Raw genomic sequence first — 110,611 nt, 5'->3', positions numbered from 1 at the left:
TTCGGCGAAGTTCTTGCCGCCGTCCTTGTCGAGCTGCTTGATGATGTCCTGCGCTTCCGCCTCGGTCTTCACCAGGATGTGCCGGGCATGGACTTCCTCGGCGCCGGGCTTGTTCGCATAATCCTTGTCATAGACGGCCTTGATGGCGTCCGGCGTGATCTGCGGCCCGATGACCTTGCGGATCAGGGCGCCCTGCAGCACCTGCTCGGTGCCGACTTCGATCTGCTGCTGCACCGAGGGGTCGTTGAGCAGGCCGTCCTTCTTGGCCTGGATCGCCATGGCCTTCTGGTCGATCAGCTGGTCGAGCAGGATCGGGTAGAGCTGCTGCGGCGACATGCCCTGCAGCTGCTGCGGCAGGTTGCGCGCCATGTCCTGCAGGTCGCTCATGTGGATGTCCTGGCCGTCCACGGTGGCGATCACCGGGTTCTTCGGCGCCGCGCTGTCCGCGGCCGGGGCGCTGGAGGAAGCGGCGGGCGTCGCCGTGCTCTGAGCCGAGGCCGCCTGGACCGTGAGCGAGAGGGCGAGCGCGGTGCTCGCGAGGAAAGTCAGGGAAAGGCAGGAACGGCGCATGAAAACCTCTGATCTGGCGGGGGTGCCGAGGGCGCCGGAGAATGGCCGAAGAGCGTCCATCCCACAAGGCGGGGCCCGGCCCGGGGCTGACGAAGCCGCGCGTTGACCCGGCTAGCCTGCGGTCCTATCACTTGCGGCCCAACCAGGCTTTCGGACCTGCGCCACTTTAATCGGGCGGGCCCGCTTGCTGCTGGCCGGAGGCAAGGCCCGGCCCTCTGACCCAAGGTTCTCATGTTCGGATCTCTTACCCGCCTGATTTTCGGAACCAGCAACGAGCGCGTGCTGCGGGGCTACCGGCGCATCGTGCCACAGGTCAATGCCCTGGAAGCGCAGATGGAGGGGCTCTCCGACGAGGCTCTGCGGGCCAAGACGGCGGAGTTCCGGGATCGGCTCGGCGGTGGCGAGGCACTGGACAATCTGGTGGCGGAAGCCTTCGCCGTGGTGCGCGAGGCCTCCAAGCGGGTCCTCGGCATGCGGCATTTCGACGTGCAGCTGGTGGGTGGCCTCGTGCTGCACAGCGGCCGCATCGCCGAGATGAAGACCGGCGAAGGCAAGACCCTGGTCGCCACCCTGCCCGTCTATCTCAACGCGCTGACCGGCCGCGGCGTGCATGTGGTGACGGTCAACGACTACTTGGCCCGGCGCGACGCCGAGATCATGGGCGAGCTCTATGGCTTCCTCGGCCTTTCCACCGGCATCATCGTGCACGGCATGGAAGACACCCAGCGCCGTGCCGCCTATGCCTGCGACATCACCTACGGCACCAACAACGAATTCGGCTTCGACTATCTGCGTGACAATATGAAGTACCGGCTGGAAGACATGGTCCAGCGGGACTTCCACTACGCGATCGTCGACGAGGTCGACAGCATCCTGATCGACGAGGCGCGCACGCCGCTGATCATCTCCGGCCCCGCCGAAGACAGTTCGGATCTCTACCGGCGCGTGGACGAGGTGGTGAAGGTCCTGGTCCAGGACGCCGAGACCTACGAGAAGGACGAGAAACAGAAATCCGTCGTGCTGACCGAGCCCGGCGCCGAGCGCGTGGAGGAGATGCTGCGGGATGCCGGCATCCTGGAAGACGGCAATCTCTACGACGCCTTCAACATCTCGATCCTGCACCACACGCAGCAGAGCCTGCGGGCCCATACCCTCTTCGCCCGCGACGTGGACTACATCACGCGCGACGACAAGGTGATCATCATCGACGAATTCACCGGCCGCATGATGGAAGGCCGGCGCTATTCGGAGGGGCTGCACCAGGCACTGGAGGCGAAGGAACACGTCACCATCCAGCCGGAGAACCAGACCCTCGCCTCCATCACCTTCCAGAACTATTTCCGCCTCTATCCGAAGCTTGCCGGCATGACCGGCACGGCGATGACGGAAGCGGACGAGTTCGAGGAAATCTACAAGCTTTCCACCGTCGAAATCCCGACCAACGTACCCGTGGCGCGCAAGGACGAGGACGACGAAGTCTATCGCACGGCGGCCGAAAAGTATCAGGCGCTGGCCAAGCTCATCGCCGAAGCCCGCAGCAAGGGCCAGCCCGTGCTCGTCGGCACCACCAGCATCGAGAAGAGCGAGTTGCTGAGCGAGCTGCTCAAGCGCGAGCGCGTGCCCCATGCCGTGCTCAACGCGCGCTTCCACGAGCAGGAGGCGACGATCATCGCCCAGGCCGGCGCGCCCGGCGCCGTGACCATCGCCACCAACATGGCCGGCCGCGGGACGGACATCAAACTCGGCGGCAATGTGGACATGCGGCGCCGCCTGGAACTCGCCACCATCGCCGACCCGGAGGAATATGCGCGGCGCGACGCGGCGCTGGTCGCCGAAGTGGCCCAGGCGCATGACGCGGTGGTGGCGGCCGGCGGTCTCTTCGTCGTCGGCACCGAGCGGCACGAGAGCCGCCGCATCGATAATCAGCTACGCGGACGCTCCGGCCGCCAGGGTGACCCCGGGCGCTCGCGCTTCTTCCTCAGCCTGGAAGACGACCTGATGCGCATCTTCGGGTCCGACCGGATGGGCGGCATGCTGCAGCGCCTCGGCCTCAAGGAAGGCGAGGCCATCACCCATCCCTGGATCAACCGGGCGCTGGAAAAGGCGCAGAAGAAGGTCGAGGCGCGGAACTTCGACATCCGCAAGAACCTGCTGAAATACGACGACGTGATGAACGACCAGCGCCGCGAGGTCTATGCGCAGCGTCGCGAGTTCATGAAGCTAGAAGACGTCTCCGACGTGGTGGCCGAGATGCGGGCCGAGGTGATCGGCGATCTCGTCTCCGCCCGCATCCCCGAGAAGGCCTTCGCCGAGCAGTGGCAGACGGCGGAACTGGCCGAGGACGTGGAGCGGCTGCTGGGCCTGCGTCTGCCGATCGAGGACTGGGGCCGCGAGGAAGGCATCGACGAAAGCCATATCCGCGAGCGGATCGAAGAGGCAGGCAATGCGCTGATGGCCGCGAAGGCCGCGAATTACGGCCCCGAGCTGATGCGCATGGTCGAGAAGTCCCTGCTGCTGCAGACGCTGGACCAGGTGTGGAAGGAGCATCTGCTCAACCTCGACCACATGCGCCAGGGCATCGGGCTGCGCGCCTATGGCCAGCTCGACCCCTTGCGCGAATACAAGTCCGAGGCCTTCGCGCTCTTCGGCGCCATGCTGCAGGATCTGAAGGAGCGGGTGACCGCGACGCTCGCCCGCGTCGACTTCACCCAGGCGCAGGAACCACCGCCGCCGCAGCCTGGGCTGATGTTCGAAAACCATCCCGAGGACGCGCTGAACCAGAGCTTCGGCCAGGGGCCGGGGACGGGCGCGACGCTGATGATGGAAGCGCCCGCGCTGGCGGCGGACGCCCCGCCGCCGGCCACGAGCCTCGCCGATCTGCCGCCCGAATGGCGCGACACGCCGCGCAACGCGCCCTGCCCCTGCGGCTCCGGCCGCAAGTTCAAGCAGTGCCACGGCCGTCTCGCCTGAGGCGGCCGGCGCGCGGAACCGGCCTTTCCGAGACGTTTTGACGACATCGCGCGTACGACGTTTTGGAGACAGTAAGACCTATCGACGAATGGCGGCCGGCAGTCGCCCGGCACCTTATAGTTGCACGTCTCCTTCCTCTTGCGGGGCGTGACCGTGACGGACATCTCCATTTCTCTGCCGCCTGAGCTTTTGCGCTACATCGATGCGCGGGTCTCTTCCGGGCGCAATCGGTCGGTCAGCGATGTGGTGGGAGATGCCCTCCGGCTCTTGGAACGAGCGGATGCGGAACGGGCGGAGGCGCGGAGCCATCTGCGTCAGGCCTGGGACGAGGGGCCCACCTCCGGCGACGCGGGCGAAATCGATATCGAAGCAGTGAAATCGGAAGCGCGGCGGGCTCTGAAGCGCACCGGCTGACGCCGTATGCCGCAGCCTCGCTACACACGGCGTGCACGGCAAGACCTCATCGAGCTTTGGCCGGTTGTGGCGTCTGACGATCCCAGAGCAGTGGACGCCCTCTTGGACCGGATCGCCAAAAAGGGGCGATGGTTGCAGCCTATCCTCACCTCGGCCGTGCCCGGCCCGACCTTGCGTCCGAAATGAGGATGATCGTCGAGCCACCTTACCTTCTCCTGTATCGCCTGATCAACGAGGGCGTGCAGATCGTGCGCATCCTGCATGGTGCATGGCACATCGCGGCCCCGCTCTCCTCCGACGTCGCGGAATGAGCGCCCTCCCTGTCACATCCGCCCCTGCCCGCTCGTCTTGGGAGTGAACCCCAAAGAGGAGCTTTCTCATGGAACCCCGTCTCGACTATTTCCGCGCCGCCCCCGAGGTCATGAAGGCGATGGTGGCGCTGGAGCACGCCGTCGTCACCTCCGGCCTCGAGCACAGCCTCATCGAGCTGGTGAAGACCCGCGCCAGCCAGATCAACGGTTGCGCCTATTGTATAGACATGCATACGCGCGACGCCATCAAAGCCGGTGAAAGCCCGACGCGCCTCTTTCTGCTCGACGCCTGGCACGAGGCGCCGCTTTATAGCGATCGGGAGCGCGCAGCCCTCGCCTGGACCGAGGCGCTGACCCGGATTTCCGAGACGCATGCGCCGGACGAAGACTTTGCTGCGCTGAAGGCGCAGTTTTCCGATGAGGAGATCGTCAAGCTGTCCCTGCTCATCGCGACCATCAATGCCTGGAACCGGCTCGCGATCGGCTTTCGCGCCGTGCCCACCGGCCGGTGACGATGCAGGACGACGCCGCGGCCCGCTTCGCACCGCTGCGGCCGGATCTCGTCGGCCTCGCCTACCGCATGACGGGCAGCCGGGCGACGGCCGAGGACATCGCGCAGGAGAGTTTCCTGCGCTGGTCCGCGGCCGCGCGCGACGAGATCGCCAATCCGCGCGCCTGGCTGCTCAAGGTTACGGCGCGGCTCGCCCTCGACCATCTCAAATCGGCCCGCGTCCAGCGCGAGGTCTATGTCGGCCCCTGGCTGCCGGAGCCGGTGCTGGACAGTGAGGAGGCGCCACAAGAGGCCGCCCGAATGCGGGCGGAAAGCCTCTCCTTCGCCTTTCTCCTCACGCTTCAGCGCCTGAGCCCGGCAGAACGGGCCATCTTCATCCTGCACGATCTCTTCGACACGCCCTTCGACGAGATCGCCGCCCTCCTGCAGAAATCCGAAGCCGCCTGCCGGCAGACGGCGGTGCGCGCGCGGACGCATCTCGCCGCCGGCCGGGCCCGTAGCGAGGTGCCGGAAGCCGAGCGGCAGCGCATCACCGCGGCCTTTCTCGCGGCCAGCCAGAACGGGGATGAGGCGCGCTTGCGCGACCTGCTCGCCGCCGACGTGGTGCTGCATGCCGATGGCGGCGGCATCCGCCCCGCCTCCCGCAATCTCATTCATGGCGCGGCGAAGGCCGCGCGCATGTTCGCGCGGCTGGCGGCGAAGAAAGGCATGCCCCAGCCCGTGCTTTATCAGGGCCTTATCAACGGTCTGCCGGGCTTCGTGACCTTGGAGCCGGACGAGATTCCGCAGGTCACGGTGCTCGACATCGCGACGGATGGCATCGCCGCGATCTACATCATCCGCAATCCGGACAAGCTCGGGGCGATCGCCGCCCAGCTGCACCTCCGACTGTAATGTTTTTATGACGCATCATTGCGTCAACATTAGTTGACAGAGCGAGCGCCGAGCGCTTAAACCCCATTCGTGTCTATAACGTAATGGCTTTTCCGCAGGTAGAGCCGGCACCGGGTCAGGTGCTTACGGTAGCGCAGTGACTTGGCATCGCCCAAACATCCAAAAAACGTTTAGAGAAACAGGAGAACCTGTCCATGGCGAACTACGGCATCATATCTTTCGAAGTCCTGGCTCAGCCCGTTGTGCCCGGCGTACCGAACGTTCCCTATGTGCAGCAGGGATCGTTCGTCCAGATCACCAATATCAACGGCCAGGCGTTTACGGTCAGCCTGACCTATTTTCCCTCGCCCCGCTTCGTTCCGACCAGCGGCGCCGTCGCCCTCTTCGCCAATTACATCGACAACACCGGCAACGTGACGCAGGTTCCAGCTACGACGTTTATCACGCAACGCGGCTTCCAAAACGTTTCGATTCCGTCTTTGGGAGCCTTCATCTTTGGCGTGCAATACATCATCAAGCCGACCAGCGCGACGCAGCTCGCCGGCACGACGCCGCAAGATGGCGTTGCCGCCCGGGGTGTCCTCTCGGTCGCCGCCAGCGCTGATATGCGGATTTCGCCCCTGCCCACGATCCGGCAGGTCTTCACCAACTACAGCAGCACCGGCGCCGTCCTCAATACCTCGGAAGCTGCCTACGCCGTGCCCTTCGAAACCCTGGGCGCCGCCCTCGAAATCGACATCGAGGTCTGACGTGCCATGGCAAGCGATCCTCTCGCGCCCGTCCTGATGACGCTGGCGGGCCTTGCCTATGCGACCCCGCGTTTCATCACGAGCCACCTCGCGGCCGGGCCCGTGGGCGGCGTCACCTGGACGCTGGACTGGATGGCGGACGACGTGCCGGACCCCATCAACTTCGCCTATCTCGTGCGGGATGGGGCGGGGCGGCACGTCCTCGCCATCCGCGGCACCTACCCCGACCCCTTCTCCTCCGCCTATTGGGCGGATGCGCAGCAGGACAGTCCCTTCGGCACGATGCAGCCTTGGCCGGGGGCGGCAGAGCCCGATGCGAAGGTTTCGGGCGGCACTTGGGCGGGGCTGCAGGGTCTGCTCGCCCTCTCCGGCGGCAGTGTCGTGCTTGCGGACAAGCTGCGCGGTCTCGGTGCCGTCGATCTCTATTTCGCCGGCCACAGTCTCGGCGGCACGCTGGCGCCGGTCCTCGCCTTGTGGACGGCGGGGGCCAATCCGGCGCCCGGCCTCAGCGTCTATGCCTTTGCCGGCATGACGCCGGGTAACGCCGCCTTCGCCCAGATCTATGCGGCGGAAGGCCGGTTGGCCGGCCGCAGTTGGCGCTACAACAACACGCTCGACACCGTGCCCTATGGCTGGGACCGCGTGCTGGATACGCAGTCCTTCTACACGCCCGAGCCGCAGGGCGGCTTGCTCGTCAAAACCCTGCTGCTGGCGACGGCCGTGCGCCTCTTTCCCTACGGCTACGCGGCGGTGGGGGAGGAAATCAAACTGCCGGGCGTGCTGAGACCGCCGGCCGTCTCCTTCGATCTCATCGCCTATCTGATCGAAAACCTGCACCAGCACATGCCGGATACCTATCTTAGCCTGCTGGGGGCGCCCGCCCTCCCCTTCGAAATCGGCTTCGGCCCCTTCATCCGCGGGCGGGGCGCGGGCGCGGACGCCGCATTGTCTGTCCCGCAGAAAGTCGTCGTCGCGCTCTGACCGGCGCCGCCGCACGATCCTCTCCAAACAAAGAAAGAAGGCCCCGGGATCATCCCCGGGGCCTTCTTTCTTTGTTCTGGCCGCCTCAGGCCGGATGGCTCGGTGGTGCTGCGGGCGGCGGCGGCGGTGCCGTGCCGCGGCGGATGGCATCCGCTTCCTTGCGCCGGCGCTTCCGCGCCTGCGACCATTCCTCATAACTCTGCAGGATGACGAAGAAGGCCGGCACGAAGAGCACGGCGAGGCAGGTGGAGGCGGTCATGCCGCTGAAGACCGTGATGCCGATGGACTTGCGGGAATTGGCGCCCGCCCCTGTCGCCGTAATCAGCGGCACCACGCCCAGCATGAAGGCGAAGGAGGTCATCAGGATCGGCCGCAACCGGATGTGCGAGGCGTAGCGCGCCGCTTCCAGGATGGACTTGCCGTGCAGCACCCGCTCCTCCCGCGCCACCTCGACGATCAGAATGGCGTTCTTGGCGGCGAGCGCGATGAGCAGCAGCAACCCGATCTGCGTATAGAGGTTGTTGTCGAGCCCGAGCGAGCCGAGCACGAGGCCGGGGCCGAGGAGCGCGAGCGGCACGGCGAGCAGCACCGAGACTGGGCTGATCCAGCTCTCATACTGGCCGCAGAGCACGAGGTAGACGAGGATGAGAGCGAAGCCGAAGGCATAGATGATCTGCCCGCCCGCCACCTGCTCCTGATAGGACATCGCGGTCCAGTCATAGCCCGTGCCGCGCGGCAGGTTGTGCGCCGCGAGCTGCTGCATCAGCCCCATGGCCTGGCCCGAGCTGAAGCCCGGCGCCGGCATGCCGACCACGGTTGCCGCCGGATAGAGGTTGTAGAGGCTGAGCAGCGAGGGCCCGACCGTCGGCTTGATGTGGACCAGCGTGCCGATGGGGATCATCACCCCGTCCTGGCTCTTCACGTAGAGATTGTTGAGCTGGTTGATGTTCAGCCGGTATTGCGAGTCCGCCTGGGCATAGACCTGGAACGTCAGGCCGAACTCGTTGAACTGGTTGATGAAGGACGAGCCGACATAGGCCGAGATCGTGGAGAAGACATCGCCCACGTTGACGTGCAGGCTTTCCGCCTTCACCCGGTCGATCACCACGTCATATTGCGGCACCGTCGCCCGGAAGGAGGTGCTGACATGGGCGAGCCCCGTCTGCCCGTTGGCATTGGCAACCACGGTGCGGGCGATGGATTGCAGCTTGGTGTAATCGTTGCTGCCGTCCCGCTGCTCCAGCATCATGGTGAAGCCGCTGGCATTGCCGATGCCCTGAATGGCCGGCGGCACCAGAACCACCGTCGCCGCCCCCTGCTCCGCCTGCAGCGCGGTGTTCAGGTTGTTGTAGATCGAGCGCAGATCCTCGCCCTTGCCGCGATCGCCCCAGGGCTTGAGGATGACGAAGGCGACGCCGGCATTGGCGAGGCTCGCCATGTTGTCGAGCGCCGACAGGCCGCCGATGCTCACCACTTCCTGCACGCCCGGCACCTTCCGCGCCAAGGTGGAGATGTCATCCATCACCTGGTTGGTGCGGCCGAGGGAGGCACCGTCCGGCAGCTGCGTCGCGATCAGCACATAGCCCTGATCCTCGGTCGGCAGGAAGCCGGAGGGCAGCCGCGCCACGCTCCACACCGCAGCGGCCGACAGCGCAAGGGCGACGATGACGGTGAGCAGCGCATGGTTCGTCAGATGCAGGATGATCCGGGCATACCAGCGCGAGAAGGCGTCGAAGCTGTTGTTGAAGCCGCGCGCGAGGAAGTTGCGCTTCTCGGGCGGCTTCGGGATGCGCAGGAAGACGGCGCATTGCGTGGGCTTGAGGGTGACCGCGTTGAGCGCCGAGATCAGCGCCGTCATGGCGATGACGAGGGCGAACTGCGCATACATCTGCCCCGTCAGCCCGGGGGTGAAGGAGGCCGGGATGAAGACCGACATCAAGACGAGGGTGATGCCGACGATGGGGCCGAAGAGCTCGTCCATCGCCTTGATGGCGGCGTCGTGCCCGTTCATGCCCATTTCGAGCTTCTGCGACGCCCCTTCGACGATGACGATGGCATCGTCCACCACGATGCCGATCGAGAGGACGATGGCGAAGAGCGTCGAGAGGTTGATGGTGAAGCCGAGGGCCGCCATGGCGGCGAAGGCGCCGATGATGGTGATGGGCACCGTCGTCGCCGGCACCAGCGTCGCCCGCCAGTCCTGCAGGAAGACGACGATGACGACGAGGACGAGGATGCCGGCCTCGATCAGCGTCTTGTACACTTCGTGGACGGAGGCCGAGACGAAGAGCGTGGTGTCGTAGGGGATGCTGTATTCCAGCCCCTGCGGGAAGCTCTTGGCCAGCTCCGCCATGGTCTTGCGAACTTCGCCGGCGACCTGCAGCGCATTGGCGCCGGGTAGCTGGTAGATGGCGATGCCGGCGGCGGGCGCGTTGTTCAGCGTGAAGTTCTGGGCGTAGTTCTGCGCCCCGAGTTCGATCCGCGCCACGTCCTTCACGCGGGTGATGAGCGCCTGAGTGCCCTGCCCCGAAGTCGCCTGACCGGACTTGATGATGATGTTGCCGAACTGCTCCGGCGTCGTCAGCAGACCCTGGATGTTGATCGTGTATTGGAAGGCCTGGTTCGCCGGGGCGGGCGGCGCCCCCGTCTGCCCGGCGGTCACCGCCTGGCTCTGGCTCTTCACCGCGTTGATGACGTCCTGCGGGGTCAGGCCCCGCGCCTGCAGCGCGTTCGGGTCGAGCCACAGGCGCATCGCGTAGGAGCCGGCGCCGAAGACGTTGACGTTGCCGACACCCGGCAGGCGCGCGAGCACGTTGACCAGGTTGATGCCCGCATAATTGCTCATATACAGGCTGTCGTATTTTCCGGTGGGCGAGTTCAGTGCCACGATCTGCAGGATCGCGGTCGACTTCTGCTCCACCACCACGCCCTGCGCCTGGACCGCGGCCGGCAGCTGGGAAAGCGCGGCCGAGACGCGGTTCTGCACCAGAACCTGGGCGAAGTTCAGATCCGTGCCGATCTTGAAGGTGACCGTCAGCGTATAGGCGCCGCTCGAGGTCGAGGTCGACTGCATATACAGCATGTTCTCGACGCCGTTGACCTGCTGCTCGATCGGCAGGGCCACGGTGTCGACCAGGGTCTGCGCGCTCGCACCCGGATAATTCGTCGTCACCGAAACGGTCGGCGGCACGACGTTCGGATACTGCGCGACAGGCAGGGTGATCATGGCGACGAGGCCGATGATCACCACGACGATCGAGAGGACGTTCGAAAGGACCGGCCTCTCGATGAAAAATTTCGAGATCATCGCCGGTTACTTGACGCTTTCGAGGGCGGCGGGAACCTTCAGCGGCGGCGCATCCTGGGGCGAGACCTTCTCCCCCGGGATCGCGCGTTGCAGCCCATCGACGATCACCTTGTCGGTCACGGCGAGGCCGCTTTCGACGACGCGCAGCCCGTCCACCTCGCTGCCTGTGGTGACGGCCCGCTGCTGCACGGTGTTCTGCGCGTCGAGCACGAGGAGATAGGAGCCGCCCTGGTCCGCACCGATCGCCGTATCCGGCACCAGCAGCGCGTTCTTGTCGATGCCGAGGGGGATCTGCACGCGGACGAATTCACCCGGCATCAGGATCAGGTCGTCATTGGTGAAGATGGCGCGGGCGGACAGCGTGCCCGTCGTCGCATCCACCGTCGGCGAGATGTAGTCGAGCTGGCCGACATGCGGAAAACCGGTCTCGGTCTGCAGCCCGACCGCGATCGGCACTTCGTGCACGTCCGCGAAGGTGCGGCCCATCGCGCGGAGGGCGGCACGGATGCGCTGCACCACCGGCTCGCTCAGGGAGAAGTCGACGTAGATCGGCTTGAGCTGCACGATGGTGGCGAGTTTGGTCTTCTGCCCGCCGCTGCCCACCATCTGGCCGACAGAGACGAGATGGGCGGAGACCTGCCCGTCGAAGGGCGCCTTCACCTGGGTATAGGAGTAGTTGATGGCCGCGAGCTGGGTGCTGGCGATGGCATTGTCGAGATCGGCCTGCGCCGCGTCGCGCTTGGCCTGGGCATTGTCCAGATCGGCCTGGGAATTGACGTTCTGCTGCCGCAGCTGCGCCTGACGGTCATAGGCCTGCTGCGCTTGGACGAGATTGGCTTGCGCCGCGGCCTGCTCGGCCTGGGCCTGCTGCAGCTGCGCGAAATAGGGCGGCGGCTCGATGGTGAAGAGCGTCGTGCCGCTTTTGACCATCGCGCCATCCGTATAGTTCTGGCTGTAGAGGAAGCCCTGGATGCGCGCGACGAGGTCCACCGAGTTCAGCGGATTGACGTTGCCGGTGGTCTCGAGATGGCGCTGCACGTCATGCTGCAGCGGCGTGGTGACCGAGACGGTGGGCGGCGGCGGCGGCACGTAGGTATTGCTCTTCTTGCAGCCTGTGAGCGCGAGGCTCAGAGCGAGACCGGCGGTCCAGGCCGAACGGGGAACAACGCCGAGTAACGCCATGATCTATTTCGATCTCTTGCAGGGATAACCGAGCCGTGATCGCTTGTAGAAGCATTCGGCGGGCAGCCGCAAGGATGATTCGAGACGGAAACCAACCGGCTTCCCGCCCCTGGCGGATTTCATCCGCCCGACATCGGCAGGCGGCCCGCGGCCACCCCTCCGCGTCTCAGGAAAACTTCAGGATCAGTCCGATAAGCCCGGCCAGCGTGATCAGCAGGGCATAGAAGACTAGCCAGAGCCGCCGGCGCCCCTCCTCCGGGGTGCTCACTCCTCGATCGCCTCATCGGCGTCGAAACTCGCCTCTTCCGCAGGCTTGCTGCCCCGCCGGCCAACCAGCGGCAGCCGGTTCTTCAACTCCAGCAGGCGCACCACCCGGCCGCCGAGGCGGATGAGTTCGATGAGCTGATCGGTCTCCAGGCGCTGAATGTCCGTCGACCATTTGGTGATGAGTTCCAGCAGGTCATGCATCTCGCGCATGCGCTGATAGGCATGTTCGTCCTCCGGCCCGCTCGCCTTGTCGAGCAGCAGGTCCCGCAGGATGGAGAGGGTCGGGTCCAGCTCCCGCCGGCGCCGCTCCTCGGCCAGGATGCGCACGATCTGCCAGACGTCCTCGGGCGTCGAGAAATGCTCCCGCCGGTCGCCCGGCAGATGCTGCAGCCGCACCAGCCGCCAGGATTGCAGCTCCTTCAGCCCCATGGAGACGTTGGAGCGGGAGAAGCCGAGCGCTTCGGCAATCTCGTCCGCCGGCAGCGGGCGCGCCGAGAGAAACAGCAAGGCGCAGATCTGACCGACGGTGCGGTTGATCCCCCAGCGGCTGCCCATCTCTCCGAAATGCAGGACGAAGGCTTGCGTGACCGGCGTCAGTTCCAAATTTCCAAACTCTCAGTCTGTCCGAATACAGCCGGGATGCCCCGGGCTAGATCACGTCCGCAGGGGCCAGGCGACAGGCGACCGTCCCATCGATCTCGATTTGCAGGGTGGAATGGCCGATGCGGAAGCGCTGCTGCAGATGCTCGCATGTTTCGCGCAAGAAGGCATCCCCAGGGTGCCGGCCGGGCATCACCAGATGGCCGGTCAGCGCCGTCTCGGTCGTGCTCATGGCCCAGATGTGCAGGTCGTGCACCTCGCTTACCCCGGGCAGCGCTTCGAGATAGCGGCGCACCGCCGGCGCATCCACGCCCTCCGGCACGGCGTCCATCGACATGTTGACGGACTGCCGCAGCAGGCCCCAGGTGCCGGCGACGATGACGACGGCGATGACGATGGAGACCAGCGGATCGATCCGGTTCCATCCCGTGGCCATGATGAGGACGGCGGCTACCACGACGCCGACGGAGACCAGGGCATCGGCCAGCATGTGCTGGAAGGCGCCGCGGATGTTGAGGTCGCCCTTGGAGCCGGAGGCGAAGAGCCAGGCCGTCACGCCGTTGATGGCGATGCCGATGCAGGCGACGATGATGACGGTGAGGCCGGCCACCTTCTCGGGCGTGATCAGGCGCTGCACGGCCTCCGCCAGGATCGCCCCGGTCGCGAGCAGCAGCAGGCCGGCATTGAGCAGGGCGGCGAGAATCGTCGAGCGGCCGAGGCCATAGGTATAGCGCCCACTGGGCGGCCGGCGCGCCAGCACGCTCGCCAGCCACGCGGCGGCCAAGCCCAGCACATCCGTCAGATTGTGCGCGCCGTCGGCCAGCAGCGCCATCGAACCGCCGATGATGCCGTAAACCACCTCCGCCACCACGAAGCCGACGTTGAGGACGATGCCGATCAGGAAGGCGCGGCCGAAATTCGCCGGTGCATGCACATGGCCCATGCCGCCATGGGAATGGCCGTGATCATGCCCGTGGTGGTCATGGCCCTCATGGCCGTGGTCATGGTGGTCGTGATCATGGTGGTCGTGATCATGGTGGTCGTGATCATGGTCGTGGTCGTCATGGTCGTGACCGTGGTGCCCCTGCATGCCGCTCATCGCACCCGCCTCCTTCTTGCCGCGGCTTTATCTTGCACGGAAAGCCGAGCTTGCCCAAAACACGGGCCCCATGAGACATCTCCTCCCATGCTGAAGCTCCGCGTCATTCCCTGCCTGGACGTCAAGGACGGCCGGGTCGTCAAGGGTGTCAATTTCGTCTCTCTTCGTGATGCAGGGGACCCTGTGGAGCAGGCGGCGCTCTATGACGCCGCGGGCGCCGACGAGCTCACCTTCCTCGACATTACCGCAAGCCATGAAAACCGCGATACGATCCTCGACGTCGTGGCCAAGACCGCCGAGCGCATCTTCCTGCCGCTGACGGTGGGCGGCGGCATCCGCTCGACGGCCGACATGCGGCGCCTGCTGCTGGCCGGGGCGGACAAGTGCAGCATCAATTCGGCGGCCATCGCCCGGCCGGAACTCGTCTCGGAAGCGGCCGAGAAGTTCGGCAACCAATGCGTCGTCGTGGCGGTGGATGCGCGGACCAATGGTCCCGGCCGCTGGGAGGTATACAGCCATGGCGGGCGTACCCCGACCGGTCTCGATGCGGTTGCCTGGTGCCAGCGCATGGCGGTGATGGGCGCGGGCGAAATCCTGCTGACCAGTATGGACCGGGACGGCACGGGCCGCGGCTTCGACCTCGACCTGCTACGGGCCGTCTGCAGTTCGGTGACGATCCCGGTCGTCGCCTCCGGCGGCGTCGGGTCGCTCCGCCATTTCGTCGAAGGCGCGCAGGCGGGGGCAACCGGCCTGCTCGCCGCCAGCGTCTTCCATTTCGGCCAGTTCAAGATCGCCGAAGTCAAAGCCGCGCTGGCCGCGGCACAGCTTCCCGTGCGCCTGCCGCGCGGCCTCTGAGGACGTCTGCCTATGCCCAAAACCGCGAAGGCCGATCGGGCCGCCAAGCCCGCGAAGAAAGTCGCCGGCAAGAAGAGCGTCGCCAATGCGGCTGGGGCAAAAGCGGCCCCGCCCGCGACCGGGCACGATGCCGGCGTGCTGGACCGGCTGTGGGAGACGATCGAGAGCCGGCGCGATGCGGACCCGAGCGTCAGCCATTCCGCCCGGCTAATGTCTCGCGGCACCGCGAAGATCGCGCAGAAGTTCGGCGAAGAGGCGGTGGAATGCCTGATCGAGGCCGTCAGCGGCCAAAGCAAGCCGGCGCTCGTCGCGGAAAGCGCGGACGTGCTGTATCATCTGCTCGTTCTCTGGGTGGATGCCGGGGTCCGGCCTGAAGAGGTCTGGGCCGAGCTGACCCGCCGGGAAGGCGTCAGCGGCATCGCCGAAAAGGCCTCCCGCCTGCAGCGGCTGCGTGTTTCTCAATCGGTGGAGACGAAGAAGATCCCATGACCATCACCCGCTTTTCCGTGCCGCCCCTGTCCTCCGTCACCCGGCATCTGGCGGCGGTGGCGCACGGACGAGCGGCGCCCGATCTGGTCATCCGCGACGCGCGGATTCTCTCGACCTATTCCGAACGCATTATCCCGGGCCGGGAGGTGTGGATTTCCCGTGGCCGCATCGCCGCGGTGAAGCCCGCGGGCTCCTGGCGCGGCGAGGGTGCGGCGATCTACGACGCGCAAGGCGGCATCATCGCCCCCGGTCTGGTGGACAGCCACATCCACATCGAAAGCAGCCTGATCACGGCCTGCGCCTATGCCGAAGCCGCGCTGCTCAACGGCACAACGACGATCTTCTGCGATAGCCATGAAATCGGCAACGTGCTGGATCGGGACGGCGTCGAATGGATGCTGGAGGATGCGCGCGCCGCACCGCTCAATATCTTCCTCACCGTGCCCTCCACGGTGCCCGCGACCTCTCCCGAGCATGAGACGGCGGGCGGCGACCTGACGCCCGAGAAGATCGGTGCGATTTTCGATGCATGGCCCGAAGCGGTTGCACTCGGCGAGAAGATGGACTTCGTCCACGTCGCCATGGGCGACGAGCGCAGCCACGCCATCATCGCCGAAGCGCTGAAGCGCGGCCGGCCGGTGAGCGGCCATTGCTATGGGCGGGAATTCGTCGCGGCCTATGCGGCAAGCGGCGTGACCGATACGCATGAGGCGATCGACCGCGAAATCGCCAACGACTTCCTCGAAGCCGGCCTCTGGGTCTTCCTGCGCGGCGGGCCGCCCACCACGCCCTGGCATTCCCTGCCGCAGGCCATCAAGGCCGTGACGGAACTCGGCGCCAATGCCAAGCGCGTCTGCATCTGCACGGACGACCGCGAGGCGGACGATCTCGCGATGTTCGGCCTCGACTGGGTGGCGCGGGAAGCGGTGCGCGCCGGCGTTTCGCGCGAAGTCGCCTGGTCGATGGGCTCGCTGCATGGCGCGACCCGCTACGGCATGGATGGCGAATTCGGCGCCCTCGGCCATAGCCGCCGCGCCGACATCGTGCTGCTCAACGACGATCTCGTGCCGCAGAGCACCTGGTATGGCGGCGTGCTCGCCGTCGATCAGCGCAAGGTCACCTCAGCTTTCGACGAACAATTCGAAAGCGGCCGCTACCGCTATCCGAAGCGTGCCTATGAGACGGTGACCGTGCCCGACGGGCTGACCCTGACCCCGGCGCTGCCCACCGAGCCGGTGACGGCCAATGTCATCCGCACCGAACTGCCCGGCATCGTGCTGATCCATGAGCAGGTGCAGCTGAACCCCGCCGATGGCGACTGGCCGGCGCAGCTCGACCGGCACGGCCTCTGCTTCGCCGCGGTCATCGAGCGGCACGGCAAGTCCGCCGGCAATGTCGGGTTTGGTCTGCTCAAGGATTTCGGGCTGAGGAGCGGCGCCGTCGCTTCCTCCGTCGGCCACGACGCGCACAACATCATCGTCGCCGGCCGCACCGAAGCCGACATGCAGGTGGCGCTGGCTGCGATCCGCGAGAGCCAGGGCGGCATCGTGGTGGTGAAAGACGGCAAGGTCGTCGCCAAGGTGGATCTGCCGATCGCCGGGCTCCTCTCCGACAAGCGCCTCGGCACGGTCGCGGAGGAAGCGGCGGCCCTGAAAGCCGCCTGGACCGATCTTGGCTGCACCCTGCCCTTCATGGGCTTCAACCTCGTGCCGCTCGCCGTCATTCCCGAGATCCGGCTGACCGACAAGGGCTTGGTCACGGTGCCGGGGATGGACATCGCGCCGCTCTTCGAACCGGCCCGGGCCGGCGCGAACGTCTGACGGGCAAATTGATTCCACTGTTGCATCGAATGCTCTTCTGGGTATATAAAATGCCTAAAGGAGCACTCGATCATGAGCGGTTTTCACTTCGCGGAAGCGCAGCATCCCCTTCATGGCGCGGAGGCCGGTTTTTCGAGCCGCGCGGCCAGCCCCTATCTCTCGCTGCACCTGGCAGACCCGCTGGCCCGCATCGCGGCAGCCCGGGCCGGGCTCGGGGCCGCGGACGCGAAGGCCCTGCTGGATGACCTCGGCATCAGCCAGGACACCGGCTTGCGGGCGCTGAGCCTGCCCATCGCCACCGTGAACAAGAAGGCCAAGGCCGGGGAAAAGCTGGCGCCGGACGAAAGCGAACGGGTGCTGGGCCTGGGCCGTATGATAGGCCAGGTGGAAGCCATGCTGGGCGATCAGACCGACAGCTTCGATGCCCATGCCTGGCTCGGGCGGTGGCTGCTGGAACCGCTGCCGGCGCTCGGCCACCGTCGTCCCGCCGAGCTTCTCGATACGATGGAAGGCCAAGCCCTGGTTTCCCAAGCCCTCGCCCAGATCGAAGGCGGTGCCTACGCCTGAGTGCGGGCGATGACCCATAGCCTCTGGCGCATCGCCGCCGAAACCCCGGCCTATGCGGCGGACGACCTCTCCGGCCGCGGGGCCAACCGGTGCGGCGGGCGGTGGAACCCGCCGGGCCTTCCGGCGGTCTATGCCTCGGCGACTCGGGCGCTCGCCTGCCTCGAGACCATCGTGCACCTGAATGCCGGCGGGCTACCTTTCAACCGTTACCTTATCGAAATCATCGTGCCGGATGCGGTCTGGCAGCGCGCGCGACGAGAGACCGCGGAGACGCTGGCTGTCGGTTGGGATGCGCAGCCGGCCGGCCGTGCAAGCATCTCCTTCGGGGCAGACTGGCTGCGGCACGGCGAGAGCGCCCTCTGCCTCCTGCCTTGCGCCCTAATCGCCGAGGAAGTGAACGTGCTGATCAACCCACGCCATCCGGATGCACGCATGCTGCGCGCGGTCAAGCGCCGCCGCTGGCTCTATGACCCCCGCCTGCGGCCGGCACCCGCTCAGCCGGCGGTATAGACGACGTCCTTCCCCGCCTCCGCTGCGCGCCACAGATACCAGGCGGCGGTGCTCCGATAGGGCGACCAGATTTCGCCGGCGAGCGCCAGGGCGCGGGGTTTCGGCTGCACCTCCAGCCCATGCAGCCGTCGATAGCCTTCGCGCACGCCGAAATCATCGACGGGGAGGATGTCGGGCCGGCCCAGGCTGTGCATCAGCAGCATCTCCACCGTCCAGCGCCCGATGCCGCGCACCGCGGTCAACCGCTCGATCAGAACGGCGTCGCTCATGCGGGCCGCGGCCCGCCGGCTGGGCACGATCCCCTCCACCGTCTTGACGCAGAGATCCTGGATGGCCGCGATCTTGCCGGCGGACCAGCCGCAGGCGCGCAAGGTCGCCGTATCCGTTGCCAGGACCTGCGCCGGGCTCGGAAATCCCTCGCCCGGAAACAGCTCCTCGAAGCGCGCCAGGATGGCGGCGGCCGCGCGGCCATGAAGCTGCTGGTGCGCGATGGCGCGCAGCAGCGATTCGAAGGGTTCGCGATCCTTCGTCACGGTCAGGCGGCAAGGGCCGACGCGGCGGATGAGCGCCCCCATCGCCGGATCGACCGCCGCCAGATGGCGTGTAGCCGCGGTCAGAGCAGAGAACCCTGCACCGGCGCGCGACGCGGCCGTGGCGCCTTGTCGGCGGATTTCGACGCGGGTCCGTGGCCGGTGGTGACGCCCACCGCGCCATCGGCGAAGCGGAGGGACAGCGCCTCGCCCTCGCTGAGGCTAGCCGCCCGGGTGACGGGATGGCCGGCCTCATCCGACACCAGGGCGAAGCCGCGCTCCAGCACCGCCTGGTAGGAGACGGCGTGCAGCCGGGCGGAGAGCCCCTCCAGCCGGGCGCGCGCCTCGCGGTGGCCGGCCTGAACCGGCGCCGCGGACAGGCGGGCGCTGATCCGCGCCTCCTGCTGCCGGGCGACCGCGACGCGATGGCGGAGGCCGCTGGGCAGGCCTTGCGCGGAGAGGGTCAGCGCCGTGCGGCGGAGCGCCACGAGCTGCGGCAGCCCGAGCGCGAGCCGGCGGCCTTCTTCCACGATCCGGCTCTTGAGCCCGTCCAGCCAGGCGCGCGGCGCGGGCAGACGTTCCGAGGCGTGCCGCCATTCCGCGCGGCGCATGGCGAGCAAGGTTTGCGGCGCATTGCGCAGCCGCTCACCGCGATCGTCCAGCCGGATGCGCGCCTGACCCAGCAGCGCTCCGACATCGGGAAGGCCGCGCGCCGCGCCGGTCAGGCGCAGCCGCCCCTCGCCCGTCAGCCGCGCGATGGCGGCTGCGAGGCGCCCGCCTTTCTGCGTCACGTCGCCCAGCAGCTCGAGCCGCGCCGGCACCGCCATTTCGGCCGCCGCCGTTGGCGTCGGCGCCCGGCGGTCCGAGACGAAGTCGATCAGCGTCGTATCCGTCTCGTGCCCCACGGCCGAGATCAGCGGGATCGTGCAGTCGGCCGCCGCCCGCAGCACCACCTCTTCGTTGAAGGCCATCAGGTCTTCCAGGCTGCCGCCGCCACGGGCGACGATCAGCACGTCCGGGCGAGGAATTGGCCCATCGGCGGCGAGCGCCGAGAAGCCGCGAATCGCAGCGGCAATCCGCAGGGTCGCGCCCTCCCCCTGCACCGGCACGGGCCACAGCAGCAGGTCGCGCGGAAAGCGACGTGCGACGGTGGTGCGGATGTCGTGCAGCACCGCCCCCTGTTCCGAGGTGACGAGGCCGATGACCCGCGGCAGCAGCGGAATGGGCCGCTTGCGCTCGGGCGCGAAAAGCCCCTCCTCGGCAAGTTTCACCCGCAGCATTTCGATCTTCGCGAGCAGGGCGCCGGCGCCGGCATATTCCATCCGCTCGACGATGAGCTGATAACTCGACCGCTCGCCATAGGCGGTCACCCGGCCCGTCGCGATGACCTCGACCCCGTTCTCCGGTACCAGGCCGAGCCGCGAAACCGCAGACTTCCAGATGATGCCGGCGATCTTGCCCTGCTCGTCCTTGAGCGAAAAATAGATGTGGCCGGAGGCGTAGCGCTTCAGCTCGGTGATTTCACCGCGCACCCGCACGCGGCCGAAGGCGCCTTCCAGCGTGCGCTTCACCGCCGCCGAAATCTCGCCCACCGAATATTCGGGGATATTGCTGGTCTGGGTCATGTCGCTCGTGGCCATGACCGCAGACTATGCTAGAGCCGCCTGCACTTGAAGGTCACGGCCCGGACGCCTGGGCGAAGGAGAGACGATGCGGGTTCTGGTGATTGGCAGCGGTGGGCGGGAACACGCCCTGGTGCAGGCGATCGCGAAGAGCCCGCTGGTGACGAAACTCTTCTGCGCCCCTGGCAACCCCGGCATCGCGCCGCTCGCCGAGCTGGTGCCGATCCCGGTGACCGAGGTGGAGGCGCTGGCGAGCTTCGCCGCCTCCAACCAGATCGATCTCGTGGTGCCCGGGCCGGAAGCCCCGCTCGTCGCCGGCATCGCCGATCTGCTGGCCGAACGCGGCATCCGCTGCTGCGGTCCCTCCAAGGCAGCCGCCCAGCTCGAAGGCAGCAAGCAGTTCACGAAGGAAGTCGCGGATGCCGCCGGCATCCCGACGGCGCGCTGGGAAGCCTTCACCGATTCGCACCATGCGCTCGACTTCGTGCGGCGCCGCGGCGCCCCCATCGTCGTCAAGGCCGACGGGCTTGCCGCCGGCAAGGGGGTGGTGGTGGCGCAGACCGAGGCGGAGGCGGAGGCCGCCGTCATCGCCTGCCTGCGCGACGGTGCCTTCGGCGTCGCCGGGGCCCGCGTCGTCATCGAGGAATTCATGGAAGGGCCGGAGGTGTCCGTCTTCGCGCTCTGCGACGGGACCGAGGCGGTCTTTCTCGGCGCCGCGCGGGACCATAAGCGCGTGGGGGACGGCGACACCGGCCCGAACACCGGTGGCATGGGCGCCATCGCGCCGCCGCCCGGCTTCACGCACGAGACGCGGGACCTGGTGATGGAGAGCATCATCCGTCCGACCCTCGCCGAGATGGCGCGCCGCGACATGCCCTTCCGCGGCATTCTCTTTGCCGGTCTGATGCTGACCGCCGATGGGCCGAAGCTCATCGAATACAACGTCCGCTTCGGCGATCCCGAAGCCGAGACGCTGCTGCCGCTGCTCGACAGTGACATCGTGCCGGCGCTCGTCGCCGCCTGCGAGGGCGGTCTCGCGCATGTGCCGCTGCGCTGGCGCGCCCAGGCCTCCGTCTCGGTCGTCATGGCGGCGCAGGGCTATCCCGGTGCCTACCTTCGCGGCACGCGGATCGGTGGTCTGGACAAGGCTGCGGCAGAAGAAGCCGTCACCGTCTTCCATGCCGGCACGCGGCAGCAGGACGGGGCGATCCTGGCCGAGGGCGGGCGTGTACTCGTCGTCAATGCCACCGGCTCTTCACTCAGCGTCGCCAGAAATCGTGCTTATGCGGCGGTCGATAAGATAGACTGGCCCGAGGGTTTCTGCCGGCGCGATATTGGTGGACAGTTCATATGAGACGGTTGAGGGAAAATTTCTTCTGCCGCTGATCGTCGATTTCAGGTGGCAAAACACTTGCATTGTTCCCCTCCGCCATGAAAACTGATCACATTCCTTAGAGGGGGAGTTTCTTTGATGCCGTCCGACGTGCTGATCGAGAATCATCAAACGATCGCCCAAGGCGCACCACCAGCTTCCCCCATCCGGCATCTCATCGAAGTTGCCGGTGTGGAAAAGATCTTCGGAGACCCCGCCACCGGACACCGGGCTCTCGAAGCCATCAACATCAATATCGAGGAGAAGGAGTTCTTCACCCTTCTCGGCCCCTCGGGCTGCGGCAAGACCACGCTGCTGCGCATGATCGCGGGCTTTGAACATCCGACCGTCGGCGAAATCCGCCTCAACGGCAAAGACGTAGCGCCGCTGCCGCCGCGCGAGCGCCCGGTCAACATGGTGTTCCAGAACTACGCGCTCTTCCCCCATCTGACGGTTGCACAAAACGTAGCCTTCGGCCTCGAAATGCTGGGCTGGAAGAAGGCAGACATCACCGCCCGCGTGCAGGAGACGCTGTCTCTCGTGAAGCTCGCGCATTTCTCCAGCCGCAAGCCGGCGCAGCTTTCAGGCGGTCAGCAGCAGCGTGTCGCCCTCGCCCGCGCTCTCGCCCCCCGGCCGCAAGTGCTGCTGCTCGACGAGCCGCTCTCTGCGCTCGATCTCAAGCTGCGCAAGGAAATGCAGTTCGAACTGAAGCGCCTTCAACGCGAGACCGGCATCACCTTCGTCCTCGTCACGCATGACCAGGAAGAGGCGCTCGCGATGTCGGACCGCATCGCCGTCATGAACACCGGCCGCGTGCAGCAGATCGGCACGCCCGAGGCGATCTACGATGATCCGACCAATCGCTTCGTCGCGGACTTCATTGGCGAAGCCAATCTCATTCCCGGCGAAGCGCTCGGCCGCTCGCCCTCCGTGGTCATCGCCATTCGCCCCGAGCGCGTCGCCTTGACGCCACCGGGCGAGACCCCGCGCGTGACCGGAACCGTGGAGACGGCAACCTTCCTCGGCTCCGACACGCTGATGGAAATCGCGATCCCCGGCGGCCGGGTCCGCGCCCGCATCCGCGGCGCCGCCAAGCTAGCCCCCGGCACGACGGTCGGGCTGAGCTGGACCACGGAAGCCGAACGCGAACTGGTGGACTGACGCCATCATGCTGAAAAAACGCTCGGCTTACTGGCTGATCCTGCCTGCGGTTCTCGTCATCTTCATCTTCGGCGCCATCCCGCTTCTGATTTCCCTCGTCTATTCCTTCATGTCCGCAAACCCCTATGGGGGTGTGCAGGCCCCGCTGACCTTCGCTGCCTATGTGCAGATGGTCTTCGACCAGGATTTCGACGGCAGCCTGGTCTTCATGCCCGACTATCTCGTCATCGCCTTCCGCTCGATCTACCTTGCGCTGGCAACGACGGTGCTGAGCCTCGCGATCGGCTTTCCCGTCGCCTGGTACATCGTCTGCCAGTCGCCCGGGCGGCGGAAGATCCTGCTGACGCTGGTCTCCCTGCCCTTCTGGATCAACACCCTAATCCGCACCTATTGCTGGATCCTCATCCTGCGCGACGAGGGCCTGGCCAACAAATTCTTCGGCTGGCTCGGCTTCATCTCCCACCCGCTGCCGCTGCTCTACAACCAGGGCTCCATTCTGCTGGGCCTGGTCTATACCTTCCTGCCCTTCATGGTTCTGCCGATCTATGCGACGCTCGAGCGGCTCGACCCGCGTCTGATCGAGGCGGCGTATGATCTCTACGCCAGCCGCTTCGAACTCTTCCGCCGCGTCATCTGGCCGCTCACCAAACCCGGTATCGCCGCCGGCACGGTGCTGGTCTTCGCGCCCGCCCTCGGCTCCTTCCTGCAGCCGGACCTGCTGGGCGGCGGCAAGCAGCTGCTCATCGGTAGCCTGATCGAAATGCAGTTCACCTCTTCCCGCAACTGGCCCTTCGGTGCCGCGCTGTCGATGCTGGTGACCTTCGCCGTCATCCTGTCGCTCGCCTGGCAGAGGTGGCGAACCAAGCGCGCCGCAGCGGCGCAGGCAGCGTGATCATGGCGAGCACCCCGATGCCCACGGCCGCACGCCGCAAGATCCGTCCCTTCGATTGGCGGCGCAATCCCGGCTTCGGCCCCTTCACCGCTTTGGTGATGGCCTTCCTCTACCTGCCGCTCGTCATCCTCGTCGTCTATTCCTTCAACGCCAATCGCTTCGTGACGGTCTGGACCGGCTTCAGCTTCCACTGGTTCGTGCGCGTCGCGAACAACGGCGACATCCGGCATGCCGCCTGGATCTCGGTGCTCGTCGGCGTGCTGGCGACGATCTGCTCCACGGTGATCGCGATCGCCGCTGCTCTCGGCTTCGAGCGCGGCGGCCGCTTCAAGGGCGAAGGTGCTGCGACCAGCCTGGTGATGATGCCGCTGGTGGTGCCGGAAATCGTCACCGCCATCACGACGCTGATCTTCTTCTCCTCGATCGGCTTCCACTATGGCGTGCTGAACCTGGTGCTGGCGCACACGGTCTTCTGCATTCCCTTCGCCATGCTGCCCATCCAGGCGCGGCTCAATACGATCGGGACGATGTACGAAGATGCCGGGCGCGATCTCTATGGCAGTGAATGGCGCATCTTCCGCCGCATCACCCTGCCGCTCATGGTGCCGGGCATCATGGCGGGTGCCATCCTCGCCTTCGTCACCTCGCTGGACGACTTCCTCATCAGCTTCATGGTGAGCAGCGCCGGCACCACCACCCTGCCCGTCTACGTCTACGGCATGATGCGCCTCGGCGTGACGCCGGAAGTGAATGCGATTTCGACCATCCTGCTGGTGATCTCGGCGGCGCTTGCCCTCGTCGCCTTCCTCATCAGCCGTCCGAACGAGGCCGGTGCCGCTGCGGGGGGAACCGCCCCCGCGACCACGCCGGCCACGGCGACCACCTGAACCCCACCATCCGAAGCGGAGGAACGTTCCCATGAGTTTCAAGACCACCCTGATGGCCCTGGGCCTGGGGGTCGCGACCATTGCGGCCGCACCCCTGGCCCAGCCCGCGCAGGCCGCCGATGCCGGGGTTCTGCACATCTTCAACTGGACGGACTACACCGCGCCCGACCTGCTGAAGAAATTCACCAAGGAAACCGGCATCAAGGTCACGCTCGACACCTATGATTCGAACGAGACCCTGCTCGCCAAGCTGAAGGCCGGCACCACGGGCTACGATCTCGTCATCGTCTCCAATGACTTCGTGAAGATCTTTGTCCAGCAGAACCTGCTGCAGAAGATCGACGCGAGCACGATGCCGAACTTCCACAATCTCGATGCCCGCTGGCAGCATCGCGACTGGGACCCGAGCGCCGAATACACCATCCCCTGGCAGTGGGGCACCACCTCCTTCACCTATGACACCAAGGTCTATCCGCAGCCGGTGGACAGCCTCGCCACCCTCTTCAAGCCGCCGGCGGTCTTCAAGGGCCAGGTCGGCATGTTCGGCTCGCCGAGCGAAGTCATCGGCCTCGCTTTCATCTATCTCGGCTACCCCCCCTGCGACACGAACCCGGCGCATCTGAAGGAGACGCTGGCCCTTCTCGAAGCGCAGAAGCCTTTCGTGAAGCTCTACAACTCCGACGGCATCATCGATCGCCTCTCCGCGGGCGAAGTGACGATGAGCGAGCAGTGGTCGGGTGACGCGATGCGTGCGCGCTTCGCCAAGCCCTCGCTCAAATACGTCTATGCCAAGGAAGGCGGCACTGGCTGGATGGACAATCTCGCCGTTCCCGCCGGTGCGCCGGACGTGGAGAACGCGAAGAAGTTCATCAACTTCATGATGGACCCCGAGAACGCCGCGATCGAGAGCAACTTCGCAGGCTACCAGAACGGCGTTGCCGGCTCGAACAAGTTCCTCGACCCGAAGATGGCCGCCGCACCTGAATTCAATCCGCCGGCAGACTACAAGATCGTTTTCTCGCCGGGTTGCGACGCGAAGGCGACCAAGGACTTCGACCGCATCTGGACGCTCATCCGGAAATAACCGAGAACTCCCCCCGGGATTTCATTCCGGGGGGAGTTTTTCATGGACGTCGTCTTCTCGCCTGACCATGCGCTGCATGTGAGCCCGGGCGAACTCAATTCCGGCGAATTCGTGCCGGCCTTCGAAAAGCCCGAGCGCGCCGAAATCATCCTGGCCCGCGCGAAGGAGGTCGGCCTGGGCACGGTGCGGCCGCCGCTGTCCTTCTCCCCCGATCATCTGACCCGCATCCATGATCCCGGCATGGTCGATCTGCTGCGCGACGGCGCGGCGGAATGGAAGCAGCTCGGGCGCCAGGGTGGCGCCTTTCCCTTCACCTTCTTCACCCGCGGATTCCGGACGGACCGCGTGCCGGAGACCCTGGAAGGCCGCCTCGCCTACTATTGCTTCGACGCCGGCACGCCGCTCACCGAGACGAGCTGGCAGGCGATCGAGTCCTCCGCCCATGTCGCCTTGACCGGCGCCCGCGCCATCTCGGAAGGTGCGGGCAGCATCTTCTCGCTGTGCCGCCCGCCCGGCCACCATGCGGGGGCGGACCATTACGGCGGATATTGCTTTCTCAACAATGCGGCGATCGCCGCGCAGTATCTGCGGGACCAGGGGGCGGCGCGCGTCGCCATCCTCGACGTCGACTACCACCACGGCAACGGCACGCAGCAGATCTTCTACCGGCGGGACGACGTTCTGCTGGTCAACATCCATGCGACACCCGACCAGGAATACCCCTATCTGCTCGGCTTCGCCGACGAGCCGGGCGCCGGCGCGGGCGAAGGCTACAACCTCAACCTGCCGCTGCCGTGGGGTACGGAGTGGAGCGGCTGGTCGGAGGCGCTGGAGACCGGCTGCCGCCGCGTTGCCGCCTATGCGCCGGACGTGCTGATCGTCTCGCTCGGCGTCGACACCTATCAGAAGGACCCGATCTCGCAATTCAAGCTCGACCACGACCATTTCACCCGCATGGGCGCGCGTATCGCCCAGCTCGGCCTGCTGACGCTCTTCGTCATGGAGGGCGGCTATGCCGTCGCCGAAATCGGCATCAACGCCGTCAACGTGCTGACCGGCTTCGAAGGGCGTTGAGTAAACCTTGCCATGTGACAAGGTTGCGCGCACAGTCTGGCCCGGCCGGACTGTGCGCCGCATCTGGGCGGCGCCTGGCCAGAAAGGACAGCCCATCATGATCAAACAGATGCTCGCCGCGGTCGCGGCGCTGACCCTGCTCGGCCAAAGCGCGGCCTTCGCCCATGCTTATCCGCAGAAGGAATATCCGGCCAAGGGCGCGACGATGAAGACGGCGCCGACCAGCCTGTGGATCGAGTTCGACGATGCGTTGGAGCCGCACTTCACGGGTGTCACGGTGACCGATGCAAAGGGCGGGCGCGTGGACCGGGGCCATGCGACCGTCTCGAAGACCGATCCGCACCACCTGAGCGTCGGGCTCAAGCCGCTGGCGCCGGGCAAATACACGGTGCATTGGCACGCGACCGACACCGACACCCATAAGACCCACGGCAGCTACAGCTTCACCGTGGTGGCCTGACCGCGTGCCGGTGCCGGACTTCGATCTTTCCGACAGTGGCGGCATCGGCCTCGTTCTGCTGCGGGCGCTCTGCGACCTCGCGGTGCTCACCGTCTTCGGCACGGCGACGCTACGCGCCCTGATCAGGCTTGCCGCCGTGCCGGCGGCCGATGGTTGGGCCCAGCCGCTGCGACGCGGCAACCAGGCGCTGGCGGCCCTCGCCGGCCTCCTGCTCGTCCTATGGCTGGTCTTCACCGCGCGCTATCTGGCGGAGGCCGCCGGCTGGCGGGACTGGCTGGGTGCGATCGTCACCGTACTGGCGGGGACGAGTTACGGTGCCGTGGTCATCGGCCAGGTCGGCGCGCTGGCGCTCATGGCGGCCGCCCTCTTCCTCGGCGATGGCTTCGGCGATGCCCTCGCCTTGCTCGCCGCGGCCCTGGCCGTGGGGCTGCAGGCCTGCCACGGGCATGCCTTCAGCATGGGACAGATGGGACTCTACGCCGTCTCGGTGCTGCATCTGCTTGGCGGCGGCGCCTGGCTCGGCAGCCTGCCCGCGCTGTGGTGGATGACGCGGCGGCTGCCGCCGGAGGCCTGCGCCCGGCTGCTGCGTCACTTCTCCTCTCTCGGCCAGGTGGCCGTCCTGCTCATCGCTGTCACGGCCCTGATCCAGGGGCTGACGATGATCCAGAACTGGCACACCCTGGTGACCACTGCCTATGGCTGGACCGCGGCGCTCAAGGGCCTGCTCTTCCTCGTGCTGCTGGGCCTCGCCGCCGCCAACCGCGTTCTCTGGACGCCGCGGCTCGCGCGCGGCGCGGGCGGCCATACTGGCTTCGCCCTGACCCTCGGCATCGAAATCGGCTGCGGGATGGCCCTCATCCTCGCGGCCGGCCTGCTCGCGAGCCTGCCGCCCGTCATGAGCATGTAGCGCCCCTGCAGCGCAGGGAAACCCTGAGGTTCCTTGCAGTGGCTACTTGCGAGCCTTGGGGATGACCGCGCATAGTCGATAGCGCGTGTGCAGAGACAACGCATCCCTCCCCGGGACAAGGGCAATCCACCCAGAGTGAGTGGCGATGCAGAGTGGCGTGCAGGAACCGCAGGCTCAGCCGGATGCCTTCGCGCAGACCTCAGTCTTCGAGCTAGGCCTTTCCGCCTTCGAGGTGTTCGATCTGCTTCCGATCGGCGTGCAGGTTGATGACGCACGGCACCATACGATCTACGTCAACGCCCGCTTTACGGAGATGACGGGCTATACGCGCGAGGACATCGCCGATCTCGAAGACTGGTTCCGCCTCGCCTATCCGGATGCGGCGGAGCGCGCCGCGGTGCGGCGTGATTGGGCCGCACGGCTGGCGGAGGCGGAAGCGAGCGGCCGCGACATCGCGCCCATCGAGCGCTGCCTGACCTGCAAGGATGGCGAGCAGCGGGTCTTCGAATTTCACGTCCGCCGCATCGGCGCCTTCTACGTCTACCTCAACATCGACGTGTCGCACCGCAAGGCCCTGGCCGACGACATGCGGCGCCTCGCCTTCACGGATTCCCTGACGGGACAGGGCAACCGCCGCTCCTTCCTCGCGGCGGGTGAAGCGCTCCTCGCCGAGCGGTGTCTGCCGCTCGCCGGTCTGATGGTCGACATCGACCATTTCAAGAGCCTCAACGACCGCTACGGCCACAAGGTGGGTGACGAGGCTTTGATGAAGGTCGCGACCCGCCTGGGCGCGCTGCTGAGCGCCGATCAGCACCTTGCCCGGCTGGGCGGCGAGGAGTTCGGCGTGCTCCTGCCCGGCTGCGATGCCGAGGCCGCGGCGGCGGTCGCCGAACGTCTGCGGCTCGCGGTCACGGAACGGCCGCTGATCCTGCCCTCGCTCAGCTTTCCCGTGCCCGTTTGCGTCTGCGTGGGCGGCGCCCTGGCAGCGCCGGGAGACCGCACGCTGGACGGGCTGCTCGCCCGCGCCGACCGCGCCCTCTATGATGCGAAGCGTGGCGGGCGCAACCGCGTCCGCTTCAGCGAAGGGTGAGCCATCCCCGCCTCATGTGAAGATCGTGTGGTCGACGTTCTGCAGCAGGATGTTCGTGCCGTCCTCGAGCGTGATGAGATCGGAGCCGCGCACCACGCCTTCGGCTGCGATCGGATCACCGGCATAGCCCGCGAAGGCCAGGATGTCGGTGCTCTTGAGGCCGTCGATGATCACGTCTCCACCGCTCTGGCCGTTGATGAAGCCGTAGACATCGGCCCCGGTGCCGCCCACGACGCTCGCGACACCCGTGCCGGCGATCATCGTATCCGCGCCATGACCGAGCGCGATCACGTCCGATCCGGCGCCCGCGAAGACCTGCACTCCGCCGGTGCCGTAGAGGCCGTTGACGGTCGTCGCCCCCGAACCTGCGACGATGAGATCGGGCTCGGCCCCATTCGCCATCAACAGGGTGCTTCCGGCACCGCCGACGAGGGTGGAAGGGCCGGCCCCGGCCACGAGCGTGCTGGCACCGCTGCCGCCATAGATTTCGTTGCTTCCTGTCCCGCCGGTGAAGAGCGTCGTGCCCGTGCCTGCGATCAAGGTTGTGTCGCCACCCGCACCGATGACGGAGGTCGCACCGGTGCCGCCGACGAAATAGAGATCGGCGTCCACGCCGGAGACGGCGGTGGGGTCGCTGCCGCCCGCAACCGTCACCGCATCGCTGCCGGCGGTGATGGTATCGGCCCCGGTGATGCTCATGGCGGCGTCACCGCCGGCCGCGATGGTCAGCGGCACCGAGCCTTGGTCGATGAGCGTGCCGCCGGAGAGCAGCGTCGCGCTGCCAAGGATGCCACCCGAACTCACGATCAGCGTACCGAGATCGTCGACGATGGCGCCGATGGCGCTGCCGCCCGATTCCACGATCTCGCTGCCGCCATAGGTGATGGTGTCCGCCATCGCCGTGCCGCCCGCGGAGACGATGGCGACGCCGCCGGACTCGATCGTGGCACCGCTGAGGATGCCGCCCGAGGAGACCAGCACTTCGCTCTCGCTGAAGCCGGCGACGACGGTGGTGCCGAGGGCGAGCCCGCCGGCGCGCACGATCTCGAGCCCGGAGCTGACAAGGAGATTCGAGGTCACCCCGCCGGATGAGACGACGAGCGCACCGAGGGCGGAGACGACGACGTTGACGGCCGTGCCGAAGATGGTCGCGGTGCCGTTCGGAATGAGCCCTGAGCCCGCCAGCACACCGCCCGCCTCGACCAGCAGATTGCCGATCTGGCTGCCGCCCGAGAGCAGGATTTCGGTGCCGCCCGATTTGATGTCGCCGTCGGCCGCCACGTCACCGGCGGCGACGATCTCGACGCCGCCTTGGCTCACGATCGTGCTGCTGGCCACCGGCTTGGTGAGAAGCGAGCCGGAGACCAGCAGGGTGCCGCCGCTGCTGACGGTGGCACTCATCGCCGTGCCGCCGAAGGTGATGCCGGAGAGGACCTCGAAGCCCCCGCTCAGGACGGTCGTGCTGAGGGATATCCCCCGTTCATAGACCCGCTCGCTGCCGCCGGCGCTGACGATCGTATTGAAGCTGCGGCCATTGTCGATCCGCACGACGCCGCCCGCGGACGCAACGGCGCCGAAGGAGGAGCCAAACTCCGCAATGAGCTGACCCCCGTTCTCGACCGTCGTGCCGATTGCCGTGCCGCCCGCGGAGAGAAGGGTGTAGGCGCCCGAGACGACGGGATCTCCGTCGATGACCATGCCGACTGCGGTGCCGCCGTTCGTCACCGTCATGCGGCCATCCTGCAGGCCGCCCGAGACCACACCGCCGCGCCCGACGTAGGCCGTGCCATGGTCGGTGAGGCCGCTCACCACGCCGCCGGAGACCGAGAGCACCCCACCGCTCGATACGGCGAGGCTAGCGGCCGTGCCGCCGCTCGAGAGGATCATGACGCCGCTGCTGACCGCAGCACTGATGCTGAGGCCGGAGACGATATCCGTGCCGCCGCTGATGAGGCGCGCCGACACCTGCGTGCCGCCCGCTTGCACGACCATCGTGCCCGAGATCAGCGTATCACGCAGCCCGAGCCCACCACTCGACACGATCTCCGTCCCGCCGCTCACGAAGGTAGCGCTGGCGAGGCCACCGGAGGAGACGGTGAGCGTGCCGGTGCTGAGGAAGGTCACTAGGGCGCTGCCGCCGGAGAGGACGGTTTCCTGACCGCCGGAGACGAGGACGCGGCTGGTCACGCCGCCGGCCGAGACCGCCGCGCTTTCCGCGAGCGTCGCACTCGCCAGCTGCCCCTGGACCGAGACCGACCCGCTTTCGAGGCGGCCGCCGCCGGAGACGAGACCGCCACTCAGGATGGTCAGCGGTCCGCGCTCCGCCGCACCGGACAGGAGCTGCTCCGTCCCGCCACTGGAGACGGTGGTCGCGACGCCGATGCCGCCGGAGGACAGGGTTAGCGTGCCGCCGCTGGTCACCTGGGTGGTGTAGGCGACGCCACTGGTCGCCACGACCTCGTCGCCGCCGGCACTGATCACGGTCGAGGAGGTAAAGCCGCTGTCGAAGGCGCTGATGACGCCACCGCTGGAGACGGTCGCGTTCCGCTCCCAGCCGGACCAATGCACGCTTTCCTGCCCGCCTGAGGAAACCACCGTGGCGCTGCCGCTGCCGCCGCTGAAGACGTCGAGAAAGCCGCCGGAAGACACCTGGGTGCTGACGGCGAGCCCGGTGGAGACGGCGATCTCGACACCGCCAGGGAGCGTCGTGGCCGTCGCCGTGCCGCCGGAGCGCACGACCAGCACGTCGCCGCTCGAAACCGTCTGGCCGCTCACGTTCTGGCCCGAATCGACGTAGCTGGTGGTCATCGCGCTCGCCCTGAAAACGAAAGAGTTTCCAGTTCATTACGGGTTTCGCTGCGCGCCGGCAAATGCGCCGCCTCCGCGCGCGAACCGTGACGGCGGTAGGGAATAAATCGGCACCCCGGGCGTTCACCGCAAAAGCGATGGGGTGAACCATGAACCTGGATTTCGTGAAGAGCGCGCGTCGGCGGGCCTGCGCGGTGCTGGGGGCTGCCACGGCCGCGGTCTGTGCGGCGGCGCCTGCGGCGGCCGCCCCCCTCCAGTACGACATCAGCCAGAAGACGGCGACGATCGCCTTTCACACCCATGTCGCGCGGGTGGTCGCGATCGACGGCACCTTCCAGCGCTTCTCCGGCCGGATCTTCCTCGACCCGGCCCAGCCCTCGGCGCTCCGCATCGCGGTGACGGTCGACGACGGCGCGATCGCGGTTCCCTACGGCGGCGCCGCGACCTTGCGCTCCTCCGCCTATTTCGACGCGGCGCAGTTCCCGACGATCCTGTTTCGGAGCGACGGCGTGCAGGTGCTGCCGGGCAGCCGCTTCACCATCCTCGGCCAGTTGACCATGCGTGACCGCGTCCAGCCGGCCGTGCTGACCGGCACCATCCTGCATGACGTGCAGGATGGCACGCCGGTTCTGCGCATCACGGCGCGCACGGCGCTGAACCGTACGGGCTTCGGCATGGTCGCCGACCGTCCGCTGATCGCGGACGAGGTGACGCTGACGATCACGGCGACGCTGCGCGCCCCCTGACGGCCATCGCATCTTTTTCGGGAATAAGCGTGCCGCCGCGGTGTTCTGCCCACTGACACGGCTTCTCGTGCCACCTCATGACAGGATCGACACCCATGAAACGTCTGCTTCTGCTCGCCGCCGGCGCCTGGCTCACGGCCGCACCCCTGGCCCTGGCCGCAAGCCTTCCCTTCTCCTCCGCACAGAGCACCAAAGGCGCCGTGCTCGCCGATGCCCAGGGCATGACGCTCTACACCTATGACGAGGACCACAAGGGCCAGTCCACCTGCTATGGCGAATGCGCCGAGGATTGGCCGCCCTATTTCGTCGCCAAGGGCGCAAGCGCGAGCGGCCCCTATTCCCTGGTCCGGCGGCATGACGGCCGCCTGCAATGGGCCTTCGACGGCATGCCGCTCTACTACTGGCAGGATGACAGCAAGACGGGCCAGATCTCCGGGGACGGCATCGACGGCGTGTGGCACATTGTCCACCCGGCGCAGCAGGCAGCGGCCGGCGGCAGCACCGGCGGATCTTGGTAACGGGCGAAGGGCGCTGCAGGTGACGAGGCCATGAGCGCCTTCCTGGACGAGGTCGAGGCCTGCATCCCCGCCTTGCGGCGCTATGCCCGTGCGCTGACGCATGATCGCGACCGTGCGGACGATCTGGTGCAGGATTGCCTGGAGCGGGCCTTGCGCAAGCGCGCCCTGTTCCGGCCGCTCGGGCCGGTGCGCGCCTGGCTGTTTCGTATCCTCGTCAACCTCTATCGCAACGAGCAGCGCAGCCTGCGGCGGCGGGGGCCGAGCGCGCCCGTCGATCCCGAGGATGCGGCCATGGCCGTGCCGGGCAACCAGCAGGCGCGGCTGGAACTGGCAGGCGTCGCTCGCGCCCTGCAAGATCTACCCGACGAGCAGCGCGAGACGTTGCTGCTCGTCGCCCTGGAAGGCATGAGCTACGAGGAGGCCGCGACCATTCTGGAAGTTCCGACCGGCACCGTGATGTCCCGCCTTTCCCGCGCCCGCCACGCCCTGCGCGGCGCCACGGGGATGCCGGCGACACGGCTGCGGAGTGTCACATGAGCCGCGATCCGACACGCATTCCCGATGATGCCCTGATGGCCTATCTCGACCGCTCGCTGGATGAGGCGCATGCGGCCGAGATCGGCGCCCGGCTCGCGGACGACCCCGACGCCCAGGCGCGCCTCGCCGAATGGCGGCGGCAGAATGCGCTGATCGCGGCGGTCTACGGCCCGGCGGCGACGGAGCCCAGGCCGGCCCGGCTCGACGTTCGCCGCATAGCGGCGCAGCAGAGGACGGCGCGCCAGTCCTGGCAGCGCATGGCCGCGACCGCCCTGCTCTGTCTCGGGCTCGGTCTCGGAGGGGGCTGGTATCTGCACGCCTCCGTGCCCGCTTCCGGCACGACGCCCGTGGGGCTGATGGCGGAGGCGCTGAATGCGCACCAGCTCTATGCGAGCGACATCGCCTATCCGGTGCAACTCGGGCCCGACAAGCGGGCGGATCTCGCGGTGTGGCTGTCCAAGCGGCTCGACCATCGCTTCGCCGTGCCGGATCTGGCGTCGCTCGGCTGGCAGCTGGTCGGCGGCAGCCTGGTGCCGGCGGGGGCCGCGCCGGCCGGACAGATCATGTACGAAGATGCGAATGGCCGGCGGCTGACCCTCTTCTTCACCGCGAACCACAAGCAGCGGGCGGCCGAACCGCGCTTCGCGGCGGCGGCGGGTCTCGACCTGATGAGCTGGACGGATGGCGGCCTGACCTGCACCATCGTAGGCCCGGTCGGGCGGGACGGCCTGCGACAGATCGCCGGGGCGGTGTATCAACAACTTACCTGACGGAGGCGAGGCGCGCCCTGGTCCATGACGAGGCGCGGCCTCTAGCGTCGGGCCTGGAAGAAGGCCCGCAGCAGGTCCGCGCATTCCTGCTCGCGCACGCCGCCCACCACCTCCGGCGCATGATGGCAGGAGGAAGCGGCGAAGATGCGGGCGCCATGCTCCACCCCGCCGCCCTTCGGGTCATAGGCGCCGAAGACCAGAGTCTTGATGCGGAAGGCGCTGATCGCAGCCGCGCACATCGGGCAGGGTTCGAGCGTCACCACCAGGGTGCAATCGGGCAGCCGGGGCGAGCCCCGGCCCCGCGCCGCCGCCCGCAGCGCCAGCAGCTCGGCATGGGCGGAGGCGTCGCTCTCCTCCTCCGTCCGGTTGGAAGCGGTGGCGAGCACCTGGCCCGCCGCATCCAGCACCACGGCGCCCACCGGTACCTCGCCGCGCGCGGCCGCCTGCCGCGCTTCGGTTAAGGCCTGGTCCATGGCGTCGAAAGGCCGGGTCATGCGGCGTCCTGTCTCCTGTTGCCCGCTCCATCCAGTGGACCGGAGGGGCGATCTCATGCCATCAGCAGCCTATGGCAAGAAGACCAGACAAACCGACCCCGAGCACGATCCAGCGGCCGCTGAGCCACGCGATCATGGACCTGCACCGCGCGCTGATCCAGGCGGAGGCGCAGGCGACCGGCCTTGCCGGCAATCCCTACAAGCTGCTGACGGCGGTGATGCAGGACCCGCGCTTCGCCTGGCTGCGCAGCTTTAGTGACCTGATCGTCGCCATGGACGAAGCCGGCGACCGCGGCGAGTTGCCGGACCGGGAGGCGCTGGCCCCCTATCTTCAGACGCTCCGGGACCTGATCGGCCCGGGCCACGAAGCCGGGACGCGCATCCAGGACCTCGCACCGACCCATACCGACGTCTCCGTCGCCTTCCGCAAGATCGAGCTTCTGCTGGAGGAGTTCGACGCGTGAGCCGCCCCCTCATCGGCATCACGCTCGACAGCGAGGAACCGGGCGGGTGGTCCAAGTATCCTTGGTACGCCATCCGCCAGAACTACGCCTCCGCCGTCGCCGAAGCCGGCGGTCTACCGGTCGCCTTGCCCCACGACCCGGCGCTTGCGGAAGACTGGCTGGACCGGATCGCCGGCCTCGTCGTCACCGGGGGCGCCTTCGACATCGACCCCGCCATGTATGGCGAGAGCACGACGCATAAGACGGTCTCGCTGAAATCCGGGCGCACGGCGGCGGAACTCGCTTTGCTGCGCGGGGCGCTGGCGCGCGATCTGCCGGTCTTGGGCATCTGCGGCGGCGAGCAGCTGATGGCGGTCGCGCTGGGCGGCACCCTGGTGCAGCACATCCCCGAGACCTTTCCCGAAGCCCTCGCCCATGAGCAGAAGACGCGGCATGACGAGCCGGGCCACCCCGTGGCGGTCGCCTCCGGCAGCCTGCTCGCCCGCATCGTGGGCGCCGAGGCGATGATGGTGAACACTTCGCACCATCAGGCGGTGCGCATGGCCGGCCCCGGCGTCACGATCAATGCCGTCGCCCCTGACGGCGTGATCGAGGGCATCGAGGACCCCCGCTACCGCTTCTGCCTCGGCGTGCAGTGGCATCCCGAGTTTCACACCGACCCAGGCGACGCGAAGATTTTCGACGCCTTCGTGAAAGCCTGCCGATGAGCGAGACGGACGAAACCTCGGAGCGCGGCGAGCGCATCGCCAAATGGGCGGCGCGGGCGGGCGTCGCCTCCCGCCGCGACATCGAACGGATGATCGCCGAAGGCCGCATCAAGCTGAACGGCATGGTGCTGACCCATCCGGCGAGCTTCGTCGCCGAGGGCGACATCGTGCAGGTGGATGGGCGGGTGATCGACGCGCCGAGCCGCACGCGGCTGCTGCGCTACCACAAGCCGCCTGGTCTGGTGACGACGCATAAGGACCCGGAAGGCCGCCCGACGGTCTTCGAAAAGCTGCCCCCCGGCCTGCCCCGCCTGATCTCCGTGGGCCGGCTCGATCTCAACAGCGAAGGCCTGCTGCTGCTCACCAATGACGGCGAACTCGCCCGCCGGCTGGAACGGCCGGAGACCGGTTGGGTGCGGCGCTATCGCGTGCGCGTCAACGGCTTCGTGGACGAGAAGGCGCTGGCCAGCCTCGCCCAGGGCATCACCGTCGAGGGCGTGCGCTACGGGCCGATCGAAGCCGGGCTCGACAGCCGCAAGGGCGATAATGCCTGGCTCTCGGTCAGCCTGCGCGAAGGGCGCAACCGGGAAATTCGCCGTGTGATGCAGCATCTCGGCCTCCAGACATCCCGCCTCATCCGCCTGGCCTATGGGCCCTTCCAGCTCGGCGTGCTGCCGCGCGGGGCGGCGGAAGAGGTGCCGATGAAGATCCTGCGCGAGCAATTGCCGAAGGACGAGCCGGCGCCGAAGCCGGCGCGAAAATGAGGATCATCGGGGGGCGCTGGCGGGGCCGGCGCCTCGCCGCGCCCCTCGGCGCCGATACGCGCCCGACGGCTGACCGGGCCCGGCAGGCCCTCTTCGACATGCTGATGCATAGCCCCTGGGCGGCCGACGCTCTGCGCGAGGCCACGGTGCTGGATGTTTTCGCGGGCACGGGGGCCATGGGGCTGGAAGCGCTCTCGCGCGGCGCGGCCCGCGCCTGCTTCATCGAAAATGCCCGGCCCGCGTTGGCCGCGCTGCGCGCCAATATCGCCGCCTGCAAGGCGGAGGCGCTGGCCGAGGTGATCGCGGCCGATGCCCGCACCCCGCCGCGGGGGCCGGCCTGCAGCGTGATCTTCCTCGACCCGCCTTATGGGCGGGGTCTGGTGCCGGCAGCGCTCGCCGGTCTCGGCCCCGCCGGCTGGCTCGCGCCCGGCGCGCTCATCATCGCCGAAGTCGGATCGGAGGAGCCGCCGCCGGTGGAAACCGCGCTCCTCGCCGACCGTCGCTTCGGCGCCGCACGCATCTGCGCCTTCAGATGGCCGGCTGGCTGACCTGCCGGCTGGTCGTCAGATACCAGGCGACCGCGCTCAAGACCGCCCCACCGCCGATGATGGCGCCGAGGCTCGGCCGCTCGGCGAAGGCGAGCCAGACCCAGAGCGGCCCGAGCACCACGTCGAGCATGGAGATGAACCCGGCCTCCCCCGAAGTGACGCGCCGGCCGCCTTCCAGCACCAAGACGAAGGCGATGCCGGTAGTGATCGCGCCGTAGAGCGCGCAAGCGAGCAGACCCTGCGCCGAGGGCAGCGCCAAGTGCATGAACGGGGCCGCCACAAGGACGCAGAGCCCGGCCGAAAGCGCGCTGAGAAGCGCCGTATCCATGCCGGGATGGCGCTTCGTATGCACCAGTTGCAGGGCGAAGCTCGCCGTCATCACCAAGGCCGCGGCAAGGCCCAGGATATCGCGCCCATGGACGGCACCGCCCGCCGTGACCGCAATGCCCAAAAACGCGATGGCGCCCGCGACAAGAAAGCGGGCCGTTACCCGCTCGCGCATCCAAACGAAGGCGATGCCCGTGGCAATGAAGGGTAGCGCCGCATAGATCGTCATGACATTGGCGACCGTCGTCATGCGCAGCGAGACGACATAGCTGATCGAGGCGATGACCGAGGTGCCGATGAAGAAGGCCGCCGCAGGCCCGAGGGAGGCAAGCTTGGAAAAGACCGCCCCGCGCTGACGCAACAGCACGAAGCCGCCGAGGGTCAGGAAGGTGAAGACCGACCGCCAGACAATCATTGTCCAGGCATCGAGATGCGCCATGCGGACGAAGAGGCCGGCCGTGCTCCAGAGCACCGCCGATACGGCGACCATGACGATACCCAAGCGGCGCGATCCGGCATCGGTCATTGCGGTGCTGGGCCTCTTCTGCTCACCCCGCTTTAGCAGCGGGTTGACGCCCCAGCCATGGAAAACTGAGCGGACACGGGGGCCTTGCCGGAACCCGACTTCCGCCGATACTCCCACCAGCCACCCCGGAGATGAGACCATGCGCGCCATCCGCTTTCACGCCGTCGGTGATCTCCGGTTCGAGGAGGTGCCGCGCCCCGGGGCGCCGGGGCCGGGCGAGGTGCTGCTGCGCGTGCGCGCCGCCGGCATCTGCGGCTCCGACCTACACAACTACCGCACGGGTCAGTGGGTCGCGGCCCTGCCCGTCACCCCCGGCCATGAATTCGCGGGCGAGGTTCTGGCCGTCGGCCCCGATGTCATGGGCTTCGCGCTGGGCGATCTCGCCGTCGCCGATTCCCGCGTGCCCTGCGGCCACTGCCTCGCCTGCGCGGAAGTGCGCTTCAACCACTGCACCGCCCTCGGCTTCGTGGGCGAGGTCTGCGAGGGCGGCTTCGCAGAAGAGGTGATGCTACCGGCCGCGCGCCTTCTGAAGGCACCGGCCGGTCTCGCGCCCGAAATCGCGGCGATGAGCGAGCCGCTGGCCGTTGCCCTGCACGCGGCGCGACGGCTCGACCCCGCCCCCGGCGCGCCGGTCCTCGTGGTGGGTGGCGGCACCATCGGCGGCCTCACCGCCCTGCTCCTCGCGGAACAGGGCTTCGGCCCCATCCTGCTCGCGGAGCGCAACGCCGCCCGCGCGGCGCTGCTCGCCGAGGTGGTGGGCACCGTCACCGTCCCGCTCGAGGAGGCCGCGATCCGCGCGGCCTGTGGCGGTGCGGCGCCCCGCTTCTGCCTGGACGCCACCGGCTCGCTCGACGTGCTGCGCGTCCTGCTGCGCGCCACCGCCGCCGGGGGGCGCATCGCCCTCGTCGGCATCTTCCATGGCGAAGGTGCGCTCGACCCCAACCTCATCGTCGAGCGCGAACTCGATCTGCGCGGCTGCAGCGTCTATGGCGGCGAGCAGGCGGAGGCGCTCGCCTTGCTGGCGCGCCTGGCACCCAAGCTCGGCCGCCTCGCGGAAGCGCCGATCGGCCTGGCCGAGGTCCCTGCCGCCTATGAGCGCCTGCTGCGCGGCGACAGTTCGAAGCTCAAGACCCTCATCCGGCCGTAATGCGCATCGCGGTTCTCGCCGACGCACACGGCAATCTTCTGGCCCTTGAGGCAGTCCTCGCTGATCTAGGTACCCAGGCGCCGGATCTCGTCGTCAATCTTGGGGATCTCTGCACCGGCCCCTTCGATCCTGCGGGCAGCGCCGACAGGCAGATGGCGCTCGGCTGTCCCACCGTCCGGGGCAATCATGAGCGAGCCCTTCGGGATCGAACCGACACGAGCGCGTCCGTCGCCTTCGCGAGGCCCCGCCTGACGCCCGCGCATCTGGACTGGATCGGCGGATTGCCCGAGACGGTGACCCTTCTGGGCGGTGAGGCTTTCGCCTGTCACGGCAGCCCCGGCGGCGGCGACCTCGACTATTGCCTGGAAGATGTGAGCAGTGGACGAGCGATGCTGGATACCGAGGCTGCCATCCGCAACCGCCTTCAGGGCATCGGGGAAGCCAGTCTTGTCATGTGCGGCCATACCCACGTGCCGCGTGTCGTGCAGACCGGCAGTGTGACCATCGTCAATCCCGGCAGCATCGGCATGCCCGCTTACACGGACGACGGTCCGGTGCCCCACGCGATCGAAACCGGGGCGCCCCACGCTCGCTACGCCATCATCACGCGGCGCTCTGGCGGCGCCTGGAACGTCGATCTTCGTGCCGTTGCCTATGACTGGGATCGCGCGGCCCGGCAGGCTTTGGAGAACGGCAACCCGGTGGTCGCGCGCTCGACCGCGACGGGGCGCGTCTAGGTCGAACAGGGACCATCGCCCGCCATCCTCGCCAAGCGGCGCGCGATGGGCTGCTCGGCCGCAACACCACGCGTCGCACCCTGTCCATCGCCGCGATCCGCCCTATCTTGCGGAGCGACAACCCGCCCCGAGGACCCCATGCGCCTGCTTCTCGCCCTGCTGCTTCCCGGCGTCTCCTTCTTCTTCATCGGCCGCCCCTGGTCCGGCATCCTCTGCCTGATCCTGCATGCGACGATCATCGGCTGGATCCCGGCGGCGATCTGGGCGGTCTATGCCCTCAACCAGTGGGAAACCGACCGCAAGCTGCGCGAAGCCGGCTTCTTCGGCCGCTTTTGAGCGGCGGCCAACTTCGTTCAAAAAATCCGAGTTATAGAGTTCCCACGCGATAACGACTTCAGTATGCTCACCAAGTTGACCCTGACGCTCAGCAAAAAACGAGCGCGGGATTGGGAAACGTCTGAAGGTTCGCATGGATCCAAACAGGTTCATTGCGTCATGGGAGGAGTCTGCGCCGGCTGAGGCGACGCATCCCCGCCATGACCTGTCACCGGCGCGCAGCCATGCCAGCGCGCTTCGCTAAGCCCCGCCCCCGGCGCGGCATCGCCGGCGCCCTGCGGCTGCGCAAACGCTCGGCCTCCGCGCATGATCTGGTGATGCGCGGCCTTGGCCTCGCCATCGTCTCCGGGCAATATCCGGCGGGCTCGCTGCTGCCGAACAAGGACCAGCTCACCAAGCAGTTCAAGGTGTCGAACAGCACGCTGCGCGAAGCCATGCAGAAGCTGGTCGCCAAAGGCATGATCGTCGCCAAGACCAAGGTCGGCACCCGCGTGCTGGAGCCGCGGCACTGGAACATGTTCGATGCCGACATCCTGGACTGGCGCTTCGAATCCGGGGTCGACCGGCCCTTCCTCGCCCGCCTCTTCGAACTCCGCCAGACCTTCGAGCCGATGGCCGCCGCCCTGATGGCGACGCGGCATACGCCGGAGCAACTGGCCGAACTCTCCCAGCTCGCGCAGCGCATGCGCGCCGCCCATGGCGAGCGGGACGCTTTCGCCGATGCCGACCTCGCCTTCCACCTGCTCATCCTGCAGGCTTCGGACAACCCCTTCCTGCAGTCGATCGGCGCACTGATCCGCACTGCCCTCGCCGCCTCCTTCACCATGAGCGCGCCGGCCGGGGACCAGCAGCGGCTGACGAGTTCCGAGGCGGGGCACGAGGCGATCGTCCGCGCCATCGCAGACCGCGACCCCGACGGCGCCGCACGCGCCATGCTCTCCGTCATTCTGGACGGCTGGTCTTCCATCGGCGGGGAGAGCGAGGCGGTGCTCGCGCATATGACGCTGCGGGATTTCCGGCCCGAAGCGTGATCCGCCCGCGCGGCCGGCGGCACTGGTGCGCACCCGGCCGCGCCCTTATGGTCCTTCTGAACATTCGACGAAGGACCACGCCTGCCATGAAGCCTCTTTACGCAACCTTTGAGGTTCTGCCCGGCCATGAGGCCGAGATGGAGCGGATGATGGCGGAGTTGACCCAGGCGGTCCGTGCCGAGCCGGGCTGCCTGCGCTTCGTCGCCTATCGCCTCGCTGACCAGCCGCGGCGCTACCACGTCGACGAAATCTATGCGGACGAGGCCGCCTTCGCCGCCCATATCAACAGCCCGCATGCGCGCGCCTTCAACGCCGCGATTCGCGACATGGTGGTGGGCGGCGCCTCGGAGGTCGTGTTCCTGGCGGAAGCCGCCTGACCCCTCCAGGCGCCCGCCGAACGAACCGTTTAAATAACGTTCTCCCGGGTCGGGGAATCTTGTAGAAAGTCTTAATGTCTCTCAGCGCCCCGCCCGGCCACCCGGACTCCCGCTTCGAAGCACCCCGCATCCGGGAAATCGCCGATGCGCTGCCGGCGATGATCGCCTATTGGCGCCGGGACTTGATCTGCCTCCACGCCAACGAGAGCTATCTTCACTGGTTCGGACGCCGGCGGGACGAGGTGGTGGGCCACCATATCCGGGAGGTCATCGGGGAAATCCCCTTCACCCTCAACCAGCCCTTCATCGCAGGCGCCTTGCGGGGAGAGCCGCAGGCCTTCGAGCGGGAACTGCCACGCCCGAGCGGCGGCGTGGCCATGGCCACGGCCAACTACATTCCGGACGTGGACGAGACCGGCGCCGTGCTCGGCTTCTATGCGTTGGTCTCCGACATCAGCCATCTGCGCCGCACCGAGGAGCAGTTGCGCAAGAGCGAAGCGGAGCTTCGGGGACTCCTGCGCGACAGCCGCGAAGCCTCGGCCTGGCAGACCCTGGCCGAGCAGGTCGCGCATGTCGGCCATTGGCGCGTGAACCTGACGGACAACAGCGTGGTCTGGTCGGCCGAGGTTTTCCGTATCCACGGCCTGGACCCGGCGCATCACAGGCCCACCCTGGACAATGCACTCAGCCTCTATCACGCCGAAGACCGGCCCCGGATTGCATCGATCGTCACGGAGGCGACCGAGACCGGAACGCCCTTCGAGTTCGACGCCCGGATCATCCGGCGCGATGGCGACGTGCGCTACGTCCGCTCGCGCGGCATGGCGATGCGCGACGAGGATGGCCGCCCGCTGTCGCTGTTCGGCGTCTTCATCGACGTCACCGAGCAGATCGAAGCCGAACAGGCCCTGCGTCTCGTCAATCAGCGCTTGGAGACGATGGTCCATCGCGACGGCCTGACCGACCTCGCCAACCGCCGCCATTTCGACGCGGCGCTGGACCGCGCCTGGCAGGAAGCGGGCAACGGCGGAGCGCCGCTTTCCCTCGCCATGATCGACGTCGATTGCTTCAAGAGTTTCAACGATTGCTACGGGCATCAGGCGGGCGACGAATGCCTGGCGGCCGTGGCGCGCGCGATCGAGGGCAGTCTCGATGAGCCGCAGGCGCTGGCGGCGCGCTATGGCGGCGAGGAATTCGCCCTGCTGCTGCCGGGCGTAGACGAAGCGCGCGCGGCACAGATCGCGGAGCGGACGCGGGCCAGGGTGAAGGCGCTGGGCCTGCCGCATGAGGGGAACCCGCGCGCCGGCGGCGTAGTGTCGATCAGTCTCGGCCTCGGCACGGCGTGGCCGGCCCGCGGGGGTGCGCCAGCCGCCCTGCTGCGCGAGGCCGATTCCTACCTGTACGAAGCCAAGCGCCGCGGGCGTGACCGGATGATCGATCGCAGCCGCCTCGCCATCCCGGCGCGGCCAGAGGGGGACGAAGCGGCCCGGCTTGCCGCGGTCTCCCGCTACCGCGCGCGGGGGCTCACCGGCCGCGCCGGCCGGCTCGACCGCCTGGCCGCCACCGCGGCCCGTCTGCTCGGCACGCCGATCGCCCTCGTCACCCTCGTCGCAGAGGACACCCAGTTCATCCTCGGCAATCACGGGCTGGAGGGCACCAGCACGATCCCGCGGGATCAGGCCTTCTGCCCGCACACCATCCAGCATGACGCGCCGATGCTGGTGCAGGATGCCTGGCAAGATGGCCGCTTCGCCCAGAACCCGCTCGTCACCGGCGCGCCCGGCATCCGCTTCTACATGGGCGCGCCCATCACCAGCCTGCGCGACGGGCAGAAGCTCGGCGCCCTCTGCGTCATCGACCGGGCGGCCCATGATGGCGTCGATCCCAAGGCGCGGGAAATCCTGGAGGCGCTGGCCGCACTCGCCGCCGAGATGATCGAGGACGCGGTGGAGACCGAAGGGGTGGCGACTGCGGGCTAGTGCGGTTCAGATTTTGACGGAAACAGCCTTATCTTCGTCATCGCCGGGCTTGACCCGGCGATCCATGTCTGGGCGCCGCAACGCATGGATGCCCGGCTCAAGGCCGGGCATGACGAGTTTAAAAGCGATTCTATTAAAACCTAAACCGCTCTAATGGGATGCGTTCCGGGGCACCGCCCGTTCCGGCAGGGCCGCCGGGCGCGGGCCGCCCGCCATCCAGTCCAGCAGCTCCACGGTATGGATCACCGGCAGGCCGCCGCCCGAAAGCTGGGTGATGCAGCCGATATTGCCGGCGGCGACGAGATCGGGCGCACGCTCGGCCAAGGTCTCCAGCTTGCGGGCGCGCAGCCGGCCGGCAATCTCGGGCTGGACGATGTTGTAGGTGCCGGCCGAGCCGCAGCAGAGATGTGAATCGCGTGGCTCCACCACGGCGAAGCCCGCGGTCTTCAGCAGCGTCTTGGGCTCCGCTGTCACCTTTTGGCCGTGCTGCAGGCTGCAGGCCGCGTGGTAGGCGACGGTCAGCTCCGGCGCCGGGCGCGTCGGCGTGTAGCCGATCCGCACCAGATATTCGCTGATGTCGGCGGCCAGCGCCGAAACCGCCTCGGCGCGCGTCCGCCAGGGCTCGGGCTCGGCACGGAACATGAAGCCGTAATCCTTCACCGTCGTGCCGCAGCCCGAGGTGTTGACGAGGATGGCATCCAGCCCCTCGCCCTCGATCTCGCGGCTCCAGCCGGTGATCGCCGCGCGCGCCGCCGCCATCGCCGGGTCATGCTGGCCCATGTGATGCGTCAGCGCGCCGCAGCAGCCAACCTCGGGTGCGATCACCACCTCGATGCCGAGCCGGGTCAGCAGCCGCACCGTCGCCTCGTTGATCGCGGGGGACAGGACTTTCTGGGCGCAGCCGGTGAGCAGCGCGACGCGGCCGCGCCGGGTGCCTTCCGCCTTGTGGATCTGCGGCCGCTGCATCGGGCTTTCCGGCGGCAAGGCCTTCGGCGCGAGGGCCAGCATGGCGGCAACGCGCTTGCCGGTCATCGAGCCCTGCGGGATCAGCCCCGCGAAGGGCCGGCCCAGCGCCGCCCCGCGCAGGGCGAGCCGCAGCAGCCTCGGATTGGGCAGAACGCGGGCCAGCACGCCGCGCAGCAGCCGCTCGTGCCAGGGGCGCCGGTAGGTCTCCTCGATATAGCGCCGGGCATGATCCACGAGATGCATGTAGTTCACGCCCGAGGGGCAGGTCGTCATGCAGGACAGGCAGGAGAGGCAGCGGTCGACATGCCGCACCACCTCCTCCGTCGCCGGCCGGCCGCTCTCCAGCATGTCCTTGATCAGGTAGATGCGGCCGCGCGGGCTATCCAGCTCATCGCCCAGCAGCACGAAGGTCGGGCAGGTCGCGGTGCAGAAGCCACAATGCACGCAGGTGCGCAGCACCTGGTTGGAGGATGCCGTCTCCGGGTCGCGCAGCTGCTCGGCAGTGAAATTGGTCTGCATCGGAAAGCCTCAGAGCGCCGCGCGGAGACGGCCGGGATTGAGAATGCGCGCCGGGTCCATCGCCCGCTTCACCCGCTGGGAGAGCGCATCCAGCGCAGGCACCTCCGGCGGCACGACATCGGCCGAGAGACGCAGCGCCTCGGGTGCCCGCATCAGCGTCCAGCCGCCGCCGGCCCGGCCGACCGCCGCGGTGACGGCGTCATGCAGGGCGGCCGTGCCGGGACCGGCGAGCCACAGCCGGCCGCCGCCCCAATCGAGGAAGCCGCGCCCGCCGGCCTCCTCCACCGCCTGCAGAACCAGCGGCCCGCGCGACGGCCGGGTGGCGACGAGCCACAGCGCCTCGCCGGGCGCGACCGTAAGCGGCCGCACATCCCGCACGTGCGCCCATAGGCTGCGGCTTGTGGCTTCGTCCAGAAGCTCGCCTTGCGCCCGGGCTTCGAGATCGGTCGCCAGACGTTCCAACCGGTAGGTGACGCTGCTCGCGAAATCCTCGACGCGAATGAGCGTCGCGGGGCTCTCGCCAAGGCCGGGGATGGCGGCGACCGCCCAGGCCGGCAGCCAGGCTGCACCGGAAATGCCGAAGGGCGAGCCGAGGGCGGCGGCCAGGGCCGCAACGCCACCGGCGGCATCCAGCCCGCGCAGCAGCAGCGTGCCGCTCGATTCCGGCCGGGGCTGCACCTTCAGCGTCACCTCCGTCAGCACGCCGAGCGTGCCGTGGCTGCCTGCGATCAGCTTGCAGAGATCGAGGCCGGTGACGTTCTTCAGCACCCGCCCGCCGGAGCGGATGACCTCGCCACGGCCATTGACGGCGCGGATGCCCATCACGTGGTCCCGCATGGCGCCCCAGGCAACGCGGCGCGGGCCGCTGAGATTGGTCGCGACGGCACCGCCCAGCGTCTGCCCCGGCGGTGTGCCGAGCAGCGCCGAAAGATCCGGCGTCTCGGCCGTCAATTGCTGGTTTTCGGCAGCCAAGGCGGCCTCGATCTCGGCGAGCGGCGTGCCGGCGCGCGCGGCGAGGATCATCTCGCGCGGAGAATAGAGGGTGATCCCGCGATGGTTGCGGGTGGAGAGCGTCATCGCCGCCTGCACCGGCCGTAGCATGCCCTGCTTGCTGCCCAGGCCTTCGATCGCGAGCGGCGTCTTCTCCGCATGGGCACCGGCGACGCAGGCGGCGATCGCCTCTTCCGCCTCGGGCGCCGCGACGCCGCCAAGCTCCGCCGTCACGCTCATGCAGCCACCAGCGGGAAGACCTTGGAGGGGTTGAGCAGCCAATCCGGGTCGAAGGCGCTCTTGATCGCGCGCTGCTGGGCCAGCTCCGTCTGATTGAACTGGCGGTCCATCAGGTCCCGCTTCTCCACGCCCACGCCGTGCTCACCGGTCAGACAGCCGCCAACCTCGACACAGAGGCACAGGATGTCGGCGCCGAACTGCTCGGCCTTTCGGAAACTCTCCAGATCGTTCGCGTCGAACATGATCAGCGGATGCAGATTGCCGTCGCCGGCATGGAAGATGTTGGCGACCTTCAGCCCATAGCTGTCGCTCATCGCCTGGATGCGGGCCAGCACCTCCGGCAGGCGGCTGGTCGGGATCGTGCCGTCCATGCAGAGATAGTCGGGGCTGATGCGCCCGACGGCGCCGAAGGCCCCCTTCCGCCCCTTCCAGATGGCCGCACTCTCTTCGGCCGATTGCGAGACGCGGCAGCTGATCGGGTCGAACTCCGCGCAGATCGCGCGGATACGATCGAGCAGCTCGTCCTGCTCGGCGACCGAGCCTTCCACTTCGATGATGAGCAGCGCTTCCGCATCCAGCGGGTAGCCCGCGTGAGCGAAGGCCTCGCACGCATGAATTGCCGGCCGGTCCATGAATTCCAGCGCCACCGGCACGATGCCGGAGCCGATGATGCGGTCGACGCAGGCGCCGGCGATCTCGTTGGAGCGGAAGGCAGCCAGCATGGCGCGCTGGCCCTCGGCCTGGCGCAGAATGCGCACCGTGACTTCGGAGACCATGGCGAGCTGGCCTTCGCTGCCGGTCAGGATGCCGAGCCAGTCATAACCCGCGGCATCGAGATGGGGACCGCCGATGTCGATGATTTCGCCCTCGATCGTCACGATCTTCAGGCCGAGCAGGTTGTTGGCGGTGACGCCGTATTTCAGGCAATGCGCACCGCCCGAATTCATCGCGACATTGCCGCCGATCATGCAGGCGAGTTGGCTGGAGGGGTCGGGCGCGTAGAAGAAGCCGCGCTCCTCCATCGCCTTGCTGATGCCGAGATTGGTGACGCCAGCCTGGACCACGGCGAAGCGGTCGGCATAGTCGATCTCCAGGATGCGGTTCATGCGCATCATGCCGACGACGACGCCATCCGCGAGCGGCAGGGCGCCGCCCGACAGGCTGGTGCCGGCGCCGCGGGGAATGACGCGCACGCCCTCGGCATGCAGGTAGCGCAGCACGGCTGCGAGCTGCTCGGTGGTTTCGGGCAAGGCGACGGCGAGCGGCGGCTGGCGATAGGCGGTCAGCCCGTCCGTCTCATAGGGTTTGAGGCGCAGCGGCTCGGCGATGACGCCGCTTTCCGGCAGCAGCCGGCGCAGGCCGGCCACGATTTCCGCACGACGGGCAAGAATGTCGGGCTTCGGCTCCGGCTGGATGATCATGATGGGCGTGCCTCCCCCGCACGGCGGGAAATTGCGCCCGAAGCCCAGGGCTTGCAAGGCGGCACATTTGCGAATAACTCGCACTTGCAGAGTTCACCCGTCCGTGATCCCTTGACCGAGCGAGACCCGCGCCGATGGCTGCCGCCTATTCCGTCCGCCGCATCGCGCTGCACTGGCTGTCCGCCGGCGTCATTCTCTGGGCGACGGTCTCGGGCTTCCTCGCGGCCAGCCAGCCGCCCGGCAGCGCGTTGCGGGACGCGATCGACCTGATCAACCCGCAGCTGACGACGCTGTTCATTCCGTTCTTCGTCTGGCGCCTCGGACTCTTTCTCGCCCATTGGCCGCGCCCCAGGCGTGTGCCGCTCCCCGTCGCGCAGAAGGCGGCGCAGGCAGGGCATGCGCTGCTCTATGGCGCGATCACCTTGGTGCTGACGAGCGGTTATCTGATGATGCCGGTGCCTTGGCATTTGCTCGGCCTGGTGCCGATGCCGAGCCCGCTGCAGGGCACGCCCTGGCTCGGCCCGATGCACGGCCTGCATCGCCTATGCTGCATGGCGCTGGCGCTACTGGTGTGCGGTCATCTTGCCGCGGTCGCGGCGCATCACTGGGCGGGGGACCCGGTGCTCAGGCGCATGCGGCCCGCACGCGCCTGAGGCCATGCTGCGTCAACCTGCTGATCGGCCGTCAGAGGCTGTGCAGCACTGCATCGTGGCGCACCGGAATGTCGGTCGCGAATTTCTGCGCTTCCGCCTTCAGCGCCGCATAATCGGCATCCCCCGCCTTCTTCTCGGCTGCATCGGCGGCATTGGCGTAGTAGCGATGGGCGAAGGCCTTGTTATGCGCGGCATCGGTGATCAACTCGATGCGGCTCACCTTGGTATTGGCCTTGTACCAGGGCACCGCCTTGCTCTTGTAGAACTCGGCGAAGTGCTCGGTCTGGCCGGGCAAGAGATGGATTTCCGTGACGACGACGTGCATGGTTGCCTCCTTCAATGGGCATCGCTTCTTGCGGCTTCGCGTCCGACGGGACGCAGTCTAGGGACTTCGTTCGTTGCGAGTCAACAACAAGTCGCGACGGGCCGCGAGGCCCGAGCCTGGGCCTCGGGGTGACCGGTCACCCGCGCTAGCCAGTAGAGTTTGGCGCCGTCGATGCGCCCGTCGCGGAAGCGGATCTTCACGTGATGCGGCAGGCAGAACAGGCTTCCCTCCCCCGCCGTCGCGCGCGCCGTGGTGAGGGACCGAAGCGCCGCCGCCTCGGCCGGCGTCACCAGTGCCAAGTCGGCCAGCAGGCGCAGCACGGTCCCGATGCGTGCTGCGGCGGCCCGGCCGTCCCGCTGGAAGAGGTTGATCTCGATGGCGAAATCCCCCTGCGGCCGGTCGCCGATGTCGAGGTCGAGCATCAGGGAATTACCCAAGGCGATCAGATCGCCGAAGCGGGCGAGCGTGGCCTTGAAAGCGGTAGCCTCCCTCTTCAGGCCCGAGACGGCGAGCAGGGCCCCGAGATGCGCCGCATCGTCACAGCGCCAGCAGCTGCGCAGCGGCAACACCTCACCCGGCTCCGCCCGCGCCGCCATGTAGCCGATATGGCCGAGCAGCAGCGGCGCCGCGCGGAAGGCGGGACCGGCGCGTCCAAGCCAGGCGGCGAAGCGCGCGATCGCCGTCTGCAGATCGGGAAAGACCGCAGCAGTCTCGGCCAGCGGCTCCAGCGCGGCACCCGGCCGCAGCGCGATGAACAGCGAGGGGGCATCGAGGTCGGATGCCTCGGGCGCCAGATCGAATTCGAACCACATCATCAGGCAGTCCGCCCAGAGCGCGCCTTCGCCGGCCACAAGCTGCCGCTGCCAGGCCTGCAGCAGGGCGCCTGCTTCCTGCCAGACGCAGCCGGGCTGCACCCGTGCATGCGCGGCCCAGGCGGCCAGGGTGCCGTCGGCCGCGGTGATGCTGCTGACGATGTCGCAGCGTCGCGCCGCGAGGCCGAGATGGCATTCGAGAAACAGCCGGTTGGCGCGCGGAACGCCCGCGAGACGCCGCTGCCATGCTGGCCAGGCGTCGCGCCCGATCCAGGGCGTCAGATGCGGCTCCAGCGCGGCACCGAAGGCTTCGCCCGTCAAGACAGGCGCACCCGGCATGTCAGTGCCGGGGCGTCGCGTTGGGGAAATGCACCCAAAAGACCAGCACCACCTTCTCCCCCCGGCTGACCGGCAGGCCGGCATGCAGCTCGGTCGGCAGGAAGACCAGCACCCGGCCCGGCGCCGGCCGGCAGTGATAATCGAGCCCCGGAAAGGCCGTTTCGCCGCCGAGGAAATCGTCGTTCAGGTAGAGAATGACGGTGAAGGCCCGCTCGGCATTGCCGCGATGCGTATCCGTATGCGGCTTGAACTCCCCGCCCTCCGGATAGCGGATGATCTCGGCGCCGCCGATGTCCTGGAAGGACATGCCGAATTCGGTGGAGACGAAGCGGCAGACGGCGGCACTCACCTCGCTCAGCACCGCGCGCGTCACGGGTTTCGGCCGATCCGCGATGTCCCGCAGCCGGATCCGGCGCGCATTGCGCCGGTCGGGGTCGATCACGCCCAGGATGTCCGTCTGGCCCGAGGCCGTCTTGCGCGGCACGGCGATCTGCGCCTGGTCCCAGGGGTCATCCGCGCCGAATTCGGCGAGCACCGCCGCCGCCCGCGCCGCGGGCAGCAGATCCGCGACATAGGTGGAGGGCGCAACCTCGACGAAGGAGGCGCCCTCCGCGCCGCCCGGCCCGGGCGCGGGCATCGGCACCGCGCGCTGCTCAGCCTCGTTCATGACCTGGCCTCACTGGGAAGGACGCGACGCCGTGTCGCTTCAGTTGGTCCAGGTCGTCATCGTCTCGCCGTCCTCGTCCGCCAGCTCGTCGCAGCTCGCGATGTTGAGCTTGCCGAGCAGTTCGCCGCTGATGGCGATACCGTGGCTGGCCAGAAGATCGGACATGGCCTTGGCGAATTGCAGCCGCACGCGCGGAATGCGCGCGAGTTCCCGGCGAAGATCGCCGATCTGGTCGATCGGCTTCTGGTCGAGCGCCGGCAGATCCGTGGTCGTCAGATCGGTGATCATGAGCGTTTTCCCCTCTGTCGCATGAAGCTGTTCACGCCGCAGCTCTGCGCGAAGGGCCTGACGGCGGGCGCGATGCTGCTTGGACGGGGGAACCATAAGCGGCGGGGCAGCCTCCCGCAAGTCGTTTCTTTATCGATTTGATTGGTGGCCGCACGGCAGGAACGGCGACGCCCGGGGCGCCGCCGTACTCGCCAGGGGGCCGCTCAGTAGTGGTTGCCGAAGAGGAGGATCAGGATGAGGACGACGATGAGGAAGGTGCCGAGCCCGCCCATGCCGTAGCCGTAATGCGGCCGGTCCCGGTAGTAGCCGCGGCTATAGCCGTAGCCGCCGCCCCCGAGCACGAGAATGAGGAGGATGATGACGATCAAAAGCAGCATGAGGATTCTCCGATCGCAGGCCGCCTGGCGCGGCGGCCCTCTTGTCCGACACATGGCGTCGCAGAGGGCGGCGAGAAGAAGGTGAGGCTCCGCACGAAAAAGTGTGCGCAGTGCGGGATGTCCCGCCCGAAGCGCCGGGCGGCCCTTGGCAGCGCGTCCGCGCCGCGTCAGAACGGCATCGCAACACCCACACACCGCAGAAGAGGCACGGCGCGCCCATGGGGTCTTCCGAGAATGACCAGATCGCGGCAGGCGCTCTGCCACCCGCCCTGCCGGAGGCCATCGGCTGGCGTGTGACCGCCATTCTCGGCCTCACCTGCATCGGCGCCTTCATCGGCCAATTGGATGCGAGCATCGTGCAGCTCGCCTTGCCGCGCCTGGCCCGTGTGCTGCGCATCCGGCTGGAACTGGTGAGCTGGGTCTCCCTCGCCTATCTGCTGGCCTTCGCGGCCAGCCTGCCGCTCTTCGGCCGGCTGTGTCAGATCCACGGGCGGCGCGGCTTCTACATCCTCGGCTATGGGCTCTTCGCCGTTTCGAGCGCGCTCTGCGGCCTAGCCTCGGGCATCGGCTGGCTGACCGGTTTCCGCATTCTGCAGGGGATCGGGGGCGCCATGCTGGGGGCGAACAGCATCGCCATCCTCATCGCCACCGTCTCCGGCGCGCGACGGGCGCGGGCGATGGGGTATTTCGCCGCTGCACAGGCACTCGGCATCAGCCTCGGCCCCGTCGTCGGCGGCCTGCTGCTGCATGCCTTCGGCTGGCGCGCCGTCTTCTGGGTGACGGTGCCGGCAGGCCTTCTCGGCGCCGGCCTCGCGGCGCTGCTGCTCGACCGGGATGCGCCGCAGACACCCGGCCGTCGTATCGACTGGGCAGGCGTCGCGCTGCTCACCCCCGCCATCCTGCTCACCGTCCTCGCCTTGAACGAGGCGGCGCTCTGGGGCCTCGCCTCGCTGCGCTTCCTGGGCGCGATCGGCATTGCCCTCGGCCTTGTCCTTGTCTTCCTGCAGCAGGAGCGGCGCAGCGCCGCACCGCTGATCAATCCGGCGCTGCTCGGCCACCGCCGCTTCCTGCTCGGTGCCGGTGCCGTGGCGCTCGGCTACGCCCTGCTCTACGGGCTCTTCTTCGTCATGGCCTTCGCCCTGGTGCGCGGCTACCACGAGAACGAAGCCGCGGCCGGGCTGCGCATGGCCGTGGTCCCCGTCGCGATCAGCTTGGTGGCACCCTTCAGCGGCGGCTTTGCAGCCCATCGTGGCCCGCGCCTGACCGCCGCTTTCGCCATGATCCTCTGTGCCGCCGGGGTGATGCTGCTCGCGCTCACCGCCGATGCACGGCAGCTGACGGACCCGCAGGCCCTGGCCATGCTGGCGCTCTTCGGCGCCGGGCTCGGCCTGCACATCGCCCCCAGCAACCATGAGGCGATCGCCCTCGTGCCGCAGCCCCTCGCCAGCGAAGCGGGCTCGCTGCTAAACCTCGTGCGCATCCTCGGCACCAGCCTCGGCGTCGCCTCGGCGACCGCGACCCTCTCCTGGGCCGTCTCGGCCGTCACGCAGAAAGAAGACGGCCCCTTCCTCATCACCGGCCATCCGATCCTGTCGGCGACGGAGGCGAATTTCGCACTGCTGCTGGGCTTCGTGCTGCTCGCCCTGGTCGCCTCCTTCCTGCGCGATGCCGGGCGCCGGATCGGCGCGGCCTAACCGGCCTCGGCCTCCAGCCGGTGGTAGCCGCGCCAGCGGTAGATCGCGGCCGACAGCACCCAGGCGCCAGCGAAGATGGCGATGATGAGATAGCCGATGGTGCCGAACTGGTCGTTCAGCGCGCCGATCGCGGTCCAAAAGGGCCCTTGCAGCGCCAGCTGGTCCGCGACCAGGCCCAAGGTCTCGATCCCGCCGATGATGACGGCGACGAGCACCGAGACGAGCGTGATGGTCAGGTTGTAGTAGAGCTTGCGCAAGGGGCGGATGAAGGCCCAGCCATAGGCGCCGAGCATCAGGATGCCGTCCGTCGTATCCACCAGCGCCATGCCCGCGGTGAACAGCGCCGGGAAGACGAGGATGGACCAGATCGGCAGGCCCTGCCCCGCCTGAGCGGCGGAAATGCCGAGCAGGCCCACCTCCGTCGCCGTGTCGAAGCCGAGGCCGAAGAGCACGCCGAGCGGATACATATGCCAGCTCGTGCCGATCAGGCCGAAGAGCGGGCGGCACAGCCGGGCGATCAGCCCGCGGCCTGCCAGCAGCCCCTCGATCTCCGCCTCGTGCAGCGGTGCGCCGGCCTTCACCGCCCGGAACTGCCACCACAAGCGCCACAGGATGACACCGTTCATCGCCGCGATGGCGAGCAGGAAGGTGGTGGAGACCAGCGTGCCGACCAAGCCCCCCCAGGCATGGAAGGCCGCGATCCGGCCCTTGAAAGCGGTCGCCGTCGCGGCGATGGCGATGCTGGCCAGGACGACGATGGTGGAATGGCCGAGGGAGAAGAAAAAGCCGACGGAGACCGGGCGCTGCCCCTGCTGCATCAGCTTACGTGTCACATTGTCGATGGCGGCGATATGGTCGGCATCCACCGCATGGCGAAGCCCGAAGCTATAGGCCAGCAGCGCGGTGCCGAGCAGGACGGGATGGGTGCGGAATAGAAGGAGGGCGGCAGCCCAGGCCCCGAGGTTGGCGGCGATCAGCAAAAGGTAGAGACCGCCCGCGCGGCGTCGCGCGCCCTGCCCTTCACGGCCGCTGAGGACAGCGACGAGATTACGCACCATACCCTGCCCCATGCTCGGCCGATGGAGCATCCTAGTGGCCTGAAAAGACGGGTGTCCAGCACGCGGAGCCGGGTCCCGCGGCCTCAGCGGGAGGCCGCGCCCAGCACCTCGGCCAGCACCTCGGTCAATTGCAGCGGCGTATAGGGTTTTTCGAGAATGACGGTGAACAGCTCGGCGCGGCTGCGCGCCAGATGCGCCTGCGCGCCGCTGACCAGCACGATCGGCAGCGCCTTAAGCTCCGGGTCGCTACGGATGGTCTCGGCGAGTTCCACGCCCGTCATTAGCGGCATCATGTAGTCGGTGATCAGAATGTCCGGCCGGAGATCCCGCACCAGTTTCAAGGCGCCCCGGCCATGGGCCGCGGTGCGCACCTCATGCCCCGCGTCGCGCAGGAAATCCGCCATCATCTCGGCGATGAGGAACTCGTCCTCGGCTAGAACGATCATCGCCATGGTTCGGCGCTCTGGGCGAGAGTGTCCACCGTCGGCTCTCAGTCCAGCGTTCCGTGGGGACCGTCGACCTGGTCGAGGCCGATCGTCACGTCGCTGATCCGTAAGCCGCCGCTGCCGAAGACCACCTCATGCATCGCCGGCTGAACGGCACAGTCCCGCATCTTCAGCACGGAGAGCAGGCGCTTGTACTGATGGTCCACCGGGCGGGAACGCAGCAGCATGAGATTGTCGAGGATGCTCGAAATCTCGATGGTCGGTGCGAAGGGTTCGCTGCCGAACAGGCTGCGGATCTCCCAGGTCGCGACCGCAGTGACACCGAGGGACCGCAACTCGTTCGCGATGCTCGCCAAAAATTCGAGCAGGCGTTCGCGCTGAATGGCCGCCCGCTCGAAGGCGCCGAGGGAGTCGATGAACAGCCGCTTGACCTTCCGCCGATGCACGGCCTCCAGCAGTTCGTGGCCGAGCTGGTCCATCAGGTTTTCGCCGAGGGGGTGCCACAGGATTTCGAGCGCCTTGGAGTCGACGAGCCGGTCGAGGTTGAGGCCGAGCGCGCGGGATTTGAGCAGGAGACGCCCGGGCGTCTCATAGAAGCCGAAATGCAGGCCCGGGCACTCCTCGGACGCGCCCTGCAGGAAGCTCAGGCCGAAGGAGGTCTTGCCCGAGCCGGAGGGGCCGAGCAGCAGGGTGATCGATTGGAGCGGCAGGCCACCGCCGATGAGACGGTCCAGCCCCTCCACCCCGGAGGAGAGCGGCGGGCCATCCTCGGGCTCGGTCTTGCCCGTGGGCAGTGCATAGGCGGCCTCGATGCGCGGATAGACGGTCACGCCGTCGTCGGTGATTTCGAATTGGTGGCTGCCGCCGATGGAGGCGCTGCCGCGGGACTTGCGCACCTGCAGGGAGCGGATGAGGCGGGAGCCCGCGAGATCCGCCTGGAGATCGATCACCCCGTCCACCATCGTGTGCTCCGGGCTGTCGTCGGCGAGGCGGGTGCTGGTGAGGAAAAGCACGGTGCAGCCGACGAAGGCCGCCTGGTTCTGCACCGCGGCGACGAAGGTCTTCACGTCCAGATCCGTTTCGGCACGATCCCGCGCGTTGAGCAGCCCGTCGAACACGAGGAGGCTCGCATTCTGCCGCTTCGTCTCGTGGCGCAGAATGTCGACGACCGCCTGCAGGCCCTCGTCGCGCAAGGTCTGGAAGACGCTGACGTAGCGGATTCCGGACGAGAGCCGCTCCCGGTCGAAGAAGCCCAGCGTGCCCAGGCTCTGGAACAGCCGCTGGTGGGTTTCGGCCAGCAGCGTGACGTAGAGCACACGACCGCCGCGGGCGGCATGGGCGAAGGAGACCTGGTTGCAGAAGATCGTCTTGCCGGCACCGGGGCGGCCCTGAATGATGTAGGACGCGCCTTCCACGAAGCCGCCGTCGAGGATGCGGTCGAGGCCTGGCACGCCGGACTCAATTCTCAACAAACGTTCCGGCAACAGGCCTGCTCCTCGCTCGACGACGTGCGGTCGCGGCGGGACCCCGTCCCAGCGCATGGCCGCACCGCGACATTTATGCGGGAGCCTTCCTAAAGCCAAGCGACCGCAAGGTTTTTTCCGCAAACGAAAGCGCGATGACGGGCTGGGCCGCGGCCGCCGCCGATTGACGCCGCACCGGCGCTCTTGTCCTGTCCACGGTGAAGTCATTGCGCAGGAGCGTCATCAGCATGTCGGACGAGACGAAGACCTGGCGGGGCCAGTGCCATTGCGGCGCCGTCCGTTTCGAGGCCAGGCTGAGCGATGGGCTGGCCACCGCCCGGCGGTGCAACTGCTCCTATTGCCGGATGCGGGGCGCCGTCGTCGTGAGCGCCGAGACGGACGGCATCACGATCCTGCAAGGCGAAGATGCCCTCACCCGCTATCGTTTCAACACCGGCGCCGCGCAGCACTTCTTCTGCAAGCATTGCGGTATCTACACGCATCACCAGCGCCGCTCGAACCAGAACCAGTTCGGCGTCAACGTCGCTTGCCTGGACGGGCTGAGTCCCTTCGACTTTCTCGACCTTCCGGTGCATGACGGCATCAACCACCCGAACGACAATGGCGGCGTCTCCCGCCTTGCCGGCACGCTGCGTTTCATTCCGGCGGAAGGCTGAACCGTCCGGTCAGGGGGCTTCGGCCAGGATGAAGCGCCGGCTGGGCGTCATGTTGGTCGGGATGGCGGAATAGACGTCCTTCACCGCCTCGGCGATGGTGACGCCGCAGAACTGCGGCGTCGCCCACCGCCCCACGCGCTCGAAGAAGCGGTTCGAGCGCAGGACCAGCCGCAGGTCGCAGGGCGGCATGCAGAGGGCGATGTCCCGCCGCTCCACCCGGAACATGCTCGCGGCGAGCAGCCGGCCCACCTGGCCGGCGGAATAGGGCGTGCCATGGCCGAAGGGCGTGTGCTCGAAATAGGCCCACATGCCCCGGCGGTTCGGCGTCACGACGATGAGCTTCCCGTCGTCCTTCATCACCCGCCATACCTCGCGCAGCATGCGGCGGGCGTTCTCCGCGCCTTCCAGCCCGTGCACCAGCAGCACGCGGTCGAAGACGGGCCCCGGGAAGGGCAGCGCATCCTCTTCCGCCATGCAGGTGAGGTTGAGGCCGCCCACCGGCCAGCGCGCGGCGCCGAGCTGCGCCGGCGTCACGGCGATGGTGCGCTGCGCCTCCTCCCGCCAGCCGCGCAGGTAGGGCGGCGCATAGCCCAGGCCGAGGACGGCCTTGCCCGCCATGTCCGGCCAGAGAGCCGCAATCCGTTCGCGGATGAGGCGCGCCACGACCACGCCCTGCGCGGTCCCATAGAAATCGGCTGCAGCGTGAACGTCGAGTGCCATCGGCGCCAGCATACACGGAAGGACAAAGGCCCGCGATGCGGCTCTTTTGTCTCACGAAGGAGCATTCACCCTCCGGCGGGGCGATGCTAGGCTCGTCCGATGACACTCACTCCCATCCCCGTCCCGATGCTTTCCGACAACTATGCCTGGATCCTGCGCGACGACGCCTCCGGCGCCCTCGCCTTCGTCGATCCGGCGGCTTCGGAGGCCGCGATCGCCGCCGTCGCCCAGCTCGGCGGCACGCTCGATCTCATCCTGCTGACCCATCATCATGACGATCACATCGCCGGCGCCGAGGCGCTGCGCGCCCATACCGGCGCGCGCATCGTCGGCAACGCGGCCGATGCCCATCGGCTGCCGCGGCTCGACATCGCGGTGAACGAGGGCGACCACGTCACCTTCGCTGGCCATGCGGCGCAAGTGATCGACACGCCGGGCCACACGGTGGGCCACATCGCCTATTTCTTTGCGGATGGGCCGGTTCTCTTCTGCGGTGACACCATGTTCAGCCTCGGCTGCGGCCGCATGTTCGAGGGCACGCCCGAGCAGTTCTTCCAGAGCTTCCAGAAGATCGCCGCCCTGCCGGAAGAAACGCTGGTCTGCGCCGGGCACGAATATACGCAGTCCAATGCCCGCTTCGCGCTCTCTATCGACCCCGAGAACGCGCTGCTGCGGGATAAGGCGGCCGAGGTCGACCGTATGCGCGCAAACGGGCTGCAGACACTGCCCGTGCGCCTGGGGGACGAGCTGCCGGTGAACCCCTACCTCCTGGCGGCGGACGCCGCTTCCTTCGGCCGCATCCGCGCCATGAAGGACAATTTCAAGGGCTGAGCCCCCGACCGCGCCCCCGCCTGCCAGGAGCAGACCGACGATGAAACTCTTCTATTCCGCGACCAGCCCCTTCGTACGCAAGGTCCTGCTCTGCGCAGCGATCCGGGAGCTCGACGCCCGGATCGAGCGGGTGCCGACCGCCGCCTTCGATTCGCCGCCCGACTTGCTGGCAGCCAATCCGCTCTGCAAGGTCCCCTGCCTAGTCACCGATGACGGCGAAGCCCTCTTCGACAGCCCGGTGATCTGTGAATATCTCGACAGCCTCGGCGATGCGCCGCCGCTCTTTCCGGAGCACGGCGCACGCTGGCAGGCCCTGCGGCTGCAGGCGCTGGCCGACGGCATGATGGATGCCGGGGTTCTTGCCCGCGTCGAGAGCTTGCGGCCCGAAGAGCCGGCGCGCAGCGCCGCGATTGCCCGGCAGCTTGCCGCCGTCACCCGCTCGCTTGCCCTGCTGGAGACCCATCCGCCGGCAGAGGCGCATCTCGACATCGGCAGCGTCTCGGTGGTTTGCGCGCTCGCCTATCTCGACTTCCGCTTCGCGAGCCTCGACTGGCGGGCCGGCCATCCCCGCCTCGCACACTGGTTCAGCGCCTTTACGGCGACGCTGCCGGGATTTGCCGCGACCGAGCCGCCGGTCTGAGGCGATGGGGCTCGATCTGACCTGGCCGGGCCTCGAGGCCCAGGCGGTGATCGACGGTCTCGGCCTGCAGCCGCATCCCGAGGGCGGCTTCTACCGGGAGGTCTATCGCGACGGGGATCTCGAGCACCGGGGTGCCGCGACCGGCATCTATTTCCTGCTGCCGCAGGGCGTCGTCAGCCATTGGCACCGCGTGGACGCCGTCGAAGTCTGGCTGTGGCATGCCGGGGCCGGACTGTCCCTGGAAATGGCGGGGCCTGGGGAACGGGCAGCGGTCCATCTTCTCGGGCCCAAGCTCGATCGGGGGGAGGCGCTGCAGCGCAGCGTGCCCCAGGGCCACTGGCAGCGGGCTGAAAGCCTCGGCGCCTGGACCCTCGTCTCCTGCATCGTGGCGCCGGCCTTTCTCTTTTCCGGCTTCGAAATGGCTCCGCCGGGCTGGACCCCGCAGGGCGAGGCCCCTGCGGGCGACGCTCCTCCGGGCTGACACGGCCGCGCCGCGGTGCTGCCGCAAAGCGCCGGCAAGAGCGGCGCTGCGGTTTTCCCTCTGGAGCGCTTGCCCGTGCCCGGCATCATGCTATCCCCTGGCAGAATGATCACCGATTCGTCATCGGCCGCCGCCGTGAGCCCCGAACTCTCCATCGTCGTGCCCTGTTACAAGGAGCGGCCGAACGTCCGCCCGATGGTGGAGCGCGTCGCCGCCGCGCTGCCCGGCGTCGCTTGGGAAATCATCTTCGTCGATGACAACAGCCCGGACGGCACGGCCGAGGAGGCGCGCGGCATCGCGCGGCACGACCCACGGGTGCGCTGCATCCGCCGCATCGGCCGGCGCGGCCTCTCCTCCGCGGTGATCGAAGGCGCGCTCTCCTCCTCCGCCGATTTCGTCGCGGTGATGGACGGGGACCTGCAGCACGACCAGACGGTGCTGCCGACCATGCTGGCCTGCCTGCGCGAAGGCGCGGCAGACGTCGTCATCGGCAGCCGCCACGTCGATGGCGGCTCGTCCGAAGGCCTCTCCTCGGCCATGCGGCATCGTATCTCCAATGCCGGCATCGCCGTCGCGCAGTATTTTCTGCCGATGCGCATCGGTGATCCGATGAGCGGCTTCTTCATGATGCCGCGCGCCCGGTTCGAGGCAATCGCGCCACGCCTCTCCGGCCAGGGCTTCAAGATCCTGCTCGACCTCATCCTCTCAGCACCCGAGCGCCTGCGGGTGCAGGAAATCCCGTGCCAGTTCCACAAGCGCGAAGCCGGCGAGAGCAAGCTCGACGCGCTCGTCATGGTACAGTTCGGCGCCCTGCTGCTGGACAAGGCGCTGCGCGGCTACGTGCCCTTGCGCTTCGTGGCCTTCGCGCTGGTGGGTGCGCTCGGCATCGTGGTGAATCTCGCGGCGCTCTGGGCGGGCCAGGGCCTCGGCATGGGCTTCGTCGCCGCCGAGATCATCGCGACGATCCTCGCCATGCTCTTCAATTTCCAGCTCAACAACCGGCTGACCTATCGCACGCACCGGCTGCGCGGGCCGAAGCTGCTGCGCGGCCTCATCCTCTTCATGCTGGTCTGCGGCCTCGGCGCCATCGCCAATGTCGGCATCGCGACGGCGCTGTTCTCGCCCTTCCACGACAACGGCCTCGCCGCCGCGGCCGTGGGTGCCGCCGTCGGCGTGGTGTGGAACTACGCCGTCTCCTCCACCCTCGTCTGGCGCACCGTCTGAACCCCAGACGCGCGCAAGGGAGGGGTGGTGCGTCCCGCGGCGCTCCGGCATAGCGGCGCCATGCCGCACCCGCCCGCCGCCCGCGCAGAGTCCCGCGCCTTTCTTCTCGCCCTGATCGGCCTGACCGCGCTCCGCCTGGGGATGGCGGCGGTCGTGCCGGTGTCTCCGGACGAAGCCTATTACTGGGTATGGAGCCGGGCGCCGGCCTGGAGCTATTACGACCACTCCTTCATGGTCGCCGTCTGGGTGCGTATCGGCACCTGGTGCTTCGGTCCGACTCCGCTTGGCCTCCGCCTGCTCGGGCCTCTCTCCGCCTTCGGCGCCTCGCTCCTGATCCTCGATGCCGCGCGGCGCCTCGGCGCAGGGCGCGGCTATGCGGCAGCCCTCCTGCTCAACGCGACGCTCCTCCTCGGCGCGGGCAGCATTCTGATGACGCCGGACACGCCGCTGCTCTTCTTCTGGACGCTGACGCTCTGGGCCATGGCGCGGCTCGTCGCCGGCGGCTCCGGCTGGTGGTGGCTCGCGGCCGGGGTCGCGGCCGGCCTCGCCCTCGACAGCAAATACACCGGCGCCCTGCTGCTGGCCGGCGTCGGCCTCTGGTGCCTGCTGCTGCCCGCCGGCCGACGCCATCTGCGCGACCCCCGCGCCTGGGCCGGTCTCGCCCTCGCGTTGATCCTCTTCCTGCCGGTGATCCTGTGGAACGCCGACCATGCCTGGGTGAGCTTCATCAAGCAGGGTGGACGGACGGGCAATTTCCAGCCGAGCCGCGCGCTGCAATTCCTGGGCGAACTGATCGGCGGCCAGGCGGGCCTCGCCACCCCCATCATCTTCGCGCTCTGCGCCTGCGGCCTCTGGGTCGAGACGCGGCGCGTGATCCGCACGCGGGATCCGGTCGCCGGGCTCCTCGTCGCCTTCGGCCTGCTGCCCGCGCTCGTCTTCGTCCAGCACGCCCTCGGCGCCCGGGTGCAGGGCAACTGGCCCGAGATCCTCTATCCCGCCGGCGTCATCGCCGCCGCCCGGCTTCCCGCCTGCCGCCGCTGGCTGAAGCCCGGCCTCGTGCTTGGCTTCGCGCTCACCCTTCTCGTCTACGTCCAGGCGCTCGCGAGCCCCCTCCCGATGGGCGGGCCGAGCGACCCGACGATCCGCCTGCTCGGCGGCTGGCGGCAGCTCACCCAGGCGGTCGCGGCACGCGCAGAGGCGGCCGGTGCCCGCTTCGTCGCGGTGGACGAATACGGCCTCGGCTCGGAACTCGCGCTCCGATTGCCGCGGGGCCTACCGGTGATCAGCGACGAGCCGCGCTGGCTGGTCTTCGCCCTACCGCATCCCGAGACGAGCCTGCCACCGGGCACGCCCGGCCTCTTCCTGCGCACCACCCGACGGCAGGACGCGCCGGACACGCGGCCGTGGAGCCGGATGACCAAGCTCGGCACGCTCAATCGCGGCCGCGGCGCGCGTATCGGCGAGCGCTACGACCTCTACGCCGTCACCATCGGGCCGGACGGCCCACCCCTTCTCACCCGCCTGCCTTCCGGAGCCGCACCGTGATCCTGCCGACCCTCGACGATATCCACGCCGCCCAAGCCCGCACGCGGGGCCGCCTGCGCGAGACGCCGCTGCTGCGCAGCGCGGTGCTGGACCGTGCCGTGGGCGGCACCGTGCTGGTGAAGGCGGACAATCTGCAGCACACCGGCAGCTTCAAGCTGCGCGGCGCGATGAATGCCGTGCTCGCGCTGGCGGAAGCCGGGCATCGCGGCCCGGTCGTCGCCTTCTCCTCCGGCAATCACGCCCAGGCGGTGGCCTATGCCGCGGCGGCGGCCGGCCTGCAGGCGACCATCTTCATGCCGGCCGATGCGCCCGCCATCAAAACCCGCATGACCAAGAGCTGGGGCGCCCGCGTCGTGCCCTTCGACCGGCTGCGCGATGACCGGGAGGCGATGGCCCGCGACGAGGCCGCGCGAACCGGTGCTGCCATCATCCCGCCCTATGACAAGCTGGAGGTGATCGCGGGCCAGGGCACGGCCGGGCTCGAAATTGCGGAGGCTGCGGCCGCGATGGGGGTGACGCCCGATGCCGCCCTGGTGCCGGTCTCCGGCGGCGGCCTGCTCGCCGGCGTCACGCTCGCGCTGCAATCGCGCTTTCCGGGTGCCGCGACCTATGCGTTGGAGCCCGAGGGGCGCGACGACATGCGCCGCTCCCTCCTCTCCGGCGTGCGGGAGCGCAATGGCGAGGGCGGCTCGACGCTCTGCGACGGCCTGCTGTCGCCGAACCAGGGCGAGATCACCTTCGCGGTGAACAAGGATCGTGTCGCGGGCGGCGTGGTGGTGACGGACGAGGCCGTGCTGCGCGCCATGGCCTTTGCCTTCCTGCATCTGAAACTGGTGGTCGAACCTTCGGGCGCGGTCGGCCTGGCGGCGCTGCTGTCCGGCGCCTTCGACGGGCGCGACCGTACCACGGCGATCGTGCTCTCCGGCGGGAACGTCGACCCTGCAACCTTCGAGCGGGCTCTGGCCTATGCGGGAGAAGTGTGAGCGCGAGGGAAAACCTGGACAATTGGGACAATTGGGACAATATTGCGATCTTGTCTAGGGAGGTCGAGATGGGGAAGGCTGCGCGATCCCGGACACTTTTGACCGTGAGCCGTAAGCATGGTTCGGCCGTCAAAGACGTGAAAACCGGCAGCAGTAAAGCTCTGAAGCCCGCTAAAATCCTAGCCAAGAAGATCGTGTTGCCGCGTGCAGGCAAAAATGCCGCCACAATAGCCAAGAAAGCCGCCGCGGTGCCGGTCCTCGGCAAAATGGCTGTGAAGTCCCACCTGACGAAGTCGTCAAAGCTTCGGCTAGTCAGGGGAAAAACACTTGTCCCGGCAAGGCAGGGCATCAAGCCAGGCGGCGACTCACGCGATGGGGCCGGCTTGGGTGAACTGCTCCGCCTCGAAGAGGGACAACGGCAACTTGACGCCTATGGCACGCCGACGCCACTCGAAAGCTGGGCGGGTCCGGTCGCCGGCGCCGGCGACATTCAGCGCCTGCTGGGCGTCCCGCGGCAGACGCTGAGCAACTGGCGTCTCGCCAAGGCTGCGATCGGGTTGCTGAAGGGACAGCGCAATCTGGCCTATCCGCTCGATCAGTTCGTCGATGGTCGTCCGGTCGAAGGGCTGGCGCGCATCGTGGAGGTAGCCCCGAGCGCGCGCGCCGCGTGGCTTTGGTTGCGCCAGCCGCATGCAGCCTTGGGCGGCAAGACGCCGCTAAGTGTTCTGAAGCACGGTCAAGCCGGCACCGTCGCGTTGGTGGCTGAGCGGGATTTCCTCTGACCGATGCGGCTGGACCTCCGGGCGATCGAGCCGTTCACCCGGAGGTTTACCCCACGCTCCTTTCTTCGCGTTCTGCCCACCCCCCACAGCGGCACGCCGCTCGGCATGGGCTACGGAAAAACTCGCTTCGCCAGTGCAGATGACCGCTTCAAGTTGCTGTATCTTGGCGAGGATTTGGCGACATGCATCGCCGAAGCGATCATCCGCGACCGCTTCGAGGGTGCGACCCAGCGCGTGATGACGCGGGAGGAGCTATCGGGCTGGGCGGTCTGCGAGGTCTCCGCCCTTATGCCTCTCACGGTCTTGGACCTGCGCGGCGATGCCTGCTTCCGGCTGAACATATCAACCAACATTGCGTGCGGAAAAGCCCAGGAGGAGGCTCGCGTTCTAAGCAGCGCCGTTTACGAGAACACGACCCTCGATGGTATTCTCTACAAATCCCGTCTGCGCAAAACCCAGGACTGCATCGCGGTCTATGACCGCGCGGTCGAGGCCAGGCTAAAGGCATCAGCCGCCGTTCCGTTGGAAACCCTGGCAGCGCTGGTGCCTGCTTTGAAGACCCTTGGCCTGATTCTGATCTAGGCCCACGCCCTCAGTCAGGGAACGGCTCTCATCGTCCTAGCCCAATCAATGACGCCCTCGTTAAGCCGCGCGGCGGGCCGATGACGGTCGCGCAGCCTGGCAGGCGGGCTGCTGGTCGGCTTCCTCGATCTCGAACTGGCGGATGAGACCGGCCAGCGTCTCGGCCTCGCCCGCCAGGGCGTGGCTCGCAGCGGTTGTCTCTTCCACCATCGCGGCATTCTGCTGGGTCATGCGGTCCATCTGGTTCACCGCCGTATTGATCTCGGCGAGGCTCGACGCCTGCTCCCGCGCCGAGGCGGCGATGCCGAGGATCAGTTCGTTGAGGTGCGACACCTGCTCCGCGATGCGCGTCAGCGCCTCACCGGTCGCGCCGACGGCGCGGACGCCGTTCTCCACCTCGGTGTTCGAGGCAGCGATCAGCGCCTTGATCTCCCGCGCCGCATCGGCGGAGCGCTGGGCGAGTGCCCGCACCTCGGTCGCGACAACGGCGAAGCCGCGCCCCGCCTCCCCGGCCCGCGCCGCCTCCACCCCGGCATTGAGCGCCAGCAGATTGGTCTGGAAGGCAATCTCGTCGATCACGCCGAGGATGTTGCCGATCTGGCGGGAGGAGGATTCGATCCCCTCCATGGCGCGCACCGCATCGTCCACCACGGCGCCGGACCGCGCGGCATCCTTCTGCGCACGCTCCACACGGTCTCGCGCACCCTCCGCATTCTCCGAGGTCTGGCGCACCGTCTCGGTGATCTGGCCGAGAGCCGCCGCCGTCTGCTCCAGGCTCGCCGCCTGCTGCTCGGTCCGACGGGACAGGTCATCCGCCGCGCGGGTGATCTCGCCGGAGGCGCCGGAGACGGCGGCGGTGGTTTCGGTGATGGTGACCATGGTCTCCTGCAGCTTCTCCATGGTCTCGTTGAACTCGCGGCGCAGCGGCTCGAACTCGGCCGCAAACGGCTCCTCGATCCGGTAATGGAGGGCGCCGCTCGCCAGATGGTCCAGCCCCTTGGCGATGCCGGAGACCGCCTGGGTGCTGCGCGCCGTCGTCTCCTGCTGATGTGCGAGCTGCCGGTTGCGCTCCCCCTCCGCCTGCGCCCGCGCCTCGGCCGCCTCCTGCTCGAGCCGCTGCTTTTCCAGCCCGGCATCGCGGAACTGGGCGAGAGCCCGGGCGATGGCGCCGATCTCGTCGCGCCGATCGTCGCTTTCCGGCGTCACGTCGTAGTTCTGCATCGTCAGCGCCTGCATGATACCGATCTGCCGATTGAGCGGCCGCACCAGCCAGCGGCGGGAGCCGAGAATGGCGAGCAGGATCATGACGGCGAGGCCGCCGATGATGGCGATCCAGCTGACGATGATGGTGTGCGCGGCATGGCGCCCGGCCGCGGCCTGGATCGCCGCCGCCTCTTGCGCGATCGCGCTGCTCTCCGCCAGCACCGCCGTCTCCAACGCGCCAAAGCCCGGCTTGCAGTTCACGTTGTACATCATCTGCGCGAGCGAGAAGCCGCTCGCATCGGTCGCCTGCACGCCGGAGTCGATGGCCGGTTTGCAGGCGTGGGAGACGAGATCGTCGAGCTTGGCCTTCAGCGCGGTGATGGCGGCTGCCCGCTCCGGCAGGCGCGCGGCTGCCTCGTCGAAGAGAGCATTGGCCTTCGCGACATAATCCGGCACGGAGGCGGCGGCTGCCATTTTGGTCGGATAGTTCGGATCGGTGACCACGTCGAGCGTCGCAACCTCGACATGCAGGACCGCGTTGACGCTGCGGCTGATGGCATTGCGCGCCCCCACCGCCCCCGACAGAAGATTGCCGTAGAGCCCGTCCAGCGCCCGCATCTGCCCATTGGTGTAGACGGCGACGCCGATCACGAAGACGCCGAAGAGCGCGATCAGGCAGAGGATTTTTTTGACGACGGAAAGATTCTTGATCATGGCCCGCTCTCGCTCCGGGCGTGGCGGCAGACCACGCAACCGGGCCATTCTGTCGGCCGGGCCCTGACTATTTTGTGTACAAATCGTCTAAATTTACTGAATGTTCGTTGCGCAACAAACCTGACCGGCGCGGGCCGCCACCCCGCGCCGACGAAAAACCCCGGAAGGCGATGCGTCTTCCGGGGTCGTTTGCGTCACTCTTCCCAATTCTTGGGCTTGTGGAACTCCAGCGGCGGCAGGCGGAAGATCTTCACCCGCGCCCATTCGCGCATGTACTGGAAGCAGGCGTAGAGCATCGGGATCACGAAGATGCCGACGAAGCTTGCCGCGATCATTCCGAAGAAGACCGGCGTGCCCACCGAGCGGCGGCTGATCTGCGCCGCGCCCGTCGCCATCACCAGCGGCACCAGGCCGAGGATGAAGGCGAAGGAGGTCATCATCACGGCGCGGAACCGGAGCCGCGCGCCGGCGACGGCCGCGTCGCGGATCGGCACGCCCATCTCGCGCTGCTCCTTCGAGAACTCGACGATCAGAATGCCGTTTTTGGCGGCGAGCGCGATGAGCGTCACCAGGCCGATCTGGGCGTAGAGGTTGAGCGGCAGTTGCGTGACGGTGAGGCCGATGAAGGCGCCGAGACCCGCGACCACCACCGAGATCAGCACCGACATCGGGATGGTCCAGCTCTCGTAGAGCGCGACGAGGAAGAGGTAGGCGAAGAGCACGGCCAATGCCAGCACCACACCGGTCTGCCCGCCGGCCTGGATTTCCTGATAGGCGGTGCCCGTCCATTCGTAGCTGTAGCCGGCCGGCAGCACCTTGTTGGAAATCTCCTCCATCGCCGCCAGCGCCTGGCTGGAGGAGACCCCCGGCTGGGGCGAGCCGTCGATGGTGATGGAGCGGACGTTGTTGTAGCGGGTGATGACCTGCGGTCCGGTCACGATGTGCATCGAGGCCAGGCTGCGCAGCGGCACCATGGCACCGCTCGCGTTGCGGACGTAGATCTTCCAGATGTCGTCCGTGGTCGCGCGGTCGCCGGCCTCGGCCTGGATGTTCACCTGCCAGACGCGGCCGAACAGGTTGAACTGGTTGACGTAATAGCCGCCCATCGTCGCCTGCAGCGTCGTGAAGATGTCGCTGATGGAGACGCCGAGGGCTTCCGCCTTGTCACGGTCGATGTCGAGATAGATCGAGGGATTGCCCGCCGAGAAGGTGGAGAAGACGCGGGTCAGGCGCGGGTCCGTATTGGCGGCGACGAGCAGGCTGCCGAGGACGGACGCCATGTCCGCAGGGTCCTGCCCTTCGAGCGCGTCGAGCTGGTATTCGAAGCCGCCGCCGGTCGACAGGCCGATGATCGGCGGCAGGTTGAAGGGGAAGACGTTCGCCGACATGATCTGCTGCGACTCGCCGAACATCTGGCCGATCAGGGCCTGCACGCTGTTCGCCGCCCCCACGCGGTCGGCGAAGGGCTTGAGGCGCGCGACGACGAAGGCGCCGTTCGGCTCCGCCGCGCCGTCCAGGATCGAATAGCCGACGATCGAGATGGTATGCGCAACCTGCGGCATCGCCTTCAGCAGGCCGGCGACGCGGTCCACCACCTCCTGCGTGCGGTTGATCGAGGCGCCGTCCGGCAATTCCACCGCGGTGAAGAAGGCGCCCTGGTCTTCTTCGGGTAGGAAGCCGCCGGGCGTCTTTCCGGCGAGGAAGACGAGCCCGCCGCCGACGATGAGCAGCAGCGGCACCACCAGCACGGCGAAGCGCACCAGCCGGCTCACGGTATGCCCGTAGCCGTTGCGCACGCGGTCGATGCCGCGGCTGAGGCGCGAGAAGGGACCCTTGCTGGTCTCCTTGTTCTTCACCGGCCGCAGGAACAGCGCGCAAAGCGCGGGCGAGAGCGTCAGCGCGTTGGTCGCCGAAATCAGCATGGTGACGGAAATCGTCACCGCGAACTGCTTGAAGAGCTGGCCGGAGAGGCCGGGGATGAAGCCCACCGGCACGAAGACCGACAGCAGCACCAGCGAGATCGCGATGATCGGCCCGATGATCTGCCGCATGGCGAGCTTCGTCGCTGCCCGCGGGTCCATCTCGGGATGCTCCTCCATCACGCGCTCGACGTTCTCCACCACCACGATCGCGTCGTCGACGACGACGCCGATGGCGACGACGAGAGCGAGCAGCGAGATGGTATTGGCGGAGTAGCCGAGCGCCAGCATCACGGCGAAGGCGCCGATGAGGCTGACCGGCACGGCGATCGTCGGAATGATCGTCGCGCGGATATTGCCGCCGAGGAAGAGGAAGACGACGAGCACGACGAGGATGAAGGCCTCGACGATGGTGCGGATGACCTCGTGCACCGTCTCGTTCACGAAGTCCGAGGTGTCGTAGATGACCTGCGCCTTGAGCCCCGAGGGGAAGCGCTTGGACAGGCCGTCGATCGCGGCCTTCACCCGTTGCGAGGTCTCCACCGCATTGGCGCCGGGTTCGAGATAGATGCCGATGCCGAGCGCGGGCGCACCGTCCAGCTGGTCCTGCGTCGCCTGGCTTTCGGCGCCGAGGGCGATGCGCGCCACGTCCCGCACGCGCAGGATCGAGCCGTCGGAATTGGCGCGCAGGATGATGTCGCCGAACTGCTCCGGCGTCACCAGGCGGCCCTGGGTCTGGATGTTGAGCTGATACTGCTGCTCGTTGCCGATCGGCTTGGCGCCGATGGTGCCGACCGCCGCCTGCGTGTTCTGGGCCTGGATGGCGTTGATCACGTCCTGCGGCGACAGGCCGAGCTGGGTCAGGCGGTCCGTGTTCATCCAGATGCGCATCGAGTAGTTCTGCGCACCGAAGAGGAAGGCCTGGCCCACACCCGGCGTGCGGGACAGCACGTCGAGCACGTTGATGGTGATGTAGTTCGAGATGAAGAGCGGCGTCAGGCTCTTGTCCGGGCTCGAAAACAGCACGAACTGCAGCACGGCGGAGGATTTCTGCCGCAGCTGCACGCCTTCCGCCTGCACTTCCGGCGGCAGCTGGGACAGCGCGGAGGCCACCCGGTTCTGCACGTTGACGACGTCGATGTTCGGGTCGGTGCCGAGGGCAAAGCTGACGGTCAGGCTGTAGCTGCCGTCATTGCCACTGTAGGACCGCATGTAGATCATCTTGTCGGCGCCGACGATCTGCGCCTCCAAGGGCTGAGCGACGGTTGCCTCCACCACCGCCGCCGAGGCGCCGGGATAGCTGGTCGTGACCGAAACCTGCGGCGGCACGATGTCCGGGAACTGGGCGACCGGAATGCGCGTCAGCGCAATCAGGCCGGCCAGCGTGATCAGCACCGCGATGACGATGGCAAGCCGCGGGCGGTCGATGAAGATGGCGGAGAACATGCTAGGTCAGCCCTGCCTCAGCCGCCCGTCGCGTCGGACTGCGAAGGCGGCATCGTCGGTGCAGTATAGGGCACGGGCTTCACCGGGGCGCCGGGATGCACGCGCTGCACCCCGTCCGCCACCACCTGGTCGCCGGCCTGCAGGCCGTTCGCGATGACGGCGAGCAGCGGGTCGGGCGACTGGCCGAGGGTCACGTTGCGCCGCTCGGCGACGTTCTTCGCGTCCACCACATAGACGTAATAGCCCTGCTGGTCGGCGAGCACCGCCGGGCGCGGCACGGTCACGCTCTGCACCGGGTTAGCGGATTGCAGGATCACCGTCACGAAGCCGCCGTCGACCAGGGTGCGGTTGGCGCCGGAATCGGTCGGACCGCCATGCGCCGGATTGGGGATCGTCGCGCGCAGCTCGATCGTGTCGGTCGAGGCACTGACGCTGATGTCGGAGAAGTCGATCTTGCCGGTCTGGTCGTACATCTGGCCGTTGGGCAGCTTCACCTTGACCGTGAGCGCGCCGAGGCCGCCCTTCCCCGCATATTGCTGCTGCAGCTTCATGACCTCGACTTCGGAGACCGGGAAGGTGACGTATTCCGGGTCCTGGCTGACGACGGTCGCGAGCGCCGAATCCGTGAAGGCGACGGTATTGCCCGGATCGGTCGCGACGCCGATGCGCCCGTCGATCGGCGAGGTGATGGTGGTGTAGCCGAGGTTGATCTGCGCGGTCTTCAGCGCCGCTTCGGCGACCAGCAGCTGGCCCTGGCTCTGGCCGGCGCTGGCGACGTCGTTGTCGACGGTGGAGCGCTGGCCGGCCGGGGTGTTGAGCAGGGTTTGCGAGCGCGAGAGGTTCTGCTTGGCGTTTTTCAGCGCCGCTTCCGCCTCGATGAGCTGGCCCTGGGCCTGCAGCACCGCCGCCTGGTAGGGCGGCTGTTCGATGACGAAGAGCTGCTGGCCCTTCTTCACCTCGTCGCCTTCCTTGAAGTCCCGCTCCTCCAGGGTGCCGGTCACGCGGGCACGGATCGTGACCTTGCTGATCGCCTGGACGCGGCCGATGTACTGGCTCGTCAGATAGATGGGGGTGAGCGCCGCCTTGGTGACGCCGACGGCGGGCGGGCCACCCGGCCCCATCTGGGCGCGCGCCTGCGTGGAGGCGCCCGCGAGCAGGCCTGCGATCACCATCGCGGAATACCGAAGTCTCATCAGGTTATCCCTGGGCTGAAGCCGAAAGCGGCGGTCCGGGGGCCGCCATCCCGATCCCGCCTATCTACTCTGGACAGGCGATTACGGATCATTAAACCGATTTTGAAGCGTGGTGACCGGGCGGTCAACGGGGGCGCGTGCAACACTGGACGATGACAGCTATCTCGGCAACCGACGCCGCCGGTCATTGACGGCCCGGCTGGATGCGGGGAAAAGCCGCGCATCCAGCCGTGAAATGGCGGCTGAGCTTCGGTTTCGGCGTCAGAAAGGTGCGGTCCATGCAGCGGGTCTTTTCCGGAATCCAGCCCTCGGGCATTCCGACGCTCGGCAACTACCTGGGCGCGATCCGCAACTGGGTGGCGCTTCAGGATGGGCACGACTGCCTCTATTGCGTCGTCGATCTGCATGCCATCACCACCTGGCAGGACCCGGAGGTGCTGCGCCGGCAGACGCGGGAGATGGCGGCCACCATCATCGCCTGCGGCGTCGACCCCGAGCGGCACATCCTGTTCCACCAATCCGCCGTACCCGCCCATGCACGCCTTGCCTGGATCTTCAATTGCGTCGCCCGCATCGGCTGGCTGAACCGCATGACCCAGTTCAAGGACAAGGCGGGCAAGGACCGGGAAGCCGCCTCCGCCGGCCTCTACGTCTATCCGAACCTGATGGCGGCCGACATTCTCGCCTATCACGCGACGCGCGTGCCGGTGGGCGATGACCAGAAGCAGCATCTGGAGCTTGCGAACGACATCGCGCAGAAGTTCAACCACGATTACGCGGTGAGCTTCTTCCCGCAGATCCAGCCGATGATCATGCCGGAAGCCGCGCGCGTCATGTCCTTGCGCGACGGCACCAAGAAGATGTCGAAATCCGATCCCTCGGATCAGAGCCGCATTAACATGAGCGACGATGCCGAGACCATTGCCGCCAAGATCCGCCGCGCGCGCACCGATGCCGAGCCGCTGCCGGGCGAGGCCGCCGGGCTCGAAGGCCGGGCGGAAGCCCGCAACCTCGTCGGCATCTACGCCGCCCTCTCTGGCATGAGCCAGGAGGCGGTGCTGAGCCAGTTCGCGGGTCAAGGTTTCGCGACCTTCAAGAACGATCTCGCCGACCTGATGGTGGAGAAGCTCGGGCCGATCGCAGCCGGAACCCGGCGCCTGCTCGCCGATCCCGGCCATATCGACCGCATCCTCTTCAGCGGCGCCGCCCGCGCCGCCGCGATCGCCGATCCGATCGTCGCCGAAGCGGAACGACTGGTCGGATTTCTGCAACCCCCGGCAGTGTAAATCGCCGGCGAGATAAGGTATCCAGAGCGCATGGACGCGACCCCTGCCCCTTCCGCTTCCGCGCGCACGGCAAGCCTCACGCGCCGCACCTCCGAGACGGAGATCACCCTCCAACTCGACCTCGACGGCACCGGCCAGGTGCGGACGGAGACCGGCATCGGCTTCTTCGACCACATGCTGACGGCCCTCGGCCGCCACGCGATGTTCGATCTCGAGGTGACGGCGAAGGGCGATCTGCACGTGGACGATCACCATACGGTGGAAGACGTCGGCATCGTTCTCGGCCAGCTCATCCTGAAAGCGCTCGGCGAGAAGCGCGGCATCACCCGCTACGGTCAGGCGCTGGTGCCGATGGACGAGGCGCTTGTGGAATGCGCGATCGACCTCTCGGGCCGCGCCGCCCTCGGCTGGCAGGTTGCCTTCGCCACCCACAAGATCGGTACCTTCGACACCCAGCTGGTGGAGGAGTTCTTTCGCGCCCTCTCCGCCAACGGGCTCTTCAACCTGCATCTGATCGCCCGCGCCGGGCGGAATGACCATCACATTGCCGAAGCCTGCTTCAAGGCGACGGCGCGGGCGCTGCGCATGGCGGTCGGGCTCGATCCCCGCGCGGCCGGCGCCATCCCCTCCACCAAGGGGTCGCTGGCGGGATGAGGATCTACACCGCCCATCTCAGGCATGGGGAGATGCCCCGGCTAGTGCGCGAGGGCTTCTCTCTCGGCGCCTTCCTCTTCGGCCCCTTCTGGCTGCTGGCCCATCGCGCCTGGATCGCGGGTCTGATCGCACTGGTCGTGCTCGCAGCCCTCTGGGCCTTCGTCCTGCACTGGCCCGGTGCGACCCTGCCCGGCGTGCTGCTCGCCGCCTATGCGCTCCTGATGGGGCTGACCGGGCGGGATCTCTGCCGCTGGTCCCTCGCCCGGCGCGGCTTCTCTGAGACCTATGTGGTCGCCGCCCGCAATGCCGAGGCCGCCTTCGCCCGCCTGCTCGACCGCGACCCGACCCTCGCTGCGGAGGATCTCGTATGAAGATCGCGGTTGTCGACTACGGCAGCGGCAATCTCGCCTCCGCCTCCCGCGCCGCGGCGCTCGCCGCCGAACGCGCGGGCCTCGATGCGACGGTGCAGGTGACGAGCGACCCCGCGGACATTCGCGCGGCCAGCCGCATCGTGCTGCCGGGTCAAGGTGCCTTCGGGGACTGCATGGCCGGGCTCGAAGCGGTGCCTGGCCTGCGCGACGCACTCGAAGAGACGGTCGCCGCAGGCACGCCCTTCCTCGGCATCTGCGTCGGCATGCAGCTGATGGCCGAGCGTGGGCTGGAATACGGCGCGACCGAAGGACTGGGCTGGATCCGCGGCGAGATCACCCGCATCAACGCGCCCGGCCTGCGGCTGCCGCAGATGGGCTGGAACGGGCTCGACTTCACGCCCGGTTCACATGCTCTGTTGGAAGGTTTGCGTCCCGGCGATCATGTCTACTTCACCCATAGCTTCGCCTTGAGCAGCGGCCGGGAGGAGGAAATCCTGGCGACCACCGACTATGGCGGCCCCGTCGTCGCCGTGGTGGCGAAGGGCAACCGTGCCGGCATGCAGTTCCATCCCGAGAAAAGCCAGGAGGTCGGCCTCACCATCATGCAGAACTTCCTAACATGGGCGCCCTGATGGCGATCGCCGAAGGCCAGGCCGGCGGCGGCGAGAGCCTCGAGACCGACGAGGCGGCCCCACCGCTCCCGCGGCCTCAGCTCACGGTCGAGCGTATCACCGCCTTCACCGAGGAAGATCTGCTCGCGCTCTGCGAGGCGACGGACGCCGCCATCATCGACGGCGGCGGATTCGGCTGGCTGCAACCGCCTGGACGGCAGGTTCTGGAAAGCTATTTCAAAGGCTTGCTGCTCGTTCCTGAAAGAGAGCTTTATGTTGGGCGGGTGGACGGCATCATCGTCGGCTCCGCCCAGCTGGTACGCCCGCCGCGCAACAACGAAGCCCAGGCGATGGCGGCGACGGTGACCCAGGCCTATGTCGCGCCCTATGCCCGGCGCCTTGGCCTCGCCCGCATGATGGTGCAGCGGGTGGAGGAGCGGGCCCGCAACATGGGCTACCAGATCCTCAACCTCGACGTGCGCGAGACCCATCACGGCGCCATCGCCCTCTATGAGAGCCTCGGCTACATCCGCTGGGGCACGCATCCGGCCTATGCCCGCCTCGCCGGCCAGCTGGTCGCCGGCGCCTATTTCTACAAGCTGCTGCGGAAGAACTGAGCCACCCCATGCCCGCCCTCACCCTCTATCCGGCGATCGACCTCAAGGGCGGCGCCTGTGTGCGGCTGCGCCGTGGCGACATGGACCAGGCGACGGTCTATGGCGACGATCCCGGCGCGCAGGCCGCGGCCTGGATCGCGGCCGGCTGCAGCTGGCTGCACGTCGTCGATCTGGACGGCGCCTTTGCCGGTCGTTCCGTGAACGGCGCTGCGGTGCAGGCCATCCTGGCGAGTGCCCGGGCGCCCGGCGTGCCGGTGCAGCTCGGCGGCGGCATCCGCGAGATCGCCCAGATCGAAGCCTGGCTCGGGGACGGCGTGTCCCGCGTCATTCTCGGCTCGGTCGCTGCCAAGAACCCGGCACTGGTGCGCGAGGCCTGCCGCCTCTTTCCCGGGCGCATCGCCGTCGGCATCGACGCGCGGGACGGTTTCGTCGCGACAGAAGGCTGGGCCGAGACCTCGGCGCTGACCACCGCCGACCTCGCGCTGCGCTTCGAGGATGCGGGGGCGGCCGCCATCATCTTCACCGATATTGGGCGGGACGGGATGCTGGAGGGGCTGAACCTGGAGGCGACCGCCGCCCTCGCCCGCGCGGTGACGACGCCGGTCATCGCCTCGGGCGGGGTCGGCGCCCTCGCGCATCTCGAAGCGCTGCGCGCGACGGCCGAGGACACGCCCGGCATCACCGGCGTCATCGTCGGCCGCGCGCTCTATGACGGGCGTATCACCCCGGCTGAGGCGCTGCGCGCCCTCGCCTGAGGCGGGTGGCCGTTGAACGGTTAAGGGTTAAGTTTGATCACTTTGAAACTCGTCATGCACGGCCTTGAGCCGGGCATCCATGCGCTGAGGCGCCCAGACATGGATCGCCGGGTCAGGCCCGGCGATGACGGCAGAGAGGGTGCTTCAATTAAGACCTGACGCCCTAGATCGGCACCTGCTTGCTGTGGGAATCGTCCGGCGCGGGCGCGGCTTTCGGCGTCGGCAGGACGTCGCTGCCGCCATCGGGCGCTGCCTGCTTCCACAGATTCGGATTCCAATCCGCCTGATCGTCGTTGAGGTTGCGGTCGATGCTGTCGATCACCCGGCGGACAGATTTGGCGTTCACGCTGGCGATGGGCATCGCGATCTGCAGGAACAGATCGGTCTTGTCGTCGTCCTTGTGGAGCGAGAAAAACTCCGGCGCCTCGTCATTGTCCGCCAGCAGCTTCGCCATGGGCAGGCGGGCCAGCTCCTCGTCCGCGTAGCTGTACACCAGCGTGTAGACCCACATGTAGGTGTGGTCGCCCGAGAAGCTGAAATCGATCGTGTAGTCGTAGGTCGAGTGGATGACGATGTAGAAGTGCTGGCCCGAGGGCGAGGATTGCGTCGGGTAGCCCATCCCCTCCAGCAGCCGCCGATAGGGCTTGAGCGCCAGCTCTTCCTTGTTGTGGGGCGCCGGTGTTTGCGCCGATGCCATGGCACTGCCAGCCCCCCAGACGGCTAGGGCCAGAACCACCGTGCGGGCGAGTTGCGGCAAGGACGGCATGATGACGACTCACTTCCCCTGAGAATGACGAGACCTCACGAATGCGGGAGACGTGTGGCTGGCCCGGTATTCGTAAAGGTCGGCGGCCATCCTGGAGGTGCCACGCTCTCGTCTTCGTGATCATCAGCGAGGCGCGCTTTTCGGCGTGGCGGAGGGGCGACAGACGGCGCTCGAACCGTTACCAGAGCGCCGGACGCCGCGGGTGCAGCAGAGGATGGCGATGGCCGACGGGAACAAGATCAGCCTTTGGACCGATCAGCTCGCGGATGAGCCCCCGCGCCCGCCCCTCGCCTCCGACATCACCGCCGACGTCGCCATCATCGGCGCCGGCTATACCGGCCTCTGGACCGCCTATTACCTCAAGACCCGCGCGCCGTCGCTTCGCATCGTCGTGCTGGAAGCCGAGACCGTGGGCTTCGGCGCCTCCTCCCGCAACGGCGGCTGGGTCATCGGCGGATTGCTGGGTGAGGACCGGCTGATCGGCCGGCTGCCCGAACCCCGTCGTCGCGAAACCTGGTCCCTCGTCACCGCGATCCCTGACGAGGTCGCGCGGGTGACGGAGGCCGAAGGCATCGATTGCGACTTCCGGAAGGCCGGCATGCTCTATTGCGCCGCGCGCTATCCCGAGCAGGAAGTGCGGCTGCGCGCCTATCTCGACGAATTGCGGCATGAAGGGCTGACGGAGGATGATTTCCGCTGGCTCAACCGCGCCGAACTTGCAGCCCATGTCCGCATCGCGGGCGCCTATGGCGGCCTCTACTCCCCTCATTGCGCCACCATCCAGCCGGCCAAGCTGGTGCGCGGCCTCGCCCGCGTCGTGGAGCGGCTGGGTGTCATCATCCACGAGGGCAGCGCCGTCACCGCCTGGGCGCCGGGTTCGGTGCGAACGACGCAGGGCGCCGTCCGGGCCGAATGGGTCATCCCGGCGGTGGAAAGCTTCGCCGGCACCCTGCCGCCGCTCGGCCGCTATCAGCTTCCGGTCCACAGTCTCATCGTCGCGACCGAACCGCTGAGCGACGCGCTCTGGTCCGGCATCGGGCTCGACCGTGGCCAGGCCTTCGGCGAGTTCAGCCGCCAGGTCACCTACGGCCAGCGCAGCAAGGACAACCGGCTGGTCTTCGGGGCGCGTGGCGGCTACCGCTTCGGTGGCCGCATCCGCCGTGACTTCTCGCTGACGGCAGCGGAGACCGCGCTGCGCCGCCAGCTCTTCACCGACCTCTTTCCGCAGTTGAAGGACGTCCGCATCACCCATGCCTGGGGCGGCAATCTCGGCATGGGTCGGCGCTTCCAGGTGCATATGCTGGTCGACCGGCAGAACCGCATGGCGCTGGCCGGCGGCTATGGCGGCGAAGGGGTCGGCGCCACCAACCTCGCCGGCCGTACTCTCGCCGATCTCATCCTCGGGCGCGACAGTCTCGAAACCCGGCAGCCCTGGGTCATTCAGGATCAGCCCGTCACCCGCGCCCTCAAGGCCTGGGAGCCGGAGCCCTTCCGCTACCTCGCCTATGCCGCCATCGCCCGCAGTCTCGCAGCCGAGGATGCGGTGCTGGCCAATCCCCGCAGCCCGGCCTGGCGCCGGCGCCTTGCCCAGCAGGTTGCCGTGCGCATGGAAGCGCTGATGACCTGGAAGATCGGTTGACCTCCCTCACCGCGAAAGGACGCGCATGACCATCAGCCATATCAAGGCCGCCCTCACCGAGGCCTTGAGCGACCCGACCCCCGTGGGTTCGCCCATCGGCGAACCCGTGGCCCATATCCGTTACAAGGAATGGGAGCGGGACGACGCGGCGGAAACCGGCATCTGGGAATGCAGCCCGGGCCGCTGGAACCGCGCCGTGGCCGACCAGGAGTTCTGCCACTTCATCGCCGGCGCCGGCACCTTCACGCCCACCGGCGGAGATCCCATCCCCTTCAAGGCCGGTGACGCCTTCATGCTGTCTGCGAACACCTTCGGTGTCTGGGACATCACCGAGACGGTGCGGAAGACCTACGTCCTCATCAAGCGCTGAGGCCATCCACGAGCAGGGCCCGGGACGCCGCACGACGCGCGGGCCCGGTCTCGGCTGTCCAGACGACGGTACCGACCGTGCTGCAGGCGGGGCAGGCCGCATGCCAGGCCGCATGGTCCGTGCCGCATTCCGTGCAGTGCCAGCGGGGATCGGGTCCGGCCGATTGGGCGCGGCGCAGCGCCTCATGGGCCGCGAAGGTCGCAGCCTCGCCCCCGCCGGCCGCCGCATCCGCTTCCTCGATGTCGGCGAGCAGCACCCAGACACGCCGCTGGTCGAGCCCGGCATCGAGCGCCCGCTGCGCCAGGCGCCGCGCTTCCCCGGTGAGCTTCGCCGCGAGCGAGGCGCGCGCCTGGACGAGCGCGCTTTCGCCATGGCCGGGGGCGAAGCCCGCCAGCTTCTCGGCGCGCTTCACCCGGGCCAGCGCGTCTTCCTCAGGCTCCAGATAGAAGGCTGCGAGATCGGGATGCGGCGCGCGCGCCCAGGCGCGCTCCACCACCTGCTCGGCCTTGCGCCCGTCCCGCGCCGCGCGCAGCCGGCGCGCATAGGCGAGCACCGCGGGGCTCAGCGTCGGGTCGGCGTTATAGGCTTCCTTGGCGAGCCGCATCGCCTGCATGGGATCCTCGGTAGCCTCGGCCGCCGCCGTCGCCATCACCGCGCGCGGCGCATCGGGCCCGGCGAGCGCCAGAGCCTCGGCCCAGGCGCCGGTGCGGAGCGCGAGGCGGGCGCGTTCGCGCCGCAGCCACAGCGCGCCGGGATGGGCGAGTTCGGCGCGGCGTGCGAGATCGGCCGCCAGCGTCCAGTCCCCGGCGTCGATCGCCTGGCGCAACAGGCCGCGCAGGCCAAGGAAGGCGGCATCGGGGATCTCTGCGAGGCGGCGATACTCGGCCTCCATCTCCTCCGTGCGGCCAGCGAGACGCGCGGCCTCGGCCGAGACTAGCAGCGCCATCGGTGCCTCGGGCAGCAGGCGGCGGGCACGCGCGGCTTCGCGCCGTGCAGCCTTGGCGTCTCCGGCGGCAAGTGCCGAGAAGGCGCGCGTCACCGCGAACTCACCCTGGCGGAGCTGGCGCTGGTGCCGGCCGCGGCCGAAGCGACCGGGCGCCGAGACCAGCAGCGCGAGCAGCCTCGTCACCCCATAAAGCAGCAAGAACAGAAGGATGAGCGCCAGAACCACGATGGGGAGTGAGGCCTGGAAAGTATAAGGGCCGACGGAGGCCGTGACGTCGCCCGGGATGGCGCCGATGCCATAGGCGATGCCGACGAGAATGACGGCGAGGAGAAGGAAGCCGAGAACCCGCCGCATCAGTGGGCCGCCATCTCAGCCAGCGCCTGGCGCGCGGCGGTAAGCGCCTTGGCCTGGTCCATCCAGGGTGCCATGGCCTGTGACGCCGGCCCCTGCAGAGTGCCGAGCACGGTGACGGCGCCCGAGAGGTCTCCGGCATCGAGCAGGCGGCGCGCATGCGCCAGGATGCCGCTCGTCTGATCGCCCACGATCACGCGGTCCCCCTCGCGCAGCGTCACCAGGTTCTGCACGCGCTGCCAGGCGCCAGCCCAGAAGCCGCGCTTGGCCTCGGCCGGGCCCCCTGCCTTCTCGGCAGCGCGGGCTGCGGCGGGATAGTCGAGCCGGAGCTGCGCCTCGGTCGGCGGCGCCGTGGTGGCGAAGGCGGCGAGCGCCGGGGGCGCATCGGCAAGGCTGCCGAGCGGTTTGCCGGCCGCCAGCGCATCTTCGGCACGCAGAACCGCGGCCAGCCGGTCCGACTGCGCGCTGAGCGACGGCAGGCTCTCGGTCTGCTGGGCGAGGCTCTTCGTGCGGTCGGAGAGGTCGCCGAGCTGCTGTTGCAGCGCCGTCAGCGTCTGGCGGAGCGACTGGCTGTCGCCCGCTTCCCGCTGCGCCAGGCTGTCGACGCGGCCGGACAGCGTCTCCAGGCTCTGGGCCGCGGGCGTCGCGGAAGCGGCGGATTGCTGAAGCTGCGCGATCTGGTCCTTGAGGCGGGCGATGTCGCCTGACACGTCCGGCGCGGGGGCCGGTGGCGCGGGCTGCGGCGCAGCGCTCCCGCTCTGGCTGCCGGATGCAGGAAGGGCCGCGATCTGCTGGCGCAGCTGGGCCACGTCCTGACGCTCGCGTTGGTCGAGGCTCGCGAGGGAGGATTGCAGGTTCGAGACCTGCCCGCGAAGCGCCGCGACCACGCCGCTCTGATCGGGCGGGATGGGCGGCATCTCCGGCGCCGGCACCGGCCGCGTCCAAAGATAGGCGACGCAGCCGCCGAGAATGACGAATCCGGCGAGCGTCAGCAGCGGGGTCACGCGGTTCGGCTCGGCCGATGGCCGTGCGGACGGGGGGGCCCCGTTCGCGCGCGGTGCCTGTGGCGGGACGCTGCTCGCGCCAGGCTTGGCCGTCTCCGGCGCCGCCGAGACCTTCGGCGCGGCGGCGGGCCGGGGCTCGCCGGGGGAGACGCGGTCGGGGGTTGGCGTCACGTCTGACTTGGGCTCTGGGGTCTGTTCGGGCGCGTCAGTCATTCAATAGGGCCAATACCGCTTTCTCGTTGGGTTCCATTGCCACATGGATGCGTGCCCAGGGCAAGTCCTGAGCGGCATCCGCGACGGGCGCGCTGATCACGCCGAGGTTGAGACGGGCGACGCTTTCCGCCAGCCCGACGGCCCGGACGAGCCTGTTCAGACAAAGTGCGGTCTCCCGCGAGAAGAGCAAGACCCAGCCCTCGCTCTCCGCCCGTAGCATCGCTTCGGCCGCCGCCGGCAGGCGCGTGACCGAATGCGCCGCATACACCTCTTCGCGGAGAACTTCAAAACCAAAGGCTTGCAGGATCGTCTTCAAGCGATCTCCTTGATTCAGGCCGGTCGCCAGCAGCAGGGGCGCGCCCTCGCGCGGCAGGCGCTCGATGATCAGCCGGGCCAGATCCTCGGCCCGGCCCCGCGCACTCTCGACGCGGCGGAAGCCCGCGGCCCGCGCTTCCGCGGCCGTCGCATCGCCTACGGCATAGAGCGGCAGGTCGTGATAGAGCGCCGGCAGCGCCGGTATCGCCTGGCGGCTCGCCACCAGCACGCCACGCAGCCGCTCGGGCGCAGGCAGCGCACGGGCGAAGGTCTGGACCGTGAGCAGCGGCGCCAGGATCGGCGTGAAGCCCCGCGCCGTCAGGCGCCGGGCGGTCTCGGCGCCGCCGGGCGGCGGCCGGGTCACGAGGACGGGCAAGGAAGGAGAGCCGGGCGGCATCGCCGTCCGCCCGCTCAGTCGAGGAAGATGTCGGCGGGGGCGCGGCCGCGCAGCTCGTCACCCAGCGTCCGGCCGAGGCGCTCGGCCTCGCGCGGGCTGCCGCTGATCTCGGATCGGAGGAGGAAGGAGCCGTCTTCCCGCGCGACGAGCCCGGTCAGGTGCAGCGCACCCTCGACGATCCGCGCATAGCCGCCGATCGGCGTGCGGCAGGAGCCGTCGAGGGCGGCCAGCAGACCACGCTCGGCGGAGGAGACGGCACGCGCCTCTGGGTCCTCGATCCCGCCCAGGAGTTCGCGCAGCTCGATGTCGTCCGCGCGCACCGTGACGCCGACGATACCCTGGCCGGCCGCCGGCACCATGATCTCCGGCGAGATCACGACCGAGGCTTCGGCCGCGAGGCCCAGGCGCCGGAGGCCGGCAAGCGCCAGCAGGCTCGCCGCGAACTCGCCCGACTTCACGCGGGAGAGGCGGGTCTGCACGTTGCCGCGGATGATGCGCACGGTGAGGTCGGGCCGCGCATGGAGCAGCTGCGCCTGCCGGCGGACGGAGGCCGAGCCGACCAGAGCGCCGGTGGGAAGGCAGGCAAAGGGATCGGCCGCATCTCCGGGCGCGATCCCCTCGCCCAAAATCAACACGTCCCGCGCATCCTCGCGCTTGAGGGTGCAGGCGAGCACGATGCCGGGCGGCAGCTCGGTCTCGAGATCCTTCAGGCTATGGACCGCGAAATCGATCCGTCCATCCGCCAGTGCTTCGTGGATTTCTTTTGCAAACAGGCCCTTGCCGCCCACTTCTGCGAGCGGCCTGTCGAGGATGCGGTCCCCCGTCGTGGTGATGATGTGCTCTTCGAAGACGTTCATGGAATCCAGCACGGGGCAGAAGCGGCTGAGCTGCGCCTGGAAGGCGCGCGTCTGCGCCAGCGCCAGCGGAGACCCGCGTGTACCGACACGCAGGGGCAGCGTGCGGCGATGGGGTTTTACGCGCAGCTCATGCGATACAACGTCTGGAGACCTCATCGGCGCGTGTTAATGCCAGACATCAGTGAAGAAAAGACTTTTGCCCTGCGCGACGGCCTTGACTGGAGCGAGGACAGCGCAGGCCCCGTCCTTGCCATCGAATCCTCCTGCGACGAGACGGCGGCCGCCATCCTGGCGCCAGACGGCGCGGTGCTGGCGGAGACGGTGCTGAGCCAGTTCGCGGAGCACGCACCCTTCGGCGGCGTGGTGCCAGAAATCGCGGCGCGCGCCCATCTCGTCCATCTGCCCGGCATGGTGCAGCGCCTGCTGGAGCAGACCGGCCTCGCGCCGCAGGACCTCGGCGCCGTCGCCGCCACCACCGGCCCCGGCCTCATCGGCGGGCTGCTGGTGGGTGCGGGCTTCGGCAAGGGGCTGGCGCTCGCGGCCGGCCGGCCCTTCATCGCCGTGAACCATCTCGAAGGCCACGCATTGACGGCCCGCCTGCCCGGCCTCGTGCCCGGCGGCGCGCCCTTTCCTTATCTGCTGCTGCTGCTCTCCGGCGGTCATTGCCAATGCGTGGCGGTGGAGGGCGTCGGCCGCTACCGGCGGCTCGGCGGGACGATCGACGATGCCGTGGGCGAAGCCTTCGACAAGGTCGCGAAGCTGCTCGGCCTGCCGATTCCGGGCGGCCCGGCGCTGGAACGGCTGGCGGCGCGCGGTGATGCCGGGCGCCTTCCCCTACCCCGGCCGCTGCTCGGCCGCCCGGGCTGCGACTTCTCCTTCTCCGGCCTGAAGACGGCGGTCGCTCAGGCGGTCGCGGCCCTGCCGCCCGGCCCGATCGAGGAAGGCATGGCGGCGGACATCGCGGCTGCCTTCCAGGCAGCGGTGGTGGCGGTGCTGGCGGACCGTGCCGCGCATGCGCTGGATGCGATGCCGGAGGCGCGGCTGATGGTGGTGGCGGGCGGCGTCGCCGCCAATGCGGCGATCCGCACGGCTTTGACCGAGGTGGCGCAGCAGCGCGGCCTGCCGCTCGCGGCACCGCCGCTGCGCTATTGCGGAGACAACGCTGTGATGATCGGCTGGGCGGCGCTGGAGCGGCTGCGGGCGGGCTGCGCGGTCTCGGGACGAGACCTGCGGCCGCAGCCGCGCTGGCCACTCGCAGCGTTGACCGGTCCCGCCGCGCCGCCCGCCCCTTGACCCGCGGCCTCATCCCGAAAACGTGACCGCGCGCCGCCCCTTCCAAAGGGGAAAGATTGCGCGATTGTAATTCATCTGTGCTTAAATCTCAGTCGCTTAGCGTCCGTGACTTGGTCACGGGCGTGATCGCGTTCCCGTCCTGCGTCTCGCTCACGTTTCGATCACAGGTGATGTCCGGCCATGGCTACGGTCCTCTCTCTGCGCGCCTCCCTCCGCACGGCCGGGCTCGGTCTCACGCTGCTGAGTGTGCTGCCGCTCGCCGCCTGTGACGGTGCGGGCGACACGGTCAATGTCGGCAGCGTCGCGGGGCTTGAGGATAGCGTGTTCGGCACGCGCAACGTCAGCGCCATGCCGAACATTCCACCCCCGCCGGCACCTGCCGCGCCGACCCCGGGCGCGGTGCCGATCTCGCCCGTTCTCGTCGGCGGCAGCCCGCAGGCGATGCTCGCCGCCAATCTCCACAAGGCCGGCTATACGCCCGCCGAACAGGCCGGCCCCGCGGCGCTCACCCCCGGCCTGCTCTCGGCCGAGACTGCCGTGATCAGCAGCGCGCTCGCCGCCGAAGTGCCCCATCCCATCCAGCTGAGCGCGGAGCGGCAGGCGCTGCTCGTGGCCCTCGCCCGCAGGATGGCGGCCGATGACCACTTCACCATCCGTCAGCCCCAGCTCGTGCTCATCGTTGACCGCTCCCCGCACGGGCAGACGCTCTCCATCACCCTGGCGCAGCCGGACGGCCCCTGGAATATCCTCGGCACCCGTGCCGTCTCCACCGGCAAACCCGGCCGAAAGGAGCATTTCAAGACGCCGGTCGGCGTGCTGCTGAACGACGGTGCCGAACTCGGCTATCGCGCCCAGGGCACCTACAACGAGAATCACATCCGCGGGCTCGGCGTGAAGGGCATGCGGGTGTGGGATTTCGGCTGGCAGACGAGCGAGGACTGGCGGACACCGGGGGCCACAATGCAGGTGCGGGTCGAGATGCACGCGACCGATCCGGCCGTGCTGGCGCAGCGGCTCGGCCGCGCCGATTCCGAGGGCTGCATCCGGATTCCGGGACCGCTCAATGTCTTCCTCGACCGCCACGGCATCATCGATGCGGATATCGAGCGGCTGGCTGTTCAGGATGCGGGCTACCGCGCCCTGCTCTCCCGTGACTTGCAGCCGACACCGCTGGCGGGGGATGCCGTCATCGTCGTCGACAGTTCGGAGCCCAACGCGAAGCCCTACCCACCGGTGACGGTCGCCCTCAGCGGCTAGGGTCTGTCAGCTTCCGTCTCAACTGCCCACCCATCACCGTCATGCCTGTGCAAGCGGGTCTCTTTTGGCGATGGTGCGCCATCTCCCCGGGCGGGGATGCTGTGGCGGACAAGAAGATGCCCGCCTGCGTGGGCATGACGAGACAAACGGGTTCAATCAAAACCTGAACCGCTCTGGACCCGTAGGTCAGCTCCCATGGCGCAGCGTGAGACGCGCAAGTTCCGCGCGCACCAGCCGCTCCACCATGTCCGCGAGATGCGCGTCCAGCCAGGATTTCAGCATGGGGCGCAGTTCGCTGCGCACGACCTCTTCCAAGCTGGGGCCGCCACCGGCGCCCGTCTGCACGAAGGCCTCCCGCTCCGCCTGCAACTGGCGCAGCATCGCTTCGACCGATGCGGTGGCTGCAGCCGCTGCGGCCGGCGCCAGAAGCGCTTCCAGAGCCTGGGCATCGAGTGGCGGCAGCGCCGCCTTCTCTCCGGCGTCCTTGCCCTCGGCCTCTTCGCTCTGCGCCGAATGGACCATCGACACGGGCTCGTCGATGGGCGCCGAAAGCGGCGCCGGTTCCGGCGTCACCTCCAGCGTCTCGAGAAAGACCGCATCGACCGGCACGCCCGGGCCGGGGGACGGCGCGCCGGGCATGAGCTCTGCTGCTGCGGGCGGCATCGGTTCGGCCTCCACGGCGGGGGCCGTCACCGGCTCCGGCTCACGGATCGCCATGCTTTCGTCGAGCAGGATGACCTGCGCCGGGCCGCCGCTCTCCTCCTCGTGCTGGAGGGGCTGCGCCGCGGGCGCCCCTTCCTTCAGCCTTGCCTGCTCATCCAGCATGATGCGCCGGATCGAGGCGAGGATGTCGTCCATCGACGGTTCCTGATCGTCCGGTTTCGTCGTCATCTCTGGACTCCCGGCTGCGCGCCGTCGCTCACTGGTTGCGGTTGCTCAGATTGTCGACAGGGCTGCCATTGTCGTCACCCACCGAATTCGCGGTCGGATCGCCCGTGCCGAACCAGGCATTCTTCACCGCATCGTAATAGGCGTTGTCGTCGTACAGCGGGACGTTGAGGCCGATGTCGCGCGCGGTGAAGCGGCCCATGGCGCCGGCCACGTTGTAGGAGGCGATCACCAGGTTGGCGAGGTTCTGCACCAGAGTCACCTGGGATTGCAGCAGCAGCTGCTGGGCGTTCAGCACGTCGAGCGTGGTGCGGCTGCCGACAATGGCCTCGCGCTCGGTGCCATCCAGGGCGATCTGGTTGGCGGCGATCTCGGCGCGGGTGCTGCTGATGGTGGCGCGGGTCGCCACCAGCGTTTCCCAATACTGCTCCGCATTCTGAATGGCCGTGCGGCGCTGCAGCTCGACCTGCTGACGGGCATATTCGCGCTGCTGCACCGCCTGGCGAATGGCCGCATATTCCGCGCCGCCCTGATAGATGGGCACAGTCAGGCTCAGCACCGCCTCGGCGCCGTTCGAGGTGTAGTTCGCCTGGCTCTGGTTGATCTGCTTATAGAGCTGACCCTGCAGCGAGAGCTGCGGCATCAGCTTGCTCCAAGCGACGTTCACGTTGTCGGCGGCGGCGGCCTGGTTGAACTGGGCTTGGACCACGGCCGGGTTGTTGGCCGCCGCGATGGCGGACACGGCCGCCTTGTTGTCCGCCGGGATCTTCAGCGGCTGCGGCGGGGTGAGGTGCTTTGGCTGCAAGCCGACGACCGCCACGAACTGGGCTTCCGCCGTCTTCAGATTGCCTTTTGCGGTCTGCACATCGGCTTCGGCACCGGCCAGCGCGCTTTCGCTCTGTGCCACGTCCGTGCGGGTGATTTCGCCGACCGAGAAGCGGTCCTGCGTCGCCTTCAGCTGTTCCTTGAGGACGTTGGCGTTGTTGATGGCGAGCGCCAGGAGCTGCTGATCCTCGATCACCGTGACATAGGCCTGCACGACGCTTTGGAAGACCTGCTGCTCGATGTTGATGAGATTGGCGCGCTCGGCCTTCACCTTGTCCCGCGCCTGGGCGGTCTGCGCCTTGGTGCCGCCGCCGTTGTAGAGGTTTTCGGTGATGGTGCCGGCGATCTGGCCGAGGTCGCGATTCTGCGTCGTCGTCGTGGTGACGCTCTGCCCCGTCAGGGTGCTGCCGCCGGTGATAATGTTGCCTTGCGCATAGCCCGCGCTGCCGGAGACGGTGATGGTCGGCTTCCACCCGGCCAGCGCCGAGGGCACGTTCTCGTCCGTCGCCCGCAGATTGGCGCGCTCGGCCTGCAGGGTGGGATTGTTGGCATAGGCCGCCGCCAAAGCCTGGCTGAGGGTCTGGGCGGAGGCGGGGGCTGCCCCAGCCAGAAGACCCAGACCGATCAGAACGCCAATGCGTGAAACCATCTATCCCATTCCAATCTTCGACGCCGCCCCGCCCTTGCGGAAGCGCAACCACGCAGCGAGCGGAGGAGGAACCCCCTCCGCCCCGGTTTCGGACACCGTCGCATTTGCAACAGTATCAGGGGTCAAGGTCAATCTCTTAGGAAGGCACGCCATGGACCGCCTGCCGCGGCTGCGGCCGGAACTCCAGGAAAGCCAAGCTCAGAACTGAAATTCCGGCACCGTTTCAAAGCCTGGCAGCACGGCGGTGCGGCAGTCGAAGAGCGGACGGGTGACGAGAGATGCGCCCTGACGCTCGCCGCGGATGGCGACGCCGGTGGCCGCCGCACCCGGAAAGGCGCTCTGGCGCTGCACGGTGACGAGACGACCGCCGCTTTCGCGCAGCTGCGTCGCGAAGCTGGGGGGCACCACGTCCACCATGCCTTCGATGAGAATCGCGTCCCACACCTGCGCGCCGGGCACGCCGGCGGCCAGATCACCCTGGTGCAGCGCGACGGTCACGCCGGCCTCGCGCCAGCCGCTGCGCGCGGCGTCGATCAGCCGCGCGTCGGATTCGAGGGCGGTGACGCGCGCGCCGCAGGCCGCGAGCACCGCCGCGCCATAGCCGACGCCCGCGCCAACCACGAGAATCCGCTCGCCCGCGACCGGGGCGAGGGCCTGAGCCAGCCGCGCGAAGGCAAGCGGGGCGATCAGCCAGCGCCCGTGGCCGAGGTCGACGTCCTGATCGGCATAGGCGACGGAATAGAGTGCAGGTGGCAGAAACTTCTCGCGGGGCACGCGGCGCATCGCCTCCAGCACGGCCGCATGCGTCACCTTGGTCGGGCGAAGCTGGCTATCGACCATGAACTGGCGCGCGCTTGCGAAATCGGGAACCGTCTGAGCCATCATCTCCACCGCATCACCGCTAGGTCACTCGAGCATAGCGGGGCCGCCGTCCTGCGCCAAGCAGGCTGGCCGGGGCAGCCCCCGGCCCCGCGGTCTTGACCTGTTGGCCGACCTCCCCGATAAGCGCGCCCACAGCCCCGGTCCCGTGGCAGAGTGGTGATGCAACGGACTGCAAATCCGTGAACCCCGGTTCAATTCCGGGCGGGACCTCCAGGCCTCTTCCCCGCCGCCGCCGTATGAGCGCAGGCGTGATCGCCGGATGCACCCGCGGCTGGCCGCCATGCCTGGAAAATCATTGACTTTGCACCTATCTCCCGGCGATATCGCGCGGCAAAGCGATCGCAGATCCGCACCGGGGCGCTGGGGCACCGTCGCGGCTTTTCGGCCGTTCCATCCGTGTCTAGCCGCGGCTGGTCCCGTTGTCCGGCGCGGCGCACACCGAAGCACGATCACCACAGGATTATATCCTCTTTGTCTCTCCATGCCGCGTCCTCCGCAGACGCACAGACCCAAGCGGCCGCTGAGGCCGTGAACACCACCCTCCCGGCCCCGGCCCCTGCGGCAGAGACCGCCCCGCCCGCTGCCGCGGAGGATGCCGCCCCCCGCACGACCTTCGCCGATCTCGGCCTGTCGGAGGACATCCTCCGCGCCATCACCGAAAAGGGCTATGTCCACCCGACGCCGATCCAGGAGCAGGCGATTCCCGTCGTGCTCCAGGGGCGGGACGTGATGGGCGTGGCGCAGACCGGGACCGGCAAGACCGCGAGCTTCACCCTGCCGATGTGCGAAATCCTGTCCGGCTCGCGGGCGCGGGCGCGCATGCCGCGCAGCCTCATCCTGGAGCCGACGCGCGAACTCGCCCTGCAGGTCGCCGAAAACTTCGTCCAATACGGCAAATACCTGAAGCTCAACCACGCCCTTCTCATCGGCGGCGAAAGCATGGCCGACCAGAAGGAGGTGCTGATGCGCGGCGTCGACGTGCTGATCGCGACGCCGGGCCGCCTGATCGACCTGTTCGAGCGCGGCGGACTGCTGCTGACCGATACGCGCGTCCTCGTCATCGACGAGGCCGACCGCATGCTCGACATGGGCTTCATTCCGGATGTCGAGCGCATCGTCTCGCTGCTGCCGATGAACCGCCAGACGCTGCTGTTCAGCGCCACCATGGCGAAGGAAATCCGCCGCCTGGCGGACGCCTTCCTGCAGAACCCGAAGGAGATCAAGACGGCGGCCGCCGCTTCCGTCGCGACCACCATCGTCTCGGGCCTCGCCATCGTCGAGGAGCGCGAGAAGCGCCGGGCGCTACGCCACCTGATTCGCACCGAGCAGGTGCAGAACGCGCTCATCTTCTGCAACCGCAAGCGCGACGTGGACGTGCTCTACAAATCCCTGCAGCGCCACGGCTTCAAGGTCGGCGCGCTGCACGGCGACCTGCCGCAGTCCGCCCGCTTCGCGACGCTCGAGAAGTTCCGCGCGGGCGAGCTCGACCTGCTCGTCTGCTCCGATGTCGCGGCGCGCGGCATCGACATCGGCGGCCTCAGCCACGTCTTCAATTTCGACGTGCCGCATCATTCCGAGGACTACGTGCATCGCATCGGCCGCACCGGCCGCGCGGGCCGGGAAGGTCATGCCTTCACCCTCGCCTCGCCCGATCAACGGGAGGCCGTGGAAGCGATCGAGAAGCTGACGGGCAAGCCCATTCCGCGCATCACGATCGAGGGCTTCGACGCCGTCGAATGGGCGGAAGGCGGCGACAAGAAGGGCCGCGGGCGCGGCCGGGGCCGGGCCAAGGAGCCGGCGCGCGACCAGAAGGAGCAGCCGGCCGAGAAGAAGCAGGCCAAGGAAGCTCCGACCGAGGCCGAGAAGGAGCATGGGCGCCGCAAGGCGAAGGAGCAGCGGCCGGAGAAGACCGCCGAGGTCTCCCGCCCCGAGCCTGCCCGCGCAGACACCGGCCGCAGCGATGCCGGCCGCAGCAAGGCGCCGGCCTCCGGCGAGGAGCGCGGCGATCGGAACGATCGCAACCGTGGACGCGACCGTGACCGCGATCTCGGCCCCTCCGTCGTCGGCTTCGGCGACGAGATTCCGGCCTTCATGCTGATCCGCCGCCGCGGCTCGGGTGTCGAGAGCGTCGATGCCCCGGGTTTCGTGCCGGGTGACGAGCCGGATCTGGCGCAGGACGAGGACGGCGACGCGCGCTGAACGCGGCGCGCGGCCCCTTCCCCCCCAAGCCCGAGGGTTACAGCATGCAGATCGGAGCAGACGCGCCGACCTTTCAGGCCCGCGTCGAGGCGATGGGCGCGGATGGCGACGGCATTGCCCGCCTGCCCGACGGGCGCACCCTCTTTCTGCCCTATACTTTGCCGGGCGAAGAGGTGGAGGCGCGGCCGGTCACCCGCCGGGGCCAGAACGTCGCCGGCATTGCCGAAACCGTCCTGAAGCCATCCGAGGAGCGGGCCGAACCGCCCTGCCCTCATTTCGGCGCCTGCGGCGGATGCAGCCTGCAGCATTGGCGGGATGAAGCCATCGCCGGCTGGAAGACGGCCGCGCTACGCAGCGCGCTGATCCAGGCAGGCTTCCCCGACCCCGTGGTCGGGCCCATCGAAACCTCCCCGCCCGGGGCGCGCCGCCGCGTCGATCTCGCCATCCGCAAGCAGGCGGGCATTGCCAGCATCGGCTTCCATCAGGTGCGAGCGGATGCCATCGTCCCGATCGAGACCTGCCTGGTCGCCGATCCCGCGATCCTCGCCCTGCTACCCCCGCTCAGGGCGCTCGTGCCCCGGCTCGTCTGCATCAAGCGCGACGCGAGCGGCGTCATCAACCTGCTCGACACCGGGCCCGACCTGCTGCTGCGCACCGATGGCGAGCCCACGGCCGGCGACCGCCGGCTGCTCGCCGCCTTCGCCGCCGAGCGGGGCCTTCCCCGCATCGCCTGGGCGCTGAAGGACGGGCCGATCGAAGTGGCGGCGCAGCTGTCCCCCGCCGTCATCCATTTCGCCGGCGCCCCTGTGCCGGTGCCGCCCGGCGCCTTCCTGCAGGCGACGGCGCGCGGGGCGGGGGCGATCATTGCCGCCGTGCTCGCCGGTCTGCCTCCGAAGCTGAAGCCGCGCGATCGCATCATCGAACTCCACGCCGGCTGCGGCACCCTCACGGTCCCGCTGGCCGGCCGCGCCCGGGTCATGGCCTATGAGGGCGATGCCGCCGCCGTCACCGCCCTGCAGAAGGGCGCTGCCGCCGCGGGCCTGCACGGCACCATCCTGGCCGAGACGCGGGATCTCGTCCGCCGCCCGCTGATGGTGGCCGAGTTCAAGGACGCGGCCGCCGTGGTGCTCGATCCGCCCTTCGCCGGCGCCGCCGGGCAGATGGAGGCGATCGCGGCCTCCGGCGTCACCCACGTGATCTATGTCAGCTGCAATCCGCAGGCGCTGGCGCGGGATGCGGCCCCCTTGCGCCGGGCCGGGTTCACGCTCGCCGCGGCGACGCCGATCGACCAATTCCTGTGGTCGGCGCGGCTGGAAAGCGTCGCCTGCTTCACCCGCCCGCCTCCGGCCAGGCCGCGCGCCCGTCCCCCGCGCTGAGCGCGGGCCTGACCGATCGGTCATCCCTGTGCATCTCTGATTGACGGCGGCCTCTCGCCATCTCAAGAGTGGCCCCCATATGCCGGGCTAGCCGCCCGAATTGGAGAGGTTGCCCTGCTGCCTTCGAGACACCCGCATGCCCGCGCTTGATCCGTCCAAGCTTGAATCGAGCGAGGCCCGCGCGGTGTATCGCCTGGATCATTGGCGGGAATGCCCGGATTGCGGGCTGCTCTCCTCCCTGCCGGAGATGCAGGCCGGGCTGGTCGCGGAATGCCCCCGCTGCGGCAAGACGTTGTGGCGCATGCTGCGCTCGCCCTTCAGCTTTCCCATCGCCTGCGGCCTGGCGGCGACGCTCTTCTACGCCTTCGCGCTGGCCGCGCCCTTCCTCGAAATCTCCGCCTATGGGCGATTCCAGCTCGCGCGGCTCGAGACCGGCCCGGATTCCCTGATCGCCCAGGGCTTCATCCTGCTCGGCGTCCTGGTGATGCTCGTCACCGCGATCTTTCCCGGCGTGAAGCTCGGCATCATGCTGACGACGCTGATCGGGCTCGAAACCGGCTTCGTCTCGCCGCGTTTCTCCATCCCGCTGTTTCGCTGGTACACGCGGATCACGCCCTGGTCGATGATCGACGTCTATCTGCTGGGCTTCCTGGTGGCCTATACGCGCCTCATCGCCATCGCCCACGTCAATCTCGACACCTCGCTCTATGCGCTGATCGGGCTGATGATCTCGATGGCGGCAGCCGACGGTGCGCTGGACCACGAGGCGGTCTGGCGGTCGCTGGAACGCGCGGAACTCGCGCTCGATCTGCGCTACCTGCGCCGCCATCCGGAGAAGCGGGCCGAGGTTGCGACTCCCGCCATGATGGAACGCGCGGAGCCTGCGGTCATCGGTTGCCACGTCTGCCACCTCGTCAACCACGCCCGCCCCGGAGACCACTGCCTGCGCTGTGACGCCAGGCTGCATCCGCGCAAGCGGAACGTCGTCTCGCGCACCTGGGCCCTCGTCATCGCCGCCCTCTGCCTGTACGTGCCGGCCAACATCTATCCGGTGATGGCGATCACCCAGCTCGCCAAGACCCAGGACTTCACCATCTTCGGCGGCATCAAGGAGCTGATCGACTACGGGCTATGGCCCCTGGCCGCCCTCGTCTTCCTCGCCAGCATCACCATCCCGCTCGCCAAGCTCATCACTCTCGGCTACCTGCTGATCCAGACGCAGCGCGGCCGCCCGATGCAGCTGCATTTCCGCACCCGCGCCTTCCGCATCATCGATTTCATCGGCCGCTGGTCGATGATCGACATCTTCATGATCTCCATCCTCGTCGCCCTCGTCCGCTTCGGCCAGTTCGCGCACATCAATGCCGAGACCGGCGCGCCCTGCTTCGCCGCCGTCGTGGTGCTGACGATGTTCGCCGTCATCACCTTCGACCCACGCGTGATGTGGGACGCGTCGCGCGGCACAGCCCCCCTCCCGGCCGACCGGCCATCCACGCCCGGCGTCAGACCGGATCCCGCGCTCGGCGCGAAGGACGTGACCGTATGAGCGACCCTGATCACCCGCCGGCCGTGGACCAGCAGCCGCCCCAGCCGCAGATGCCGCCGCCGCCCGTGCACATCCGCCAGCGGCGCTTCAGCTTCGTCTGGATCATCCCGATCCTGGCGGCTGCCATCGCGATCTACCTCGGCTACCGCACCATCATGGAACAGGGGCCGCTGATCACCATCACCTTCCAAAGCGGCGAAGGCCTGGCGGCGGGGCAGACCCAGATCAAATACAAGGCCGTGGCCCTCGGCACGGTCGAGAGCATCGACCTTGCGCCCGACAACAGCCACGTCATCGTCCGCGTGCGCATGAACAGCCTCGGCACCCGGTTCCTCACCGACCATGCCCGCTTCTGGGTGGTGCGCCCGCGCCTCTCCGTCACCAATCTCTCGGGTCTCGACACCCTCGTGTCCGGCGCCTTCATCGGCGTCGATCCGGGCTCACCGGGCGGCCGCTACGACACCCATTTCAAAGGGCTGGAGGAGCCGCCGGGCGTGCGGTCCGACGTGCCGGGCAGCACCTACGTGCTGCGCGCCGGCAGCGTGGGCTCGCTCTCCACCGGCTCGCCCGTCTTCTACCGCGACGTGATCGTGGGCGAAGTGCTGGGCTACGATCTCGGCGACGGCATCGGGCCGGTGACGATCAACATCTTCGTCCGCGCGCCCTACAACAAGCTGGTGAAGCCCGAGAGCCATTTCTGGGACTCCTCGGGCATCACGCTGGGCCTGCAGAACGGCGGGTTCCACGTCGAGTTCCAGTCGGTCGAGGCGCTGCTCGCCGGCGGCGTCACCTTCGATCTGCCGGCGGGCGCGATCCATGCCGCGCCAAGCCCCGACAACGCGACCTTCCAGCTCTTCCCGAGCCGGCAGGATGCGGAATCGGCCGGCTATTCCCACAAGATCCCGATCGTCGCCTATTTCGAGAGCTCGGTCGCCGGGATCGACCGCGGCACGCCGGTGACCATCTTCGGCATGCAGGTCGGCGAAGTCACCGGCCGCCAGCTGATGATCGACCCGGCCAAGGGCACCTCTCAGGTGCGCATTACCGCCGAGCTGCAGCCCGAGCGCGTGTTCAACAGCGACGATTTCCCGAAGACGCTCGATCCCGGCGTGGTGCTGCAGAACATGGTGAACAACGGGCTGCGCGTCTCCCTCGCCAGTTCCAACTTCATCACCGGGTCGAAGGAAATGGCGCTGGTGATCGACCCGCATGCGAAGCCGGTGCAGATCACCCAGGAAGACGACGCCTATGTGCTGCCGAGCATGGAAGGCGGCGGCGACCTGATGGCCAGCGCCTCGGCGATCCTCGCCAAGGTCGAGGCCATTCCCTTCGGCGAGATCGGCGACAATCTGAACAAGCTGCTCGAAACCTCGAACCAGACGCTGGGCAGCGATCAGGTGAAGAAGGCGATCGCCAACCTCTCGACCACGCTCGAAAGCGTGCAGCAGCTGGTGGAGAATACGAATACCAGCCTGCAGCCGACACTGAAGAAGCTGCCCGAGATGACGGCCAATCTCGACCGCACGCTGAAGAGCGCCAATCAGGCGGTGGGCCAGCTCGGGCGCTCCTACGGGGGCAATTCGGACTTCCAGCGCAGCCTGGACCAGCTGATGACGCAGGCCGACGGGGCGCTGCGCTCCGTCAAGGAACTGGCCGACTTCCTCAACCGGCATCCGGAAGCCCTCATTCTCGGCCGCACCGGCCGCGCGACAGGTGGACAATGATCAGCCGACGCCGCTCCTTCCTCGCCGCTCTGGGCGGCCTGCCCCTCGCCGCTGCCGGCCTCGCGGGCTGCACCTCGCCCAATCCGAACTACTACCGGATCGGCACCGTGCCGGGCGTGCAGCTCACCGGCGGCCCGCCCTCGGTCGAGGTGCGCACGATCAGCATTCCGGGCTATCTCGACCGCCAGGGAATCGTGAAGCAGGCGAACGACTACAAGCTCGACATCCATGAGAACGACATCTGGGCCGAGCCGCTGGCCGGGATGCTGGAAGATACGCTGGTCTCCGATCTGCAGACGCGCCTGCCCGGCACGACGGTGATCGGCGCCGGCGGCTCGATCGGCGCCAATGCCGATCTGCTGGTCGAGACCAACGTCCTGCGCTTCGATCCGGATCCGAACGGGCAGATGGTGCTGCAGTTCCAGGTGGGCATCCGTGACGCGGCGAGCATGAACCTGCTCGGCACCCGCGCCTTCACGCATCAGGCGCCGTCCGGACAGCCCGTGGTCGCACAGATCGTCGCCGGGATGAGCCGGCTTTGGGGCCTCGCCGCGGACGATATCGCGACCTTCCTGGTGCAGAGCTGGGCCGCCCATCCGCCCGTCGTCTCTTCGGCCGGCTAAGGGAAATGGAGGCTTTGCTGACGGCCGCGATCGGCCCCGGCCAGGTCATCCCCGGCGCCGAGGTCGCTGGCCTACTCTCGGCGACGGGCCTGCCCGACATGCCGGCGCTGATGCGAGCGCTGCTCCCCGCGGCCCAGGCTCTGGCGCGGCCGCCGATCTCCCACTTCCGCGTCGGCGCGGTCGGGCGGGCCGCCGGCAGCGGGGATCTGATCCTCGGCGCCAATGTCGAATTTCCAGGCGCGGCGGTGGCCGAGACCATCCATGCCGAGCAGTTCCTTTTCTCCCGCGCGCACGCGCTCGGCGCGCGGCTCGAGACGATCATGGTCTCCGCTCGGCCCTGCGGCCACTGCCGCCAATTCATGAGCGAATTTGCGGGCGCCGATCGGCTGACGATCCTCGATCCGGACGCCGGAGCGCTGTCGCTCGACGCGCTGCTGCCCTTCCGCTTCGGCCCGACCGATCTCGGAATGCCAGGGGCAGACCCGGCCGCCCGGCAGAACCTCACCCTGGCCGACGAAGCGTCGCATGATCCCGCGCTGCTGGCGGCCCTGCTTGCCGCGGGCGCTTGCGCCCACACGCCCTATAGCGGCGCGCCCTCGGCAATCGCCCTTCGTCTCGCCACCGGGGAGATCGTGACCGGCAGCACGATCGAGAATGCGGCCTATAACCCCGGCCTGCCCCCGCTCCAGGCAGCGCTCGTCACCCTCGTCGCTCTGGGGCGCAACTATTCCGAGATCACCGCGGCGCTGCTCGGCCGCATGCCGGGTGCGGCCTTCGATTTCACCGCATCTTCTGCAAAGCTTCTCGATATCATTGCGCCAGACGCATCACTCGAGACCTTGTCCTGGCGGCCGGCGCAGTCCTCGTAACACCAGCGGTCTGATATAGAGGGCGGATGACCGCGCCCTTCTGGAAAACCAAGACGCTCGACGAGATGAGTCAGGCGGAATGGGAATCGCTCTGCGACGGCTGCGGCCGCTGCTGCCTGCACAAGTTGCGGGACGACGAGACCGAGGCGCTGTCCTTCACCAATGTCGGTTGCCGCCTGCTCGACACCGAGACCTGCCGCTGCACCGACTATGCCAATCGCTTCAAGAAGGTGCCGGACTGCGTGCAGCTCACCCCCGCGGTGCTGCGCGAGGTCGATTGGCTGCCGCCCTCCTGCGCCTACCGGCTGATCGAGGAAGGGCGCGATCTGCCGCCCTGGCATCCGCTCCGCTCCGGCACGCCGGAGACGGTGGTGACCTCGGGCGCCTCCGCCGCAGGGCGCATCATCAACGAGAGGCAGGCCGGTCCGCTCGAACATCATGTCGTCGATTGGCCAGGACGCCCCGTCCGCCTGCGCCGCGCGAAGCCCAGCTGAGTCGCCGCGATGAGCGCCGAGACCGAAACCACCCTCCCCTGGAGACACCTCTTCGCGCGGCCCTATGGCGCCTATCTCGCGACCTTCAGCCTCGGCTCCGCCCTCTATGCTTTCGCGGCCTTCCTGGTCTCCGCCTGCATGCCCTCCGCCGTGCAGGTGCTCGGGCATATCGACCTGATGAGCTGGGGCTTCACCTTCTATCTGGTGGCCGCGATCATGGCCGGCATCCTCGCCTCTCCCCTCAAATGGCGCTTCGGCACCGGGGCTGCGCTCCAGATGGCGGGGATGGCCTACCTGCTCGGCTCGCTTGCCTGTGGCCTTGCCCCCTCCATCTGGGTGCTGCTCGGAGGGCGCGTGTTGCAGGGCCTGGGCGAAGGGGCGGTCTCCGGCCTCACCTACATCCTGATTCCCGAAGTCTTCCCGCCGCTGATGATCCCGGCGATCTTCGGCATCGAAGCGACGATCTGGGCGGCCGGGTCTCTCGCCGGGCCGGTGATCGGCGGCTTTCTGACGCAGACCGTGTCCTGGCGCGCCGCCTTCCTCGTGGAAGTGCCACCCATCCTCGTCTTCATGGCTCTGGTCTGGGCGGTGATCCCGGAACAGGGGCGGCGCGCGGAAGCACGGCACCCGCTGCCGATCGCCCGCATGGCGGGGGTTGCCCTCGGCATCCTGCTGCTGTCGCTGGCGGTCATCGAAACCACCACGGCGCTTCGCCTCGCGAGCGTCGGCGCCGCCGTCGTCCTTCTGGTCGCGATGGCGGTCTGGGATCTGCGGGCCGGCAACCGCCTGTTGCCGAAGGGCGCCTTCTCACTCAGCCGCCCGGCGGGCCTCGCCTTCTGGATCGTGCTGCTGCTGCCCTCCGCCCATACCGGCCCCGGCACCTATATCGTGCTGCTCATCGAGAAGATCTGGGGCTATGGCCCGCTCGGCGCGAGCATCCTGGGCGCTGCCATGGTGGTCGGCTGGAGTGGCGTGGGCATGCTGGTGAGCCGCCTGTCGCCGCGCCATGCACGGCTGTGTCTCTGGGCCGGGCCGGCCTGCGCCGCCATCGGCCTGCTCCTCGGCGCACCCGCCATGGCGATGACCTCGCTCTGGCTACTGCTGGCGGGCCAGGCGCTGGTTGGCACCGGCTACGGCCTCTGCTGGGGTTTCCTCAGCCAGACGATCATGACCGGATCCTCCGAAGCGGACCGGGACCGCGCCTCCGCGATGCTGCCCACGATCCTCTCGACCGGCCTCGCGATCGGCGCTGCCCTGGGCGGCCTCGCCGCAAATGCCGCCGGTCTGGCGGAAGCCGTGCCGGAGGCGGTCGTGGTGCGTGCCGGCGTCTGGTGCTTCATCGTGGCAGGCATGATCGGCTTGGCCGGCCTCGCGCTCGCGCTGCGGCTGCGCCGCCTCCTCACCCCGGCGCGTTGACGCGCCAAACAGCCCCTCCTAGGCTCGGCATCGGCTTTTTTTATCTTGTTCCGCATCGGGGACGCGGCATCGAGCAAGGCGCGGGTGTTGGCATGTCATTTCACCTCGACGACTACCTCATCCCGCTCAACCAGTATCTCGTCCTCCACGTCGATCCCTATATCGAGACCTATTTTCTCCCGGTGATGGTGGTGGTTGCGATCGTCGGCGCCGCCACCTGGCGGCGTCTCGCGCGATGGCTCGGCCGGTGCACCGGCCGCTGGGTGGCGCGGCGGCGCGGAGACTGAGGCTCCCGCGCGTCCTTGCAGCAGAAAACCTTCGCAGTTGCGAAAAGCGCCTCGATTGCGCCATGCCGCGGGTGTAGGAAACGCCGTCCGACCGCGGAGTTTCCCCTTGTCGCTCTCCCCCGCCCTGCTCGCCCTCGCCGCCGCCGCCTTCGGCATCGGCACGACGGAGTTCGTCATCATGGGTCTGCTGCCCGAAATCAGCCGCAGCCTGGGCGTTTCCATTCCGCAGGCCGGGCAGCTCGTCTCCGGCTATGCGCTGTCGGTCACGATCGGCTCGCCGATCATGGCGATCCTCATGGGCCGCTTTCCACGCCGTAAGTCTTTGCTGGCGCTCATGATCATCTTCATTCTCGGCAACGGGCTCTGCGCACTCGCCGGCAGCTACAACACCCTGCTCGCCGCCCGCATCTTCACCGCCCTCGCCCATGGCACCTTCTTCGGCATCGGCGCCATCGTGGCGGCGGAAGTGGTGCCGAAGCATCAGCGCGCCATGGCGATCTCGCTGATGTTCTCCGGCCTGACGCTCGCCAACGTCCTCGGCGTGCCGCTCGGCACGCTGCTCGGCCAGGCCTATGGCTGGCGCATGACCTTCTGGGCGGTCTGCCTCATCGGCCTCGTGGCCTTCGCCGCCCTCGTCATCTGGGTGCCGGACGTGCGGCAGGGCCGCCGCCCACGCCTGAAGCGTGAGATCGTCGCGATCGGCCACCCGCAGGTGCTGCTCGCCATGGCTGCGAGCGTCCTGTGCTCCGCCGCCCTCTTCTCCGTCTTCACCTACATCACGCCGCTGCTGGAACATGTGACGGGCATCAGCCCGCATGGCGTCTCCATCGCGCTGCTGCTCTTCGGAGTCGGTATCACCCTCGGCAATCTCGCCGGCGGGCGGGCCGCGGACTGGAAGCTGATGCCCGCGATCATGGGCATGCTCTGCATCCTCATCCTGATCCAGGCGCTCTTTACCGTGACCAGCGCCAGCGCCATTCCCGCCGTCATCACCATGATGGTGTGGGGCGCGCTCGCCTTCGGTGTCGGCGCGCCCTTGCAGATGCGGGTGGTGGACCAGGGGCGTGCGGCACCGAGTCTCGCCTCCACGCTCAATCAGAGCGCCTTCAACCTCGGCAATGCCCTCGGCGCCTCCATCGGCGGCCTGCTGGTGTCCGCCGGTGTCGGCTATGCGCATCTGCCCTGGTTCGGTGCGCTGATGAGCCTCAGTGCGCTCGGGGTCGTCGGCTACGCGACCTGGCTGGAGAAGCGGGTTCAGCGTCGGCGCGAGGCGCGCCGGGCCGAGTTCCGCGCCGGCCTGACGGAAGGCTGAGGCCCAAAGAAAAAGGCCGGCCCCTTGCGGGACCGGCCTTCGCCGTCAGTGTAGCCCGGGTGATCAGGCGGCGATGCGCGCCTGTTCCCCGTCCTTCGTGATCTGCTGGCGCCGATCGGCGATCTGCGCCTTCATCGACTTCTGCAGCTTCTCGAAGGCGCGGACCTCGATCTGGCGCACCCGCTCGCGGGAGATGCGATACTGCTGGGAGAGGTCTTCCAGCGTCGTCGCCTCGTCCTTCAGCCGGCGCTCGATCAGGATGTGCCGCTCGCGCTCGTTCAGAGTCTTGAGCGCGGTGGCAAGCAGCGCCTTGCGGTCGCTCATCTCCTCACGGTCGGCGATCTGCACTTCCTGGCTGTCGCCGTCATCCACCAGCCAATCCTGCCACTCACCCTCGCTATCCGCGCGGACGGGGGCATTCAGGCTGTGATCCGGCGCCGCCAGGCGACGGTTCATGTTGACGACGTCCTGCTCCGGCACGTCCAACACGCGGGAGATCTCGGCCACCTGCTCGGGGCGCAGATCACCGTCCTCGATCGCCTGCATCTGGCCCTTCAGCCGGCGCAGGTTGAAGAACAGCTTCTTCTGGGCCGCGGTGGTGCCCATCTTCACGAGAGACCAGCTATGCAGGATGTACTCCTGAATCGCCGCGCGGATCCACCACATCGCGTAGGTCGCGAGTCGGAAGCCGCGATCCGGATCGAAGCGCTTGACGGCCTGCATCATGCCGACATTGCCTTCGCTGACGAGTTCACCCATCGGCAGGCCGTAGCCGCGATAGCCCATGGCGATCTTGGCGACGAGACGGAGATGCGAGGTGACCAGCTTGTGGGCGGCCTCGACGTCACCCGAATCGCGCCAGGCCTTGGAGAGGCTGAGTTCCTCCTCCGCCGTTAGCATGGGGAACTTGCGGATCTCCTGAAGATACCGGGAGAGGTTTCCCTCCGGCGCAAGATTGATCGAACTAAGGGCCATTAGAGACTCCTTTTGCTCGGAGACAGCCTTCGTCGAAAAGCACTGTCCCGATACGACGTTGGTCAACGGACTTGACCGAAAATATGAACGAAGACGTCAGGTGCGTCTCTTCACGAGCCAGAGATTACCCCGCATTCGGCAGTAACCCTTCGGTGAATACTCAGACGCTTCAAGATCAGGTGATCACACGGTCTTCGTCCTCGGGCGGGATCATACGCCTCAGGACGCCGTTTCCGAATTAAAATCCGGATATTCAGGTCGGCCATTCGTCCGGCGAATGGCCGTGGAGGGTGGAGCGCCTATGCGCTCCACCCTCTGCTTAGCCGTTACTTGCGGGCATCGGGATTTTTTGTGCGGCGCGGCTTGAAGAGGTCCTGACCAGCCACGAGGCCGGCGACGGCCGCGGCGATGAGGATCGTGCCCTTGTGGCGCGCGAAGAAGCCACGCCCCGCAGCCGCACCCGCATTCGCCGCCTTCTTGGGCAGGGCCAGCAGCCCCACCAGGGCCGGCAGCATCGCTGCCGCCGTCTCCATCAGCGAGGGCCCCGCGGCCTGTGGCTCGGACGCGTTCCGATGGCGGGACCGGCGCGGCCGCGACGGGCGCGCCGCCACCAGTCCGATGAGCAGCACGATGATCGCCACCAGAGCCAGGGCGGCCGCGGTGATGAAGGCCGCCCAGACGGGGCCGAGACGGTGCTGCACGAAGATCCAGAGACCGGCCGCGGCGCAGCCGATCGCCGGCAGCAGGATGAAGCCGGCAGCGATGCCGCAGACGGTCAGCACCGTGAAGCGACGCGCCGCCTGCACCGGCCCCTCCATCAGGCGCGCCGGGTTGATGGCGACGCCGAGCCCCAGGCGCAGCAGTTCGGTGAGAATGCGCGACATGATCCCGCGCCGCTCAGCGAGTGAGGATCTTGCTGACGATGAAGCCCGCGGCGAAGGCCAGCAGCAGGCTCGTCACCGGCTGCTCCTCGACATGGGCGCTGATGCGATCCGCCGAGCGCCGCCCCGTGTCGGAGACCGTGTCGTAGAGATCGGCCGCGCGTTCCGAAATGGTATCCGCCGCATCCTGGCTGACCCGGCTCGCCTCCCGCACGGCGAGGTCCTTCATCTGCCGGATGAGCGCCGCGACGTCCTGCTTCAGCGCCGCAATGTCCTCCGCAATCCGGTTGGTCTGTCCTGCCGTTTCGGCTTCAAAATCGGTCATGGCGGCACCTTCTGCGTGGCGTGAGGAGGCGGGAGCGGCTTCCGGCCAGTCCCGAGGGCGTGCCGGAGATTTGGGCCAGCGAGACGGGATGGCAATAACCTCCCGCGATTTCGCGCCCGCTTTCAGGCCTCAGCGGGGCGGAGAATGTGCCGCAGCGGCGGCTCCGCCAGGAAGAAGAAGGCGACGCCGAGGATTTGCGTGACCAGGGCGAGGCCGAGGGCGGTGCCCCAGGGCCCGAGGAAGAACGGGCTGCCCGCCGCCTGCCAGGCCAACAACACGCCCGGCGCGGCCAGGGCGATGCCCAGGGCGCTGCGCGACCAGGCGAGCAGCGCCGCCTCGAACGGCAGGAACGCGCTGCGTTCGCTGAGGCAGGCGCCGATGAGGACGAAGAGGAACCCGAAGGTAAAGAGCGCGTGCGTGCCGAGGATGCTGCCACCGAGGAGCGCGATCCAGCCGAGGAGCACCATATGGCCGCGCACGACGACGAAATATTCGGCGCCGCGAAAGGCGAGCGAACAGGCAGCGGCACCCAAGGCGAAATCGGCCACGCCACCGAGCGCCGCGAGCCACGGCGCCCCATGAAAACCGACGGTGTATTCGGCCCCGTGATAGATCAGCGCGATAGCGAAGATCGCCATCACCACGTCCAGCACCGCGGTCCACAGCCAGTAGAGCACCACGGGCAGCAGGGCGCTGCCCAGAAGCGCCGTCATCAGCGCGGGAAAGAGCGGGGCGAAGAGCGGCGCCGACCAGGGACGTACCAGTCCGTGGCCGCCGAGGAGCGCCGCTGCCTCGAAGAGGATCAGCGCGAGCGCCGCATAGGCGAGCAGCGGGAGAAGGATGCCGACGAAAACCCGGCGCGCGATCGGTCTCTCCCAGCCCTGGCGCAGTTGGCGGTTGCAGTGGAAGACGCAGAAACCGCCCACCATCAGCCCGAGCAGCGGCATCAGCGCGCCCTTGTCGAGCGCGAAGCCCAGCAGCGCCGGCAGGCGCGCGGCGCCGGCGGCGAAGGGCGGCAAGCTCAGGAGCAGCCAGAGGAAGAAGAACCAGGCGGCGAGCAGACCCATGATCCGCACGCCGCGGAAATCCGCTCCCGCTGGGATCGTCTTGTTCTGCCAGGTGATCGTCTCGACGGTGACCATGACCGACTGCTCCGCCTCTGCCCGGCCGAGTGCGGCGGGGCCTTCACCCCTCGCTAGCAGAGGCCGGCGCCCGCGCCAACGCGGCATGGCAGCCAGGACCGGAAAAGCGAATTTGCTGTGACACGAGGGGCTTGCCCACCGCCCGCGAAGGCTCTAGACAGCGGCCCACACCGCAGGACTGGGTGCGTAGCTCAGCGGTAGAGCATCGCCTTCACACGGCGGGGGTCACAGGTTCAATCCCTGTCGCACCCACCAGTCCTCTCTCTGTGACATTGATATCGGCGAGCGCTTTGCCGCCAGCCCGTGCGCATCTGGCGGATGATGGGCTGTCAGTGACGCGTTTGGTCTGGGGGCCTTAACGTGTGGATGCCCGGCTCAAGGCCGGGCATGACGCATTTAGAAGCGATTCCCTCACAGGAACCGTTCTAGAACCCGAACATATGGTCGAGGGAGAAGCGCCCGGCCTCGTCCACCAGCCCGTGATAGCCGAAGAGCCGGCAGGTCTTGTCACGGATCAGCACATAGCCCTGGGGTCCTGCCTTCGCGATATCCGCCGCGGCGAAGATGAGATCCGGCCGGATCAGCATCGAGCCCGAGCAGGCAAGGCGCACCACCTCTTCCGCGATCAGCGCCCCCGCCCCGTCATGCAGCTGCAGGTGGGTCTCGGAGCGGGCCGCCCAGGGGCCGGAGGCCGGGTAGATGAGGTGCGAGAAGCTCGCGCGCCCCTCGCCGCCGAGCTTGAGGAAGAGCCGCGTGGTCAGCCCCGGCGGCGGGCCGGAATAGGATTGCGGCTCGCCCTTATAGGTCATCAGCGTGTTGAAGATATGCGCGCCGAAACTGGTTTCGGCGGCGTGGCTACCGTCGCGCCGCTCGTAGCGCATCAGCGCATGCAGCCAGCCGTTCGCCTCCCCGCCCTCGCGGAAGTCATAGACGAGATCGGCGTGGCCGCCCTCCTCCATCAGTGCGCCCTCGGGCAGCAGCCGGTCGAGATCGAGCATCACCTCATGGTCGCGCGGCAGATTGCCGAGGAAGTGCTGGCCGAGCGACCGGCCTTCGGCATCGAAGATGTCGAGCCGCAGCGGCAGGCTGCGCTCCTCCTCGGCCATCGGCGTGGGCAGCACCTGGCTGCGATACTGGGCGCGCGGAAGTATCGGGAAAGGCAGCAGGAAGCCGCGCCCCATCTCCGGCGGCAGGGCCGCGATGCCGGGATCGGCCGGCAGGTTCTCGCGCTCCACATTCACATGCGCGATGCGCGTGCGCCCGGCCCGCACCACCTCGTAGCGCGGCCGCACCACGTGGCGGCCGGCCCGCACCTCGATCTGCGCCGGCCAGCGCAGATCGGGCAGCAGCTCCGCGACGTCGAGCGCGCGCGTCGCGAAAGGCGGAATCGCCTCGGCCAAGGGCACCGGCGCCTCCGCGCCCATGCGGTCGAGCGCGATGCCGCCGGGCGGAATGGGCGTCGCGTGGCTGTTCTGCACCCAGAGGATCACCCGCTCGTCCGCGCGCGGCGCCGGCAAGCCCGCGAAACGGGCGGAGGGCCAGGCATTGGCGTCATGCGTGCAGGAGAGGCTCTGCTCCGCCCCATCGCTGCCGAAGGTATCGAGCGCGTATTTCACCACGTCATGCCCGGCGACGCCGACGGCATGGATGAAGAGCTGGCCGGTGAAGGGCGCCAGGCCAAAACGCGCGCGGATCTCCCGGCTGTCGAAGGCGACACCGCCGGCGCCTTCGGGCGCTGCCTGCTCCCATTCGGCGAGGATGGCGCCCGCGCCGTCATAGAGGCGGAGGAAGTAGCGCACAGCGGCGGCGCCATAGCCCGCCCAGTAATTCGCCGTCACGAGACGCGTGGAGAGGCCGTGCTCCTCGCGGAAGAAGGCGAAATTCATGGCGAAGTTCAGCGGGTCGAGATAGCGCTTCGGATTGGTGATGCGCGCCGCCGGCAGCTTTGCCTCGTCCAGCGTCAGCACCGTCATCGTCTCGGGCAGCTGGGCGCGCAGCAGGGCCTGCAAGCGCGCGGCATCGAAGGCGGCGATCAGCACGCAGCGCGCGCCGCTCGCCGCGAGCGCCGTCAGCGGCTGCGCCACGAGGCCGGCCCGCTGCTGCCCCACCTGGCGCACGTCCTGCACGAAGAGGCTTTCCACCGGCAGGCCGGGATACATGGTGAGCAAGGGTCCGGCGACCTGCTCGGGGTCGAAGAGCGCCACCGGCCCCGCTTCCGCCAGCTGAGCCGCCAGCCGCTGCATGGCCTCGGCGGCCAGCGGATGGGCCAGCGCCTTGTAGATGACGTTGCCGCCCTTCACCGCATCGAAGGTCTGAATGTCGAGCATCGCGATCTGCCTTCCTGGGGCGTTTCCCGTTTTGACCGAAACGCCGTCACACACGTCATGCCCGGCCCCCGAGCCGGGCATCCATCCGGTGGGGCGCCTATCCGGGTAGATCCCCGGGTCAAGCCCGGGGATGACGGAGTTGAGGGCGCTTCGACCCATAGTGAACCAGTTCAGAAGCCGAGCCGGCGCCGCATTTCCTGCGCCGCTTCGGCCGTGTCGTCCAGGGGGGTCACCGGCCAGTGATCATAGCGCCCGGCGAAGGGGCGGATGCGCCCCGTGGCCGTCAGCGCCTCGGTGAAGAGGCCGATGCGCCGCGACCGGCCGGGCAGCGGCGCCACCATCACCGGGGCACCCGTCGCCGCCGCCTCCGACACCATGGAGACGGAATCGATGGTGACGATGATGAGATCGGCGAGCGCCAGCATGCCGAAATAGGGGTTTTCGCCCTCCCCGTCCCAGACATAGGCGCCACGGGGGCAGAGGACTGCGCGCAGCGCCGCGGTCGCGGCCGGATCGGTACGGCGCGAGGGGGTGAGCATCAGCCCCACCCCGTCCCGCTCCATCATGCCGGCGAGCGAGGCGCCGAGGCCGGCCGCGACCTTGGCATCCAGCGTGAAACGCCCGTTGGTGCCGCCGACCGAGACGGCGACGAGCGGGCGCGGCAGATGGGCGAAGACCGGCGCCCACCGCGCCGCGGCCTCGGCCAGGCGCGGCGCCGTCACCCGATGCAGCGCGGTGCGCGTGACGATGACGTTCGGGCCCGTCACCTCGTCATGCGTGTTGACGATGATGAGGTCGAATTTCGAGAAGGCCATGCGCGGGTTCTGGATGTGCACCACGCGCGTGCGCGGCCCCCGCAGCGCCGCCCCCACAGCGCCCGCCATGCCGCCGCAGCCGAGGATGACGCCGGGCACCTCCCCCGCGATCGCCTGCGGCTGCACGGCGCTGAGCGGCCACGGCCAGCGCGGCGCCGAGACGTAATTCCAGGGGAAGCGCGCCGTCAGCGTGCGGAGGTCGGGCGCGAGGCCCGCGGCTTCGGCCAGACCCAGCGCCTGGGACTGCAGGCCCGCATAGGGCTCGGTGAGAATCCAGCTGGACGGGGCGGCCCGGTCGGGCGGTGTGGCCATGGATGACATGCGGCGCCTTGTGAGGCGGGGCGCCGCTGACGTCAACGTGGGCGCGGCGCGCGCACACGCGCGGGATTGCCCGTTGCCTCCCCCGGCGGCGCGTATAGGATCGACGGTCATGCAAACTGTCACATGGGCCGAGGCTGAGACCGGCGCCGCTGCGGACGCCTCGGCGACCGTCGCCCTGCTCGCGCGCCTCGTCGCCTTCGATACGACGAGCGACCGCAGCAACCTCGCGCTGCTCCGCTTCGTCGCCGACTATCTCGACGCCGAGGGCGTGCCCTACCGGCTGAGCCACAACCCGGCCGGGGACAAGGCCAATCTGCATGCCGTGATCGGCACGCCCGGCCCCGGCGGCCTCGCCCTGTCCGGCCATGTCGACACCGTGCCGGTGACGGGCCAGACCTGGACCTCCGACCCCTTCACCCTGCGCGCCGAGGGCGGCCGGCTCTATGGCCGCGGCACCGCCGACATGAAGGGCTTCGTCGCCAGCATGCTGGCCGCGGTGCCCGACCTGAAGGCCGCAGGCCTCGCCCGGCCCGTGCATCTCTTCCTCTCCTATGACGAGGAGATCAGCTGTGACGGCGCGCGCCGTCTGATCGCGGATATCGGGGACAGTGGCTGGCGGCCCGACCTCTGCCTGGTGGGCGAGCCGAGCCTGCTCACCCCCATCACCGGCCATAAGGGCCGCCTCGCGCTCCGCGTGCAGGTGCGGGGCAAGCCCGGCCATTCCTCCACCCCCGATCGCGGTGTGAACGCGCTGACGGCGGCGGCCGAGGCCATCGGCTGGGTGGCGCGGGAGAATGTCCGCTTCGCCGCCGAAGGCCCCTTTGCCCCCGGCTATACGCCGCCGCACAGCACCTGCCAGGTCGGCCGCATGGGCGGCGGCAACGCCATCAACATCATCCCCGACGAGGCCTGGTTCGAGATGGAATGGCGCACCGTGCCGGGGGATGATTTCTTCGCCGAACTGGCGCGCTTCGAAGACCATGTGCGACAGACCATCGAGCCCGCCATGAAGGCGGTGGACCCCGCGGCCGGCTTCACCTTCGCCGTGCTGAACTGGATCCCCGGCCTCGCGCTGCCCGAGGACCATCCGCTTGCGGATGCCGTGCGCCAGGTGACGGGCCGCAACCAGACCGGCCGGGTGAGCTACGGTACCGAGGCCGGGCTCTATGAACAGGCCGGGATTCCCGCCATCGTCTGCGGCCCCGGCAGCATCGACCAGGCGCATCAGGGCGACGAATGGATCGCTGCCCGCGAGCTTGACGCCTGTGACCGCTTCATCCGCCGCATGGCGGCGCAGGTCTGCCGGTGAACGCCGTGCTGCCGCCCCCCTCCGGCACCACCGCCCTGCCCGCCTTCGAGGTGCGGGTGGCAGCCCCCGATCTCGCGCCCTTTCGCGCCGGCAATACCGGCGTCGAAGGCTTCACAACGCGGGACAGCGGGCGCCCCGGCCCGCATCTGGTGCTGCTCGCCCTCATCCACGGCAACGAACTCGCGGGCGCCATCGCGCTGGAACGGCTGCTCGCCGCCGGCCTTACCCCGCTCACCGGGCGGCTGACCTTCGGCTTCGCCAATCTCGCGGCCTTCGCCCGCTTCGACCCGGCGGACCCCGTGGCCTCCCGCTATGTCGAGGAGGATCTGAACCGGGTGTGGGACCCGGCGACGCTCGGCGGCACGCGCCGCTCGGTGGAGCTGGACCGGGCGCGCGCAATGTGGCCGCTGCTCGCCACCGCGGACGTGCTGTTCGACCTCCATTCCATGCTCTGGCCCTCGGACCCGCTGATCCTCTGCGGCCCGTCCGAGCGCGGCCGGGCGCTTGCGCTCGACATCGGCACGCCCGGCCTCGTGATTGCGGATGCGGGCCACGGCAACGGGCGGCGGTTGATCGACCATCCGCTCTTCACCGCGCCCGAGGGCCGCGCCGTCGCGACCCTGGTGGAGGCCGGCCAGCATTGGGAGGCCGAGACGGTGCAGGTGACGATGGGGGCCATCGGCGGGCTTCTGCGCGCCCTCGGCATGGTGGCGCGGGACGAGCCGCTGCTGCCCCCGCCGCCGCCCGCGCGCCGCCCGGTCTATGCCGAGGTGACGAGCGTGGTGACGGCCAAGACCGGCGGCTTCACCTTCATGCAGCCCTACCGGGGTGGACAGATCATCCCGAAACGCGACACGCTGCTCGCGATCGACGGTGCCGCCGACATCCGCACGCCCTACGACAATTGCCTGCTGGTGATGCCGAGCCTCCGCCCGAGCCGCGGGCATACGGCGGTAAGGCTGGCACGCGTGGGGTGATGGGGGTGACCGATCACAGCGAAAAGCCCGAACCGAGCCCACCCTGTCCGGTCTCCCCCGCCCTGGTGGGAAAGGCAGGCGAAGTGCTAGTGGCGGGAGAGTTGCTGCGGCGGGGGATCGAAGTCGCCTATCCCGCAAGCGACCGCGGGATCGACTTGCTGGCCTACAGATTGACGGGGCCGGATGCGATGGCCCGCAGTTTCGTGCCGATCCAGGTAAAGACCCGAGCGGCCTCAGGCTTCTACTTTCACCGCTCCTGGTTCGAAAAAGTGCCTGGCCTCGTCCTGGTTCATGTCTGGCACGTCACCACCACTCCGGCGCAGTACGTTTTCGGCTCGCTCGCTGATGTTGAAGAAGCCCTTGGCGACTACGCCAAGTCTCCATCCTGGACCCAAGGCGGCGTCTACAACGTGACGAAAGCGAGCGACGATCACTACAAACGGATGGAACCGTTTCGGAATCGGTGGCACGTCGTGAGTGAGCGGCTCGTTTGAATCTGCCGCAAGCCGACCACCGCGCAGCGAGGTAGACTATCGCGGGCGACTACTTAAATCGACCGAAGACGCCGTTGCGACAGAAGAATCTTACAGCAAGATAAAAATCGACCAGACCACCTCATTATGTTGTTGCAAAACAACAAGAAGCTTAACAAAATGGAGTAAATTTTCTTCCAATCATTTGGATGTGAGCAAAACCTTGGCTGAACTTGCTTCCCAACCGACTTCGGTCCAATCCGTATATGGCTGGTATGCCGCGGACCGTCTGTTTGTTAACAGACGTTACCAGAGGAAACTAGTTTGGACGCTTGAGGAGAAGCAGAAACTGGTAGAATCTATTCTCAGGCGATACCCCATTCCTGCAATTCTTCTTTCTGAGAAAGATGACGGTTCTGGGAAGCTTGAAATCATCGATGGATTACAGAGACTAAATGCGATCATTTCCTTTATAGAAGCAGCATTTTCTCTCGCAAATGGTCGATTTTTTGATGTCTCCGCCTTTCCGACAGCTAAGGCTCGTCTTGACAGCGGGGAATTTCAGCCGTTGGGAAAAAGTCCCATTATTTCAACAGCCGAGGTGACTACATTTTTAGACTACTCGCTTGCGTTCTCAGTCATGAGAAAGGCAACAGACCGAGAAGTTGACGATGTTTTCGACCGTATCAACTCATATGGACATCGTCTAAGCGAGCAAGAACGTCGTCAATCTGGTATTCAAAACGAGTTCTCAGAGCTGGTAAGACGAGTAGCATCTAAGCTGAGAGGCGATGGTTCTCCACAGATAATGCCATTGCGTATGATGCCAGAGGTGTCAATTGACCTGCCTATGACGAAGCATGGCTACGACGTGCGGGCAGAAGATGTGTTTTGGTGCAAACAGGGCATCCTGCGGGCAACCGATCTACGCGATAGCATGGACGAACAGTGCATTGCCGACATTCTAGCTTCGATTGTTTCTGGCGCAGTCTTAGGGCCGGGACCCATAAAAAGGATTCACAGAGCCGAGCTGGCGTGATTCAAGGTTTCCGGAAGGAGACCTCATTTGGACGACGGATATTTTT

The 110,611-nt window shown here is 68.1% G+C and carries 107 protein-coding genes, 2 tRNA genes and 1 pseudogene (1 of these 110 cut by a window edge); 71 read left to right on the top strand and 39 right to left on the bottom strand.

Translation table 11 applies throughout. The annotated features are described in order from the left end of the window. Nucleotides 1-570: the 5' portion of a peptidylprolyl isomerase gene (locus tag ACYQ6W_RS15045; protein ID WP_459676408.1), read on the bottom strand. 366 nt of this gene lie to the left of the window's left edge; the window shows 570 of its 936 coding nt (coding positions 1-570); it begins with the start codon at nt 568-570; its stop codon lies beyond the left edge, outside the window. A 231-nt stretch (nt 571-801) separates the two neighbouring features. On the opposite strand from ACYQ6W_RS15045, the gene secA reads away from it, so the two are divergent. From secA to ACYQ6W_RS15010, 7 genes are all read left to right on the top strand, one after another. After that, nucleotides 802-3,540, top strand: coding sequence for a preprotein translocase subunit SecA (gene secA / locus ACYQ6W_RS15040; protein ID WP_459676406.1), 2,739 nt, complete (start codon nt 802-804; stop codon nt 3,538-3,540). A 153-nt stretch (nt 3,541-3,693) separates the two neighbouring features. Next, a complete protein-coding gene (locus ACYQ6W_RS15035) occupies nt 3,694-3,954 on the top strand; it encodes a type II toxin-antitoxin system ParD family antitoxin (RefSeq protein WP_459676404.1) in 261 nt (86 codons plus the stop codon). Nucleotides 3,955-4,082: 128 nt separating this feature from the next. Continuing rightward, nucleotides 4,083-4,265: a type II toxin-antitoxin system RelE/ParE family toxin gene (locus ACYQ6W_RS15030; RefSeq protein WP_459676402.1), complete on the top strand. Its 183-nt coding sequence runs from the start codon at nt 4,083-4,085 to the stop codon at nt 4,263-4,265. Nucleotides 4,266-4,333: 68 nt separating this feature from the next. Further along, nucleotides 4,334-4,777: a carboxymuconolactone decarboxylase family protein gene (locus ACYQ6W_RS15025; RefSeq protein ID WP_459676400.1), complete on the top strand. Its 444-nt coding sequence runs from the start codon at nt 4,334-4,336 to the stop codon at nt 4,775-4,777. 2 nt (nt 4,778-4,779) lie between these two features. Continuing rightward, the gene (locus ACYQ6W_RS15020; protein ID WP_459676398.1) at nt 4,780-5,670 is read left to right on the top strand and encodes a sigma-70 family RNA polymerase sigma factor; all 891 of its coding nucleotides are present in this window, start codon (nt 4,780-4,782) and stop codon (nt 5,668-5,670) included. Nucleotides 5,671-5,864: 194 nt separating this feature from the next. Beyond that, nucleotides 5,865-6,419 (top strand): hypothetical protein, encoded by a 555-nt coding sequence (locus ACYQ6W_RS15015; RefSeq protein WP_459676395.1) that lies wholly within the window; start codon nt 5,865-5,867, stop codon nt 6,417-6,419. 6 nt (nt 6,420-6,425) lie between these two features. After that, nucleotides 6,426-7,400, top strand: coding sequence for a lipase family protein (locus tag ACYQ6W_RS15010; protein WP_459676393.1), 975 nt, complete (start codon nt 6,426-6,428; stop codon nt 7,398-7,400). Between the two features lie 85 nt (nt 7,401-7,485). Here ACYQ6W_RS15010 and ACYQ6W_RS15005 read toward each other — a convergent pair whose 3' ends face one another. The 4 genes from ACYQ6W_RS15005 to ACYQ6W_RS14990 form a co-directional block, all read right to left on the bottom strand. After that, the gene (locus ACYQ6W_RS15005) at nt 7,486-10,707 is read right to left on the bottom strand and encodes an efflux RND transporter permease subunit (protein WP_459676392.1); all 3,222 of its coding nucleotides are present in this window, start codon (nt 10,705-10,707) and stop codon (nt 7,486-7,488) included. A gap of 6 nt (nt 10,708-10,713) precedes the next feature. Further along, entirely contained in the window at nt 10,714-11,889 is a 1,176-nt protein-coding gene (locus tag ACYQ6W_RS15000; RefSeq protein ID WP_459676390.1) for an efflux RND transporter periplasmic adaptor subunit, read from the bottom strand. Nucleotides 11,890-12,153: 264 nt separating this feature from the next. Continuing rightward, entirely contained in the window at nt 12,154-12,759 is a 606-nt protein-coding gene (locus ACYQ6W_RS14995) for a GbsR/MarR family transcriptional regulator (RefSeq protein WP_459676388.1), read from the bottom strand. 46 nt (nt 12,760-12,805) lie between these two features. Beyond that, nucleotides 12,806-13,846 (bottom strand): cation diffusion facilitator family transporter, encoded by a 1,041-nt coding sequence (locus ACYQ6W_RS14990; RefSeq protein ID WP_459676623.1) that lies wholly within the window; start codon nt 13,844-13,846, stop codon nt 12,806-12,808. A gap of 96 nt (nt 13,847-13,942) precedes the next feature. Between ACYQ6W_RS14990 and hisF the strand changes: the two genes are divergently transcribed. The 5 genes from hisF to ACYQ6W_RS14965 all read left to right on the top strand — a co-directional run bounded on the left by hisF (nt 13,943) and on the right by ACYQ6W_RS14965 (nt 18,096). Next, nucleotides 13,943-14,710 (top strand): imidazole glycerol phosphate synthase subunit HisF, encoded by a 768-nt coding sequence (gene hisF, locus ACYQ6W_RS14985; protein ID WP_459676386.1) that lies wholly within the window; start codon nt 13,943-13,945, stop codon nt 14,708-14,710. Nucleotides 14,711-14,722: 12 nt separating this feature from the next. Next, nucleotides 14,723-15,199, top strand: coding sequence for a phosphoribosyl-ATP diphosphatase (locus tag ACYQ6W_RS14980; RefSeq protein ID WP_459676384.1), 477 nt, complete (start codon nt 14,723-14,725; stop codon nt 15,197-15,199). Then, the gene (locus tag ACYQ6W_RS14975) at nt 15,196-17,019 is read left to right on the top strand and encodes an adenine deaminase (RefSeq protein WP_459676382.1); all 1,824 of its coding nucleotides are present in this window, start codon (nt 15,196-15,198) and stop codon (nt 17,017-17,019) included. Before ACYQ6W_RS14980 ends, ACYQ6W_RS14975 begins: the two co-directional genes overlap by 4 nt. 72 nt (nt 17,020-17,091) lie before the next feature. Next, a complete protein-coding gene (locus tag ACYQ6W_RS14970) occupies nt 17,092-17,586 on the top strand; it encodes an antitoxin Xre/MbcA/ParS toxin-binding domain-containing protein (protein WP_459676380.1) in 495 nt (164 codons plus the stop codon). Between the two features lie 9 nt (nt 17,587-17,595). After that, complete coding sequence (locus ACYQ6W_RS14965; protein WP_459676377.1) at nt 17,596-18,096, top strand: RES family NAD+ phosphorylase; 501 nt, start codon at nt 17,596-17,598, stop codon at nt 18,094-18,096. Here the strand turns inward: ACYQ6W_RS14965 and ACYQ6W_RS14960 are convergent. Further along, entirely contained in the window at nt 18,081-18,671 is a 591-nt protein-coding gene (locus ACYQ6W_RS14960) for a DNA-3-methyladenine glycosylase family protein (RefSeq protein ID WP_459676375.1), read from the bottom strand. The genes ACYQ6W_RS14965 and ACYQ6W_RS14960 overlap by 16 nt on opposite strands. A gap of 38 nt (nt 18,672-18,709) precedes the next feature. Then, complete coding sequence (gene xseA / locus ACYQ6W_RS14955) at nt 18,710-20,251, bottom strand: exodeoxyribonuclease VII large subunit (RefSeq protein ID WP_459676372.1); 1,542 nt, start codon at nt 20,249-20,251, stop codon at nt 18,710-18,712. An 85-nt stretch (nt 20,252-20,336) separates the two neighbouring features. On the opposite strand from xseA, the gene purD reads away from it, so the two are divergent. The 9 genes from purD (at nt 20,337) to ACYQ6W_RS14910 (ending at nt 29,175) form a co-directional block, all read left to right on the top strand. Further along, nucleotides 20,337-21,602, top strand: coding sequence for a phosphoribosylamine--glycine ligase (purD, locus tag ACYQ6W_RS14950; RefSeq protein ID WP_459676370.1), 1,266 nt, complete (start codon nt 20,337-20,339; stop codon nt 21,600-21,602). Nucleotides 21,603-21,719: 117 nt separating this feature from the next. After that, nucleotides 21,720-22,781, top strand: a complete 1,062-nt coding sequence (locus tag ACYQ6W_RS14945) for an ABC transporter ATP-binding protein (RefSeq protein ID WP_459676368.1) — start codon at nt 21,720-21,722, stop codon at nt 22,779-22,781. Between the two features lie 7 nt (nt 22,782-22,788). Next, the gene (locus ACYQ6W_RS14940; RefSeq protein ID WP_459676366.1) at nt 22,789-23,673 is read left to right on the top strand and encodes an ABC transporter permease; all 885 of its coding nucleotides are present in this window, start codon (nt 22,789-22,791) and stop codon (nt 23,671-23,673) included. Nucleotides 23,674-23,675: 2 nt separating this feature from the next. Continuing rightward, a complete protein-coding gene (locus tag ACYQ6W_RS14935) occupies nt 23,676-24,560 on the top strand; it encodes an ABC transporter permease (RefSeq protein ID WP_459676364.1) in 885 nt (294 codons plus the stop codon). 31 nt (nt 24,561-24,591) lie between these two features. Further along, nucleotides 24,592-25,644, top strand: coding sequence for an extracellular solute-binding protein (locus ACYQ6W_RS14930; protein ID WP_459676362.1), 1,053 nt, complete (start codon nt 24,592-24,594; stop codon nt 25,642-25,644). Nucleotides 25,645-25,686: 42 nt separating this feature from the next. Then, on the top strand, nt 25,687-26,718 hold the full coding sequence (locus tag ACYQ6W_RS14925) for a histone deacetylase family protein (protein WP_459676361.1): 1,032 nt from the start codon (nt 25,687-25,689) through the stop codon (nt 26,716-26,718). 97 nt (nt 26,719-26,815) lie between these two features. Beyond that, the gene (locus ACYQ6W_RS14920) at nt 26,816-27,178 is read left to right on the top strand and encodes a copper resistance CopC family protein (RefSeq protein ID WP_459676360.1); all 363 of its coding nucleotides are present in this window, start codon (nt 26,816-26,818) and stop codon (nt 27,176-27,178) included. A gap of 4 nt (nt 27,179-27,182) precedes the next feature. After that, nucleotides 27,183-28,085 carry a CopD family protein gene (locus tag ACYQ6W_RS14915; protein WP_459676359.1) on the top strand — a complete coding sequence of 301 codons (903 nt, stop codon included), beginning with the start codon at nt 27,183-27,185 and terminating at the stop codon, nt 28,083-28,085. Between the two features lie 145 nt (nt 28,086-28,230). Then, nucleotides 28,231-29,175 carry a GGDEF domain-containing protein gene (locus tag ACYQ6W_RS14910; protein ID WP_459676622.1) on the top strand — a complete coding sequence of 315 codons (945 nt, stop codon included), beginning with the start codon at nt 28,231-28,233 and terminating at the stop codon, nt 29,173-29,175. 12 nt (nt 29,176-29,187) lie between these two features. On the opposite strand, the gene ACYQ6W_RS14905 is transcribed toward ACYQ6W_RS14910, so the two are convergent. Continuing rightward, nucleotides 29,188-31,983, bottom strand: a complete 2,796-nt coding sequence (locus ACYQ6W_RS14905; protein ID WP_459676358.1) for a hypothetical protein — start codon at nt 31,981-31,983, stop codon at nt 29,188-29,190. A 149-nt stretch (nt 31,984-32,132) separates the two neighbouring features. On the opposite strand from ACYQ6W_RS14905, the gene ACYQ6W_RS14900 reads away from it, so the two are divergent. From ACYQ6W_RS14900 to ACYQ6W_RS14885, 4 genes are all read left to right on the top strand, one after another. After that, nucleotides 32,133-32,729, top strand: a complete 597-nt coding sequence (locus ACYQ6W_RS14900) for a YceI family protein (protein ID WP_459676356.1) — start codon at nt 32,133-32,135, stop codon at nt 32,727-32,729. A 95-nt stretch (nt 32,730-32,824) separates the two neighbouring features. Next, the gene (locus tag ACYQ6W_RS14895) at nt 32,825-33,247 is read left to right on the top strand and encodes a COG4315 family predicted lipoprotein (RefSeq protein ID WP_459676354.1); all 423 of its coding nucleotides are present in this window, start codon (nt 32,825-32,827) and stop codon (nt 33,245-33,247) included. Between the two features lie 30 nt (nt 33,248-33,277). Beyond that, nucleotides 33,278-33,784 (top strand): sigma-70 family RNA polymerase sigma factor, encoded by a 507-nt coding sequence (locus ACYQ6W_RS14890; RefSeq protein WP_459676353.1) that lies wholly within the window; start codon nt 33,278-33,280, stop codon nt 33,782-33,784. Further along, nucleotides 33,781-34,554 (top strand): anti-sigma factor family protein, encoded by a 774-nt coding sequence (locus tag ACYQ6W_RS14885; RefSeq protein WP_459676351.1) that lies wholly within the window; start codon nt 33,781-33,783, stop codon nt 34,552-34,554. Before ACYQ6W_RS14890 ends, ACYQ6W_RS14885 begins: the two co-directional genes overlap by 4 nt. A 41-nt stretch (nt 34,555-34,595) precedes the next feature. On the opposite strand, the gene ACYQ6W_RS14880 is transcribed toward ACYQ6W_RS14885, so the two are convergent. After that, on the bottom strand, nt 34,596-35,048 hold the full coding sequence (locus tag ACYQ6W_RS14880; protein WP_459676350.1) for a nucleoside deaminase: 453 nt from the start codon (nt 35,046-35,048) through the stop codon (nt 34,596-34,598). A 134-nt stretch (nt 35,049-35,182) separates the two neighbouring features. Here ACYQ6W_RS14880 and ACYQ6W_RS14875 point away from each other — a divergent pair, with 134 nt between their 5' ends. Genes ACYQ6W_RS14875 through rsmD form a run of 4 tightly spaced genes read left to right on the top strand, consistent with a single transcriptional unit; the run spans nt 35,183 to nt 37,531 of the window. After that, on the top strand, nt 35,183-35,512 hold the full coding sequence (locus ACYQ6W_RS14875; RefSeq protein WP_459676349.1) for a hypothetical protein: 330 nt from the start codon (nt 35,183-35,185) through the stop codon (nt 35,510-35,512). Further along, a complete protein-coding gene (locus tag ACYQ6W_RS14870; RefSeq protein ID WP_459676348.1) occupies nt 35,509-36,219 on the top strand; it encodes a gamma-glutamyl-gamma-aminobutyrate hydrolase family protein in 711 nt (236 codons plus the stop codon). The genes ACYQ6W_RS14875 and ACYQ6W_RS14870 overlap by 4 nt, the downstream gene beginning before the upstream one ends. After that, nucleotides 36,216-36,983 carry a pseudouridine synthase gene (locus tag ACYQ6W_RS14865; protein WP_459676347.1) on the top strand — a complete coding sequence of 256 codons (768 nt, stop codon included), beginning with the start codon at nt 36,216-36,218 and terminating at the stop codon, nt 36,981-36,983. Before ACYQ6W_RS14870 ends, ACYQ6W_RS14865 begins: the two co-directional genes overlap by 4 nt. Beyond that, complete coding sequence (rsmD, locus tag ACYQ6W_RS14860) at nt 36,980-37,531, top strand: 16S rRNA (guanine(966)-N(2))-methyltransferase RsmD (protein WP_459676345.1); 552 nt, start codon at nt 36,980-36,982, stop codon at nt 37,529-37,531. Before ACYQ6W_RS14865 ends, rsmD begins: the two co-directional genes overlap by 4 nt. On the opposite strand, the gene ACYQ6W_RS14855 is transcribed toward rsmD, so the two are convergent. Then, the gene (locus ACYQ6W_RS14855; RefSeq protein ID WP_459676343.1) at nt 37,512-38,384 is read right to left on the bottom strand and encodes a DMT family transporter; all 873 of its coding nucleotides are present in this window, start codon (nt 38,382-38,384) and stop codon (nt 37,512-37,514) included. The genes rsmD and ACYQ6W_RS14855 overlap by 20 nt on opposite strands. Before the next feature lie 139 nt (nt 38,385-38,523). Here ACYQ6W_RS14855 and ACYQ6W_RS14850 point away from each other — a divergent pair, with 139 nt between their 5' ends. From ACYQ6W_RS14850 to ACYQ6W_RS14825, 6 genes are all read left to right on the top strand, one after another. Continuing rightward, entirely contained in the window at nt 38,524-39,531 is a 1,008-nt protein-coding gene (locus ACYQ6W_RS14850; protein WP_459676340.1) for a zinc-dependent alcohol dehydrogenase, read from the top strand. After that, a complete protein-coding gene (locus ACYQ6W_RS14845; protein WP_459676339.1) occupies nt 39,531-40,268 on the top strand; it encodes a metallophosphoesterase family protein in 738 nt (245 codons plus the stop codon). Before ACYQ6W_RS14850 ends, ACYQ6W_RS14845 begins: the two co-directional genes overlap by 1 nt. A 138-nt stretch (nt 40,269-40,406) precedes the next feature. After that, nucleotides 40,407-40,604 (top strand): YqaE/Pmp3 family membrane protein, encoded by a 198-nt coding sequence (locus tag ACYQ6W_RS14840; protein WP_459676338.1) that lies wholly within the window; start codon nt 40,407-40,409, stop codon nt 40,602-40,604. Between the two features lie 224 nt (nt 40,605-40,828). Further along, a complete protein-coding gene (locus ACYQ6W_RS14835; RefSeq protein WP_459676336.1) occupies nt 40,829-41,635 on the top strand; it encodes a FadR/GntR family transcriptional regulator in 807 nt (268 codons plus the stop codon). 86 nt (nt 41,636-41,721) lie between these two features. Then, on the top strand, nt 41,722-42,012 hold the full coding sequence (locus tag ACYQ6W_RS14830) for a putative quinol monooxygenase (protein ID WP_459676335.1): 291 nt from the start codon (nt 41,722-41,724) through the stop codon (nt 42,010-42,012). Between the two features lie 74 nt (nt 42,013-42,086). Beyond that, complete coding sequence (locus ACYQ6W_RS14825) at nt 42,087-43,991, top strand: diguanylate cyclase domain-containing protein (RefSeq protein ID WP_459676333.1); 1,905 nt, start codon at nt 42,087-42,089, stop codon at nt 43,989-43,991. A 150-nt stretch (nt 43,992-44,141) separates the two neighbouring features. On the opposite strand, the gene glcF is transcribed toward ACYQ6W_RS14825, so the two are convergent. Genes glcF through ACYQ6W_RS14810 form a run of 3 tightly spaced genes read right to left on the bottom strand, consistent with a single transcriptional unit; the run spans nt 44,142 to nt 48,127 of the window. Next, a complete protein-coding gene (gene glcF, locus ACYQ6W_RS14820; RefSeq protein ID WP_459676332.1) occupies nt 44,142-45,476 on the bottom strand; it encodes a glycolate oxidase subunit GlcF in 1,335 nt (444 codons plus the stop codon). A 9-nt stretch (nt 45,477-45,485) separates the two neighbouring features. Beyond that, nucleotides 45,486-46,706 (bottom strand): FAD-binding protein, encoded by a 1,221-nt coding sequence (locus tag ACYQ6W_RS14815; RefSeq protein WP_459676331.1) that lies wholly within the window; start codon nt 46,704-46,706, stop codon nt 45,486-45,488. Beyond that, nucleotides 46,703-48,127: an FAD-linked oxidase C-terminal domain-containing protein gene (locus ACYQ6W_RS14810; RefSeq protein WP_459676329.1), complete on the bottom strand. Its 1,425-nt coding sequence runs from the start codon at nt 48,125-48,127 to the stop codon at nt 46,703-46,705. Before ACYQ6W_RS14810 ends, ACYQ6W_RS14815 begins: the two co-directional genes overlap by 4 nt. A gap of 134 nt (nt 48,128-48,261) precedes the next feature. Between ACYQ6W_RS14810 and ACYQ6W_RS14805 the strand changes: the two genes are divergently transcribed. Next, nucleotides 48,262-48,780, top strand: a complete 519-nt coding sequence (locus ACYQ6W_RS14805; protein WP_459676328.1) for a cytochrome b — start codon at nt 48,262-48,264, stop codon at nt 48,778-48,780. A gap of 31 nt (nt 48,781-48,811) precedes the next feature. Here ACYQ6W_RS14805 and ACYQ6W_RS14800 read toward each other — a convergent pair whose 3' ends face one another. The 5 genes from ACYQ6W_RS14800 to ACYQ6W_RS14780 all read right to left on the bottom strand — a co-directional run bounded on the left by ACYQ6W_RS14800 (nt 48,812) and on the right by ACYQ6W_RS14780 (nt 51,588). Continuing rightward, the gene (locus ACYQ6W_RS14800; protein WP_459676327.1) at nt 48,812-49,105 is read right to left on the bottom strand and encodes a hypothetical protein; all 294 of its coding nucleotides are present in this window, start codon (nt 49,103-49,105) and stop codon (nt 48,812-48,814) included. Between the two features lie 80 nt (nt 49,106-49,185). Further along, nucleotides 49,186-50,256: a hypothetical protein gene (locus tag ACYQ6W_RS14795; protein WP_459676326.1), complete on the bottom strand. Its 1,071-nt coding sequence runs from the start codon at nt 50,254-50,256 to the stop codon at nt 49,186-49,188. Between the two features lies 1 nt (nt 50,257). Continuing rightward, nucleotides 50,258-50,923: a prolyl hydroxylase family protein gene (locus tag ACYQ6W_RS14790; protein WP_459676325.1), complete on the bottom strand. Its 666-nt coding sequence runs from the start codon at nt 50,921-50,923 to the stop codon at nt 50,258-50,260. A gap of 39 nt (nt 50,924-50,962) precedes the next feature. After that, the gene (locus ACYQ6W_RS14785; protein WP_459676322.1) at nt 50,963-51,211 is read right to left on the bottom strand and encodes a hypothetical protein; all 249 of its coding nucleotides are present in this window, start codon (nt 51,209-51,211) and stop codon (nt 50,963-50,965) included. 203 nt (nt 51,212-51,414) lie between these two features. Next, nucleotides 51,415-51,588, bottom strand: coding sequence for a DUF3309 family protein (locus ACYQ6W_RS14780; protein ID WP_459676319.1), 174 nt, complete (start codon nt 51,586-51,588; stop codon nt 51,415-51,417). A gap of 218 nt (nt 51,589-51,806) precedes the next feature. Between ACYQ6W_RS14780 and ACYQ6W_RS14775 the strand changes: the two genes are divergently transcribed. After that, complete coding sequence (locus ACYQ6W_RS14775; RefSeq protein ID WP_459676318.1) at nt 51,807-53,282, top strand: MFS transporter; 1,476 nt, start codon at nt 51,807-51,809, stop codon at nt 53,280-53,282. Here the strand turns inward: ACYQ6W_RS14775 and ACYQ6W_RS14770 are convergent. From ACYQ6W_RS14770 to ACYQ6W_RS14760, 3 genes are read right to left on the bottom strand one after another with little or no spacing between them, the layout of a single operon-like run. Beyond that, nucleotides 53,279-54,370: a HoxN/HupN/NixA family nickel/cobalt transporter gene (locus ACYQ6W_RS14770; protein ID WP_459676316.1), complete on the bottom strand. Its 1,092-nt coding sequence runs from the start codon at nt 54,368-54,370 to the stop codon at nt 53,279-53,281. The two genes, ACYQ6W_RS14775 and ACYQ6W_RS14770, sit on opposite strands and share 4 nt — an antisense overlap. A 53-nt stretch (nt 54,371-54,423) precedes the next feature. Next, nucleotides 54,424-54,792: a response regulator gene (locus ACYQ6W_RS14765; protein WP_459676315.1), complete on the bottom strand. Its 369-nt coding sequence runs from the start codon at nt 54,790-54,792 to the stop codon at nt 54,424-54,426. A 38-nt stretch (nt 54,793-54,830) separates the two neighbouring features. Further along, nucleotides 54,831-56,255, bottom strand: a complete 1,425-nt coding sequence (locus ACYQ6W_RS14760) for an ATPase domain-containing protein (RefSeq protein ID WP_459676314.1) — start codon at nt 56,253-56,255, stop codon at nt 54,831-54,833. Nucleotides 56,256-56,497: 242 nt separating this feature from the next. On the opposite strand from ACYQ6W_RS14760, the gene ACYQ6W_RS14755 reads away from it, so the two are divergent. Continuing rightward, nucleotides 56,498-56,926, top strand: a complete 429-nt coding sequence (locus ACYQ6W_RS14755; protein ID WP_459676313.1) for a GFA family protein — start codon at nt 56,498-56,500, stop codon at nt 56,924-56,926. 9 nt (nt 56,927-56,935) lie between these two features. Here the strand turns inward: ACYQ6W_RS14755 and ACYQ6W_RS14750 are convergent, their stop codons facing one another. Beyond that, nucleotides 56,936-57,646, bottom strand: a complete 711-nt coding sequence (locus tag ACYQ6W_RS14750; RefSeq protein ID WP_459676311.1) for a class I SAM-dependent methyltransferase — start codon at nt 57,644-57,646, stop codon at nt 56,936-56,938. Nucleotides 57,647-57,745: 99 nt separating this feature from the next. On the opposite strand from ACYQ6W_RS14750, the gene gloB reads away from it, so the two are divergent. The 8 genes from gloB (at nt 57,746) to ACYQ6W_RS14710 (ending at nt 64,714) form a co-directional block, all read left to right on the top strand. Beyond that, nucleotides 57,746-58,477 (top strand): hydroxyacylglutathione hydrolase, encoded by a 732-nt coding sequence (gene gloB / locus ACYQ6W_RS14745; protein WP_459676310.1) that lies wholly within the window; start codon nt 57,746-57,748, stop codon nt 58,475-58,477. 40 nt (nt 58,478-58,517) lie between these two features. Next, nucleotides 58,518-59,117, top strand: a complete 600-nt coding sequence (locus ACYQ6W_RS14740) for a glutathione S-transferase family protein (protein WP_459676308.1) — start codon at nt 58,518-58,520, stop codon at nt 59,115-59,117. A 4-nt stretch (nt 59,118-59,121) separates the two neighbouring features. Continuing rightward, nucleotides 59,122-59,598, top strand: a complete 477-nt coding sequence (locus tag ACYQ6W_RS14735) for a cupin domain-containing protein (RefSeq protein ID WP_459676306.1) — start codon at nt 59,122-59,124, stop codon at nt 59,596-59,598. A gap of 105 nt (nt 59,599-59,703) precedes the next feature. Then, on the top strand, nt 59,704-60,822 hold the full coding sequence (locus ACYQ6W_RS14730; protein WP_459676305.1) for a glycosyltransferase: 1,119 nt from the start codon (nt 59,704-59,706) through the stop codon (nt 60,820-60,822). Nucleotides 60,823-60,849: 27 nt separating this feature from the next. Continuing rightward, entirely contained in the window at nt 60,850-62,367 is a 1,518-nt protein-coding gene (locus ACYQ6W_RS14725; RefSeq protein WP_459676304.1) for an ArnT family glycosyltransferase, read from the top strand. After that, entirely contained in the window at nt 62,364-63,350 is a 987-nt protein-coding gene (locus tag ACYQ6W_RS14720) for a threonine ammonia-lyase (protein WP_459676303.1), read from the top strand. Before ACYQ6W_RS14725 ends, ACYQ6W_RS14720 begins: the two co-directional genes overlap by 4 nt. Before the next feature lie 68 nt (nt 63,351-63,418). Next, nucleotides 63,419-64,132 (top strand): antitoxin Xre/MbcA/ParS-like domain-containing protein, encoded by a 714-nt coding sequence (locus ACYQ6W_RS14715; protein WP_459676302.1) that lies wholly within the window; start codon nt 63,419-63,421, stop codon nt 64,130-64,132. A 3-nt stretch (nt 64,133-64,135) separates the two neighbouring features. Beyond that, nucleotides 64,136-64,714: an RES family NAD+ phosphorylase gene (locus ACYQ6W_RS14710; RefSeq protein WP_459676301.1), complete on the top strand. Its 579-nt coding sequence runs from the start codon at nt 64,136-64,138 to the stop codon at nt 64,712-64,714. Nucleotides 64,715-64,774: 60 nt separating this feature from the next. Here ACYQ6W_RS14710 and ACYQ6W_RS14705 read toward each other — a convergent pair whose 3' ends face one another. The 3 genes from ACYQ6W_RS14705 to ACYQ6W_RS14695 all read right to left on the bottom strand — a co-directional run bounded on the left by ACYQ6W_RS14705 (nt 64,775) and on the right by ACYQ6W_RS14695 (nt 71,189). Then, nucleotides 64,775-66,631, bottom strand: coding sequence for a methyl-accepting chemotaxis protein (locus ACYQ6W_RS14705; protein ID WP_459676299.1), 1,857 nt, complete (start codon nt 66,629-66,631; stop codon nt 64,775-64,777). Nucleotides 66,632-66,825: 194 nt separating this feature from the next. After that, nucleotides 66,826-69,996, bottom strand: a complete 3,171-nt coding sequence (locus ACYQ6W_RS14700) for an efflux RND transporter permease subunit (RefSeq protein ID WP_459676298.1) — start codon at nt 69,994-69,996, stop codon at nt 66,826-66,828. Between the two features lie 17 nt (nt 69,997-70,013). Beyond that, nucleotides 70,014-71,189 carry an efflux RND transporter periplasmic adaptor subunit gene (locus ACYQ6W_RS14695; RefSeq protein ID WP_459676297.1) on the bottom strand — a complete coding sequence of 392 codons (1,176 nt, stop codon included), beginning with the start codon at nt 71,187-71,189 and terminating at the stop codon, nt 70,014-70,016. A gap of 278 nt (nt 71,190-71,467) precedes the next feature. Between ACYQ6W_RS14695 and trpS the strand changes: the two genes are divergently transcribed. The 5 genes and pseudogenes from trpS (at nt 71,468) to hisA (ending at nt 75,483) form a co-directional block, all read left to right on the top strand. Continuing rightward, on the top strand, nt 71,468-72,475 hold the full coding sequence (gene trpS, locus ACYQ6W_RS14690; RefSeq protein ID WP_459676295.1) for a tryptophan--tRNA ligase: 1,008 nt from the start codon (nt 71,468-71,470) through the stop codon (nt 72,473-72,475). Nucleotides 72,476-72,505: 30 nt separating this feature from the next. Further along, a complete protein-coding gene (hisB, locus tag ACYQ6W_RS14685; protein ID WP_459676292.1) occupies nt 72,506-73,129 on the top strand; it encodes an imidazoleglycerol-phosphate dehydratase HisB in 624 nt (207 codons plus the stop codon). Between the two features lie 32 nt (nt 73,130-73,161). Then, on the top strand, nt 73,162-73,500 hold the full coding sequence (locus tag ACYQ6W_RS14680; RefSeq protein WP_459676290.1) for a DUF2628 domain-containing protein: 339 nt from the start codon (nt 73,162-73,164) through the stop codon (nt 73,498-73,500). Beyond that, nucleotides 73,497-74,132 carry an imidazole glycerol phosphate synthase subunit HisH gene (hisH, locus tag ACYQ6W_RS14675; protein WP_459676288.1) on the top strand — a complete coding sequence of 212 codons (636 nt, stop codon included), beginning with the start codon at nt 73,497-73,499 and terminating at the stop codon, nt 74,130-74,132. The genes ACYQ6W_RS14680 and hisH overlap by 4 nt, the downstream gene beginning before the upstream one ends. Further along, nucleotides 74,132-75,483 (top strand): annotated as a pseudogene (hisA, locus tag ACYQ6W_RS14670) (1-(5-phosphoribosyl)-5-[(5-phosphoribosylamino)methylideneamino]imidazole-4-carboxamide isomerase). Before hisH ends, hisA begins: the two are co-directional and overlap by 1 nt. Nucleotides 75,484-75,646: 163 nt before the next feature. On the opposite strand, the gene ACYQ6W_RS14665 reads toward hisA, so the two are convergent. Then, on the bottom strand, nt 75,647-76,249 hold the full coding sequence (locus ACYQ6W_RS14665) for a hypothetical protein (RefSeq protein WP_459676287.1): 603 nt from the start codon (nt 76,247-76,249) through the stop codon (nt 75,647-75,649). 220 nt (nt 76,250-76,469) lie between these two features. Here ACYQ6W_RS14665 and ACYQ6W_RS14660 point away from each other — a divergent pair, with 220 nt between their 5' ends. After that, nucleotides 76,470-77,888 carry an NAD(P)/FAD-dependent oxidoreductase gene (locus ACYQ6W_RS14660; RefSeq protein ID WP_459676284.1) on the top strand — a complete coding sequence of 473 codons (1,419 nt, stop codon included), beginning with the start codon at nt 76,470-76,472 and terminating at the stop codon, nt 77,886-77,888. A gap of 25 nt (nt 77,889-77,913) precedes the next feature. After that, nucleotides 77,914-78,258, top strand: a complete 345-nt coding sequence (locus ACYQ6W_RS14655) for a cupin domain-containing protein (protein ID WP_459676282.1) — start codon at nt 77,914-77,916, stop codon at nt 78,256-78,258. Here the strand turns inward: ACYQ6W_RS14655 and ACYQ6W_RS14650 are convergent. Genes ACYQ6W_RS14650 through hemC form a run of 4 tightly spaced genes read right to left on the bottom strand, consistent with a single transcriptional unit; the run spans nt 78,248 to nt 82,497 of the window. Beyond that, nucleotides 78,248-79,558 (bottom strand): heme biosynthesis HemY N-terminal domain-containing protein, encoded by a 1,311-nt coding sequence (locus ACYQ6W_RS14650; RefSeq protein ID WP_459676281.1) that lies wholly within the window; start codon nt 79,556-79,558, stop codon nt 78,248-78,250. The two genes, ACYQ6W_RS14655 and ACYQ6W_RS14650, sit on opposite strands and share 11 nt — an antisense overlap. Next, nucleotides 79,558-80,730, bottom strand: coding sequence for a COG4223 family protein (locus ACYQ6W_RS14645; protein ID WP_459676279.1), 1,173 nt, complete (start codon nt 80,728-80,730; stop codon nt 79,558-79,560). Before ACYQ6W_RS14645 ends, ACYQ6W_RS14650 begins: the two co-directional genes overlap by 1 nt. A gap of 34 nt (nt 80,731-80,764) precedes the next feature. Then, nucleotides 80,765-81,463, bottom strand: a complete 699-nt coding sequence (locus ACYQ6W_RS14640; RefSeq protein WP_459676277.1) for a uroporphyrinogen-III synthase — start codon at nt 81,461-81,463, stop codon at nt 80,765-80,767. A gap of 35 nt (nt 81,464-81,498) precedes the next feature. After that, complete coding sequence (gene hemC, locus ACYQ6W_RS14635; protein ID WP_459676276.1) at nt 81,499-82,497, bottom strand: hydroxymethylbilane synthase; 999 nt, start codon at nt 82,495-82,497, stop codon at nt 81,499-81,501. Between the two features lie 12 nt (nt 82,498-82,509). On the opposite strand from hemC, the gene tsaD reads away from it, so the two are divergent. Both tsaD and ACYQ6W_RS14625 read left to right on the top strand, forming a co-directional pair. Continuing rightward, nucleotides 82,510-83,634, top strand: a complete 1,125-nt coding sequence (gene tsaD / locus ACYQ6W_RS14630) for a tRNA (adenosine(37)-N6)-threonylcarbamoyltransferase complex transferase subunit TsaD (protein ID WP_459676275.1) — start codon at nt 82,510-82,512, stop codon at nt 83,632-83,634. 180 nt (nt 83,635-83,814) lie between these two features. Next, the gene (locus ACYQ6W_RS14625) at nt 83,815-84,891 is read left to right on the top strand and encodes a L,D-transpeptidase (RefSeq protein ID WP_459676274.1); all 1,077 of its coding nucleotides are present in this window, start codon (nt 83,815-83,817) and stop codon (nt 84,889-84,891) included. Nucleotides 84,892-85,077: 186 nt separating this feature from the next. Here ACYQ6W_RS14625 and ACYQ6W_RS14620 read toward each other — a convergent pair whose 3' ends face one another. The 3 genes from ACYQ6W_RS14620 to ACYQ6W_RS14610 all read right to left on the bottom strand — a co-directional run bounded on the left by ACYQ6W_RS14620 (nt 85,078) and on the right by ACYQ6W_RS14610 (nt 88,135). After that, nucleotides 85,078-85,782, bottom strand: a complete 705-nt coding sequence (locus ACYQ6W_RS14620; RefSeq protein ID WP_459676273.1) for a DUF2497 domain-containing protein — start codon at nt 85,780-85,782, stop codon at nt 85,078-85,080. A 28-nt stretch (nt 85,783-85,810) separates the two neighbouring features. Next, nucleotides 85,811-87,253: a TolC family outer membrane protein gene (locus ACYQ6W_RS14615; RefSeq protein ID WP_459676272.1), complete on the bottom strand. Its 1,443-nt coding sequence runs from the start codon at nt 87,251-87,253 to the stop codon at nt 85,811-85,813. 198 nt (nt 87,254-87,451) lie between these two features. After that, on the bottom strand, nt 87,452-88,135 hold the full coding sequence (locus ACYQ6W_RS14610; protein ID WP_459676271.1) for a protein-L-isoaspartate O-methyltransferase family protein: 684 nt from the start codon (nt 88,133-88,135) through the stop codon (nt 87,452-87,454). A 139-nt stretch (nt 88,136-88,274) separates the two neighbouring features. Between ACYQ6W_RS14610 and ACYQ6W_RS14605 the strand changes: the two genes are divergently transcribed. From ACYQ6W_RS14605 to ACYQ6W_RS14555, 11 genes are all read left to right on the top strand, one after another. Then, nucleotides 88,275-88,348, top strand: a tRNA-Cys gene (locus ACYQ6W_RS14605). 258 nt (nt 88,349-88,606) lie between these two features. Further along, nucleotides 88,607-90,334, top strand: coding sequence for a DEAD/DEAH box helicase (locus ACYQ6W_RS14600; RefSeq protein WP_459676270.1), 1,728 nt, complete (start codon nt 88,607-88,609; stop codon nt 90,332-90,334). Between the two features lie 44 nt (nt 90,335-90,378). After that, the gene (locus ACYQ6W_RS14595) at nt 90,379-91,710 is read left to right on the top strand and encodes a class I SAM-dependent RNA methyltransferase (protein ID WP_459676269.1); all 1,332 of its coding nucleotides are present in this window, start codon (nt 90,379-90,381) and stop codon (nt 91,708-91,710) included. A gap of 136 nt (nt 91,711-91,846) precedes the next feature. Then, complete coding sequence (locus ACYQ6W_RS14590) at nt 91,847-93,256, top strand: paraquat-inducible protein A (protein WP_459676268.1); 1,410 nt, start codon at nt 91,847-91,849, stop codon at nt 93,254-93,256. Continuing rightward, nucleotides 93,253-94,980: a PqiB family protein gene (locus ACYQ6W_RS14585; protein ID WP_459676267.1), complete on the top strand. Its 1,728-nt coding sequence runs from the start codon at nt 93,253-93,255 to the stop codon at nt 94,978-94,980. The genes ACYQ6W_RS14590 and ACYQ6W_RS14585 overlap by 4 nt, the downstream gene beginning before the upstream one ends. Then, complete coding sequence (locus ACYQ6W_RS14580; RefSeq protein ID WP_459676265.1) at nt 94,977-95,603, top strand: PqiC family protein; 627 nt, start codon at nt 94,977-94,979, stop codon at nt 95,601-95,603. The genes ACYQ6W_RS14585 and ACYQ6W_RS14580 overlap by 4 nt, the downstream gene beginning before the upstream one ends. Nucleotides 95,604-95,608: 5 nt before the next feature. Then, the gene (gene cdd, locus ACYQ6W_RS14575) at nt 95,609-96,472 is read left to right on the top strand and encodes a cytidine deaminase (protein ID WP_459676264.1); all 864 of its coding nucleotides are present in this window, start codon (nt 95,609-95,611) and stop codon (nt 96,470-96,472) included. 26 nt (nt 96,473-96,498) lie between these two features. Next, nucleotides 96,499-96,966, top strand: coding sequence for a YcgN family cysteine cluster protein (locus tag ACYQ6W_RS14570; protein WP_459676262.1), 468 nt, complete (start codon nt 96,499-96,501; stop codon nt 96,964-96,966). Between the two features lie 9 nt (nt 96,967-96,975). Then, nucleotides 96,976-98,382 (top strand): MFS transporter, encoded by a 1,407-nt coding sequence (locus tag ACYQ6W_RS14565; protein ID WP_459676261.1) that lies wholly within the window; start codon nt 96,976-96,978, stop codon nt 98,380-98,382. A 92-nt stretch (nt 98,383-98,474) separates the two neighbouring features. Then, the gene (locus ACYQ6W_RS14560) at nt 98,475-98,669 is read left to right on the top strand and encodes a hypothetical protein (protein WP_459676259.1); all 195 of its coding nucleotides are present in this window, start codon (nt 98,475-98,477) and stop codon (nt 98,667-98,669) included. Nucleotides 98,670-98,775: 106 nt separating this feature from the next. Beyond that, entirely contained in the window at nt 98,776-99,981 is a 1,206-nt protein-coding gene (locus ACYQ6W_RS14555) for an MFS transporter (RefSeq protein ID WP_459676258.1), read from the top strand. A gap of 63 nt (nt 99,982-100,044) precedes the next feature. Here the strand turns inward: ACYQ6W_RS14555 and rpoH are convergent, their stop codons facing one another. The 4 genes from rpoH to ACYQ6W_RS14535 all read right to left on the bottom strand — a co-directional run bounded on the left by rpoH (nt 100,045) and on the right by ACYQ6W_RS14535 (nt 103,304). Then, a complete protein-coding gene (rpoH, locus tag ACYQ6W_RS14550) occupies nt 100,045-100,956 on the bottom strand; it encodes an RNA polymerase sigma factor RpoH (RefSeq protein ID WP_459676256.1) in 912 nt (303 codons plus the stop codon). A 326-nt stretch (nt 100,957-101,282) separates the two neighbouring features. Then, on the bottom strand, nt 101,283-101,840 hold the full coding sequence (locus ACYQ6W_RS14545) for a hypothetical protein (protein WP_459676254.1): 558 nt from the start codon (nt 101,838-101,840) through the stop codon (nt 101,283-101,285). Nucleotides 101,841-101,853: 13 nt separating this feature from the next. Continuing rightward, nucleotides 101,854-102,162: an ElaB/YgaM/YqjD family protein gene (locus ACYQ6W_RS14540; protein WP_459676253.1), complete on the bottom strand. Its 309-nt coding sequence runs from the start codon at nt 102,160-102,162 to the stop codon at nt 101,854-101,856. 122 nt (nt 102,163-102,284) lie between these two features. Further along, on the bottom strand, nt 102,285-103,304 hold the full coding sequence (locus tag ACYQ6W_RS14535) for a hypothetical protein (protein WP_459676251.1): 1,020 nt from the start codon (nt 103,302-103,304) through the stop codon (nt 102,285-102,287). A 180-nt stretch (nt 103,305-103,484) separates the two neighbouring features. Here ACYQ6W_RS14535 and ACYQ6W_RS14530 point away from each other — a divergent pair. Next, nucleotides 103,485-103,559: transfer RNA gene (locus tag ACYQ6W_RS14530), tRNA-Val, on the top strand. A 170-nt stretch (nt 103,560-103,729) separates the two neighbouring features. Here the strand turns inward: ACYQ6W_RS14530 and ACYQ6W_RS14525 are convergent. Next, on the bottom strand, nt 103,730-105,631 hold the full coding sequence (locus ACYQ6W_RS14525; RefSeq protein WP_459676249.1) for a hypothetical protein: 1,902 nt from the start codon (nt 105,629-105,631) through the stop codon (nt 103,730-103,732). A 170-nt stretch (nt 105,632-105,801) separates the two neighbouring features. Continuing rightward, nucleotides 105,802-106,767 (bottom strand): mitochondrial fission ELM1 family protein, encoded by a 966-nt coding sequence (locus tag ACYQ6W_RS14520; protein ID WP_459676248.1) that lies wholly within the window; start codon nt 106,765-106,767, stop codon nt 105,802-105,804. Nucleotides 106,768-106,876: 109 nt separating this feature from the next. Between ACYQ6W_RS14520 and argE the strand changes: the two genes are divergently transcribed. From argE to ACYQ6W_RS14500, 4 genes are read left to right on the top strand one after another with little or no spacing between them, the layout of a single operon-like run. Next, on the top strand, nt 106,877-108,076 hold the full coding sequence (gene argE / locus ACYQ6W_RS14515) for an acetylornithine deacetylase (protein ID WP_459676247.1): 1,200 nt from the start codon (nt 106,877-106,879) through the stop codon (nt 108,074-108,076). Next, nucleotides 108,073-109,053, top strand: a complete 981-nt coding sequence (locus ACYQ6W_RS14510; RefSeq protein ID WP_459676246.1) for a M14 family metallopeptidase — start codon at nt 108,073-108,075, stop codon at nt 109,051-109,053. The genes argE and ACYQ6W_RS14510 overlap by 4 nt, the downstream gene beginning before the upstream one ends. Before the next feature lie 5 nt (nt 109,054-109,058). Next, the gene (locus ACYQ6W_RS14505) at nt 109,059-109,547 is read left to right on the top strand and encodes a PDDEXK-like family protein (protein WP_459676244.1); all 489 of its coding nucleotides are present in this window, start codon (nt 109,059-109,061) and stop codon (nt 109,545-109,547) included. After that, complete coding sequence (locus tag ACYQ6W_RS14500) at nt 109,531-110,565, top strand: DUF262 domain-containing protein (protein ID WP_459676243.1); 1,035 nt, start codon at nt 109,531-109,533, stop codon at nt 110,563-110,565. Before ACYQ6W_RS14505 ends, ACYQ6W_RS14500 begins: the two co-directional genes overlap by 17 nt. Nucleotides 110,566-110,611: the final 46 nt, after the last annotated feature.

Source organism: Acidisoma sp. 7E03 (assembly GCF_054665075.1).
This window is presented reverse-complemented; position numbering and strand designations above follow the sequence as displayed.

What these genes read in the sequence shown, in the direction of transcription:
- secA (WP_459676406.1), top strand. Translation starts at nt 802, where the DNA reads ATGTTCGGATCTCTTACCCGCCTGATTTTCGGAACCAGCAACGAGCGC.
- ACYQ6W_RS15030 (WP_459676402.1), top strand. Translation starts at nt 4,083, where the DNA reads ATGGTTGCAGCCTATCCTCACCTCGGCCGTGCCCGGCCCGACCTTGCG.
- ACYQ6W_RS15025 (WP_459676400.1), top strand. Translation starts at nt 4,334, where the DNA reads ATGGAACCCCGTCTCGACTATTTCCGCGCCGCCCCCGAGGTCATGAAG.
- ACYQ6W_RS15020 (WP_459676398.1), top strand. Translation starts at nt 4,780, where the DNA reads ATGCAGGACGACGCCGCGGCCCGCTTCGCACCGCTGCGGCCGGATCTC.
- ACYQ6W_RS15015 (WP_459676395.1), top strand. Translation starts at nt 5,865, where the DNA reads ATGGCGAACTACGGCATCATATCTTTCGAAGTCCTGGCTCAGCCCGTT.
- ACYQ6W_RS15010 (WP_459676393.1), top strand. Translation starts at nt 6,426, where the DNA reads ATGGCAAGCGATCCTCTCGCGCCCGTCCTGATGACGCTGGCGGGCCTT.
- ACYQ6W_RS15005 (WP_459676392.1), bottom strand. Translation starts at nt 10,707, where the DNA reads ATGATCTCGAAATTTTTCATCGAGAGGCCGGTCCTTTCGAACGTCCTC.
- ACYQ6W_RS15000 (WP_459676390.1), bottom strand. Translation starts at nt 11,889, where the DNA reads ATGGCGTTACTCGGCGTTGTTCCCCGTTCGGCCTGGACCGCCGGTCTC.
- ACYQ6W_RS14990 (WP_459676623.1), bottom strand. Translation starts at nt 13,846, where the DNA reads ATGCAGGGGCACCACGGTCACGACCATGACGACCACGACCATGATCAC.
- hisF (WP_459676386.1), top strand. Translation starts at nt 13,943, where the DNA reads ATGCTGAAGCTCCGCGTCATTCCCTGCCTGGACGTCAAGGACGGCCGG.
- ACYQ6W_RS14980 (WP_459676384.1), top strand. Translation starts at nt 14,723, where the DNA reads ATGCCCAAAACCGCGAAGGCCGATCGGGCCGCCAAGCCCGCGAAGAAA.
- ACYQ6W_RS14975 (WP_459676382.1), top strand. Translation starts at nt 15,196, where the DNA reads ATGACCATCACCCGCTTTTCCGTGCCGCCCCTGTCCTCCGTCACCCGG.
- ACYQ6W_RS14970 (WP_459676380.1), top strand. Translation starts at nt 17,092, where the DNA reads ATGAGCGGTTTTCACTTCGCGGAAGCGCAGCATCCCCTTCATGGCGCG.
- ACYQ6W_RS14965 (WP_459676377.1), top strand. Translation starts at nt 17,596, where the DNA reads ATGACCCATAGCCTCTGGCGCATCGCCGCCGAAACCCCGGCCTATGCG.
- ACYQ6W_RS14960 (WP_459676375.1), bottom strand. Translation starts at nt 18,671, where the DNA reads ATGGGGGCGCTCATCCGCCGCGTCGGCCCTTGCCGCCTGACCGTGACG.
- xseA (WP_459676372.1), bottom strand. Translation starts at nt 20,251, where the DNA reads ATGACCCAGACCAGCAATATCCCCGAATATTCGGTGGGCGAGATTTCG.
- purD (WP_459676370.1), top strand. Translation starts at nt 20,337, where the DNA reads ATGCGGGTTCTGGTGATTGGCAGCGGTGGGCGGGAACACGCCCTGGTG.
- ACYQ6W_RS14945 (WP_459676368.1), top strand. Translation starts at nt 21,720, where the DNA reads ATGCCGTCCGACGTGCTGATCGAGAATCATCAAACGATCGCCCAAGGC.
- ACYQ6W_RS14940 (WP_459676366.1), top strand. Translation starts at nt 22,789, where the DNA reads ATGCTGAAAAAACGCTCGGCTTACTGGCTGATCCTGCCTGCGGTTCTC.
- ACYQ6W_RS14935 (WP_459676364.1), top strand. Translation starts at nt 23,676, where the DNA reads ATGGCGAGCACCCCGATGCCCACGGCCGCACGCCGCAAGATCCGTCCC.
- ACYQ6W_RS14930 (WP_459676362.1), top strand. Translation starts at nt 24,592, where the DNA reads ATGAGTTTCAAGACCACCCTGATGGCCCTGGGCCTGGGGGTCGCGACC.
- ACYQ6W_RS14925 (WP_459676361.1), top strand. Translation starts at nt 25,687, where the DNA reads ATGGACGTCGTCTTCTCGCCTGACCATGCGCTGCATGTGAGCCCGGGC.
- ACYQ6W_RS14920 (WP_459676360.1), top strand. Translation starts at nt 26,816, where the DNA reads ATGATCAAACAGATGCTCGCCGCGGTCGCGGCGCTGACCCTGCTCGGC.
- ACYQ6W_RS14910 (WP_459676622.1), top strand. Translation starts at nt 28,231, where the DNA reads ATGCAGAGTGGCGTGCAGGAACCGCAGGCTCAGCCGGATGCCTTCGCG.
- ACYQ6W_RS14905 (WP_459676358.1), bottom strand. Translation starts at nt 31,983, where the DNA reads ATGACCACCAGCTACGTCGATTCGGGCCAGAACGTGAGCGGCCAGACG.
- ACYQ6W_RS14900 (WP_459676356.1), top strand. Translation starts at nt 32,133, where the DNA reads ATGAACCTGGATTTCGTGAAGAGCGCGCGTCGGCGGGCCTGCGCGGTG.
- ACYQ6W_RS14895 (WP_459676354.1), top strand. Translation starts at nt 32,825, where the DNA reads ATGAAACGTCTGCTTCTGCTCGCCGCCGGCGCCTGGCTCACGGCCGCA.
- ACYQ6W_RS14890 (WP_459676353.1), top strand. Translation starts at nt 33,278, where the DNA reads ATGAGCGCCTTCCTGGACGAGGTCGAGGCCTGCATCCCCGCCTTGCGG.
- ACYQ6W_RS14885 (WP_459676351.1), top strand. Translation starts at nt 33,781, where the DNA reads ATGAGCCGCGATCCGACACGCATTCCCGATGATGCCCTGATGGCCTAT.
- ACYQ6W_RS14880 (WP_459676350.1), bottom strand. Translation starts at nt 35,048, where the DNA reads ATGACCCGGCCTTTCGACGCCATGGACCAGGCCTTAACCGAAGCGCGG.
- ACYQ6W_RS14875 (WP_459676349.1), top strand. Translation starts at nt 35,183, where the DNA reads ATGGACCTGCACCGCGCGCTGATCCAGGCGGAGGCGCAGGCGACCGGC.
- ACYQ6W_RS14865 (WP_459676347.1), top strand. Translation starts at nt 36,216, where the DNA reads ATGAGCGAGACGGACGAAACCTCGGAGCGCGGCGAGCGCATCGCCAAA.
- rsmD (WP_459676345.1), top strand. Translation starts at nt 36,980, where the DNA reads ATGAGGATCATCGGGGGGCGCTGGCGGGGCCGGCGCCTCGCCGCGCCC.
- ACYQ6W_RS14855 (WP_459676343.1), bottom strand. Translation starts at nt 38,384, where the DNA reads ATGACCGATGCCGGATCGCGCCGCTTGGGTATCGTCATGGTCGCCGTA.
- ACYQ6W_RS14850 (WP_459676340.1), top strand. Translation starts at nt 38,524, where the DNA reads ATGCGCGCCATCCGCTTTCACGCCGTCGGTGATCTCCGGTTCGAGGAG.
- ACYQ6W_RS14845 (WP_459676339.1), top strand. Translation starts at nt 39,531, where the DNA reads ATGCGCATCGCGGTTCTCGCCGACGCACACGGCAATCTTCTGGCCCTT.
- ACYQ6W_RS14840 (WP_459676338.1), top strand. Translation starts at nt 40,407, where the DNA reads ATGCGCCTGCTTCTCGCCCTGCTGCTTCCCGGCGTCTCCTTCTTCTTC.
- ACYQ6W_RS14835 (WP_459676336.1), top strand. Translation starts at nt 40,829, where the DNA reads ATGCCAGCGCGCTTCGCTAAGCCCCGCCCCCGGCGCGGCATCGCCGGC.
- ACYQ6W_RS14830 (WP_459676335.1), top strand. Translation starts at nt 41,722, where the DNA reads ATGAAGCCTCTTTACGCAACCTTTGAGGTTCTGCCCGGCCATGAGGCC.
- ACYQ6W_RS14825 (WP_459676333.1), top strand. Translation starts at nt 42,087, where the DNA reads ATGTCTCTCAGCGCCCCGCCCGGCCACCCGGACTCCCGCTTCGAAGCA.
- glcF (WP_459676332.1), bottom strand. Translation starts at nt 45,476, where the DNA reads ATGCAGACCAATTTCACTGCCGAGCAGCTGCGCGACCCGGAGACGGCA.
- ACYQ6W_RS14815 (WP_459676331.1), bottom strand. Translation starts at nt 46,706, where the DNA reads ATGAGCGTGACGGCGGAGCTTGGCGGCGTCGCGGCGCCCGAGGCGGAA.
- ACYQ6W_RS14810 (WP_459676329.1), bottom strand. Translation starts at nt 48,127, where the DNA reads ATGATCATCCAGCCGGAGCCGAAGCCCGACATTCTTGCCCGTCGTGCG.
- ACYQ6W_RS14805 (WP_459676328.1), top strand. Translation starts at nt 48,262, where the DNA reads ATGGCTGCCGCCTATTCCGTCCGCCGCATCGCGCTGCACTGGCTGTCC.
- ACYQ6W_RS14800 (WP_459676327.1), bottom strand. Translation starts at nt 49,105, where the DNA reads ATGCACGTCGTCGTCACGGAAATCCATCTCTTGCCCGGCCAGACCGAG.
- ACYQ6W_RS14795 (WP_459676326.1), bottom strand. Translation starts at nt 50,256, where the DNA reads ATGCCGGGTGCGCCTGTCTTGACGGGCGAAGCCTTCGGTGCCGCGCTG.
- ACYQ6W_RS14790 (WP_459676325.1), bottom strand. Translation starts at nt 50,923, where the DNA reads ATGAACGAGGCTGAGCAGCGCGCGGTGCCGATGCCCGCGCCCGGGCCG.
- ACYQ6W_RS14785 (WP_459676322.1), bottom strand. Translation starts at nt 51,211, where the DNA reads ATGATCACCGATCTGACGACCACGGATCTGCCGGCGCTCGACCAGAAG.
- ACYQ6W_RS14780 (WP_459676319.1), bottom strand. Translation starts at nt 51,588, where the DNA reads ATGCTGCTTTTGATCGTCATCATCCTCCTCATTCTCGTGCTCGGGGGC.
- ACYQ6W_RS14775 (WP_459676318.1), top strand. Translation starts at nt 51,807, where the DNA reads ATGGGGTCTTCCGAGAATGACCAGATCGCGGCAGGCGCTCTGCCACCC.
- ACYQ6W_RS14770 (WP_459676316.1), bottom strand. Translation starts at nt 54,370, where the DNA reads ATGCTCCATCGGCCGAGCATGGGGCAGGGTATGGTGCGTAATCTCGTC.
- ACYQ6W_RS14765 (WP_459676315.1), bottom strand. Translation starts at nt 54,792, where the DNA reads ATGGCGATGATCGTTCTAGCCGAGGACGAGTTCCTCATCGCCGAGATG.
- ACYQ6W_RS14755 (WP_459676313.1), top strand. Translation starts at nt 56,498, where the DNA reads ATGTCGGACGAGACGAAGACCTGGCGGGGCCAGTGCCATTGCGGCGCC.
- ACYQ6W_RS14750 (WP_459676311.1), bottom strand. Translation starts at nt 57,646, where the DNA reads ATGGCACTCGACGTTCACGCTGCAGCCGATTTCTATGGGACCGCGCAG.
- gloB (WP_459676310.1), top strand. Translation starts at nt 57,746, where the DNA reads ATGACACTCACTCCCATCCCCGTCCCGATGCTTTCCGACAACTATGCC.
- ACYQ6W_RS14740 (WP_459676308.1), top strand. Translation starts at nt 58,518, where the DNA reads ATGAAACTCTTCTATTCCGCGACCAGCCCCTTCGTACGCAAGGTCCTG.
- ACYQ6W_RS14735 (WP_459676306.1), top strand. Translation starts at nt 59,122, where the DNA reads ATGGGGCTCGATCTGACCTGGCCGGGCCTCGAGGCCCAGGCGGTGATC.
- ACYQ6W_RS14730 (WP_459676305.1), top strand. Translation starts at nt 59,704, where the DNA reads ATGATCACCGATTCGTCATCGGCCGCCGCCGTGAGCCCCGAACTCTCC.
- ACYQ6W_RS14715 (WP_459676302.1), top strand. Translation starts at nt 63,419, where the DNA reads ATGGGGAAGGCTGCGCGATCCCGGACACTTTTGACCGTGAGCCGTAAG.
- ACYQ6W_RS14710 (WP_459676301.1), top strand. Translation starts at nt 64,136, where the DNA reads ATGCGGCTGGACCTCCGGGCGATCGAGCCGTTCACCCGGAGGTTTACC.
- ACYQ6W_RS14705 (WP_459676299.1), bottom strand. Translation starts at nt 66,631, where the DNA reads ATGATCAAGAATCTTTCCGTCGTCAAAAAAATCCTCTGCCTGATCGCG.
- ACYQ6W_RS14700 (WP_459676298.1), bottom strand. Translation starts at nt 69,996, where the DNA reads ATGTTCTCCGCCATCTTCATCGACCGCCCGCGGCTTGCCATCGTCATC.
- ACYQ6W_RS14695 (WP_459676297.1), bottom strand. Translation starts at nt 71,189, where the DNA reads ATGAGACTTCGGTATTCCGCGATGGTGATCGCAGGCCTGCTCGCGGGC.
- trpS (WP_459676295.1), top strand. Translation starts at nt 71,468, where the DNA reads ATGCAGCGGGTCTTTTCCGGAATCCAGCCCTCGGGCATTCCGACGCTC.
- hisB (WP_459676292.1), top strand. Translation starts at nt 72,506, where the DNA reads ATGGACGCGACCCCTGCCCCTTCCGCTTCCGCGCGCACGGCAAGCCTC.
- ACYQ6W_RS14680 (WP_459676290.1), top strand. Translation starts at nt 73,162, where the DNA reads ATGCCCCGGCTAGTGCGCGAGGGCTTCTCTCTCGGCGCCTTCCTCTTC.
- hisH (WP_459676288.1), top strand. Translation starts at nt 73,497, where the DNA reads ATGAAGATCGCGGTTGTCGACTACGGCAGCGGCAATCTCGCCTCCGCC.
- ACYQ6W_RS14665 (WP_459676287.1), bottom strand. Translation starts at nt 76,249, where the DNA reads ATGCCGTCCTTGCCGCAACTCGCCCGCACGGTGGTTCTGGCCCTAGCC.
- ACYQ6W_RS14660 (WP_459676284.1), top strand. Translation starts at nt 76,470, where the DNA reads ATGGCCGACGGGAACAAGATCAGCCTTTGGACCGATCAGCTCGCGGAT.
- ACYQ6W_RS14655 (WP_459676282.1), top strand. Translation starts at nt 77,914, where the DNA reads ATGACCATCAGCCATATCAAGGCCGCCCTCACCGAGGCCTTGAGCGAC.
- ACYQ6W_RS14650 (WP_459676281.1), bottom strand. Translation starts at nt 79,558, where the DNA reads ATGCGGCGGGTTCTCGGCTTCCTTCTCCTCGCCGTCATTCTCGTCGGC.
- hemC (WP_459676276.1), bottom strand. Translation starts at nt 82,497, where the DNA reads ATGAGGTCTCCAGACGTTGTATCGCATGAGCTGCGCGTAAAACCCCAT.
- tsaD (WP_459676275.1), top strand. Translation starts at nt 82,510, where the DNA reads ATGCCAGACATCAGTGAAGAAAAGACTTTTGCCCTGCGCGACGGCCTT.
- ACYQ6W_RS14625 (WP_459676274.1), top strand. Translation starts at nt 83,815, where the DNA reads ATGGCTACGGTCCTCTCTCTGCGCGCCTCCCTCCGCACGGCCGGGCTC.
- ACYQ6W_RS14620 (WP_459676273.1), bottom strand. Translation starts at nt 85,782, where the DNA reads ATGACGACGAAACCGGACGATCAGGAACCGTCGATGGACGACATCCTC.
- ACYQ6W_RS14615 (WP_459676272.1), bottom strand. Translation starts at nt 87,253, where the DNA reads ATGGTTTCACGCATTGGCGTTCTGATCGGTCTGGGTCTTCTGGCTGGG.
- ACYQ6W_RS14610 (WP_459676271.1), bottom strand. Translation starts at nt 88,135, where the DNA reads ATGGCTCAGACGGTTCCCGATTTCGCAAGCGCGCGCCAGTTCATGGTC.
- ACYQ6W_RS14595 (WP_459676269.1), top strand. Translation starts at nt 90,379, where the DNA reads ATGCAGATCGGAGCAGACGCGCCGACCTTTCAGGCCCGCGTCGAGGCG.
- ACYQ6W_RS14590 (WP_459676268.1), top strand. Translation starts at nt 91,847, where the DNA reads ATGCCCGCGCTTGATCCGTCCAAGCTTGAATCGAGCGAGGCCCGCGCG.
- ACYQ6W_RS14585 (WP_459676267.1), top strand. Translation starts at nt 93,253, where the DNA reads ATGAGCGACCCTGATCACCCGCCGGCCGTGGACCAGCAGCCGCCCCAG.
- ACYQ6W_RS14580 (WP_459676265.1), top strand. Translation starts at nt 94,977, where the DNA reads ATGATCAGCCGACGCCGCTCCTTCCTCGCCGCTCTGGGCGGCCTGCCC.
- cdd (WP_459676264.1), top strand. Translation starts at nt 95,609, where the DNA reads ATGGAGGCTTTGCTGACGGCCGCGATCGGCCCCGGCCAGGTCATCCCC.
- ACYQ6W_RS14570 (WP_459676262.1), top strand. Translation starts at nt 96,499, where the DNA reads ATGACCGCGCCCTTCTGGAAAACCAAGACGCTCGACGAGATGAGTCAG.
- ACYQ6W_RS14565 (WP_459676261.1), top strand. Translation starts at nt 96,976, where the DNA reads ATGAGCGCCGAGACCGAAACCACCCTCCCCTGGAGACACCTCTTCGCG.
- ACYQ6W_RS14560 (WP_459676259.1), top strand. Translation starts at nt 98,475, where the DNA reads ATGTCATTTCACCTCGACGACTACCTCATCCCGCTCAACCAGTATCTC.
- rpoH (WP_459676256.1), bottom strand. Translation starts at nt 100,956, where the DNA reads ATGGCCCTTAGTTCGATCAATCTTGCGCCGGAGGGAAACCTCTCCCGG.
- ACYQ6W_RS14545 (WP_459676254.1), bottom strand. Translation starts at nt 101,840, where the DNA reads ATGTCGCGCATTCTCACCGAACTGCTGCGCCTGGGGCTCGGCGTCGCC.
- ACYQ6W_RS14540 (WP_459676253.1), bottom strand. Translation starts at nt 102,162, where the DNA reads ATGACCGATTTTGAAGCCGAAACGGCAGGACAGACCAACCGGATTGCG.
- ACYQ6W_RS14535 (WP_459676251.1), bottom strand. Translation starts at nt 103,304, where the DNA reads ATGGTCACCGTCGAGACGATCACCTGGCAGAACAAGACGATCCCAGCG.
- ACYQ6W_RS14525 (WP_459676249.1), bottom strand. Translation starts at nt 105,631, where the DNA reads ATGCTCGACATTCAGACCTTCGATGCGGTGAAGGGCGGCAACGTCATC.
- ACYQ6W_RS14520 (WP_459676248.1), bottom strand. Translation starts at nt 106,767, where the DNA reads ATGTCATCCATGGCCACACCGCCCGACCGGGCCGCCCCGTCCAGCTGG.
- argE (WP_459676247.1), top strand. Translation starts at nt 106,877, where the DNA reads ATGCAAACTGTCACATGGGCCGAGGCTGAGACCGGCGCCGCTGCGGAC.